At 71.7% G+C, this 92987-nt stretch carries 85 protein-coding genes (1 of these 85 cut by a window edge); 46 read left to right on the forward strand and 39 right to left on the reverse strand.

From position 1 onward, the window contains the following. Window positions 1-174: the 3' portion of a hypothetical protein gene (locus BUB97_RS07525; RefSeq protein WP_217659595.1), read on the forward strand. 66 nt of this gene lie to the left of the window's left edge; only the last 174 of its 240 coding nucleotides appear in the window; its start codon lies beyond the left edge, outside the window; the stop codon is at window positions 172-174. A gap of 67 nt (window positions 175-241) precedes the next feature. Then, entirely contained in the window at window positions 242-877 is a 636-nt protein-coding gene (locus tag BUB97_RS26780) for a YciI family protein (RefSeq protein ID WP_245818225.1), read from the forward strand. 4 nt (window positions 878-881) lie between these two features. Here BUB97_RS26780 and BUB97_RS07535 read toward each other — a convergent pair whose 3' ends face one another. Beyond that, window positions 882-1235 carry a phage holin family protein gene (locus BUB97_RS07535; RefSeq protein ID WP_073133227.1) on the reverse strand — a complete coding sequence of 118 codons (354 nt, stop codon included), beginning with the start codon at window positions 1233-1235 and terminating at the stop codon, window positions 882-884. A 105-nt stretch (window positions 1236-1340) separates the two neighbouring features. On the opposite strand from BUB97_RS07535, the gene yddG reads away from it, so the two are divergent. After that, the gene (gene yddG, locus BUB97_RS07540) at window positions 1341-2195 is read left to right on the forward strand and encodes an aromatic amino acid exporter YddG (RefSeq protein ID WP_073133228.1); all 855 of its coding nucleotides are present in this window, start codon (window positions 1341-1343) and stop codon (window positions 2193-2195) included. 274 nt (window positions 2196-2469) lie between these two features. Here yddG and BUB97_RS07545 read toward each other — a convergent pair whose 3' ends face one another. Both BUB97_RS07545 and BUB97_RS07550 read right to left on the reverse strand, forming a co-directional pair. After that, entirely contained in the window at window positions 2470-3075 is a 606-nt protein-coding gene (locus BUB97_RS07545) for a class I SAM-dependent methyltransferase (RefSeq protein ID WP_073133230.1), read from the reverse strand. Beyond that, complete coding sequence (locus BUB97_RS07550) at window positions 3072-3800, reverse strand: YggS family pyridoxal phosphate-dependent enzyme (RefSeq protein ID WP_073133232.1); 729 nt, start codon at window positions 3798-3800, stop codon at window positions 3072-3074. Before BUB97_RS07550 ends, BUB97_RS07545 begins: the two co-directional genes overlap by 4 nt. Between BUB97_RS07550 and BUB97_RS07555 the strand changes: the two genes are divergently transcribed. The 3 genes from BUB97_RS07555 to BUB97_RS07565 all read left to right on the forward strand — a co-directional run bounded on the left by BUB97_RS07555 (window position 3799) and on the right by BUB97_RS07565 (window position 6557). Further along, window positions 3799-4494: a thiamine phosphate synthase gene (locus BUB97_RS07555; RefSeq protein ID WP_073133233.1), complete on the forward strand. Its 696-nt coding sequence runs from the start codon at window positions 3799-3801 to the stop codon at window positions 4492-4494. The genes BUB97_RS07550 and BUB97_RS07555 overlap by 2 nt on opposite strands. 135 nt (window positions 4495-4629) lie before the next feature. Continuing rightward, the gene (locus BUB97_RS07560) at window positions 4630-5892 is read left to right on the forward strand and encodes a porin (RefSeq protein WP_073133235.1); all 1263 of its coding nucleotides are present in this window, start codon (window positions 4630-4632) and stop codon (window positions 5890-5892) included. A gap of 131 nt (window positions 5893-6023) precedes the next feature. After that, window positions 6024-6557 carry a DUF3576 domain-containing protein gene (locus BUB97_RS07565; protein ID WP_073133236.1) on the forward strand — a complete coding sequence of 178 codons (534 nt, stop codon included), beginning with the start codon at window positions 6024-6026 and terminating at the stop codon, window positions 6555-6557. Window positions 6558-6613: 56 nt separating this feature from the next. On the opposite strand, the gene BUB97_RS07570 is transcribed toward BUB97_RS07565, so the two are convergent. Further along, the gene (locus tag BUB97_RS07570) at window positions 6614-7009 is read right to left on the reverse strand and encodes a PRC-barrel domain-containing protein (protein ID WP_073133238.1); all 396 of its coding nucleotides are present in this window, start codon (window positions 7007-7009) and stop codon (window positions 6614-6616) included. A gap of 137 nt (window positions 7010-7146) precedes the next feature. Here BUB97_RS07570 and leuS point away from each other — a divergent pair, with 137 nt between their 5' ends. The 3 genes from leuS to holA are packed head-to-tail and all read left to right on the forward strand — an operon-like array spanning window position 7147 to window position 11255. Beyond that, window positions 7147-9714 (forward strand): leucine--tRNA ligase, encoded by a 2568-nt coding sequence (gene leuS, locus BUB97_RS07575; protein ID WP_073133240.1) that lies wholly within the window; start codon window positions 7147-7149, stop codon window positions 9712-9714. 7 nt (window positions 9715-9721) lie between these two features. Then, a complete protein-coding gene (gene lptE, locus BUB97_RS07580; protein WP_073133242.1) occupies window positions 9722-10240 on the forward strand; it encodes an LPS assembly lipoprotein LptE in 519 nt (172 codons plus the stop codon). Window positions 10241-10247: 7 nt separating this feature from the next. Then, a complete protein-coding gene (holA, locus tag BUB97_RS07585; RefSeq protein ID WP_073133244.1) occupies window positions 10248-11255 on the forward strand; it encodes a DNA polymerase III subunit delta in 1008 nt (335 codons plus the stop codon). 288 nt (window positions 11256-11543) lie between these two features. Here holA and fhuF read toward each other — a convergent pair whose 3' ends face one another. The 7 genes from fhuF to BUB97_RS07620 all read right to left on the reverse strand — a co-directional run bounded on the left by fhuF (window position 11544) and on the right by BUB97_RS07620 (window position 18254). After that, a complete protein-coding gene (gene fhuF / locus BUB97_RS26130; RefSeq protein WP_175562581.1) occupies window positions 11544-12152 on the reverse strand; it encodes a siderophore-iron reductase FhuF in 609 nt (202 codons plus the stop codon). Window positions 12153-12385: 233 nt separating this feature from the next. Then, a complete protein-coding gene (locus BUB97_RS07595) occupies window positions 12386-13222 on the reverse strand; it encodes a ParB/RepB/Spo0J family partition protein (protein WP_073133246.1) in 837 nt (278 codons plus the stop codon). Then, window positions 13219-14058: a ParA family protein gene (locus BUB97_RS07600; RefSeq protein WP_086061985.1), complete on the reverse strand. Its 840-nt coding sequence runs from the start codon at window positions 14056-14058 to the stop codon at window positions 13219-13221. Before BUB97_RS07600 ends, BUB97_RS07595 begins: the two co-directional genes overlap by 4 nt. Then, on the reverse strand, window positions 14045-14647 hold the full coding sequence (rsmG, locus tag BUB97_RS07605) for a 16S rRNA (guanine(527)-N(7))-methyltransferase RsmG (RefSeq protein ID WP_073133412.1): 603 nt from the start codon (window positions 14645-14647) through the stop codon (window positions 14045-14047). The genes BUB97_RS07600 and rsmG overlap by 14 nt, the downstream gene beginning before the upstream one ends. Continuing rightward, window positions 14647-16527, reverse strand: a complete 1881-nt coding sequence (mnmG, locus tag BUB97_RS07610; RefSeq protein WP_073133248.1) for a tRNA uridine-5-carboxymethylaminomethyl(34) synthesis enzyme MnmG — start codon at window positions 16525-16527, stop codon at window positions 14647-14649. The genes rsmG and mnmG overlap by 1 nt, the downstream gene beginning before the upstream one ends. Window positions 16528-16559: 32 nt before the next feature. Beyond that, window positions 16560-17861, reverse strand: coding sequence for a tRNA uridine-5-carboxymethylaminomethyl(34) synthesis GTPase MnmE (mnmE, locus tag BUB97_RS07615; RefSeq protein WP_073133249.1), 1302 nt, complete (start codon window positions 17859-17861; stop codon window positions 16560-16562). A 9-nt stretch (window positions 17862-17870) separates the two neighbouring features. Beyond that, a complete protein-coding gene (locus tag BUB97_RS07620) occupies window positions 17871-18254 on the reverse strand; it encodes a (2Fe-2S) ferredoxin domain-containing protein (protein WP_456306324.1) in 384 nt (127 codons plus the stop codon). Between the two features lie 167 nt (window positions 18255-18421). Here BUB97_RS07620 and BUB97_RS07625 point away from each other — a divergent pair, with 167 nt between their 5' ends. Beyond that, on the forward strand, window positions 18422-18958 hold the full coding sequence (locus BUB97_RS07625; RefSeq protein WP_073133251.1) for a methylated-DNA--[protein]-cysteine S-methyltransferase: 537 nt from the start codon (window positions 18422-18424) through the stop codon (window positions 18956-18958). Between the two features lie 11 nt (window positions 18959-18969). Further along, complete coding sequence (locus BUB97_RS07630) at window positions 18970-19944, forward strand: quinone oxidoreductase family protein (RefSeq protein WP_073133253.1); 975 nt, start codon at window positions 18970-18972, stop codon at window positions 19942-19944. A 77-nt stretch (window positions 19945-20021) separates the two neighbouring features. Here the strand turns inward: BUB97_RS07630 and BUB97_RS07635 are convergent, their stop codons facing one another. Continuing rightward, window positions 20022-20771, reverse strand: a complete 750-nt coding sequence (locus BUB97_RS07635) for a GNAT family N-acetyltransferase (protein WP_073133255.1) — start codon at window positions 20769-20771, stop codon at window positions 20022-20024. A 182-nt stretch (window positions 20772-20953) separates the two neighbouring features. Here BUB97_RS07635 and BUB97_RS07640 point away from each other — a divergent pair, with 182 nt between their 5' ends. After that, window positions 20954-21211 carry a hypothetical protein gene (locus BUB97_RS07640; RefSeq protein WP_073133256.1) on the forward strand — a complete coding sequence of 86 codons (258 nt, stop codon included), beginning with the start codon at window positions 20954-20956 and terminating at the stop codon, window positions 21209-21211. 104 nt (window positions 21212-21315) lie between these two features. Here the strand turns inward: BUB97_RS07640 and rho are convergent, their stop codons facing one another. Next, the gene (gene rho, locus BUB97_RS07645; protein WP_073133258.1) at window positions 21316-22590 is read right to left on the reverse strand and encodes a transcription termination factor Rho; all 1275 of its coding nucleotides are present in this window, start codon (window positions 22588-22590) and stop codon (window positions 21316-21318) included. A 428-nt stretch (window positions 22591-23018) separates the two neighbouring features. On the opposite strand from rho, the gene BUB97_RS25450 reads away from it, so the two are divergent. Beyond that, complete coding sequence (locus BUB97_RS25450) at window positions 23019-26861, forward strand: Calx-beta domain-containing protein (protein WP_086061986.1); 3843 nt, start codon at window positions 23019-23021, stop codon at window positions 26859-26861. 57 nt (window positions 26862-26918) lie between these two features. Here the strand turns inward: BUB97_RS25450 and hemJ are convergent, their stop codons facing one another. The 3 genes from hemJ to hemH are packed head-to-tail and all read right to left on the reverse strand — an operon-like array spanning window position 26919 to window position 29205. Further along, window positions 26919-27371, reverse strand: a complete 453-nt coding sequence (gene hemJ, locus BUB97_RS07675; RefSeq protein WP_073133260.1) for a protoporphyrinogen oxidase HemJ — start codon at window positions 27369-27371, stop codon at window positions 26919-26921. Further along, on the reverse strand, window positions 27368-28042 hold the full coding sequence (locus BUB97_RS07680; RefSeq protein WP_073133262.1) for an HAD family hydrolase: 675 nt from the start codon (window positions 28040-28042) through the stop codon (window positions 27368-27370). The genes hemJ and BUB97_RS07680 overlap by 4 nt, the downstream gene beginning before the upstream one ends. Next, window positions 28042-29205, reverse strand: a complete 1164-nt coding sequence (gene hemH, locus BUB97_RS07685; RefSeq protein WP_086061987.1) for a ferrochelatase — start codon at window positions 29203-29205, stop codon at window positions 28042-28044. Before hemH ends, BUB97_RS07680 begins: the two co-directional genes overlap by 1 nt. 217 nt (window positions 29206-29422) lie before the next feature. On the opposite strand from hemH, the gene BUB97_RS27430 reads away from it, so the two are divergent. Beyond that, window positions 29423-30202 (forward strand): lytic transglycosylase domain-containing protein, encoded by a 780-nt coding sequence (locus BUB97_RS27430; RefSeq protein WP_073133264.1) that lies wholly within the window; start codon window positions 29423-29425, stop codon window positions 30200-30202. A gap of 258 nt (window positions 30203-30460) precedes the next feature. Here the strand turns inward: BUB97_RS27430 and BUB97_RS07695 are convergent, their stop codons facing one another. Beyond that, window positions 30461-30916, reverse strand: coding sequence for a hypothetical protein (locus BUB97_RS07695; protein WP_073133266.1), 456 nt, complete (start codon window positions 30914-30916; stop codon window positions 30461-30463). Between the two features lie 102 nt (window positions 30917-31018). Continuing rightward, entirely contained in the window at window positions 31019-32218 is a 1200-nt protein-coding gene (locus BUB97_RS07700) for a multidrug effflux MFS transporter (RefSeq protein ID WP_073133268.1), read from the reverse strand. A 203-nt stretch (window positions 32219-32421) separates the two neighbouring features. On the opposite strand from BUB97_RS07700, the gene BUB97_RS07705 reads away from it, so the two are divergent. The 3 genes from BUB97_RS07705 (at window position 32422) to dnaJ (ending at window position 36358) form a co-directional block, all read left to right on the forward strand. Then, a complete protein-coding gene (locus tag BUB97_RS07705) occupies window positions 32422-32976 on the forward strand; it encodes a nucleotide exchange factor GrpE (protein ID WP_073133270.1) in 555 nt (184 codons plus the stop codon). A gap of 169 nt (window positions 32977-33145) precedes the next feature. Next, window positions 33146-35083: a molecular chaperone DnaK gene (dnaK, locus tag BUB97_RS07710; RefSeq protein WP_073133272.1), complete on the forward strand. Its 1938-nt coding sequence runs from the start codon at window positions 33146-33148 to the stop codon at window positions 35081-35083. A 126-nt stretch (window positions 35084-35209) separates the two neighbouring features. After that, window positions 35210-36358: a molecular chaperone DnaJ gene (gene dnaJ / locus BUB97_RS07715; RefSeq protein ID WP_073133274.1), complete on the forward strand. Its 1149-nt coding sequence runs from the start codon at window positions 35210-35212 to the stop codon at window positions 36356-36358. A gap of 259 nt (window positions 36359-36617) precedes the next feature. Here the strand turns inward: dnaJ and BUB97_RS07720 are convergent, their stop codons facing one another. Both BUB97_RS07720 and gshB read right to left on the reverse strand, forming a co-directional pair. Then, entirely contained in the window at window positions 36618-38432 is a 1815-nt protein-coding gene (locus tag BUB97_RS07720; RefSeq protein WP_073133276.1) for a CocE/NonD family hydrolase, read from the reverse strand. A 12-nt stretch (window positions 38433-38444) separates the two neighbouring features. Continuing rightward, entirely contained in the window at window positions 38445-39392 is a 948-nt protein-coding gene (gshB, locus tag BUB97_RS07725; RefSeq protein ID WP_073133278.1) for a glutathione synthase, read from the reverse strand. Between the two features lie 128 nt (window positions 39393-39520). Here gshB and BUB97_RS07730 point away from each other — a divergent pair, with 128 nt between their 5' ends. The 4 genes from BUB97_RS07730 to BUB97_RS07745 are packed head-to-tail and all read left to right on the forward strand — an operon-like array spanning window position 39521 to window position 42983. Next, the gene (locus BUB97_RS07730; protein ID WP_073133280.1) at window positions 39521-40453 is read left to right on the forward strand and encodes a Gfo/Idh/MocA family protein; all 933 of its coding nucleotides are present in this window, start codon (window positions 39521-39523) and stop codon (window positions 40451-40453) included. A gap of 44 nt (window positions 40454-40497) precedes the next feature. After that, entirely contained in the window at window positions 40498-41361 is an 864-nt protein-coding gene (locus BUB97_RS07735; RefSeq protein WP_073133282.1) for a shikimate dehydrogenase, read from the forward strand. Beyond that, window positions 41358-41957 carry a dephospho-CoA kinase gene (coaE, locus tag BUB97_RS07740; protein ID WP_073133284.1) on the forward strand — a complete coding sequence of 200 codons (600 nt, stop codon included), beginning with the start codon at window positions 41358-41360 and terminating at the stop codon, window positions 41955-41957. The genes BUB97_RS07735 and coaE overlap by 4 nt, the downstream gene beginning before the upstream one ends. Before the next feature lie 42 nt (window positions 41958-41999). After that, entirely contained in the window at window positions 42000-42983 is a 984-nt protein-coding gene (locus tag BUB97_RS07745; RefSeq protein ID WP_073133286.1) for a trypsin-like peptidase domain-containing protein, read from the forward strand. A 264-nt stretch (window positions 42984-43247) separates the two neighbouring features. Here BUB97_RS07745 and polA read toward each other — a convergent pair whose 3' ends face one another. After that, window positions 43248-46016 (reverse strand): DNA polymerase I, encoded by a 2769-nt coding sequence (gene polA, locus BUB97_RS07750; RefSeq protein WP_073133418.1) that lies wholly within the window; start codon window positions 46014-46016, stop codon window positions 43248-43250. Between the two features lie 247 nt (window positions 46017-46263). Beyond that, the gene (locus BUB97_RS07755) at window positions 46264-46488 is read right to left on the reverse strand and encodes a zinc-finger domain-containing protein (protein ID WP_073133288.1); all 225 of its coding nucleotides are present in this window, start codon (window positions 46486-46488) and stop codon (window positions 46264-46266) included. A 142-nt stretch (window positions 46489-46630) separates the two neighbouring features. Between BUB97_RS07755 and BUB97_RS07760 the strand changes: the two genes are divergently transcribed. Next, the gene (locus BUB97_RS07760; RefSeq protein ID WP_086061989.1) at window positions 46631-48553 is read left to right on the forward strand and encodes an AI-2E family transporter; all 1923 of its coding nucleotides are present in this window, start codon (window positions 46631-46633) and stop codon (window positions 48551-48553) included. Between the two features lie 269 nt (window positions 48554-48822). Here the strand turns inward: BUB97_RS07760 and dnaQ are convergent, their stop codons facing one another. Both dnaQ and hemE read right to left on the reverse strand, forming a co-directional pair. Beyond that, entirely contained in the window at window positions 48823-49515 is a 693-nt protein-coding gene (gene dnaQ, locus BUB97_RS07765) for a DNA polymerase III subunit epsilon (RefSeq protein ID WP_073133290.1), read from the reverse strand. A 61-nt stretch (window positions 49516-49576) separates the two neighbouring features. Next, window positions 49577-50638: a uroporphyrinogen decarboxylase gene (hemE, locus tag BUB97_RS07770; RefSeq protein WP_073133292.1), complete on the reverse strand. Its 1062-nt coding sequence runs from the start codon at window positions 50636-50638 to the stop codon at window positions 49577-49579. A 629-nt stretch (window positions 50639-51267) separates the two neighbouring features. Here hemE and BUB97_RS07775 point away from each other — a divergent pair. Then, entirely contained in the window at window positions 51268-52149 is an 882-nt protein-coding gene (locus tag BUB97_RS07775; RefSeq protein ID WP_073133294.1) for a pyruvate, water dikinase regulatory protein, read from the forward strand. A 34-nt stretch (window positions 52150-52183) separates the two neighbouring features. Next, window positions 52184-52801: a Maf family protein gene (locus BUB97_RS07780; protein WP_073133296.1), complete on the forward strand. Its 618-nt coding sequence runs from the start codon at window positions 52184-52186 to the stop codon at window positions 52799-52801. Between the two features lie 264 nt (window positions 52802-53065). On the opposite strand, the gene BUB97_RS07785 is transcribed toward BUB97_RS07780, so the two are convergent. Continuing rightward, the gene (locus BUB97_RS07785) at window positions 53066-54004 is read right to left on the reverse strand and encodes a LysR family transcriptional regulator (protein ID WP_245818226.1); all 939 of its coding nucleotides are present in this window, start codon (window positions 54002-54004) and stop codon (window positions 53066-53068) included. 150 nt (window positions 54005-54154) lie between these two features. Here BUB97_RS07785 and BUB97_RS26135 point away from each other — a divergent pair, with 150 nt between their 5' ends. The 4 genes from BUB97_RS26135 to BUB97_RS26790 all read left to right on the forward strand — a co-directional run bounded on the left by BUB97_RS26135 (window position 54155) and on the right by BUB97_RS26790 (window position 56749). Continuing rightward, a complete protein-coding gene (locus tag BUB97_RS26135) occupies window positions 54155-54310 on the forward strand; it encodes a hypothetical protein (protein ID WP_175562582.1) in 156 nt (51 codons plus the stop codon). Between the two features lie 213 nt (window positions 54311-54523). After that, window positions 54524-55459 carry an AraC family transcriptional regulator gene (locus tag BUB97_RS07790; RefSeq protein WP_073133298.1) on the forward strand — a complete coding sequence of 312 codons (936 nt, stop codon included), beginning with the start codon at window positions 54524-54526 and terminating at the stop codon, window positions 55457-55459. A 111-nt stretch (window positions 55460-55570) separates the two neighbouring features. After that, window positions 55571-56308 carry an SDR family oxidoreductase gene (locus tag BUB97_RS07795; protein ID WP_073133300.1) on the forward strand — a complete coding sequence of 246 codons (738 nt, stop codon included), beginning with the start codon at window positions 55571-55573 and terminating at the stop codon, window positions 56306-56308. A gap of 48 nt (window positions 56309-56356) precedes the next feature. After that, on the forward strand, window positions 56357-56749 hold the full coding sequence (locus BUB97_RS26790) for an Atu4866 domain-containing protein (protein WP_086061990.1): 393 nt from the start codon (window positions 56357-56359) through the stop codon (window positions 56747-56749). A 51-nt stretch (window positions 56750-56800) separates the two neighbouring features. On the opposite strand, the gene BUB97_RS07805 is transcribed toward BUB97_RS26790, so the two are convergent. Continuing rightward, window positions 56801-57040, reverse strand: coding sequence for a DUF3072 domain-containing protein (locus BUB97_RS07805; RefSeq protein ID WP_073133302.1), 240 nt, complete (start codon window positions 57038-57040; stop codon window positions 56801-56803). 99 nt (window positions 57041-57139) lie between these two features. Between BUB97_RS07805 and BUB97_RS07810 the strand changes: the two genes are divergently transcribed. Next, entirely contained in the window at window positions 57140-57937 is a 798-nt protein-coding gene (locus BUB97_RS07810) for a creatininase family protein (protein WP_073133304.1), read from the forward strand. A 132-nt stretch (window positions 57938-58069) separates the two neighbouring features. Next, complete coding sequence (locus BUB97_RS07815; protein ID WP_073133306.1) at window positions 58070-58669, forward strand: hypothetical protein; 600 nt, start codon at window positions 58070-58072, stop codon at window positions 58667-58669. 5 nt (window positions 58670-58674) lie between these two features. On the opposite strand, the gene BUB97_RS07820 is transcribed toward BUB97_RS07815, so the two are convergent. From BUB97_RS07820 to BUB97_RS07830, 3 genes are all read right to left on the reverse strand, one after another. After that, window positions 58675-59673 (reverse strand): alpha/beta hydrolase, encoded by a 999-nt coding sequence (locus BUB97_RS07820; protein ID WP_073133308.1) that lies wholly within the window; start codon window positions 59671-59673, stop codon window positions 58675-58677. A 55-nt stretch (window positions 59674-59728) separates the two neighbouring features. Beyond that, a complete protein-coding gene (locus BUB97_RS07825) occupies window positions 59729-60502 on the reverse strand; it encodes a (Fe-S)-binding protein (protein ID WP_073133310.1) in 774 nt (257 codons plus the stop codon). Between the two features lie 316 nt (window positions 60503-60818). Continuing rightward, the gene (locus BUB97_RS07830; RefSeq protein WP_217659596.1) at window positions 60819-63122 is read right to left on the reverse strand and encodes a penicillin acylase family protein; all 2304 of its coding nucleotides are present in this window, start codon (window positions 63120-63122) and stop codon (window positions 60819-60821) included. A gap of 99 nt (window positions 63123-63221) precedes the next feature. On the opposite strand from BUB97_RS07830, the gene BUB97_RS07835 reads away from it, so the two are divergent. The 9 genes from BUB97_RS07835 to BUB97_RS07875 all read left to right on the forward strand — a co-directional run bounded on the left by BUB97_RS07835 (window position 63222) and on the right by BUB97_RS07875 (window position 74075). After that, window positions 63222-64313, forward strand: coding sequence for an ABC transporter ATP-binding protein (locus BUB97_RS07835; RefSeq protein ID WP_073133312.1), 1092 nt, complete (start codon window positions 63222-63224; stop codon window positions 64311-64313). Then, window positions 64310-65182, forward strand: a complete 873-nt coding sequence (locus BUB97_RS07840) for an ABC transporter permease (RefSeq protein ID WP_086061991.1) — start codon at window positions 64310-64312, stop codon at window positions 65180-65182. The genes BUB97_RS07835 and BUB97_RS07840 overlap by 4 nt, the downstream gene beginning before the upstream one ends. Then, window positions 65179-66009 carry an ABC transporter permease gene (locus BUB97_RS07845; RefSeq protein ID WP_073133314.1) on the forward strand — a complete coding sequence of 277 codons (831 nt, stop codon included), beginning with the start codon at window positions 65179-65181 and terminating at the stop codon, window positions 66007-66009. Before BUB97_RS07840 ends, BUB97_RS07845 begins: the two co-directional genes overlap by 4 nt. Then, a complete protein-coding gene (locus BUB97_RS07850) occupies window positions 66006-66728 on the forward strand; it encodes a GntR family transcriptional regulator (RefSeq protein ID WP_073133316.1) in 723 nt (240 codons plus the stop codon). Before BUB97_RS07845 ends, BUB97_RS07850 begins: the two co-directional genes overlap by 4 nt. A gap of 50 nt (window positions 66729-66778) precedes the next feature. Further along, window positions 66779-67840, forward strand: coding sequence for an extracellular solute-binding protein (locus BUB97_RS07855; RefSeq protein ID WP_086061993.1), 1062 nt, complete (start codon window positions 66779-66781; stop codon window positions 67838-67840). Window positions 67841-67904: 64 nt separating this feature from the next. After that, window positions 67905-68249 (forward strand): N,N-dimethylformamidase alpha subunit family protein, encoded by a 345-nt coding sequence (locus BUB97_RS07860; protein WP_073133318.1) that lies wholly within the window; start codon window positions 67905-67907, stop codon window positions 68247-68249. Beyond that, window positions 68249-70540 carry a N,N-dimethylformamidase beta subunit family domain-containing protein gene (locus BUB97_RS07865; protein WP_073133321.1) on the forward strand — a complete coding sequence of 764 codons (2292 nt, stop codon included), beginning with the start codon at window positions 68249-68251 and terminating at the stop codon, window positions 70538-70540. The genes BUB97_RS07860 and BUB97_RS07865 overlap by 1 nt, the downstream gene beginning before the upstream one ends. A gap of 56 nt (window positions 70541-70596) precedes the next feature. Continuing rightward, window positions 70597-72765, forward strand: coding sequence for an alpha-ketoacid dehydrogenase subunit alpha/beta (locus BUB97_RS07870; protein ID WP_086061994.1), 2169 nt, complete (start codon window positions 70597-70599; stop codon window positions 72763-72765). 62 nt (window positions 72766-72827) lie between these two features. Continuing rightward, window positions 72828-74075 carry an aminotransferase class III-fold pyridoxal phosphate-dependent enzyme gene (locus BUB97_RS07875; protein ID WP_073133323.1) on the forward strand — a complete coding sequence of 416 codons (1248 nt, stop codon included), beginning with the start codon at window positions 72828-72830 and terminating at the stop codon, window positions 74073-74075. A gap of 201 nt (window positions 74076-74276) precedes the next feature. Here BUB97_RS07875 and BUB97_RS07880 read toward each other — a convergent pair whose 3' ends face one another. The 5 genes from BUB97_RS07880 to BUB97_RS07900 all read right to left on the reverse strand — a co-directional run bounded on the left by BUB97_RS07880 (window position 74277) and on the right by BUB97_RS07900 (window position 79135). Beyond that, the gene (locus tag BUB97_RS07880) at window positions 74277-74930 is read right to left on the reverse strand and encodes a class II aldolase/adducin family protein (RefSeq protein WP_073133325.1); all 654 of its coding nucleotides are present in this window, start codon (window positions 74928-74930) and stop codon (window positions 74277-74279) included. Further along, window positions 74927-76180, reverse strand: coding sequence for a 3-oxo-tetronate kinase (gene otnK, locus BUB97_RS07885; protein ID WP_073133327.1), 1254 nt, complete (start codon window positions 76178-76180; stop codon window positions 74927-74929). Before otnK ends, BUB97_RS07880 begins: the two co-directional genes overlap by 4 nt. A 10-nt stretch (window positions 76181-76190) precedes the next feature. Continuing rightward, window positions 76191-77759, reverse strand: a complete 1569-nt coding sequence (locus BUB97_RS07890; RefSeq protein WP_073133329.1) for an ABC transporter substrate-binding protein — start codon at window positions 77757-77759, stop codon at window positions 76191-76193. A 221-nt stretch (window positions 77760-77980) separates the two neighbouring features. Continuing rightward, window positions 77981-78490 carry a protein-export chaperone SecB gene (gene secB / locus BUB97_RS07895; RefSeq protein ID WP_073133331.1) on the reverse strand — a complete coding sequence of 170 codons (510 nt, stop codon included), beginning with the start codon at window positions 78488-78490 and terminating at the stop codon, window positions 77981-77983. Window positions 78491-78577: 87 nt separating this feature from the next. Then, window positions 78578-79135 carry a histidine phosphatase family protein gene (locus tag BUB97_RS07900; protein WP_073133333.1) on the reverse strand — a complete coding sequence of 186 codons (558 nt, stop codon included), beginning with the start codon at window positions 79133-79135 and terminating at the stop codon, window positions 78578-78580. Between the two features lie 143 nt (window positions 79136-79278). Between BUB97_RS07900 and BUB97_RS07905 the strand changes: the two genes are divergently transcribed. Together BUB97_RS07905 and mltA are read left to right on the forward strand one after the other, a co-directional pair. Next, window positions 79279-79935 (forward strand): Tim44/TimA family putative adaptor protein, encoded by a 657-nt coding sequence (locus BUB97_RS07905; protein ID WP_338141775.1) that lies wholly within the window; start codon window positions 79279-79281, stop codon window positions 79933-79935. 44 nt (window positions 79936-79979) lie between these two features. Further along, entirely contained in the window at window positions 79980-80966 is a 987-nt protein-coding gene (mltA, locus tag BUB97_RS07910) for a murein transglycosylase A (protein ID WP_086061995.1), read from the forward strand. A 267-nt stretch (window positions 80967-81233) separates the two neighbouring features. On the opposite strand, the gene BUB97_RS07915 is transcribed toward mltA, so the two are convergent. Together BUB97_RS07915 and BUB97_RS26140 are read right to left on the reverse strand one after the other, a co-directional pair. After that, complete coding sequence (locus BUB97_RS07915) at window positions 81234-82217, reverse strand: Bug family tripartite tricarboxylate transporter substrate binding protein (protein ID WP_073133339.1); 984 nt, start codon at window positions 82215-82217, stop codon at window positions 81234-81236. 152 nt (window positions 82218-82369) lie between these two features. Then, window positions 82370-82861 (reverse strand): zinc-ribbon domain-containing protein, encoded by a 492-nt coding sequence (locus BUB97_RS26140; RefSeq protein WP_073133341.1) that lies wholly within the window; start codon window positions 82859-82861, stop codon window positions 82370-82372. 196 nt (window positions 82862-83057) lie between these two features. On the opposite strand from BUB97_RS26140, the gene BUB97_RS07925 reads away from it, so the two are divergent. From BUB97_RS07925 to BUB97_RS07940, 4 genes are read left to right on the forward strand one after another with little or no spacing between them, the layout of a single operon-like run. Further along, window positions 83058-84035 (forward strand): cell division ATP-binding protein FtsE, encoded by a 978-nt coding sequence (locus BUB97_RS07925; RefSeq protein ID WP_175562584.1) that lies wholly within the window; start codon window positions 83058-83060, stop codon window positions 84033-84035. Then, a complete protein-coding gene (locus BUB97_RS07930; protein ID WP_073133343.1) occupies window positions 84028-84900 on the forward strand; it encodes a cell division protein FtsX in 873 nt (290 codons plus the stop codon). The genes BUB97_RS07925 and BUB97_RS07930 overlap by 8 nt, the downstream gene beginning before the upstream one ends. Continuing rightward, window positions 84897-85529 carry a YdcF family protein gene (locus BUB97_RS07935; protein ID WP_245818227.1) on the forward strand — a complete coding sequence of 211 codons (633 nt, stop codon included), beginning with the start codon at window positions 84897-84899 and terminating at the stop codon, window positions 85527-85529. The genes BUB97_RS07930 and BUB97_RS07935 overlap by 4 nt, the downstream gene beginning before the upstream one ends. After that, window positions 85526-86254, forward strand: coding sequence for a lysophospholipid acyltransferase family protein (locus BUB97_RS07940; protein WP_073133345.1), 729 nt, complete (start codon window positions 85526-85528; stop codon window positions 86252-86254). The genes BUB97_RS07935 and BUB97_RS07940 overlap by 4 nt, the downstream gene beginning before the upstream one ends. Before the next feature lie 344 nt (window positions 86255-86598). Here the strand turns inward: BUB97_RS07940 and BUB97_RS07945 are convergent, their stop codons facing one another. Beyond that, entirely contained in the window at window positions 86599-87210 is a 612-nt protein-coding gene (locus BUB97_RS07945) for a gamma-glutamylcyclotransferase (protein ID WP_073133347.1), read from the reverse strand. A gap of 110 nt (window positions 87211-87320) precedes the next feature. Here BUB97_RS07945 and BUB97_RS07950 point away from each other — a divergent pair, with 110 nt between their 5' ends. After that, window positions 87321-88418: a DUF2125 domain-containing protein gene (locus BUB97_RS07950; RefSeq protein ID WP_073133349.1), complete on the forward strand. Its 1098-nt coding sequence runs from the start codon at window positions 87321-87323 to the stop codon at window positions 88416-88418. Between the two features lie 241 nt (window positions 88419-88659). On the opposite strand, the gene BUB97_RS07955 is transcribed toward BUB97_RS07950, so the two are convergent. Both BUB97_RS07955 and lysA read right to left on the reverse strand, forming a co-directional pair. After that, complete coding sequence (locus tag BUB97_RS07955; RefSeq protein ID WP_073133352.1) at window positions 88660-91476, reverse strand: DUF4175 domain-containing protein; 2817 nt, start codon at window positions 91474-91476, stop codon at window positions 88660-88662. Then, window positions 91473-92822 (reverse strand): diaminopimelate decarboxylase, encoded by a 1350-nt coding sequence (lysA, locus tag BUB97_RS07960; protein ID WP_073133355.1) that lies wholly within the window; start codon window positions 92820-92822, stop codon window positions 91473-91475. Before lysA ends, BUB97_RS07955 begins: the two co-directional genes overlap by 4 nt. Between the last annotated feature and the right edge of the window lie 165 nt (window positions 92823-92987).

The following is a 92987-nucleotide window of genomic DNA, read 5'->3' on the forward strand; positions in this document are numbered from 1 at the left end:
CCGCCCTCGGATGACGAGCGCAACCCGGGCATCGGCTCCTCCAAGGGCGTCTATGGCCGGGGCACCGATCCCGCCGCCCTTCAGGCCGACAACACGGATGAGGGTGACACGGCCAATGACACCACGCCCCAGGGCGGGGTCGATCCCGGCCATCTCGGCCGCACCAACAAGTAGGTCCGGCAAGTAGGTCCGGCTTGCGTCCCCCGCGCCGCGGCGCCAGCCTCGGCGCGGGGAGGACGCGATGACGGAATGCCGGCTGATCCTGGCGGGGGCGGCGATTGACGCAGGCGCCCGCATCGGTGCGGTGCGGGACGCGCATCTGGCCCTGCTGCGCCCCATGGCGGAGGCGGGGGACCTCCTTCTCGGCCTCCCCCTCCTCGATGCCTCGGGCTATCGCGGCTCGCTCATGCTGGTCTCGGCAGCCGCGCTGGACCGCTATCTCGCGGCGGAGCCCTTCCGGCGCGAGGGAATCTGGGCCTGGCAGGAGGTCCATCCCTTCCGCATCGCCCCGCTGCCCTATCGGCCCCTGCCGAGCGCGGGCGAGACGCCGGCCGGGCATACCCATGTTGTCTCCGTCGCCTGGGACGGCACGGATGAGGGCGCCCCCGCCCGCCGGCTGGCCGTGCGGGAGCGGCACCTGGCGCGGGTGGAGCCCGCCGCGCGGCAGGGCGTGCTGGCCCTGGGCGGCGCCATCCTCGATGGCCCGGGCGGCGGTATGCGCGGCTCCGTCGCCGTCACCGCGCACCCGACCGTGGAGGCCGCCCAGGCCTGGTGGGCGGAAGACCCCTATGTGACCGGCGGGGTGTGGCGCGACGTCACCTGGTACGCCACGCGCTTCGCGCCACTCCCCTACCGCCCCCTTCCCGGCACTGCCTGAGCCGTCAGGTGGCCGATGCGCGGTCGCCGATCAGCTTGTTCGCCAGCCAGGACACCACCCAGATGATGAGGGCGGCCAGGAAGGCCGTGCCGAAGCTGGTGATCCGCATGCCCGGCATCAGCAGCGCCGTCAGCCCCAGCATCAGCGCATTGACCACGAGGGTGAACAACCCGAGCGTGAGGACCGTCAGCGGCAGGGACAGCGTCGCCACGATCGGGCGGATTACGGCATTCACCAGGCCGAAGATGATGGCGGCGATGATCAGGTTCGCCAGGCTCGGGAAATAAAGGCCTGTGACCATGTTGGCCGCGATGTAGAAGGCCACGGCCGTGATGGCCGTGCGAATCAGGAAGCCCACCTTGCTCGACTCCTATGCCAGTGCGGCGCCGGACAGGACCGGCGGGACGCGGGGGCAACGCGCCCCTCATTCCCTGGTTGCCCACGGCGCCGAACGGCGCGTTCCGTGAGCCGCGCCACCCTTTCGGGCATCGGCGCGCTGGTGCTCTGGGCCTTCCTCGCCCTGCTGGCGCGCGGGGCGGCGGGGCTGCCGCCGCTGCAGGTGACGGCCATGGCCTTCCTCACCGCCGGGCTGCTCGCCATCGCCTGGCTGGCCCTGCGCGGGCAGCTCGCGGCGCTGCGCCAGCCGCCCATCGCCTGGCTGCACGGGGTGGGCGGGCTGTTCGGCTACCACGCGCTCTACTTCGCCGCCCTGGCCTGGGCGCCGCCGGTGGAGGCCAGCCTTATCAACTATCTCTGGCCGCTGCTCATCGTCCTGCTCTCGGCGCCCATCCTCGGGCTCCGGCTGGGGCCCCGGCGGCTGGCGGGGGTGGCGCTCGGCTTCCTCGGCTGCGCGCTGGTGGTGGGGCCCGGCGCCTCCTTCCCGCCCGGCGCGCTGCCCGGCTTCCTCTGCGCCGCCGCGGCCGCCATCACCTGGGCGGTCTATTCCGTCACGGCCCGCCGGCTTTCGGCTGTGCCGACCGAAGCGGTGGCCGGCTTCTGCCTCGCCGCTGGCGCCCTGGCGGCTCTCACGCATCTCGCCTTCGAGACGACGGTCATCCCCGACGCCCGGCAATGGGCCTCCGCCCTCATCCTCGGCCTCGGGCCGGTGGGCGCCGCCTTCTTCCTCTGGGACCTCGGGATGAAACGGGGCGACCCCCGCCTGCTAGGGACGCTTGCCTATGCCACGCCCGTCGCCTCCACCCTTCTCCTCCTCCTGGCCGGCGAAGGGGCGTTGACGGGCCGTATCGCGGCCGCGGCCGCGCTGGTGGTTGGCGGGGGGTGGCTCGCCGCCTCGGCGCGGGATGCGAAGCTGGGGTGAGCATGGCCGGCTGGGAGGCTTTGCCTCCCAGACCCTCCACCGGGGTGGCAGCGGCCACCCCGGACCCCGCGTCAAGCCTGCCGGGGATGCGATGCCGCTTGTTGCGCCGCAGGCATTTTGATTTCGGCCGCGCGGGCTGACCTGACCCTCGCCGAGGGCCATGGACCCTCGGCGCACCGCCAGCCCCACATTCCACGGCAGTCCTGAAGAAAAAGATGAGGGAGGGTCCGGGAGGGAGAATTCCTTCTTCCTCCCGGGGGCCGCCCTCGCAGCATCAGGGCTTCCGCAGCAGCGCCCGCACCACCTCGGCATGGCCTTGGTGCTTCGGGCCTTCGTCCAGCAGCACCGTGCCTTCCAGGCATTCCAGCAATTCCAGCCCGGCGAAGTGCTGCCGCACCAGGGCGCCGGACCAGAGCAGTTCTGGGTCGCGCGGCCCGCCGGAGCGGCGGCCCTCCTGGGCCGGGGTGAAGGCTTCGAGCACCAGAAGTCCGTTGGGGGCCAGCGCCGCCACGGCATCGGCAGCGACCGTGGCGCGGTCCTCGGGCGGCAGGTGGACGAAGATCCAGGCCAGGAGGTCGAAACGGCTCGCCGGCCAGTCCCAGCGCGTCAGATCCGCCACCATGGTGTGCAGCGCCACGCCGCGTGCCGCCGCGAGGGCCCGCGCCTTGGCGAGGCCTGCGGCGGACCAGTCCACCGCGGTCACATCCAGCCCGCGCTCCGCCAGCCAGACACCGTTGCGCCCTTCCCCGTCGCCGATGGCGAGCGCCCGCATCCCCGGCTGCAGGCGGGCTGCCTGGGCCTCCAGGTAGCGGTTCGGCGCCTCCCCGAAGGCGAAGCCGCCGCCGGTGTAGCGAGCGTCCCAGGCGGCCGCGTCGCTCATGCCGTGGCGGGGCGGGGCCTGGTGCCGAAGATGGCGCTGCCCACCCGGACCTGGGTGGCCCCGCAGGCAATCGCCGCCTCGAAGTCACCGCTCATGCCCATGGAGAGGGTCTTGAGCCCCTCCCTGGCCGCGAATTCGGCCAGCCAGCGGAAGTGCGGCAGGGGGTCCTCGCCCTCCGGCGGGATGCACATGAGGCCGGAAATGGCGAGGCCGTGCTCCTCCCGGCAGGCGCGAAGGAAGGCGGAGGCCTCGTCCCGCGCCACGCCGGATTTCTGCGGCTCGGCCCCGGTGTTCACCTGCACCAGCAGCTCGGGCGCGCGGCCCTCCTTGCGGATGGCCTCGGCGATGGCGGCGGCGAGCTTCGGGCGGTCCAGGCTTTCGATCACATCGGCCACCCGCACGGCGTCCCGCGCCTTGTTGGTCTGCAGGCCGCCGATGATGTGGAGGCGCATGGCCGGGAATTCGGCCCGTAGCCCCGGGAACTTCGCGGCCGCCTCCTGGACCCGATTCTCCCCGAACACGGCCTGCCCGGCGGCCAGGGCGGCCCGCACGGCCTCGGCCGGATGGGTCTTCGAGACGGCGACGAGTGTGACGCCGGCGGGGTCGCGCCCGGCGGCCTCGGCGGCGGCGGCGATACGAGCCTTGATCCGGGCGAGGTTCGCGGCGATGGCGTCTGGATCAGGGGCGCCGGGATCGGGGGCGTCGGGAAGCGGGAGGTCGGTCATGCGGCGGGGGAGGCTAGGGCAGAACCGCCCGGGTTGGAACGCGGCCCTGGCCGGGCCCGGGCTGCCCCGGCTGTGGCTGCTGAGCGATACCCGCCGCCTGCCGGACCCGCGCCCGGTCGCCGCCAGCCTTCCCCCGGGCAGCGCGGTGCTGGCTCGGGACCTGGACCCCGCGCTGCTCCCCTCCCTGGCCGCGCTGGCCCGGCGCCGGCGTCTGGTGCTCATGGTGGCGGGGGATGGGCGGGCGGCCCTGGCCCATGGGGCGGGGCTTCACCTGCCGGACCGCCGCCCGGCCAAGGGGCTGCTGCCCCTGCTCCTCGCCAGGCGGTCGGGCCGGCGGGTGCTTCTCTCCGTCGCCGCCCATGGGCGGGCGGGTCTGGCGCGGGCCAGGCGGCTGGGGGCGGACCTCGTTCTTCTCTCTCCGGTCTTTCCCACTGCGAGCCATCCCGGCGCCCCGGCGCTGGGCCCGTTGCGCTGGGCGGCCCTGGCCCGGAGGGCCGGGCGGCCGGTCATCGCGCTGGGCGGCGTCACGCCGAAAAGCAGCCGGCGGCTGCCGCCGGTGGCCTGGGGCTGGGCCGCTATCGGGGCGCTCATGGGGGGCGGAGGGCACCCGCAGGAGTTGTTGCCGCGCGGACACAGTGTTTCGCGCATGTCGCGTTTTGCCCCATTGCGTGATGGACGGCCCCAAAGCGCCTGAACCATAGTCCCGCCGGGCTCGGCCGAAGGGGGCGCATCCATTGGGATGCACATCCTCGCGGCAAACCCGCCGAGGGGGGCGGGCGGGTCGCAGGAAGCGCCGGGACGGTTTCCCGGCACGTCAGGAGGATTTGGGATGCGCAAGCTTCTTCTTGGCAGCACGGCCGTTGCCGCCGCTGCCCTCTTCGCGCCCGGTGGCGCGATGGCCCAGTCGCTGAGCGGTGACGCGTTCTCGTCCAGCATCGGCGCGCCGTCGACCTCGCTGCGTGGCCTCGAGGTCCGCATCGGTGGTTACTACAAGGCGATGTACAACTACACGCGCCAGGACAACGTGAACACGGGCACCGCCCGTCTCGGCAGCTCGGACTTCTCGAACGAGATCGAGATCCACGTGCTCGCCTCCGGCAAGGCCGCGAACGGCCTGCGCTACGGCGTCGCCCTCGAGATCCAGAACGACTCGGTCCGCAACACCTCGGCCGGTTCCAAGAACACCCTCGACTATGACGAGGCGTGGGCCTACCTCGCCGGCCCCTGGGGCCAGATCCGCTTCGGTGACGAAGACGGTGCGATCGGCCAGCTGCAGTCCGGCCACATCACCGGCTTCGGCCTGGGTGGCCTCGACTCCGGCGACCTGAACCAGCAGGTGGTCGGCGGCAACTACCGCATGAACCTGATGGGCCCGAACGACCTGGGCGACAACACCAAGCTCATCTACCTGACGCCGCAGTTCTTCGGCTTCGACGCCGGCGTGAGCTTCGCCTTCAACAACCAGGAAGGCGCGCTCTCGGGCTGCGACTCGATCGACACGGTCACCGCCTGCGACCGTCTCTCCGCCGTGGCCGGCGGCAGCACCCGCCGCCGCAACGAGATCCAGGCCGCCCTGCGCTGGCGTGGGTCCTTCGGCCCGGTCGGCCTGGCCGCCACGGTCGGCTACATCGGCGCGGATGCGGTGAAGAACATCACCGGCAACTCCGGCGAGCGCATCGACATGCTGTGGGCCGGCGCCGTGGCGACCGCTTACGGCTTCTCGGTGGGCGGCTGGTACACCGGCGGCACCAACAACGGTAACTTCACGACCGTGACCCGCGCTGGCGGCACGATCCGTGACGACCGTCGTTCGGACGCCTTCCTCGTCGGCGCGACCTACACGATCGACGCGATCACCGTCGGTGGTCACTTCTCCACCAACTGGTCGGCTGGCAGCCAGACCGCTCCGGCTGGTCGTCGTGACCTCGGCTGGTCCGTCGGCGGCAACTACCGCGTCGCCCCGGGCCTCGACTTCTTCGCCGAGTACAACCGCGTTGAGCGCAAGGAGCGCGGCGTGCAGCTCACGAACTCCGGCCCGGCTGGTAAGGCCGATACGGATGTCGTGCTCGCCGGCTTCCGGGTCGCTTTCTGATCCGGCTTTGGCCGAACGGAAGGGGGGCGGCGGGGAAACCCGCCGCCCCTTTCCATTTGTGGTCCTCTTCCCCAGGCTTTTAACGTTTTCTCACTTGCGCGCTGTCGCGCCGCCGCCTTAGGTGCCGCGCCATGCGCCATCTCCACCTCGCCGTCCTCGCCCTGCCCGTCCTCGTCGCTGCCTGTGGCCAGAGCCGCCAGGTCCAGAACGACGAGTATTACGACGACAGCGGGCGTGCCCGGGTCTCGGGCCGCCTCTCGGGCAATGAGGACGGGCTCCTCATCCTCGGCACGGACCGCAGCCGCAACCGGCAGAGCGCCGGAGCGCCCGAGGGCAACAGCGGGCTGGGCGTGAACGCCTATCTCTGGCGCGCCACCCTCGACACGCTGTCCTTCATGCCGCTCTCCTCGGCGGATCCCTATGGCGGCGTGATCATCACCGACTGGTATTCGCCCCCGGCGGCGCCCGGCGAGCGCTTCCGCGCCACGGCCTATATCCTCGGCCGCCAGCTCCGCTCCGACGGCGTGCGCGTCTCGGTCTTCCGCCAGGAGATGCGGAACGGCGCCTGGGTGGACGCGCCGGTGGCCACCGCCACGGGCACCGAGCTGGAGGACAAGGTCCTCGCCCGCGCCCGTGAGCTGCGGAGCCAGTCCGCCTCTCTCTGATCCCACGCCCCGTCAGCGGGTGCCCGGGAGGGTCCTCACCCTCCCGGGCGATGGCTTCAGCGGTTGAAGGCCGGCAGCGAGCGAATATCGCCCGAGGCCATGTTGATCGTCACGCGGCGCTCGCCGGGCGCCACGCGCAGCCGGTCCAGCGGCACGGAGACGTGCTTCTGGGTGATGCCCAGGCGGTTCTCCACCTCGATCACCACGGCGGTGATGCGTCCCTGGGCCGGATCGATCACCAGGTCCTCCACCTCGCCGATCTCGACGTTGTCGGTGCTGTAGACGTCGCGGTCCAGCAGCTGCTCGGCCCGGATATGCCCGGCGGGGATGCTCGACGCCGTGGCGGCGGGCGCATTGCCCTGGGCCGGAGCGGCGGCCGGTGCCGCGGTCTGGGCAAGGGCGGGAAGGGCGGCGAGCCCCGTGAGCAGGGCGGCCATCGGAATGAACTTCATGTCATCTTTCTCCCAGGGGGGAGCTAGGGAACCGCGTAGCCCCGCCTGGGGTTTCCCGGGCGGCTAACCCCTTCCCACCCCGCCCCCGGGGGAATATCAGGACGGACCACCGAAAAAGCCCCATAGTCACCCCTCCGATGACCGACGGCCCGACTGACGCACCCGCCCGCTACGATTTCGCCGCCGCCGAGCCCCGCTGGCAGCAGGCCTGGAATGAGGCCGCCTGCTTCGCCGCGCCCGATGTGCCGGATGGGACGAAGCCCAAATACTACGTCCTTGAAATGTTCCCCTACCCCTCGGGCAAGATCCATATGGGACATGTGCGGAACTACACGCTGGGCGACGTGGTGGCCCGGTACAAGCGCGCCCGCGGGCACCAGGTGATGCACCCGATGGGCTGGGACGCCTTCGGCCTGCCGGCGGAGAACGCGGCGCGCGAACGCGGGACCCACCCGGCCGCCTGGACCTACGCCAACATCGCGAACATGCGGTCCGAGCTGAAGAGCATGGGGCTCTCGCTCGACTGGGCACGGGAATTCGCCACCTGCGATCCTGAATACTATGGCCAGCAGCAGGCGCTGTTCCTGGACTTCCTCGCGGCCGGGCTGGTGGAGCGCCGCCGGTCCTGGGTGAATTGGGACCCGGTGGACGGCACCGTGCTCGCCAATGAGCAGGTGATCGACGGCAAGGGCTGGCGCTCCGGCGCCCCGGTGGAGAAACGCGAGCTCTCCCAATGGTTCCTCGCCATCACGAAATTCGCCCCGCAGCTGCTGGAGGCGCTGGACACGCTGGAGCGCTGGCCCGAGCGGGTGCGGACCATGCAGGCCAACTGGATCGGCCGCAGCGAGGGCGCGCGCGTGCGCTTCCCGCTGGCCGAGCCGGTGGAGGGCACGGCCGAGGTGGAGGTCTTCACCACCCGCCCGGATACGCTCTACGGCATGTCCTTCCTCGCGGTCGCCGCCGAGCACCCGCTGGCGGCCGCTGCCGCGGCGTTGAACCCGGCCGCGGCCGATTTCATCGCGGAGTGCCGCAGCCAGGGCACCAGCGAGGCCGCCATCGAGCAGGCGGAGAAGAAGGGCTTCGACACGGGTTTCCGCGTGCGCCACCCGTTCATCGAGGGCGCGACCTTCCCCGTCTGGATCGCGAATTTCGTGCTGATGGAATACGGCACGGGCGCCTTGTTCGGCTGCCCGGCGCATGACCAGCGCGACCTGGATTTCGCGCGGAAATACGGCCTGCCCGTGCCGCCCGTGGTGCTGCCGCCCGGCGAGGATCCGGCGGGTTTCAGCATCGGCAAGAATGCCTGGACCGGCGACGGCACCCTGTTCCACTCCGAATTCCTGGACGGGCTGGGCAGCGAGGCCGGCAAGCGCGCCGCCATCGACGCGCTGGAGGCCAAGGGCCTGGGCCAGGGCGTGGTGAACTGGCGCCTGCGCGACTGGGGCGTCTCCCGCCAGCGCTACTGGGGCTGCCCCATCCCCGTCATCCATTGCGACGACTGCGGCATCGTGCCCGTGCCGAAGGACCAACTCCCCGTCCGCCTGCCGGAGGATGTGGACTTCTCCCGTCCCGGCAATCCGCTGGACCACCATCCCAGTTGGAAGCACGTGGCCTGCCCGTCCTGCGGCAAGCCCGGCCGGCGGGAGACGGACACCTTCGACACCTTCGTCGATAGCTCCTGGTACTTCGCGCGCTTCACGGCGCCCCATGCGAAGACGCCGCTGGTGGCCGAGGCCGCGAATGGCTGGCTGCCGGTGGACCAGTATATCGGCGGCATCGAGCACGCGATCCTGCACCTGCTCTATTCCCGCTTCTTCACCCGCGCCCTCTCCGCCATGGGCCAGCTGGAGACGCCGGAGCCCTTCGCCGGGCTCTTCACCCAGGGCATGGTCCAGCACGCCTCCTACAAGGCGCCGGATGGCCGCTGGCTAGCGCCGGACGAGGTGGAGGCCACCCCGGATGGCGGCGCCATCGAGAAGGCCACCGGCATCGCGCTGACGGTCTCGCGCAACGACAAGATGTCGAAGTCCAAGCGCAACACGATCGACCCTGGGGCCATCATCTCCCGCTACGGCGCCGATACGGCGCGCTGGTTCATCCTCTCGGATAACCCGCCGGAGCGGGACATGGAGTGGAGCGAGGCCGGCGTGTCCGGCGCGCATCGCTTCGTCCAGCGCCTCTGGCGCCTCGCGGCGACCCTCGACCAGCGTTCCGGCGACGGGGAGGCGCGACCGCTGATGCAGGCCACCCACCGCACCATCGCGGCGGTCACGGCGGCGCTGGAGAGCTTCGCCTTCAACGTCGCCGTCGCCCGGCTGCATGAATTCGCCAATGCCGTGGAATCCTCCCCCGCCCCGCTCGAGGCGCGGCGCGAGGCGGTGGCCGTCATGGCCCGGCTGGTGGCGCCGATGATGCCGCATCTGGCGGAGGAGATCTGGTCCATCCTCCACCCCGGCAGCACCGACCTCGTCGCCCAGATGCCCTGGCCGGAGGCCGACCCGGCCCTGCTGGTGGCGGAGACCATGACCATCGCCGTGCAGGTTCTCGGCAAGCTGCGCGCCACCCTCACCGTCCCCGTCGGGATCAGCGAAGCCGATCTTCTCGCCCAGGCGGAGGTGGAGGAGAATGTGCAACGTGCCATCGGCGGCAAGCCCATCCGGAAGCGCATCCATGTCCCAGGCCGCGTCGTCAACTTCGTCGTCTGAGCGGGCGATGACCCGGCGGGGCCTGCTCCTCGCCGGGCTGGCCGGCAGCCTCGCGGGTTGCGGCTTCCGCCCCCTGAACGCCCCGCCCGAGCCGGGCGAGGCGGATATCGGGCCGCAGCTGGCGGCCGTCCGCATCGGCCGGCTCTCCAACCGCACGGGCCAGCTGATGCACCAGGCGCTGGAGCGGCGGTTGGCGGCGCGGGACCGCAGCGGGCCCGCGGCCCGCTACGAGCTGATCGTCTCTCCCGTGCCGGCCTATGAGGCCCAGGGCTACCGGCGGGACGGCGCCCCCTCCCGCTTCCGCATGGTGATGACCGCGCCCTGGACGTTGCAGACGGTCGGCGTGCCGCCACGGCCGATCGCCGCCGGCACCTCCCGCGCCATCGATTCCTACAACTTCATCGACAACGAGTTCTTCGCCTCGCTCCTCAGCAGTGAGGCGGCGGAGCGGCGCCTCGTGGAGCAGGTCGCCGAGGACATCGTGATGCGCCTCGCCATCGCCTTCCGCGAGAACCCGGCGGCCTGAGCCGCAGATGAAGCTGGATGCGCGCCGCCTCCCCGCCTTCCTGAAGGACCCCGGCGCCGCCCGCGCCGCCCTTCTCTTCGGCGAGGATGCCGGCCTCGCGCGCGAGCGCGCCGACGCCCTGCAGGAGGCCGTCGCGCCGGGCAAGGACCCCTTCCGTGTGGCCGAGCTGCCGCGCGACGCCGCGGCCAAGCCGGGCGCCCTGGCCGGCGAGGCCGCCGCGCTGGCCCTGACCGGCGGGCGCCGCGTCATCCGCATCCGCGACGCCACCGATGCGCTGGCCCCGGCACTGCGCGAGGTGCTGGACGGGGCGGGCGACACGCTGATCGTCCTCGAGGCCGGGGAGCTTCCGGCGCGCTCCAAGCTGCGCCAGCTCGCCGAGGCCCATGCCCGCGCCGCTGCCATTCCCTGCTACCGGGAGCGGGGCGCGGAGCTCTCGGCCACCATCACGGCTCTGCTCCAGGCCGATGGCGTCACGGCCGAGCCCGCGGCCGTCGCCTGGCTGGCCGGGCGGCTGGGCGACGACCGCCAGACCCTGCGCCGGGAGTTGGAGAAGCTCGCCCTCTATGCCGGCCCTGGCGGGCGCCTGGCGGAGGAGGACGTGCTCGCCTGCATCGGCGATGGCTCCGCGCTGGAGATGGACGAGGCCCTGGTGGCGGCCACGGCCGGGGATGTGGCGACAGCCGACCGGGCGCTCGAATCCGCCATGTCGGAGGGCGCGAACCCGGTCCAGGTACTCCGGGCGCTTTTGCGGCACGCGCAGCGCCTGCACCTCGCTTCCGTGGCCGGGATCCAGGCCCTGCAGCCGCCGGTCTTCTTCCGCAGCCGGCCTGGCTTCGAGAAGGCGCTGCGCATCTGGCGCCCGGAGGCGCTGGAGACCGTGCTGGCGGGGCTGCTGGAGGCCGAGCGGCAGAGCAAATCGGGCGGCACGGGGCGGCCCATCCCCGATGCGGCCGTGGCGCGCTCCGCCCTGCTCACCCTGGCGCGGCAATCCGCGATCCTCGCGCGGCGGGGATAGGCGTTCGGCTGTTGGGCTTTTCTCTGGGCTGACGGTCTGTCCCGGGGAGAGGAAGAAGGAACTCTTCCTCTCTCCGGACCCGTCGAAGGCAATGCCTTCGACCCATCACCTTCCTTCCCAAGTTTGGACTCACTCGGCTGACAGTGCGCCTCGGCTCCATGACCCGAGGCGACTGCAGAGGCAGGATCAGGGGCAGAGAGCCCTTCGATCAGGGTATCCACGGCAGTCAGACGGGGTTCCAAGGGCCTCAGGCCCTTTGCGGGCGAGGGCGGAGCCCTCGACAGGCACCTATCCGAGCGGGCTTTCCTGACGCGCCAGGGGGCAGGACGCGCAGGCGGGCAGGCTGGGGATGAGGTAGCGCAGGCAGCAGACCCGCCGCATGCGCGTGGAGGGGTCGGCAGGGTTGGCGTGGCGGACCGGCTCGAACAGGAGGTTCGGGCGGCCGCCGGGCCAGACCCGCGTTCGCAGCAGCGCCTCGCCCTGTGCGAGGGCGGGCGCCTGGCCGCCGTGTTGCAGGCGTTGCAGCAGGTTCTCGAACAGCGTGCCCACATTGCTCCAGAACAGCCGTGGCGCGCCGCGGCCGTTCTGGGCCAGGGCTTCGATCAGCGGCTCCAGATGGCCGAAGACGAGGGGTGCGAAGCGGGTGAAGGGGTCCTCGGTGGGGTGGGCTTCGCCGGCGGCGGCGGGGCGGATGCCGATGGTCTTGCCCTGCGGGTCGAGGAGGACATCCACCCCGTCCAGCGGCACGGGGAGGGCATGGTCGAGACAGAGGCTGGCGGCGAGCACGGGCGGCATCACGGCGGCGAAGTGCCATTTCGACCAGATGGAGGCCACGGCCCGCCGGTCCGGCTGATCCGGGTAGGTCAGGGCGAAGCGAGACAGGAGCTCGTCCAGCACCTCGGCGCGCCGCAGTTTCGTCCCGAGGAGAACGGGGCGTGGTCGGTGGGTGTGATGAGCCGCTCGGCATAGGGCTCCAGCGGTCCGGTGAAGAGCGAGGCGAGCAGGTCGGCCATCCCGTGTCTCGGCACCGCCCTGCGATGCGCGGTACGGTCCTCCCCTAGTTATTGGAAGTGCGATGCGGTCGCAATATGCGAAAGAGGAGCGGCCGAGGGCCACGCCCCCTGCCCGCCTCAGGCCTGAAGGAGCCGCACGATGCCGTCGAGCTGGTCGAGGTCGCGATAGGCGATCGTCACCTTGCCAGACTTGCCCCGGTGCTCGACCGAGACGCGCAATCCCAGCCGCTCGGACAGCTCGCGTTCCAGGGCCCGGGTCTCCGTATCCTGCGCTCGGCGCCCGGCGCGGGGGCGGTCGGCCGCGGCGGCCAAGGCCTCGGTCTGCCGCACGTTCAGCCCACGCGTCACGACCAGTTCCGCCAGCCGCACGGGGTCGGGTGCGGTGAGGAGGGCGCGGGCATGGCCGGCAGTCAGGCTGCCACGGCCCAGCATCTGGCGGACGCCGGAGGGCAGACCCAGCAGGCGCATCGTATTGGCCACATGGCTGCGGCTCTTGCCCACCGCATTGCCCAGGGCTTCCGGCTTCAGCCCGAACTCCTCGGTCAGCCGGCGGTAGCCCTCGGCCTCCTCCAGTGCATTCAGGTCTTCGCGCTGGAGGTTCTCCACCAGCCCGGCGGCCATGGCGGCACGATCGTCCATCTCGCGCACGACGACCGGCACTTCATGCAGCCGGGCGCCCTGGGCCGCGCGCCAGCGCCGCTCGCCGCCGATGATCTGGTAGCTGCCCCGGGCGCCGGGCTTGGGGCGGACCAGGATGGGCTGGAGCACGCCATGCTCCCGCACCGAGGCGGTGAGCTCGGCCAGCGCCTCCTCATCCATCGGGCCACGGGGCTGGAAGGGGCCGGGCTCCAGCGCCTCCACTGGCAGGGTCTGGGGCGTGGCCGTGGCGGGGGCGGATTCCTCGCCCAGCAGGGCCGAGAGGCCCATGCCCAAGCGCGTGGGCTTCCGGCTCATGCCACACCGGCCTTAGCGGCGCGGGCACGGGCGCGGTCGCGCTTCAGCAGTTCCGCAGCGAGCTTGATATAGGCCTGCGCGCCGGAGGAGCGCACATCGTAGAGCAGCACGGGAAGCCCGTGGGACGGCGCCTCGGAGACGCGGATGTTGCGGGGGATCACCGTGTCGTACACCCGGTCCTTGAAGAAGCTACGCACGTCGCGCGCGACGAGCTCGGAAAGGTTGTTGCGCCGATCGAACATGGTCAGGACGATTCCGTCCAGCGCCAGTTCGGGATTCAGCCGCTTCACCCGCTCCACCGTGCGGGCGATCTGCGAAATGCCCTCAAGGGCGAAGAACTCGGTCTGCAGCGGCACCAGCACGGACTGGGCGGCCACCAGCGCGTTCAGCGTCAGCAGGCCGAGCGAGGGCGGGCAGTCGATCAGCAGATAGTCGTAGCGGGCGAGCGTCGTGCCATCGCGCGCCAGGGCGCCGGCGAGGCGCCGCTCCCGGTCTTCCATTCCCACCATCTCGATCTCGGCGCCGGCGAGATCGTTGTCGGCCGGCAGCAAGTCGAGGCCCGGGATCTTGCTCGGGCGGATCAGGTCGCTCAGCGGACGGTCGCCCACCAGCAGCGCGTAGGTGCCCGCACCCCGTGCGTTGCGCGGCACGCCGAGGCCGGTGGAGGCATTGCCCTGCGGGTCCATGTCCAGCAGCAGCACGCGCTTGGTGGTGGCGAGCGCGGTGGCCAGGTTGATGGCGGTCGTCGTCTTCCCCACGCCACCCTTCTGGTTGGCGAGCGCGATTCGGCGCGGGCCCGCGGCGCGCGCTGGGGGTAGGCGGTCAGGTGCCGACACGGCGGATTCCGGTGATGCGAAGGATGGTGGCGCCCGGCTCGGTCCGGCTCTCGAAGCGCTCGGTGTCCATTGTCCAGTCCGCCTGGGCAGCGGTCAATTCCGCCCCCGCCGTGCGGCCCTTGGGGAAGATCGCCGTGCCGCCGGGCGCGAGCAGGCGGGCGGCATGGCCGAGCAGGGCGGTGAGCGGCGCCAGCGCCCGCGCCGTGACGAGGGAAAGCGGCGGCAGCGCCACCGCCTCGATTCGCTCCGCATGCACGGTCACATGCGACAGCCCCAGCTCGGCCGAGGCAGCCAGCAGGAAGGCCGCCTTGCGGCGATCGGATTCGACGAGGTTCCAGCGGCGGCCTCCATCCGCGATGGCGAGGACCAGGCCAGGGAAGCCGCCGCCCGTGCCCAGATCGGCCGCCTCCCCGCCGCCCTGTGGCAGCAGGGGCAGGAGTTGGAGCGAATCCGCGATATGCCGGGCACGAAGGACGGCCGCGTCCCGCTCGGCCACCAAGTTGATGCGGGCATTCCACTTCAGCAGCAGGGCGAGGAAATCCTCCAGCCGCGCATCCGTTTCACGTGAAACGCTAGGAGCGGGCGGCATCATGCGGCGCCTGCCCCTGCGGAGACCCGCTGGCGCCGGAGATAACCGGCAAGCGCAACCATGGCCGCCGGGGTCACGCCTGGCACCCGCCCCGCCGAACCGAGCGTTGCCGGGCGCGCGGCCGCGAGGCGCTGGCGCATCTCGGTCGAGAGACCAGCGATCTCCGCAAAGTCCACATCATCGGGAATGGGCAGCCGCTCCTCACGTTCCAGGGCCGCGAACTCCGCCGCCTGGCGGGACAGATAGGGGGCATAGAGCGCCTCGGTCTCCAACTGCTCCCGCACGCCGCGCGGCAGGTCCCGCAGCCAGGGGAAAGCCGCTTCCAGCGCCGGCACGGCGGCGGCCGGCAGGGACATCACCTCGAGCAGGGAGCGGGGCACGCCGTCCTGGTTCACCGCGATGCCAGCGGCCGCCAGCGCGGCCGGCGTGGCGACGGAGGCCCTGGCGCGTGCCAGCGCCGCCTCCACCGCCTGCTCGAAGGCCCGGTGCCGGGCTGCGCGTTGCGGGCCGACGCAGCCCCATTCCGTGCCACGCCCGGTCAGGCGCAGCACGGCATTGTCGGCCCGCAGCCGCAGCCGGTGCTCGGCGCGGGCCGTAAGCATCCGATAGGGTTCCGTCACCCCCTGGGTGACGAGGTCGTCCACCAGCACCCCGGCATAGGCCTCGGTCCGCAGCAACACGCGCGGCTCGCGCCCGCCCGCCGCCCGGTGCGCCGCGTTCACGCCCGCCAGCAAGCCCTGCGCGGCCGCCTCCTCATAGCCGGTAGTTCCGTTCACCTGCCCCGCGAGGAAGAGGCGCGGCACGGCCCGCACCTCCAGCCCCGGCCGCAGGGCGCGGGGGTCCAGATGATCGTATTCGATGGCATAGCCGTGCCGCAGGATCCGGGCCCGTTCCAGCCCCGGGATGCTCGCGATCACCGCCTCCTGCACGTCGCGCGGGAGGCTGGTGGAAATGCCGTTGGGATAGACGGTCGGGTCGTCCAGCCCCTCCGGCTCCAGGAAGATCTGGTGCCGCTCGCGCTCGGCGAAGCGCACCACCTTGTCCTCGATCGAGGGGCAGTAGCGCGGCCCCGCCCCCTGGATCTGCCCGGTATAGATCGGCGCCCGGTCCAGCGCCGCCCGGATGATCTCATGGGTGCGGGGGGTGGTGGCCGTGATGCCGCAGAGCACCTGCGGCCCGGTGATCCGCTCCGTCATCCAGGAGAGCGGCTCGGCCGGGTCGTCGCCCGGCTGCGGCTCCACCGCGGCCCAGTCGACGGTGCGGCCATCCAGCCGGGGCGGGGTTCCAGTCTTCAGCCGCCGCACCGGCAGGCCCAGCCCGGCGAGCGCCAGGGCCAGCCCCACGGAGGCCGGGTCGCCATGGCGTCCTGCCGACTGCCGCTCCGGCCCCAGATGGATCTCGCCGCGAAGGAAGGTGCCGGCGGTGACCACGACGGCGCCGCAGCCGATCCGCTCGCCCGCGGCCGTGAGCACGGCGTCGATGCCGCCATCCGTCCCACGCTCCAGCCCCTCCACCACCCCTTCCCGGATGGTGAGGTTCGCCGTCGCCTCCAGCAGGCTGCGGATGGCCTTGCGATACAGGCCCCGATCGGCCTGGGCGCGTGGCCCGCGCACGGCGGGTCCCTTGCTCCGGTTCAGCAGCTTGAAATGGATGCCGGCAACGTCGGCCGCACGGGCCATCAGCCCGTCCAGCGCATCCACCTCGCGCACCAGGTGGCCCTTGCCCACGCCCCCGATCGCCGGGTTGCAGGACATCTCCCCCAACCCGTCGATCCGGTGCGTCAGCAGTAAGGTGCGTGCGCCGCATCGGGCCGCCGCCGCGGCCGCCTCGGCCCCGGCATGCCCGCCACCCACCACCACCACATCGAAGCCGCCCACCATGCCCGGGCCTATACCGCCCCCGCCGCGCGGGGTCACTTCCCGATGCAGAACTCGGCGAAGACGCGGTCCAGAATCTCCTCCGCGCCGACCCGTCCGGTCAGCCGCCCCAGGGCGCGGAGCGCCTCGCGCAGCGCATCCGCCCGTAGTTCCGGCAGAACGGCCCCTTCCGCCTCCCGTAGCCAGCGGAGCGCATCGCGGATCGCGGCCCGGTGCCGGGGGCGGGCGAGCAGCGTGCTGCCGGAAAGCGACGCCAGCCGCAGCGCCTCGGCTTCCAGCCTTGCCCGCAAGGCCGCCAGCCCTTCGCCGGTGCGTGCGGAGACCGGGATGGCGTGCCCGGGCACCTCCCCGCCCAGATCGGCCTTGGAGGCCACAACCACGCAATCCCGCCGCGCCAGCAGGGCCAGGGTCGCCGGGTCCGGATGGGCATCGCAGGCCAGCACGGCCAGCACGATATCCGCCCCCTCCCCCCGGTTCAGCGCCCGGCGCACCCCCTCGGCCTCGATCTCGTCCCCCGCCTCCCGCAGCCCTGCCGTATCCGCCAGCACGGCCGGCAGGCCGGCGAGGACCAGGCGGGCCTCCACGATGTCCCGCGTGGTGCCCGCGCGCGCGGAGACGATGGCCGCCTCGCGCCCCACCAGCGCGTTCAGCAGGGAGGACTTGCCCGCATTGGGCGCGCCGAGGATGGCGACATCCAGCCCGGTTCGGACCCGCTCCCCGCCTTCATCGGCGCGGAGCCGGTCCGCCATCTCCGCTGCCAGCGCCGCGATGCCGTCCGCCAGCTGGCCGTCCAGCGCCCCCGGCAGGTCCTCATCCTCGAACTCGATCAGCGCCTCCTGGCGGGCCAGCAGCGCGGCCAGCCGGTCGGCCCATCCCTGGCTGACCGAGGCCAGGGCGCCACCCGCAAGCCGCAGCGCCTGGCGAGCCTGCGCCGCCGTCTCCGCCTCGATGAGGTCGATCACGCCCTCGGCGGCAGTCAGGTCCATCCGGCCGTTCATCACCGCCCGCCGGGTGAACTCCCCCGGCTCCGCGGGGCGCGCGCCGAGCGAGACCAGGGCCGCCGCCACCCCCTCCACCACCGCGGGCCCCCCATGCAGGTGCAGCTCGGCCGAATCCTCCCCGGTGTAGGAGGCGGGTCCGGGCAGCCAGAGCACCAGCGCCTCGTCCAGCACGGCGCCGTCCCGGTCCCGCAGCCGCCGCACCGAGGCCCTGCGCGGCGCCGGGAGGACGGCACCGAGGCCCCCCAGCATAGCCCGGCTCTCCGGCCCCGAGAGGCGCAGAACCGCGATGGCCGCGCGTCCCGGTGCGGTGGCCAGGGCGAAGATCGTATCGGCCATGCCCCGCCCTCAGCCCTTCCCGGGCGGCACGTCCTTCTCGGTGAGCATGAGGCGGCGCACCCGGCCCTTGTCCCGCACATGCACCGTGAGGATCTCGTCGATGTCCTCCCGCGTCTCCGCCCGGTACCACACCCCTTCGGGATAGATGACGATGACCGGCCCAAACTCGCAGCGGTCGAGGCAGCCCGCGCTGTTCACGCGCAGCCGCCCCAGCCCCATCTCCTTCGCGCGCGCCTTCATGTAGTCCCGCAACGGCTCGCTGCCCCGCGCCGCGCAGGAGCCGCGGCGGTGCCCATCGGGCCTCCGGTTGGTGCAGACGAACATGTGCACGTCGAACCAGGGCGGCGGGTCGGCCTCTGTTTCACGTGAAACGGCGGGTTCCAGGTCGGCCAAGGGGACGGTCCTCAAGGGGCGGAGATGCGAACGACCCTCCGCATGTAGAACTCGCACCCCTCCGAGGCGAGGCCCAGCATGGGCAGGGAAGTCGCACCCCGGCGCTGTCTTCAAACCCCGCTTGACGTGGGCGCCGGCTCGCATGACGAATGCCTCCAGGCCCAGCCATGCCCCAGACCTTCATCCACACCCCACTCGGCACCCTCACCCTATCCGAGGAGGACGGCGCCATCGTCGCCCTCGATTGGGGGCAGGGCCGCGACCGGGAGGAGACCCCTCTCCTTCGCCGGGCGGCCGACCAGTTGCAGGACTACATGGATGGGCTCCGCACGGGGTTCGACCTGCCGTTGAAGCCGATGGGCAGCCCCTTCCGCCAGCGCGTCTGGCAGGCCCTGCGGGACATCCCGCATGGCGAGACCCGCAGCTATGCCGATCTCGCCCGCACGCTCGGCACCGCCTCCCGCGCCATTGGCGGGGCGAACGGCGCCAACCCGATCCCGATCATCATTCCCTGCCATCGCGTGGTCGGCGCCAGCGGCACGATCGGCGGCTATTCGGGGGAGGGGGGCATCGCGACCAAGCGCTGGCTCCTGGCGCTGGAACGCCGCACCCGCCGCCCCGATCCCAGCCGCCCCGACCTGCTCGACGGCGCCTCTTCCACCCCGCCCACGGGTGCCGCTCCGCGCGCGCCCGAAGCGTTCTAGGAACCCATCCCATGAACCACGCCATTCGCCTGCACGAGCCGGGCGGCCCGGAGAAGCTGGTCTGGGAGGAGGTGCCGCTCCCCAGCCCCAAGCCGGGCGAAGCCCTTGTGCGTCACGCGGCGGTGGGCCTGAACTTCATCGACATCTACTTCCGCACCGGCCTCTACAAGGCGCCCTCCCTTCCCGCCGTCATCGGCATGGAGGCAGCGGGTACGGTGGAGGCCGTGGGAGAGGGGGTCGAGGACCTCAAGCCCGGCGATCGCGTCGCCTATGCCATGGGCCCCATCGGCGCCTATGCGGAGGCCCGCACCATCCCCGCCAAGGTGCTCGTGAAGCTGCCGGACGATATCGGCTTCAACACCGCGGCCGCCATGATGCTCCAGGGCCTCACCGCGCAATACCTCCTGCGGCGCACTTACCGCCTGCAGGCGGGCGAGACGATCCTGGTGCATGCCGCGGCGGGCGGCGTCGGCCTCATCCTCTGCCAATGGGCCAAGGCACTGGGCGCCACCGTCATCGGCACGGTCGGCTCCGAGGCGAAGGCGGAGCTCGCCCGCGCCCATGGCTGCGACCATGTCATCCTGCAGAGCGAGGACCTTCCCGCGCGCGTCAGCGAGATCACCAAGGGTGCCCGCCTGCCCGTGGTCTATGACAGCATCGGCCGCGACACCTTCACCGCCTCGCTCGACTGCCTCGCTCCCTTCGGCCTCATGGTGTCCTACGGCAACGCCTCGGGCCCGGTCACCGGGGTGGATCTCGGGATTCTGGCCGCGAAGGGCAGCCTATTCGTCACCCGCCCGACGCTGGCCACCCACACCGCCAAGCGCGAGGACCTGCTGGCCATGGCGCAGGACCTGTTCGACGTCGTGCGCAGCGGCAAGGTGAAGATCGAGATCAACCAGACCTTCGCCCTACGGGACGCGGCAGCGGCGCATATCGCGCTGGAAACGCGCAAGACCACCGGCAGCACGGTTCTTCTGCCGTAAACTTTCCGAATTATTTTCGGGAAGCCAAGAACAGGAAAATTTCCGGTCTGGGGGGCCGCGCAGGCGCGGTCCCTCCTTCAGCCCTTCACGAAGTAGCGGTACCGGTACGCTTCCAGGAAGCCGGCCGCCACATAGATACGCCGCGCGCCGGCATTGCCCGGGGCTACCTGAAGCCAGCACAGCCCCGCGCCCTGGCTGGCGCCCCAGCCCGCCAGCGCGCCGAGCAGGCGCCCGCCCAGGCCACGACGCCGGAACTCCGGCCGCACCGCCAGGTCGAACACCCCGCACAACCCGCCATCCGCCACCGCATGCCCGCAGGCCGCCGCCACGCCATCCTCCCGCAGCACCAGCCAGGTGGCCGGGCGGGCGAGAAGCGGCACCGCCTTCTCCTTCTCAGCCCGTCGCGCCGGGCCCTGGTACTCGGCGGTCGAGAGAACCGAGAGCCATTCGGCGTCGGGTTCCTCCCCCCAGCGGGCGGACGGGTCGGTGAGCGGGGGAACCACCCCCTGCATCACCACCGCGCCCTCCGCCTCCCGGTAGCCGCGCTCCTCCAGCAGCCCGGTCAGCCCCGGCGGGTCCAGCGGGGTGGAACGGAAGCGGCAGGGCAGGCCCAGCCGCGCGTAATGCGCCTCGATCCGTGCGATGCGCCCGGGCAGCTCCCCGTCAGGCGAAGGGTCCAGGGAGCAGGCGGCATTCGCCCTCCCCGTGCCCCCGAGGAAAGCGCGGAGCACGAAGGCGCCATCCCAGGCCACGCGCGGCGCCGGCACGGCGTTCAGCGCCGCCCGCTCCAGCAGCGCCACATCCGCCGCCACCATCCCCTGCCCCATCCGTCGCCAGACCTTCTCCTGCCGGTGCCGGACCATGCCACGACCGCGGCCGGCCGGCACCGCCCGCCCTGAAAGGCGGGACCGGGACGGCGCGATGACCGCAGCGTGATCCATCCGGCGCAACCGCGCCGGGCAAGGCCGCGTTCGTCCCCCACACCACAATGGTTGATGGAGAAGAAAACATGAAGAAGACCAGCCTCGCCCTCGCCCTCGCCGCCGGCCTGATCGCCGGCCCGGCCCTGGCGCAGTCCCCGGCCCCGCAGGCCCCGGTTTCCACCGCCCCGACCCCGCGCGCCCCCGGCGGCGTGACCGCCGACCAGGGCGCGGGCGTGCCCGGCGCCTCCGCCTCCCCGGCGGCCCCCGCCGGCACGGCCGGCCTGCCGCCCAGCCCGCAGGCTGGCGTTCCCGGCACCCAGGCGCCGTCCCAGCTGGGCCGCTGATCGCCAGCCGGGCAACCGGAAACAGAAAGGGCCTGCCCCGGCGACGGGGCAGGCCCTTTCCATTTGCCGCTCCGCCGCGCCGGAACCCGGCGCGGCCGCGGGCCTCAGGTGTTCATCGCGTCGAAGAAGTCCTGGTTCGTCTTGCTGTACTTCAGCTTGTCCAGCAGGAACTCCATCGCGTCCTGCGTGCCCATCGGGTTCAGGATGCGGCGCAGCACCCACATCTTCGACAGCTCCGCGCGGTCCACCAGCACCTCTTCCTTGCGGGTGCCGGACTTGGTGATGTCAATCGCGGGGAAGACGCGCTTGTCCGAGAGCTTGCGGTCGAGGATGAGCTCGGAATTGCCGGTGCCCTTGAACTCCTCGAAGATCACCTCGTCCATGCGCGAGCCCGTGTCGATCAGGGCGGTCGCGATGATGGTGAGGGACCCACCCTCCTCGATGTTGCGCGCGGCGCCGAAGAAGCGCTTCGGCCGCTGCAGCGCATTGGCGTCCACGCCGCCCGTCAGCACCTTGCCCGAGGAGGGCACGACGGAGTTGTAGGCGCGGCCGAGGCGGGTGATGGAGTCCAGCAGGATCACGACGTCCCGCTTGTGCTCGACCAGGCGCTTGGCCTTCTCCAGCACCATCTCGGTCACCTGCACGTGGCGCGTCGCCGGCTCGTCGAAGGTGGAGGCCACCACCTCGCCGCGCACGGTGCGCGCCATGTCCGTCACCTCCTCCGGCCGCTCGTCGATGAGCAGCACCATGAGGAAGACGTCGGGGTGGTTGGCGGAGATGGACTTGGCGATGTTCTGCAGCATCACCGTCTTGCCGGTGCGCGGCGGCGCCACGATCAGGGCGCGCTGGCCCATGCCGATCGGCGCGATGAGGTCGATCACCCGGTGGGTGTTGTCCTTCATCGGGCCCTTGCCGACGCTCTCGACCTCCGCATTCTCCATGCGCAGGCGCCGCGTGGGATAGAGCGGGGTGAGGTTGTCGAAGTTCACCCGGTGGCGCACCGCCTCGGGCGGCTCGAAGTTCACCGTGTTGACCTTCAGCAGGGCGAAGTAGCGCTCCCCGTCCTTGGGCGCGCGGATCTGCCCTTCCACCGTGTCGCCGGTGCGCAGCGCGAAGCGCCGGACCTGGGCGGGGGAGACGTAGATGTCGTCCGGCCCCGGCAGGAAGTTCGATTGGGGGCTGCGGAGATAGCCGAAGCCGTCGGACAGGATCTCGAGCGTGCCGTCCCCATGGATCGCCTGGTCGTTCTCGGCGAGCTGCTTGAGGATGGCGAACATCATGTCCTGCTTGCGAAGCGAGGAGGCGTTCTCGACGCCGACCTCCTCCGCGAAGGCGAGCAGGTCGCCCGGGGCTTTGGCCTTGAGTTCGGAAAGGTGCATTCGGGGTGGTCTCGATCGCCAGCGGGTGAGCCACTGGCCGAAGGGGAAGGGTGCGCGGAACCTGGATCGAACCTGGCCGGGGGCCAGACCCTCCGCCGGGCGGCGGGATTCCGATGGCGATGCACGGGGCGGTGGCAGCCTCCGGAAACCCAGGGCGCTACACCGGCCGGGAGCCTAAGAGGCCGGCCAACCCTGCGTCAAGCCTTCAGGTGGAACAAAAAACCGCAGAATCAAGGCTCCGCTGCCTGAAAGGGATTCCTGGGGCCCAAATCCTTGCTCGAGCAAAGATGAACAGGGCGTCAACGGAAGACCACGTCCGGACACCGCACCATCATCGGGCTGTCATTCAGCTCCCCTAAGCAACCCGCCAGCCGGGCCGCCGCCCGGTCATCGATCGATGGCCCGGACGCCGGGTGACGGGGAGCGCCATGAGCAACACCTACTGGTCGCTGCGGAACCAGGGCAGCCTGACCCAGAACTGGGCCGATACGGGGCTGATCGCCGCCGATGACAACTGGGCCGCCGTGCCCTCCATCGGCGCCTATCGCGGCGACGAGCTGACCGCGGCCACCGGCACCGATCCGCGCAGCGTCACCGCCGATGGCAGCACGGGCCCGGTGGACGTGATCGCCAACCAGACGAGCACGGCGATCAACAACGGCGGCGTCGCCGAGTTCGAGATCGCCGACCCGACCGTGGCGCTCCAGGGCTCGGGCACCGCCGACGCGCCGCATCTGGTCATCCATCTCGACACCACGGGCGTCCAGAACATCCAGCTCTCCTTCACGGCCCGCGATATCGACGGCACGGCGGACAACGCGACCCAGCAAGTGGCGGTGCAGTACCGGCTCGGCGCAAGCGGCAGCTGGACAGACCTGCCCGCCGGCTACATCGCCGATGCGACCACCGGCCCCGGCGAGGCGAACCTGGCCACCAGCATCTCCGTCACCCTGCCACCGGACGCGTCCAACCAGCCGCAGCTCGAGCTGCGGATCATGACCACCAACGCCGTCGGCAACGACGAGTGGGTCGGCATCGACGACATCGCCGTCACCTCCACCCCGCTCGGCGCCACCACCGTCTCCATCTCCGACGCGCAGGTGGTCGAGGGGAATGACGGCACGCAGAGCCTCGTCTTCACCGTCACGCGCAGCGACGAGGACAGCGCCTTCACCGTGGACTTCGCCACTGCCGCCGGCACGGCGACCGAGGGCGCGGACTTCACCGGCGCGGCCGGCACCGTCAGCTTCGGCCAGGGCGACGGCCTGACCCGCACCATCACCGTCCAGGTGTCCGGCGACACGGTGGTGGAGGGCGACGAGACCCTCTCGGTGCTCCTCTCCAACGCCACCGGCGGCATCCAGATCGGCGACGGGACCGCCACCGGCACAATCGCCAATGACGACGTCGAGATCACCCGCATCTTCGACATCCAGGGCGCCGGCCATGTCTCCGAGCGCGTGGGCGAGAAGGTGACGACCGAGGGCGTGGTCACCGGCATCTACCGCAAGGCGAATGGCGAGCGCGGCTTCTTCATCCAGGACCCGGAGGGCGACGGCAACGACGCCACCTCCGACGCCATCCTCGTCTTCACCGGGGGCAGCTATGCCGATGTCGCCGTGGGCGACCTGGTGCGCGTCAGCGCCACCGTCACGGAGTTCACCCGGGCCGGCCAGGCGGCGAACCTCTCCGTCACCGAGCTGACCGGCGCGACAGTCACCCGGACCGGCTCGGTCGCGATCGACCCGGCCACTGGCCTCCCCGCCGGCATCACCCCCGTGGTGATCGGCGATGGCAGCGCCCCCGGCGAGCGCGTGGCCCCGACCGGCGACTTCGGCGACGATCCCGCGGCCGGCAGCTTCGACATCGCCAACCACGCGATCGACTTCTACGAGAGCCTGGAGGGCATGGCCGTCACGCTGGAGGGCTTCCAGGCCACCGCCCCCTCCTCTTCCTTCACCGAGAGCTGGGGCGTCACCAACGGCGCCGCCAACCCCGACCAGACCCCGCATGGCGGCGTGATCGCCAGCGAGGAGACGCCCTTCACCAGCCATGCGCCGGGCGAGACCGGCAGCTACGACTTCAACCCGGAGCGCGTGCAGCTCGAGAACGACCTCGACAACAACAAGGACGGCACGCTCGACTTCGCCTGGACCAACAACGCCGGCGCGCAGTTCGGCGACGCCACCGGCATCCTGCATTACGACCGCGGCGCCTTCGAGGTGCATGTCACCGAGGCCCAGGTCCCGGTGAACACGCTGACCCAGAAGGAGGTCACCACCATCGAGGCCCATGCGGATCGCATCCGCATCGCCAGCTTCAACGTGGAGAACCTCGCCCCCTCCGACGGCACGCCGGAGCTGGACGCAACGCCGGACAAGCTGGACCGCCTCGTCACCGCTATCCGCGACAACCTGAAGCTGCCCGAGATCATCGCCCTGCAGGAGGTGCAGGACAGCACCGGCGCCTCCGACAACGGCGTGGTGGACGCCACCCAGACGCTGCGGGAGCTGATCCAGGCCATCTACAACCAGACCGGCAAGCTCTACGCCGCGATCGACGCGCCGCCCGAGAACAACCAGGATGGCGGCGCGCCGGGTGGCAACATCCGTGTGGCCTATCTCTTCGACCCCGAGGCGGTGCGCGCCGCCGGCACGGCGGAGCTGGACGGCTTCAACAACCTTACCCTCGTCTCCGGCGCCGATGACGCCTCCACCCCCTATCAGGAGCTGATCTACAGCTACCCGACGGAGAACCGCATCGGCGTGGATGCGCCGGAGTTCGACCCCTATGTGGACGCCAACGGCGCCAACCAGGGCGGCACGCGCAAATCCGTGCCCGTGGTGTTCGAGAGCGTGCTGAGCGGCGAGAACTTCCTCGTCGTCAACAACCACTTCAACTCCAAGGGCGGCTCCAACGCCCTCTTCGGCACGGACCAGGATACCCCGGTCACGAACGAGGACATGAACCAGTCCGCCTATCGGCGCGAGGCCCAGGCCGAGGCGGTGCGCGACTATATCGAGGGGATGCTGGGCGCGGTGCCCAAGGTGATCGTCACCGGCGACGTGAACGAGTACCAGTTCTTCCCCGCCACGAAGATCCTCACCGGGGAGCTGGAGATGACCAGCACCTGGCAGGGCGGCGCGGCGGAGAACACCCCGCCCACCCTCATCCCCGGCACCCAGATCCTCTTCCCCACCATCGAGAGCCTGCCGGAGAACGAGCGCTACACCTATGTGTTCGAGGGCAATTCCCAGGTCCTCGACCAGATCCTGCTCTCGGCCGCCGCCAATGCCGGGATGCAATACGACGCCGTGCACATGAATGCCGAGTTCGCCGACCAGATCTCGGACCACGACCCCTCCGTCGTCTCCTTCGTCCTCGCCCGCTCCGCCGCCCTCGCGACGGAGGGGGACGACGTGATCGACGGCCGGGCCTTCGGGCAGCGCTTCGGCGCAGCCGCGAACCTCGCCGGCGATGACATCATCCAGGGCCTCGGCGGCAATGACCGGATCGCGGCCGGCACCGGCAATGACTGGCTGGAGGGCAACCAGGGCAATGACGTCCTGATCGCCGATGCCGGGGACGACACGCTTCTCGGCGGCGAGGGCAACGACCGCCTGCTGGGCAAGGCGGGCAACGACACCATGATCGGCGGCACGGGCGACGACACCTACCTTGTCGACGATGCCGGCGACCTGGTGATCGAGCTGGCCGGGGGCGGCGCGGACCGCGTGGTCGCCAGCATCGACCATGTCCTGGCGGCGGAGGTCGAGAGGCTGCAGCTTTCCGGCAATGCCGTCTCCGGCACCGGCAATGCCCTCGACAACGCCCTGCACGGGACGGATCTGGCCAACCAGCTCTTCGGTGGCGCCGGGAACGACAAGCTCTACGGCCATGCGGGCGACGACCTGCTCGTTGGCGGGCCCGGGCGTGACCTGCTCACCGGCGGCGAGGGCGCGGACCGCTTCCGCATCCAGGGCGCGCCGGACGGCATCAACCGCACCACGATCACCGACTTCGCCGCGGGCGAGGACCGGATCGAGCTGGACAGTGCCATCTACACGGCGCTGACCGGCACCGGCCCGATCGCGGCGGAGGAGTTCGGCCTCGGCCGGGGCGCCTCCACGGCGGAGCAGCACATCCTCTACGATGCGGCGAGCGGGAAGATCTTCTACGATGCCGATGGCGCGGGCGGTGCGGCCGCGGTCACCATCGGCCTCACCCAGCCGAATGCGGGCCTGACCGCCGCCGACATCTGGGTGGTCTGAACAGGAAAGCCGGGGGAGGCCCAGCCTCCCCCGGTTCCCGTCGGAAGAACCAGGCCCTCAGAAGGGCCGCACGATCACCATTACCACGATGAGGATGAGCAGCACGGTCGGGATCTCGTTTGCTGCCCGCCAGTAGCGCTCGCTCTTCGGCCGCTCGTCGCGCTCGAAGCGCTTCCGGGCGGTGGCCAGCTGGCCGTGGAAGGCGCTCATGCCGAGGAAGCCGGCCATCTTGCCGTGCCACCAACCCGCGCTCCAATCCACCACCCCCGGGGTCAGCACCAGGGTGATGCCCAGCAGCCAGGCGGCGCCCATGGCGGGGTTGATGATGGCCCGCAGCAGCCGCCGCTCCATCACCTTGAACATCTCGGAGGTCTCGGAACCCACCGGCACGGTCGAGTGGTACACGTAGAGCCGCGGCAGGTAGAACATCCCCGCCATCCAGGCGAAGACCGCGATCAGGTGCAGCGCCTTGGTCCAGGGATAGAGGTTGGCCAGCCAGTCCACGGTCATGCCGCCACCCCCGCCGGCGCGATGCCGAGCAAGCCGGGAAGCGCGGCATGGGTGGTGAACACCTCCTTCACCCCCGCCTCCAGCAGGTCGATCGCCAGCGTCTCATGCGCGAAGCCCAGCACGCGGCAACCGGCGGCCAGCCCGGCGCGCGCGCCCGTCACGCTGTCCTCGATCACCACGCAATCCCGCGGGTCCGCCCCGCACAGCTTCGCCGCCGCCAGGTAGAGGTCCGGATGCGGCTTCGGGCGCGCCACGTCCTCGAAGCAGAGCAGCCTTCCGCCGAAATGCCGGAAGAAGGGGAAGATGCCGGCCTTGTTCCGCAGCTCGTCGCGCCCGGAATTGGAGGCGACCGCCATGGGCAGCCCCGCCGCCGCCACGGCCTCCACCGCCGCCTCGGCCCCGGGAATGGCATCCAGGATGCCGGAATCGTAGCGGGCGATGATCCGCGCCACGATTTGGCGGGGCCAGTCCGGCGGCAGCTTACGGCCGAGCTGGTGCTCGATGCGCGGCACCATGTCCGGCAGGGCCGTGCCCATGAAGGCCAGCTTCGCGGCCTCGGTGGTCAGCGGCCAGCCGCGCTCGCTCAGGTCCTCAGCGACGGCACCGTTCGCCACCGCCTCGCTGTCCACCAGCACGCCATCGCAGTCGAAGAGAACGGCGGCGGGGCGCATCACGCGGCCACCCGCAGGGGCTGGGCCGCGCCATGCGGGCAGTCCTTGTGGCCCTTCGGGCATTGCCGCCCCCCGGCGAAGGAGCAGAGCTTGCCGCCCGCGGCGTCGCGCGAGCCGCGCGTCTCGGCCCGCACCTTGTTCACCAGCGCCGCCACGGCCTTGATGAAGGCCGGGTCGGAATTCTGGGCGGGCACGCGGAAATAGCCGGGAACGCCCTTCTCATGGGCCAGCTCGCGATACTCCACGTCCAGCTCCACCAGCGTCTCGGAATGCTCGGAGACGAAGGCGATGGGGCAGATCAGCAGCGCCACGCCCTCCGCCCCGGCCTGGGCGATCGCCTCCTCCGCACTCGGCCCCAGCCACTTCTGCGGCGTCACGCGGGACTGGTAGCAGAGCGCGTGGTCCAGGCCCGGCATCGCCAGCGCCTCCACCACGGCCTCCACGCTGCGCTCCACCTGCCACTGATAGGGGTCGCCCTGCTTCACGATGGTCTCGGGCAGGCCGTGGGCGCTGAACAGCAGGCGCAGCGTCACGCCCTCCGGCACCTTCGCCCGCGCCTCCTCATAGGCGCGGCGGACGATGGCGGCGGTCGCCTCCGCGAAGCCCTCATCCGAATGCCAGCAGCAGAGGGTGGTGGTCGGCGCGGCGAAGCCCGCCTTTGCGGCCGCCTCCCGCCAGGCGGTCAGGCTGCTGCCCGTCGTCGTGGTGCTGAACTGGGGGTAGAGCGGCAGCAGCACCACCTCGTCCGGGCCCCAGGCCACCACCTCCCGCAGCGCCTGCTCGGTGAAGGGATGCCAGTAGCGCATGGCGACGAAGCAGCGCGCCTGCACGCCTTCCGCCGAAAGCACCGCCTCCAGCGCCCGCCCCTGCTCCTCCGTCAGCTCCCGTAAAGGCGACTTGCCGCCGAGGATGGCGTAGTTGGCCGAAGCCTCCTTCGTGCGCCGCGCCGCGATGAAGCGGCCCAGCGGCTGGCGGATGAAGCCGGGCAGGCGAAGGATCGCCGGATCGGTGAAGAGATTGGTCAGGAAGGGCCGCACCGCCTCCGGGCTGTCGGGGCCGCCGAGGTTGAACAGCACGACGGCCAGCTTGCGCCGCCCCTCCGGGCCATCCGAGGGGGGCGGCCCGGCCGGGTCGGCAGGCAGGTCGGCGGTGCTGATGCTCATGATCGCGCCAGATGCCACCTCCACCCCCGGGGTCAAGGGGCAAGCGCCCCTCCGCGAAAACATCATGCAGGGGCCAGGGATGCCGCGGGCCCGCCATGGTGGGCGCCAGGCCACACCGCGCCACCCTTCCGCCGCCGTTCTCCCCGCCGCCGCTGCAAGGCGGGGCCCCATGCGGCACAATCCGGCCCGCGCCGAAGACCCAGCCCGGAACCCGCCGATGCCCCAGCGCCCTCATGACCACTCTTCTGGCCGCCTCCCCGCCCTGCTGCTCGCCGCCGCCCTGGCCGGCTGCGCCGGTGGCGGCACCCAGACCGCCTGGGACGGCCGCCGCGGCTATGGCGGCAGCGGCGACTATGGCTACGACCTGAACGCCGCCCGCACCGAAGCCGCCGTCTACCGCTCCCACGCCGCCCGGAGCTACGCGACCCCCGGCCCGCCCTCCGACCCCTGGGGGCCGCATATCGGCGAGGCCTCCGCCCGCTTCGGCGTGCCGGAGGCCTGGATCCGCGCCATCATGCGCCAGGAAAGCGGCGGCCGGCTCTACGACGCCAGCGGCTGGCCCATCACCTCCCCGGTCGGCGCCATGGGGCTGATGCAGGTGATGCCGCGCACCTACGACATCCTCCGGGCCCGCTACGGCCTGGGGGAAGACCCCTACGAGCCCCGCGACAACATCCGCGCCGGCACGGCCTATATCCGTGAGATGCACGACCGCTACGGCGCTCCCGGCTTCGCCGCCGCCTATAATGCGGGGCCGGACCGGGTCGACGGCTTCCTCTCCGGCGCGATGATCCTGCCGGACGAAACCATCCACTACCTCGCCAGCGTCACCCCGCGCCTGGGGCCAGGCGTGGTGGCCGCCGGCCCCTGGGCCGAATACGCGGGCGGGACCTATGGCCGAACGGAGGTCGCCTACTCCACCGACGACCCGTCCCTCCGCGCCTTCGAAGGCGGCGGCCTCGTCACGCCCGAGGCGCCGACGGGGGTTGGGCGGTAGGCTTCTTCTGGGGTGTCGGTCTGTCCCGGGGAGAGGAAGAAGGAATTCTTCCTCTCCCCGGACCCCTCACCATCATCTTTTTCTTCGAGTTTGGAATCATTGGGCTGACGGTGCGCCTCGGGTCATGGACCCGAGGCGACTGCAAGGGCAGAAGCAGCCCCCCGCAACCAGAGACCCCGCCGGTCAACGGTATCCACGGCAGTCAGACGGGGTTCCAAGGGCCTCAGGCCCTTGGCGGGGGGAGGGCGGAGCCCTCCGTCACTGCCAGGTACGCGGCCCGAGGCTCGGTGCCTCGCGGCCGGTGTTCTCCTCATCCCGGCTCCATCGCCCGCCGAGATAGGGCGGCATGTCGTCCCGCGGCGGCGCGGCGTTCCCCTCCGCGCCACTTCCATAGGGGGCGGGCTCCTCCTGGGGCCCGGGGGGGTTCCAGCCCGGCGGCGGATCGCCCGGCCGGGTGTCGTAGAGCGTTCCGGAGGGTGGCGCGTAGCCATAGGGGGCCTGGGCCGGCCGGTCCTCCGGGCGCCAGCCGGGCGGGGGCAGACCCTGCGGATAGGAGGGCGGCTGGTAGGACGGGGGTGGGTAGGGCTGGGGCTGGTAGGGGCCGGGGGGATAGCCATAGGCGCTGCCGGGGTAGTAGGCGCCCGACATGGGGGCCTCGCAGCCGGCGAGCAGCAGCGCCAGGCCGGCGGCGGGAAGCGCAAGGGCTCGGCGCAAGGGGCAACTCCGGGTCTGGCGGGACGTGCTCCCGTTCTAACGGTTCCTCAAGGCGGAATTCAGCCGGGCTGATGGCCTTTTCTGGCCCGGGCCTCGCGAGGTTCAGCCGCCTTCCGCCCTCCGCTTGCCCCGGAGTGCCAGGCGCAGCGCCACCTGGCCCGTCAACGCAGCCCCCACCAGCACCAGCGAGGCCGCCAGCGCCGGGTCCTGCCCCAGCCCGGCCAGCCCCGAGCAGAGCGCCCCCACCGCCATCTGGATGAAGCCATAGATGCCGGAGGCGGAGCCGACGACGCGGGGGTTGAGGCTGATCGACTGCGCCAGCGCTGAAGGCCCGCCGACCCCGACGCATATGGTGAAGACGAACATGCACCCCATGGCTGAGGCCACCGAGAGCCACCCGGCCAGGACCACGGCCAGCAGCGCCACGGTGGCAGCGAGGCTGACCGCCCCCGCCAGCCGCAGCACCCGGTCGATCGCCGCGCGCGCGATCAGCCGGCTCGCCAGCCAGTTCCCGATCGAGATCCCGATGATGAGAAGGGCCAGGTAGATCCCCGCCTCATGCTCCGGCCGCCCCAGTTCCCGGAAGATGAAGGGGGCGGAACCGAAGAAGGCGTAGGAGGCCGTGGTCATGCAGCCACCGCAGACGGCGTAGCCGAGAAAGACCGGGGAGCCGAGCAGCCGCAGATAGTCCCGCACCAGGGTGGGCCCGTCCGGCGGCGCGTCCCGCAGCCCCGTCTCCGGCAGCAGCCGCCAGGTGAAGGCGAGGTTGGCCACACCCAGCAGGCAGAGCAGCACCAGCGCCACCCGCCAGCCGGCCGTGGCGACCACCGCGCTGCCCAGCAGCGGCGCCAGCCCTGGCCCCACCGTCACCATCAGGTTCAACAGCGCCAGCCGCTGCGCCGCCAGCTTCGCCTCCGAGGTGTCGCGCACGATGGCGCGCCCGAGAACCAGCCCCGCACAGCCCCCGAGCGCCTGGAACAGCCGCGCGGCGATCAGCACCTCGGCATTCGGTGCGAGGCAGGCCACCAGCCCGGCCAGGGTGTAGAGGACCAGCCCGCCCACCAGCACCGGCCGCCGCCCGAAGCGGTCCGACAGCGGGCCATAGACCGGCTGGCCGAGCGCCAGTCCCAGCACATAGAGGCTGACGGTCAGCTGCATGGCGCCCGTGGTGGCGCCCAGGTCGATCGCCGCGCCGGGCAGCGCCGGCACGAAGAGATACATGCCCACGGTGCCGCTGAAGGTGATCAGCGCCAGCAGCCAGAGCGGGACGGATGGGCGGGGGGCCTCCGCGCCGGCGCTCACCTCCGCGGACCTCCGCCCCCGGCCCTGGGTACAGGCGGAGCACTCGGCAGGGTCGAAGGGGCTTGCATCGGCCTATGGGAGACCAACCGATGCTGCGGCGCAACACGCCGGCACCCTCCTTCCGGCTTGTCCCGCCGCCTGCCGGACCCTAGGTGAAGCGCCGAGACGAGCCCTCCCGGGCCAGGAAAGACCAGAACCACCCGATGAGCGACACCCCCCACCCGACCCCCGAAGCCGAATCCATGGCCGGCGCGACGGCCAGCCCCGAGGCCCCCGGCACCGAGGCCCAGGGCACGGACCTGACCGCCCAGCTCAACGAGATGCGCGACAAGTGGCTGCGCGCCGAGGCCGAGATGCAGAACCTCCGCAACCGCCACAAGCGCGAGCTGGAGGACGCCCGCAACTACGCCGTGACCAAGTTCGCGCGTGACGTGGCGGACACCGCCGAGAACCTCCGCCGCGGCCTGGACGCCCTGCCCCCGACGCCCGAGGGCGATGAAGGCCCCATCGCCAAGCTGCGCGGCGGCTTCGAGGGCGTGGAGCGCGCGTTCATCGCGATGCTGGAGCGGCATGGGGTGAAGGCCGAGGACCCGGCCGGCAAGCCCTTCAACCCCGAGCTGCACCAGGCGATGGCCGAGCAGCCCGCGCCCGAGGGCGTGGAGCCCGGCACCGTGATCACCGCCTGGACCCCAGCCTGGACCATCAACGGCCGCCTGCTGAAGCCCGCCATGGTGGTGGTCGCCGGAAAGGCTGGTTAACCTGCTTAAATCTGGGGCAGTGGGGTCTTGTCCCGCGCCCTGCCCCTGAATACATCGAGGGCCGACGGGGCGAGCCCCGTCCCCCAACCCCATCCGCGTTGAACAATGGGGCCGCGCACGGTGCCTGACTCTGGGCCGTGCCCCGGCCGCCGCGAAGGAGAGTGAACGGATGAGCAAGGTCATCGGTATCGACCTCGGCACCACCAATTCCTGCGTCGCCATCATGGAAGGCGGCGACACCAAGGTCATCGAGAACGCGGAGGGCGCGCGCACCACCCCCTCCATGGTCGCCTTCGCCAAGAACGGCGAGCGTCTCGTCGGCCAGGCCGCGAAGCGCCAGGCGGTGACCAACCCGACCGACACGCTCTATGCCGTGAAGCGCCTGATCGGCCGCCGCTTCGACGACCCGATGGTGCAGAAGGACGTCTCCCTCGTCCCCTACAAGATCGCGCGCGCCGACAACGGCGACGCCTGGGTCGAGGCCGGCGGCCAGAAGCAGGCCCCGCAGCAGATCAGCGCCTATGTGCTCGGCAAGATGAAGGAGACGGCCGAGGCCTATCTCGGCGAGAAGGTGACGCAGGCCGTCATCACCGTCCCCGCCTACTTCAACGACGCCCAGCGCCAGGCCACCAAGGAGGCCGGCAAGATCGCGGGCCTCGAGGTGCTGCGCATCATCAACGAGCCGACGGCCGCGGCGCTGGCCTATGGCATGGACAAGAAGAACGGCGGCACCATCGCGGTCTATGACCTCGGCGGCGGCACCTTCGACGTCTCCATCCTCGAGATCGGCGACGGCGTGTTCGAGGTGAAGTCCACCAACGGCGACACCTTCCTCGGCGGTGAGGACTTCGACCAGCGCGTGATCGACTACCTGGCCGATGAGTTCAAGAAGGAGAACGGCATCGACCTGCGCGGCGACAAGCTCGCCCTGCAGCGCCTCAAGGAGGCCGCCGAGAAGGCGAAGATCGAGCTGTCCTCGGCCAAGCAGACCGAGATCAACCTGCCCTTCATCACCGCCGACGCGTCCGGCCCGAAGCACCTGGTGCTGCAGCTGTCCCGCGCGAAGCTGGAGAGCCTGGTCGAGGACCTGGTGCAGCGCACGCTGGAGCCCTGCCGCGCCGCGCTGAAGGATGCCGGCCTGACGGCGGGCGAGATCGACGAGGTGATCCTGGTCGGCGGCATGACCCGCATGCCCAAGGTCATCGAGGCGGTGAAGTCCTTCTTCGGCAAGGAGCCGGCCCGTAACGTGAACCCGGACGAGGTGGTCGCCATCGGCGCCGCCATCCAGGGCGCGGTGCTGAAGGGCGAGGTGAAGGACGTCCTGCTGCTCGACGTGACCCCGCTGTCGCTGGGCATCGAGACGCTGGGCGGCGTGTTCACCCGGCTGATCGACCGCAACACCACCATCCCCACCAAGAAGTCCCAGACCTTCTCGACCGCTGACGACAACCAGACGGCCGTGACCATCAAGGTCTTCCAGGGCGAGCGTGAGATGGCGGCGGACAACAAGCTGCTGGGCAACTTCGACCTGCAGGGCATCCCGCCCGCGCCGCGCGGCGTGCCGCAGATCGAGGTGACCTTCGACATCGACGCGAACGGCATCGTCTCGGTCCAGGCGAAGGACAAGGCGACGGGCAAGGAGCAGCAGATCAAGATCCAGGCCCGCTCCGGCCTGTCGGATGCCGATATCGAGCGCATGGTGAAGGACGCGGAGGCGAATGCCGAGGCCGACAAGCGCCGGCGCGAGAGCGTCGAGGCGAAGAACAACCTCGAGGCCCTGGTGCACTCCACCGACAAGGCCCTGAAGGACAACGGCGACAAGCTCGCCGATGCCGACAAGGGCGAGGTCGAGGCCGCTCTCTCCGCCGCGCGCAGCGCGCTGGAGGGCAACGACCTGGACGCCATGAAGACGGCCGGGGAGCGTCTCTCCGCCGCCTCCATGAAGATCGGCGAGGCGCTGTACAAGGCGCAGTCCGAGGCCGCCCAGCCGGGCGCCGAGGCTGACGCCGGCGCGGGGGCCAGCGGCCCGAGCAACGCCAACCCGAACGGGAAGGTGGTGGACGCCGAGTTCGAGGACGTGGACCCCTCGAAGAAGAAGCAGGGCTGATCGCCCTTGCGGTAAGGAGAACGAGGCGCCCGGCATCGCGAGAAGCGGGCCGGGCGCTTTCTCTTTGCGGCACCACCCCCGAATGCAACCCTACAGGGCGCGGACGCGCCCCGCACGGGAACCAAGATGGCCAAGCGTGATTATTACGAGGTGCTGGGCGTCCCCCGCGACGCGAATGAGGACGCGCTGAAGAAGGCGTTCCGCAAGCTCGCCATGCAGCACCACCCCGACCGCAATCCGGGGGACAAGGCGGCCGAGGCGAAGTTCAAGGAATGCAACGAGGCCTATGACGTCCTGAAGGACGCCGAGAAGCGCGCGGCCTATGACCGCTACGGCCATGCCGCCTTCGAGAACGGCGGCGGGGGTGGCGGCGGCAACCCCTTCGGCGGCGGCTTCGGCGGCAGCGGGTTCGAGGACATCTTCGAGCAGATGTTCGGCAACCTCGGCGGCCGGCGCGGCGGGGGCGGTCAGGCCAGCGGCCGCGGCTCCGACCTGCGCACCGAGGTGACGATCACGCTGGAGGAAGCCTTCGCCGGCACGAAGACGACCATTCGCGTCCCCTCCTCCGTCAGCTGCGACAACTGCTCCGGCACCGGCGCGGAAGGCGGCAAGCCGCAGACCGAGACCTGCCCGACCTGCAAGGGCGCGGGCAAAGTGCGCGCGCAGTCCGGCTTCTTCCTGGTGGAGCGCGCCTGCCCCACCTGCGGCGGCGCCGGGCGCAGCATCAAGAACCCCTGCAAGGTCTGCCACGGCGCCGGCCGCGTGCAGAAGGACCGCAACCTCAACGTCACCATCCCCGCAGGCGTCGAGGAAGGCACGCGCATCCGCCTGGCCGGCGAAGGCGAGGCGGGGCTGCGCGGCGCACCGGCCGGCGACCTCTATGTCGATATCGGCATCAAGCCCCACCCGATCTTCCAGCGGGAGGGGAACAACATCTTCATCCGCGTGCCGCTCCGCATGACGCAGGCGGCACTGGGCGGCACGGTGGAGGTGCCGAGCATCGATGGCGGCCGCGCCCGCGTCTCCATCCCCACCGGCACCCAGGCAGGCGACCAGTTCCGCCTGCGCGGCAAGGGCTTCTCCGTGCTCCGCAGCGCAACCCGCGGCGATATGTACGTCCAGGTCTCCGTGGAAACCCCGCAGAACCTGACGGCGAAGCAGCGCGAGCTGCTGGAGCAGTTCGAGGCGGAGGCCGAGGCGAACAGCCGCACCAGCCCGGAAAGCGAGGGCTTCTTCAGCCGTGTGAAGGAGTTCTGGGAAGGGTTGGGGCGGTAAGGGAAGGGAAGGGCTCCGCCCTTCACCCGCCAAGGGCCTGAGGCCCTTGGAACCCCGTCTGACTGCCGTGGATACCCCGGATTGAAGGGGTCTCTGGGTGAAGGGGATTGATCCTGCGCTTGCAGTCGCCTGAGGTCTTAGACCTCAGGCGCACCGTCAGCCCCGTGATTCCAAACTTCCAAAAGAAGATGATGGTGAGGGGTCCGGGGAGAGGAAGAATTCCTTCTTCCTCTCCCCGGGACAGACCGTCAGCCCAGAATCACCCCAGCGGCAGTTCCAAAGCCGAGGCCCGTTCCCCGCCCCGAAGCAGATTCAGCACTGGCGGCCGCCCATGCGGAACCTGCACGCAGTGGTCCGCATCCGCCCCCGCCACCGAGAGCCGGATCCGGCTGCCCGTGGCGAAGCGCCAGGCCACCGGCAGCAGCGGCACGCGGATGCGCACCGCCTCTCCCGGCACCAGCGGCGCCGCGTCCTCCCGGCGGAAGCTGCGGAAGGGCCAGGTGGTGCGATAGGTTTCGGGCGCCGGGCTTTCCTTGCGGTGCAGGGCCCGCAGCAGGCCTTCCGTCACGTAGCGCACCGTCCCATCCGCCTCGACTTCGGAGAGGTAGACGAAGAGTGCCGCGTCCGGCTCGCTGGATTGCAGCCACAGCTCCGCCACGCCATGCCCCGCCAGCTCCTGCGCCGAGGCCAGGGGCGCCGAGGTCCAGGAGAGCATCCCGGCCGACCGCTCCGCCCAGTCGGCGTAATAGGTGGTGCTGTTGATGCCCGCGATGCGCTCGTAGCGCGTGCCGTTGCCGGTGCCCGCCGCGAAATCCGCCCGCGTCTCGTCGCTGCCGGCCTCGCCCGCCTCCATCCCCAGCGCGCCGCCGGCGCCGAGGAACAGCCGCTCCGTCTCCACCACCGGCGGCCAGGCCTGGGCCGAGCGCCATTCCTCCGCATGCAGGGCGAAGTAGTGCACCCGCGCCTCGCCACGCAGCCCGGTGTCCTGCCCCATCAGGTATTCGTCGAAGAAGCGCAGCAGCGCGCCCAGCAGGTCGAAATCCGGCGTCATGCCGCTCCGCCAGGGCGAGACGTTGCAGCGCGCCCCGTGGTCCCAGGGCCCGAGCAGCAGGTGCACCGGGTTCTCGCGCAGGGTCAGGAAGCGCGAGATGGCGCCGTTGGCGTAGCCCGCCCCATCCATCCAGCCTGAGACGGCCATCACCGCCACATCCGGCCGGATGCCCGGGCTCACGGAATAGGGGCTGAAGGAGGCCGAGCTGAAGGAGGGGTCATAGGGCAGCGCCTCCTCGCGGAAGCGGAACTCCCCCATGAAATCCGGCTGCCGGAAGTTGCCGAGATGCTCGTGAATGGCCTGCGCCAGCAGCGCCCCGTCCGGGTCCTCGTCCACCGGATGCGGCCCGCGCAGGTCGGGGTTGGCGTAGTAGACGTAGTTCTTCAGCAGGTCGCGCCGGTCATGGTCCATGGCGACCATCAGCGCGTCATAGCTCCGCGCCAGCTCCTTCAGCAGGATGCCGCCGGGGTAGTAGTTGTCGGCATAGGTGTCCCACACGGCGAAGAGCGGCGCGATCGCCTTCACGGCCGGGTGCCCCGTGCTGGCGAGGAAGTCGGAGGCCGCGCCGGGATAGGAGATGCCCGTCGCCCCCACGCGCCCGTCGGACCAGTCCTGCGCCACGATCCAGTCGGTGATCTCGCGGCTGTCCTCGCGCTCCTTGGGAGAGCGGAAGCTATCGCGCGTGCCGAAGCTGGCGCCCGTGCCGCGCACGTCCACCACCACCACGGCATAGCCCCGCGGCACGAGGTAGCGGATGAACTTGCCCGCGTTCGGAACGGCGTCGGCGTCGCTCCCCTCCGCCACGGCGAAGCGGCGATAGTAGGGCGTGAGGATCAGCACCGCCGGCACGGGCCCCGTGGCCCCCTCCGGCAGCCAGACATCCACCGCGATCCGGCACCCGTCGCGCATGGTCAAGTAGCGCGAGGCCGGCCGGGCCGGCAGCGCGAACTCCACCGCGCGCGATGCGGCGTATTGCGAAGGCGCGACCCGCCAGGCCCCGCCCTTCAGGTCCCCATCCGACACGTCCCGCGCTCCCTACCGCTTCGCCTCGATCGCATCCCAGATCGCCTTTTCCAGATGCACGCCATCGAAGCGCGCCACTTCCTGCAGGCCGGTGGGGGAGGTGACGTTGATCTCCGTGAGGTAGCCGCCGATCACGTCGATCCCGACGAAGATCATGCCGCGCTTGCGCAGCTCCGGCCCGATCGCCGCGCAGATCTCCTTCTCGCGGTCGGTCAGCACGGTCTGCACCGCCTTGCCGCCCACATGCATGTTGGACCGCGCCTCGCCCTCCGCCGGCACGCGGTTGATGGCGCCCAGCGCCTCGCCATCCACGAGGATGATGCGCTTGTCGCCCTGCCGCACGGCGGGGACGTATTTCTGGATCACCAGCGGCTCGCGCGAGCGCTCGGTGAACATCTCGATGAGGGAGTTCATGTTGGGGTCGTCGGGCCGCAGGTGGAACACGCCCGCGCCGCCATTGCCGAACAGCGGCTTGATGATGATGTCCCCGTGCGTCTCGCGGAACCGCGCGATGCGGCGGCGGTCCGCCGTCACCAGCGTCTCCGGCATCAGGTCCGGGAAATGGGTGACGAAGAGCTTCTCCGGCGCGTTCCGCACGCTGGCCGGGTCGTTCACCACCAGCGTCCTGGGGTGGATGTGCTCCAGGATGTGGGTGGCCGTGATGTAGGCCATGTCGAAGGGCGGATCCTGGCGCATCAGCACCACGTCCACGTCCCGGCCCAGATCCAGCTCCACCGGGTCGCCGAAGGTGAAGTGGTCGCCCTTCACGCGGCGCACCTCCACCGGATGCGCCCAGGCCGTCACCCGCCCGGCATCCAGCGCCAGGTCCTTCACATGGTAGTGCCAGAGCGCATGGCCGCGCGCCTGCGCCTCCAGCATGAGGACGAAGGTGCTGTCCCCCTCGATCCCGATGCTCTCCATCGGGTCCATCTGCACCGCCACCCGCAGGGTCTTCGCCATGGCCGTCCATCCGTGATCGCGTTCGGCGCTTTGGTGGCATCCCTCGCGGCGCCGCGCCAGGGGGGCACCGGGGTGACGCCATGCGAGCCCCGCCCCATACCAGGGACCACCCAGGGAGAGAGCACTGCATGGACCCGCAGGACGCATGCCGCATCGCCATCATCGGCCTCGGCAAGGTGGCGCGGGACCGGCATGTGGATGCCATCTCCCGCGCGCCCGGCGCACGGCTCGCCGCCACGGCCGATCCCCAGGCCTCGCTGCCCGGCATTCCCGCCTTCCCCTCGCTGGAAGCCCTCCTCGCCTCCGGCACCGGCTTCGACGCCGTCGCTCTCTGCACGCCGCCCGCGATCCGCACCCGCCTCGCCGCCGCGGCGCTCGCGGCCGGCAAGCATGTGCTGCTGGAGAAGCCCCCCGGCGCGACGGTCGCGGAGGTGACGGCGCTGACGCACCTCGCCCACCGCCAACACCGGACCCTCTACGCCACCTGGCATTCCCGCCACGCACCCGCCGTGGAACCCGCCCGCGCCCGCCTCGCCACCCGCCGCATCCGCGCCATCCGCATCGACTGGAAGGAGGATGTCCGCCACTGGCATCCCGGCCAGGACTGGATCTGGGAACCCGGCGGATTCGGCGTCTTCGACCCCGGCATCAATGCGCTCTCGATCCTCACCCGGATCCTGCCCCGGCCGGTCTTCGTCACGGATGCCGAGTTGCTCCTTCCCGCGAACCGCGCCACCCCCATCGCCGCCCATCTCCGCTTCACCGACACCGAGGGCCTGGACGGCCGCGCGGCCTTCGACTGGCGCCCCACCGGCCCGGAGGACTGGACCATCCGGATCGAGACGGATGAAGGCCCGCTCGCGATCGAGCGCGGCGGCCGCCGGCTGCTGGAGGGCGGGCTGTTGCTGCTGGACCAGCCCAAGGCCGAGTATCCCGCGATCTACAGCCGCTTCACCGCCCTGGCCGGTCAGGGTGCTTCCGAGGTGGACCTCGCGCCCCTGGCCCTCGTGGCTGATACCTTCCTCCTCAGCCGCCGCCACACGGTCGAGGCGTTCCACTGAACGCCCGCCCTGACGCGCCCGCCCGCCTGCGCTATCCCTGCCCCATGCAGCCCGAGCCCCGCACCCTCACTGGCAAGACACGACTGGCGGGCCTTCTCGGCTGGCCCGTCTCCCATTCCCGCTCGCCCCGACTGCACGGCATCTGGCTGGCCCGCCACGGCATCGACGGCGCCTATGTTCCTCTGCCCGTCGCGCCGGAACGCTTCCCCACGGCCATGCGCGCCCTGGCCGATCTCGGCTTCCGCGGCGCCAACGTCACCATCCCCCATAAGGAAGCCGCCCTCGCCGCCTGCGACATCGTGGAGGAGGAGGCCCGCCGCATCGGCGCCGTGAACACGCTGGTGTTCCGTGAGGACGGCCGGATCGAGGGCTGGAACACCGATGGCTGGGGCTTCCTCGAAAGCCTGCGGGAACAGGCGCCGGAGTTCCACGTGAAACGCGGCCCCGCCGTCATCCTCGGCGCGGGCGGCGGTGCCCGGGCGGTGGCCCATGCGCTGCTCTCGGCCGGTTGCCCTCGCCTCACCCTCGTGAACCGCAGCCCCGCCCGGGCCGAGGCGCTGGCGGCCGAGCTCTCGGCCCATGGCGCCGCCGTCGAGGTCGCCACCGCCCCGCCACTGGAAGAGGCTGCCCTGCTGGTGAACACGACCAGCCAGGGCATGCAGGGCCAGCCGCCGCTCGCCATCGACCTCGCCCCCCTGCCCGCCGGGGCGGTGGTCGCCGATATCGTCTATGTGCCGCTCGAAACCCCGCTCCTCGCCGCCGCCCGCGCCCGTGGCCTGAGGGGCGTGGACGGGCTGGGCATGCTCCTCCACCAGGGCCGGCGCGGCTTCCAGGCCTGGTTCGGCGCCATGCCCTCGGTGGATGCCGAGCTGCGCGGCCTCATCGCGGCGGACATCCCGCCCCGATGAAGGTCTGGGCCCTTACCGGCGGCATCGGCATGGGCAAGTCCACCGCCACCGCCACGCTGCGCCGCCTGCACATCCCGGTCTTCGACGCCGATGCGGCCGTGCACCGGCTCCAGGGCCCCGGCGGGGCGGCGGTGCGCCCCATCGAGGCCGCCTTCCCCGGAACCACCCGCCCCACGCCCCGGGGGCCCCGCGTGGACCGCGAGGCGCTGCGCCGGGCCGTGCTGGGCAACGAACCCGCCTTGCGCCGGCTGGAGGCCATCGTGCATCCTCTCGTCCGGCTGGAGGAGAAGCGCTTCCTCGCCGCCGCGCGCCGCCGGGGGGAGCGCCTGGCCGTGCTGGATGTCCCCCTTCTGTTCGAAACAGGCGGGGAGAAGCGTGTAGACGAGGTGGTGGTCGTCACCGCCCCGCCCGCCATCCAGCGCGCCCGCGTCCTCCGCCGCCCGGGCATGACGGAGGAGCGGCTGAAGGCCATCCTCGCGCGCCAGGTGCCCGATGCACTCCGCCGCCGGCGGGCGGACCATCTCATCCACACCGGCCTCTCCCGCCACCACGCCCAGCGGGCGGTGCGCCGGCTGGTCACGCCGCCCGCGCGCTGATTCCCCTTCCCAAGGCCGGGCCCCTCGCCTCACACTTCCGTGATGCGCCGCCTCCTCCCCTTTCTCCTCCTCCCGCTGCTCGCCCCCTCCGCCCTCGCCCAATCCCCGGCGAGCAGCTGGCGCGTGACGAACCGCACGGGGCAGGCGGCCAACGGCCTGATCGCCACCGAAGCCGGCGCCACCAACCCCCGCGGCCGCAACCGCCTCCGGGAGCCCCTGGCCGATGGCGCCGAGAAGCGCTTCCGCCGCAAGGCCGAAGCCCCCTGCCGCCTGGACCTCCGCCTGCGCCTGGCCGATGGGCGGGAGGCCGTGATCTCCGGCCATGACGTCTGCGCCCAGCCCGCCGTGCTCTTCGAGCCCTCCTCCATCCAGGCCGCCTCAGGCCGCTCCCCAGCGGCGGCGCGCGGCAATACCGGCACCGGCTTCCTCGTCGCGCCCGAGCGGGTGATGACCAACCAGCATGTCGTCGATGGCTGCGCCCGCATCACCCTGCGCGCGCCCAGCGGCTACCGTTTCAACGCCGTCGCCCCGGTCCAGGCGAACCGGGAACTGGACCTGGCCGTGCTCCACGTCCCCGGCCTCACCGGCCCCACCCTCCCCTTCCGCGCCGAAGCCCCACGCCGGGGCGAGGACGTCATCACCTACGGCCACCCCCTCGCCGGCGTCCTCTCGGCCGACCCGAAGCTGACCCGCGGCGAGGTCAGCGGCCTCGGCGGCTTCCGCGGGGACCCCACCCGCCTCCAGTTCAGCGCCCCGCTCCAGCCCGGCAACTCCGGCGGCCCGCTGCTGGACATGCGCGCCCGCGTCGTCGGCATCACCACCGCCAGCCTCGGCGGCCGCCGCAGCGAAGCCCTGCAGAACGTGAACTTCGCGGTGAAGTCCGACCGCGCCATCGCCTTCCTGCGCGCAGCGGGCGTGACACCAGCCCTGGGCGCGGATTCCACCCCCGAGCGCGGCGCCGTGGAAGTGGGCGAAACAGCGAACCGGGCCGTCTATCTCATCCAGTGTGAGAAGACGCCGGGGTGATGGCGTCGAGGAGGGCTCCGCCCTCCACCCGCCAAGGGCCTGAGGCCCTTGGAACCCCGTCTGACTGCCGTGGATACCCTGATCGAAGGGGTCTCTGGTTGCTAGGTGCCGGTTCTGCCGTTGCAGTCGCCTGAGGTCATCGACCTCAGGCGCACCGTCAGCCCCGTGATTCCAAACTTTCAAAAAAAGAAGAAGGTGAGGGGTCCGGGGAGAGGAAGAATTCCTTCTTCCTCTCCCCGGACAGACCATCAGTTCAGAATCCGCTCAATGCGCCTCAGCCCAGGAATGCCCCGTCCCGATTTCGACGGCCAGCGGAACGGAAAGTGTCGCGACATTCTCCATCACCGCGCGCACCACGGGGGTGGTTGCTTCCACCTCCGTCTCCGGCACTTCGAAGAGCAGTTCATCATGCACCTGCAGCAGCATGCGCGCGCCCAGCCCCGCATCGCGCAGGGCGGAGGGCACGCGCACCATCGCGCGCTTGATCACCTCCGCCGCGCCGCCCTGGAAGGGCGCGTTGATCGCCGCGCGTTCCGCGTTGCCGCGCAGCCCCTGGTTGCGTGAGGCGATCTCCGGGATCCACAGCTTCCGCCCGAAGGGCGTCTGCACGTAGCCGTTGCTGCGCGCGTCTTCCTTGAAGCGCTCCATCGCGTCGCGGATGCCGGGGTATTGCGCGAAATACGCATCGATGATCCCGCGCGCCTCCGCGGGCCCGATGCCGAGCCGCCCCGCCAGGCCGAAGGCGGACATGCCGTAGATGATGCCGAAGTTGATCGTCTTCGCGCGCCGCCGCGCCTCGCGGTCCACCTGGTCCAGCGGGATGCGGTAGATGTCCGACGCCGTGCGCGCATGGATGTCCTGCCCGGTGGCAAAGGCCTCCAGCAGGGAGGGCACCTGCGCCACATGCGCGAGCAGGCGCAGCTCGATCTGCGAATAGTCCGCCGCCAGCAGCAGATGCCCCGGCTCCGCCACGAAGGCACGGCGGATGCGCACGCCTTCCTCGGTGCGGATGGGAATGTTCTGCAGGTTCGGCTCGGTGGAGGAGAGCCGGCCCGTGCTGGTGATCGCCATCGAGAAATCCGTGTGCACGCGCCCATCGGATGCGATCTGCGCCTGCAGCCCCTCGACATAGGTCGAGTTCAGCTTCGAGAGCTGCCGCCAATCCAGCACCTTGCGCGGCAGCGGGTGGCCGGTGCTCGCCGCCAGCTCCTCCAGCGTCGCCGCATCGGTGGAATAGGCGCCAGACTTGCCCTTCTTGCCGCCCTGCAGCCCCATCTCGCCGAACAGGATGTCCCCGAGCTGTTTGGGCGAACCGACGGCGAAGGGCCGCCCCGCGATCTCGTGGATCTCCTTCTCCAGCGCCGCCATGCGCTCGGTGAACTCGGCGCCGGTCTGCTTCAGCGCCGGCCCGTCCACCTTCACGCCCGCGACCTCCATGTCGCGCAGTACGGTGATCATTCGGCGCTCCACCTGCTCGTAGAGCATGAGCGCCCCTTCCTGCCGCAGCTTCGGCCGCAGCACCTGCCATAGCCGCAGCGTCACATCGGCATCCTCGGCGGCATAGGCCGTTGCCATGTCGAGCGCCACCTGGGCGAAGGGCTTGCGCGTGCGCCCGGTGCCCGTCACCTCGTCATAGGTGATGGGCTGGTGGTTGAGATGCCGGCGGGAGAGCTCGTCCATCCCATGCCCATGCCGCCCGGCATCGAGGCTGTAGGAGATCATCATGGTGTCGTCGACGGGCGACACCGCGAAGCCGCCATTCGCCTCGCGGCCCAGCACCTCCAGGTCGTATTTCGCGTTGTGCAGCACCTTCAGCACCGAAGGGTCGGTCAGCACTGGCCGCAGCACCTCGATCGCCGCATCGAAGGGCAGCTGCTCCGGCGCGGGGGTCAGCATGTCCGTGCCCTCGTGCCGCAGCGGCAGGTAGGCGGCCTTCCCCGGCGCCACCGCCATGCAGATGCCGATCAGCGAAGCGTTCAGCGCATCCAGGCTGCTCGTCTCGGTGTCCAGCGCCATCACCCCCGTCTCGCGCGCCGCCCTGACGAAGTCATGCAGCGCGTCGATGGTGGTGATCGTCTGATAAGGGCCGAAGGCCGGCCCTTCGGCGGGCAGCGAAAGCGCCACGGGGGCGGGCGCGGGGCCCGCGGGGCGGGAGACCGGCACCTCGCCCGTCGCATCCAGCCCCAGCCGGTGCTGCACGCTGCGGAAGCCCTGAGCCTTCAGGAAGGCGACCAGCTTGCCCGGCTCCGGCCCCCGCGTCTTCAGATCGTCCATCGGGCAGGGCAGGGGGGCGTTACGGTCCAGCTCCACCAGCTTGCGGGAGATGCGCGCCTTCTCCGCATTCTCCTCCAGCGCCTGGCGCCGCTTGGGTTGCTTGATCTCGGAGAGGCGCGAAAGCAGCGTCTCCACATCGCCATACTGGTCGATGAGCTGGGCCGCGGTCTTGATGCCGATGCCCGGCACGCCCGGGATGTTGTCGGTGGAATCGCCGGCCAGCGCCTGCACCTCCACCACCTTCTCCGGCATCACGCCGAACTTCTCCAGCACCTCGGCGGCATGGATCGGCTTCTGCTTGATGGGGTCCAGCATGCGGATGCGCCCATCCACCAGCTGCATCATGTCCTTGTCCGAGGAAACGATGGTGACCTGCCCGCCCTCCTTCGCGAAGGCGGTGGCATAGGTCGCGATCAGGTCATCCGCCTCGTAGCCGTCCAGCTCCACCCGCGCGACGCAGAAGGCATCCGTCGCCTCGCGGATGAGCCCGAACTGCGGCGCCAACTCCGGCGGCGCCTCCGGACGCTGGGCCTTGTACTCGGGATAGATCGTGTTGCGGAACGTGCTGCGCGAGGCATCGAACACCACCGCGATATGGCTGCCCGCATGCTTGGAGAGGAAGTTCGCCAGCATCTGCGTGAAGCCGAACACGGCGTTCACCGGCACCCCCGCCGGGTTGGTCATCGGCGGCAGCGCGTGGAAGGCGCGGAAGATGTAGCCCGACCCGTCCACCAGGATCAGGTGGCGGTCGGTGTTCACCTCGGCGATGACGGGGTCGTCCACCGGCGCCTTGTCGGCGGCCTCGTCGGCGTTCTCGCGATCCGTGGCCATGTCTCGTCCTGTGCGGAGCAAAAGAGCGGGGGAAGGCATTCCCCCGGACCCCGACTATCCTCGGGGTGTAGCACCGGCGCGCCGGCGAAACCCGCGCGCCCGAACCGGAAAGGCGGGGCGAGGGGGCCGGAAGCTCACGCCCCGCGCGCCACGGCCCTTCCCCCGCCGGCCGGGCTCAGTGGTGCCCGTCGTCGCCCGTGCCGGGCGCCAGGTGATAGGTGCGCGAGCAATAGGGGCAGGTGATCTCCTCCCCCTCGATCCGCATCCAGATCATCGGATGCCCGAGCGCACCCCCGCCCCCGTCGCAGGGCACATGGCGCGAGGTGACGGTGATCACCTCCTCCGCCGTCACGCCGGAGACGCGGTTGGGGGTGTAGCCGGTGAAGTTGGGGTCGCGCATCGGGCCTCGGCCAGTCCTGGGAAATCCTGGCCGGAAGATAAGGGCGGGGCCCCGATCCGGCCAGGGCACCCTCGCCGGCAACCAACCTGTGACAAACCTCCGCCCGCCGCGTTCCCCCCCGGTCCTGTCCCACGGGGAGACCATGCCCGAGCCGATCACCCCCCGCCCCTTCCGCTCCAGGGGCTCCAGCCTGGCCTCCTCCAACCTCGCCAGCGAGGTCCCGGCGGCCGGCGTGCCCAGCGGGGGACCCGGGGTCTTCTATGCGGGCATCGCCATCGTCGGCGTCCTCTACTTCACGCGGGAACTGCTGGTGCCGCTGGCCATGGCGGTCCTGCTCGCCTTCGTGCTGGCGCCGGTGGTCAAGGCCATCCGCCGCCTGGGCGTGCCCCGCGTGGCGGCGGAGCTGCTGGGCGTCATCCTCGCCGTCGGTGTCCTCTCCGGCGTCGGCGCCCTGATGGGCCGCCAGCTCGCGGACCTCGCCAACGAGCTTCCCTACTACCAGGCAACCATCACCCAGAAGCTGAACGGCCTGTTCGGCGGCGGGGGCGGGCTGATCGGCCGCGCCTCCGAAATGCTCCAGGCCTTGGGCGAGAACCTCGCCCGCCGCGCCGAACCCCCCTCCGCCGCCGCCCCCCAGGCCGGCCTGCCGCCCCTGCCGGTCGAGGTGCGGGAACCCACCCCCGGCATCCTCACCGTCCTGCAGCGCGTGGTCGGGCCCCTCCTGGGCCCCGTTGCCACCACCGGCATCGTCATCGTCTTCGTCGTCTTCCTCCTCCTCTACCGGGAAGACCTGCGCGACCGCCTCATCAAGCTCATGGGCTCGCGCGACCTCCAGCGCACCACCGCCGCGCTGAACGAGGCCGCGTCCCGCCTCTCCCGCTACTTCCTGGCGCAGACGGCGCTGAACACCGGCTTCGGCATCGGCATCACCATCGGCCTTTGGGCCATCGGCATCCCCAACCCCCTGCTCTGGGGCGTCATCGCCGGGCTGATGCGCTTCGTGCCCTTCATCGGCGGCTTCATCGCCGCCGCCTTCCCCGTCCTCCTCGCCATCGCGGTGGATCCGGGCTGGACCATGCTCATCTGGGTGGTCGTCCTCTTCGGCCTGGCCGAACCGCTGATGGGCCAGGTCTTCGAACCCCTGGTCTATGGCCACTCCACCGGCCTCTCCCCAGTGGCCGTGCTCCTCGCCACCGCCTTCTGGGCTTGGCTCTGGGGTCCCATCGGCCTCCTCCTCGCCACGCCCCTCACCGTCGGCCTGGTGGTCCTGGGCCGCCATGTGGACCGGCTGGAGTTCCTGGACGTGCTGCTGGGAGACCGGGCGGCGCTGGAGCCGCCCGAGGCCTTCTACCAGCGCGCCCTGGCCGGCGACGGGGACGGGCTGGCCGAGCAGGCCGAGCTCCAGCTCCGCGGCCTCCCCCTCCAGGCCTATTACGACACCGTCGCCCTCCCGGGCCTCGCCCTCGCCCAGGGGGATGCCACCCGCGGCGCCCTCACCCGCAGCCGGCTGGACACCCTCCGCACCCGCGTGGACGGCCTGCTGGACGACCTCTCGGAGCATGAGGACACCGAGCTCCCCGCCCTCGTCACCGACGGCCCCGTGGAAAACCCCCAGGCCGAAGCCGCCGAGCCCCTGCCCGACCCGGTCCTGCCGCCCGCCTGGCAACAGCGCGGCGCCGTGCTCTGCGTCGCCGGTCGCGGCCGGCTGGACGAACAGGCCACCGTCATGCTCGCCCAGGTCCTCGCCCTGAAGGGCTTCGGCGTCACCGCCCTGCCCAACGAAGCCCTGCGCGACGCTGCCCCGGCCCCCGAAGGCGTCCAGGCGGTCATCCTCTCCGCCCTCGACGGCGGCAGCGGCGCCGCCAGCGCCCGCTACACCATGCGCCGCCTGCGCCGCCGCTTCCCCGAAGCCGCCCTCGTCGCCGGCCTCTGGGGCGCCGATCGCGACAGCCCCGTCATGGCCGCGCTGCGCGAAGCCGGCGGCGGGGTCTGCGAAGCCCGGTCCCTGCGCGACGCCTTGCAATGCCTGGTACAGGCGGTGGAGCAGGAGGATGGCGGGATCTGATCTGTCGGTCTGTCCTGGGGAGAGGAAGAAGGAATTCTTCCTCTCCCCAGACCCGTCGAAGGCAGTGCCTTCGACCCATCATCTTTTTCTATCAGTTTGGAATCACTCGGCTGACGGTGCGCCTGAGGTCGATGACCTCAGGCGACTGCAGACGCAGGATCAGCACCCTTCGACGAGAGACCCCTTCGATCCGGGGCATCCACGGCAGTCCGATGGGGTTCCAAGGGCCTCAGGCCCTTGGCGGGTGAAGGGCGGAGCCCTTTGCGGCACTAAGCCCCTTCCAGCGTCGCCCAGACCGGTTCCTTCAGCTTCGCGACAAAGGCCGCGTGGCGTTCCAGTTCCTCCGGCGTAGGGACGATAGGCCGGGGTGTGCGCTGCACCGGCCCTTCCACCGAAGCCAGGCTGGAGCGGGAGCCGCCGAGGACGGTGGCCAGTTCCAGCCCGGGCTGCTTGCCGCCCATGAGCTCGAGATAGACCTGCCCGAGCAGTTGCACGTCCAGCAGCGCGTTGTGGGTGGTGCGGGCCGAGAGGTCGATGGCGAAGCGCCGGCACAGCGCGTCCAGGCTGTTCGGCAGCCCGGGGAAGCGCTTCTTCGCCATCTCCAGCGTATCGACCATCCGGCTGCGCGGGATACGCGGCGCGCCACAGCGGTCGAATTCGTGGTCCAGGAAGTTGAAGTCGAAGGGCGCGTTGTGGGCGATCACGGGGTCGTCGCCCAGGAAGTCCAGCAGCTCCGGCAGGATGGCGGCGAAGAGCGGCTTGTCCGCCAGCATCTCGGCCGTGAAGCCGTGCACCTTGGTCGCTTCGGGCGGCACGTCGCGCTGCGGGTTGATCAGCCGGTGGAAGTGCCGGCCGGTGGGCATCAGGTTCACCACCTCGATCGCGGCCACTTCCAGAACCCGGTCGCCGGTGGCGGGGTCCAGGCCGGTGGTTTCGGTGTCGAGGATGAGGGCGCGGGGCATGAGGGCTAGATAGGGGAGAATGGCCGGGGGGAGATATCCCCCCGGCTCCCGGGCACCACGTTCAACGGGCAGCCTTCACCTGGGTGACGAGCGCCGAGACATGCTCGATGGGCGTGTCGGGCGTGATGCCATGGCCCAGGTTGAACACGAAGGGCCGCCCCTTCATGGCGGAGAGGATGCGGCCCGTCGCAGCCTCCAGCGCCTCGCCCCCGGCCACCAGCACCTTGGAATCCAGGTTGCCCTGCAGCGCCACGCCCGGCGGCATCATGGCCGCGGCCTCCACCGGGTCCAGCGTCTCGTCCAGCCCCACGGCATTTACCCCCACGCGCTCGGCATAGGCCGGAATCCCGTCTCCCCCCAGCCGCGGGAAGCCGATCAGCGGGAAATCCGGCCCGAGCCGCGCCCGGAGGCGCCGCACCAGCGCCGCGGTCGGTTCGATCACCCAGCGCTCGAACCCCTCCGGCGGCAGCAGCCCGGCCCAGGAGTCGAACAGCATCAGCGCCTCCGCCCCCGCCTCGGCCTGCGCCACCAGATAGGCCTCCGACGCCTCCAGCAGCCCCTCGAACAGCCGGTCCAGCAGCGCCGGATCCTCCTCGGCCATCCGCCGTGCCACGGGGAAGCCATGCCCGCCGCGGCCGTCGATCATGTAACAAGCCACCGTCCAGGGGGCGCCCGCGAAGCCGATCAGCGCCACCCCCGGGTGGTCCCGCTCCAGCCCGGCCCGGATCCGGCTCACCGTCTCCATGATCGGCGCTGCCCGCCGCGCCGCCTCGGCCGGCTTCAGCGCCGCCATCGCGGCTGCGTCCCGCACGGGTTCCAGGATCGGCCCCACCCCATCGGCCCCGCCCTGCCCATAGCGAAGCCCCTGCCCCATGGCCCAGGGCAGCATCGGCAGGTCCGTGAACAGGATGGCCGCGTCCAGGGCGAAGCGCCGCAGCGGCTGGAAGGTCACCTCCGCCGAGAGCTCCGGGTTCAGGCACAGCTCCAGGAACCCGCCCGCGCGCTCCTTCGTCGCGCGGTACTCCGGCAGGTACCGGCCAGCCTGGCGCATCAGCCAGATCGGGGGCGGCCACACGGCCTCGCCACCCAGGGCACGAAGGAAGGGCTTGTCCACGGCGTTCATCGCGCCCCTTTCACTCGAATTAAGGTCTTTAAGAAAGGAGTGGTGGTTTAGGGACCCTGTGAGTCCTGTGGACGCAATCCCCGGCGCATCCCGTCCCGAGGGTTTTCCACAGGCTGAGAGGCTTGGCGACTCGCTAACACGCGCCGAGTCGATGACTCGCTCCGCAGGACTCCTCCCCCGGCGCGGGGATTCCATCCCCGGTGGCGTGAGTCGTGACTCACCACCCCCATGACTCAGAGAGGGCCGGAAGAGGCCCGGATTCATCCCCAGGACTCACGCTGGTGAGTCGATTCCTCCCCAGAGGCGGTGACGGTTGCCCCCGGAAGGGAGAAGGAATTCTCCCTCCCGGACCCTCCCTCATCTTCTTTTGGAAGACGGCCGTGGAATGCGGGGCTGGAGGTGCGCCGAGGGTCCATGACCCTCGGCGACGGTCAGGTCAGCCCGCGCCCCCATATCAAAATGCCTGCGGCGCAACAGGCGGCATCACATCCCCGGCAGGCTGAACGCGGGGTCCGGGGCCCCCGCCGGGGCCCCGGCGGAGGGTCCGGGAGGCAGCGCCTCCCGGGCAACGCGCCACCCCGCACCCAAGGATTTCGCCGCCCCGCCCGATCTGCTCTAGGCTCCGCCCGATGCCCCGCACCACCAACCTGCACCTCGTCTCCGACAGCACGGGCGAGACGCTGAATTCCATGGCCCGCGCCACCCTCGCGCGGTTCGAGGAGCCGCATGTCATCCAGCACCGCTGGTTCCTCGTCCGTTCCCGCTTCCAGCTGGAACAGGTGCTCGAGGGCATCCAGGCCGAGCCGGGCCCGGTTCTCTTCACCCTGGCCGACAAGTCCTTGCGGCACAGCCTGGAGGAGTTCTGCGCCCGCCTCGGCGTGACCAGCCTTTCCGTGCTGGACGAGACGCTGGACCTCCTCCAGCGGGAGATCGGGGCGGCCGCGAAGGAGAAGCGTGCCGCGCAGCATGTGCTGGACGCCGATTATTTCCGGCGGATCGACGCCATGCATTACGTGCTGGCCCATGATGATGGCCAGGGCACCGCCGGCATCGCGGAGGCCGATACCTGCCTCGTCGGCGTCTCCCGCAGCAGCAAGACGCCCACCTGCTTCTACCTGGCCAACCGGGGCATCAAGGCCGCCAACGTCCCCATCGTCCCCGGCGCCCCCCTGCCACCGGAGCTGGACAACCCGCCCTGCCCGGTCATCGGCCTCACCATTGAGGTGAATGCCCTTCTGGAGATCCGCCGCCACCGGCTGAAGCTCATCGGCCAGGCACCGGGCATCCTCCGCCAGGACAGCACGGACTATGTGGACCCGGAGGCCGTGAAGGCCGAGATCCTCGCCGCCCGCCGCCTCTGCACCTCCCGCGGCTGGCCGGTCATCGACGTGACGCGCCGGAGCATCGAGGAAACGGCGGCCACCGTCCTCCAGCTCATGGAGGCCTGGCACGCCCGCTCCGCCAATTCCGCCATGCCGCATGGCGCCAACCAGGGGCCACCGGCCCGGTGAGAACGGGCTGTATTCTCTCGCGCATGGAACGGGCATGAACGCGCTTCAGAAAACGGAACCGGCGCTGATCCTGGCCAGCGCCTCCTCGGCCCGGAAATCCGTGCTGGAGGCGGCGGGCCTCCGCTTCCAAGCCATGGCCGCGGCGGTGGACGAGGCCTCCATCAAGGAAAGCGCCATGGCGGAGGGCTTCCCCGCCTCCGACGCCGCCATCCTCCTCGCCGAGGCCAAGGCACGCCGCATCGCCGCCCGCCACCCGGAGGCGCTGGTCATCGGCTGCGACCAGATCCTCACCCTCGGGGACCGCTGGTTCGACAAGCCTGAATCCCCCGCCGAGGCCCGCACCCATCTGCAAGCCCTGCGCGGCCAGACGCACCACCTCGTCACGGCCGTGCTGCTCTGGCGCAACGGCCAGCGCATCTGGCAGCACGTCGCCACCCCGCGCCTGACCATGCGCCCCTTCTCCGACGCCTTCCTCGACGCCTATCTCGCGCTCGAAGGGGAAACCGTCACCACCACGGTCGGCGCCTACCGCCTCGAAGGCCCGGGCATCCACCTCTTCGACCGCGTAGATGGCGAACATGCCGCCATCCTCGGCCTCCCCCTCCTGCCCCTGCTCGGCTTCCTGCGCCAGCATGGGGTGCTGCAGGGCTGAAGGCTTGAGGGCTCTGCCCTCACCCGCCAAGGGCCTGAGGCCCTTGGAACCCCGTCTGACTGCCGTGGATACGATGATCGAAGGGGTCTCTGGTTTCGGGGTGCTGATTCGGCCTTTGCAGTCGCCTCGGGTCTCGGACCCGAGGCGCGCCGTCAGCCGAGTGATTCCAACTCGAAGAAAAAGAAGAAGGTGAGGGGTCCGGGGAGAGGAAGAATTCCTTCTTCCTCTCCCCGGGACAGACCGACAGCGCCCAACAAGACCGGATCACCCCACGCTCGGCCCGCGCCGCCGCGAAAGCCACTTCACCAGTTCCGCACGCAGCCAGGTCTCGCCCGGGTCCTGGTCCACCGCCATGCGCCAGGCGATGTAGATCGTGGCTTCATCGCAGGGGAAGGGCGCCGGGTCCGCTGCCAGCCGGTCCCCCCAGCCGATCGCGACCAGCGCGTCCCACACTGCGCCGGAGACGAGGCAGAGCAGGTCCGTTCCCAGCAGCGTCTGCGGCATCAGCCCGTAATCCGGCACGCCCAGCACCACGCGCCGCTTCCGACCCAGCTTCTCCAGCGCCTCGTCCGCAAGGCCTGTCAGGTCGCCGCGCGGCGTCACCAGCATGTGCGGCCGCGCGCAATACGCATCGAGATCGACCGGCCCTGGCGTGCGCGCGTCGCGCAACACGAACCAGCCGTCCCGCCGCAGCACGCGCTGTTTTGTCGCGGCCGGCATGTTCTCGACATAGCCGAGCGCCGTGCTGATCTCGCCGGATTCCAGCATGCCCGGAATGGTGCGGTAGGTCGCGGCGCGGATGCTGATTCCGCAATGCGGCGCCAGCTCGCGGAAATGCGACAGCAAGGGGATGATGGACATGCCCACATCCTCGCTCATCCCGATCCGGAACACGCGCTCATCCGTCTGCGGGTCGAAGGGCACCGATCCCGCGATCGCGCCCACCATGCCCTGCAGCAGCGGCCCGATCTGCGCCATCAGCGCCTCCGCCCGCGGCGTCGGCTCCAGCACCGCGCCGCGGCGGATGAGCAGCTCGTCCCGGAAGAAGGCCCGCAAGCGGCCGAGCGCCTTGGAAGTCGCGGGCTGCGAAAGGAACACCGCTTCCCCCGCGCGCGTCACGCTGCGCTCGCGCATCAGCGCGGAGAAGACCGTCAGCAGGTTCAGGTCGAACTGCCGCAGCCCCGATTCATCCATCCGCTGCATCACCGCCGCTCCGCTCCCATGCCGCGCATCATCCCTCGGGAGAATGGAATCCATGAAGCGCGGGCATTGGAAGAGGAGGGGAGGGCGGGCGCATATCGGGGCCACCGGCAGCGGCACCCCGTCGCCGTCACCCACGAAGGAACAACCATCATGTCCATCACCAACTCGCTCCGCATTCTCGGCCTGGCGGCCGCGCTGATCGTCCCCGCGCTCGCGGGCACCGCCTCCGCCGCGCCCGCCGGCCAGAACCCGGTGACCTATCTCGAGCAGAGCGGCGCCACCGGCGGCGGCGGCCAGCACTCGTAACCCTGCGCGCCGCGACAGCGGCCGCAAGGCTCAAAGGGGGCGCCGGTGCATCCGGCGCCCCCTTCGCCGTTCCGCGGGCCGAACCATACGGGCGCCGGCCTGAACGATCCTCGCCAATCCTTGCCTGATCCTCCGGCGCCCCGGCCCGCTTCCATTCCCGCCAGGCCACCCACTTCCTATGTTGCACGCCTCGTCCCGAGGATCGCCGGCTCCATGTCCACCGCCATCCCCACCCCGCGCCACGCCGAACTCGCCCTGCTGATCGACCGGCTGACCGAGAATCTGGGCGACGGCATCCACGCCACCTGCATCCCGCGCCTGGCCGTCATCCGCGCCTCGGCGCCGACCGACCGGTTCCACACGGTCTATGGACCCTCCGTCTGCATCGTCGCGCAGGGCGCCAAGCGCAGCATCGCGGGCGACCGCATCCTGGACTACGCGCCGGGCCACTACCTCACCGTCTCCGTGGAGCTTCCCGTCATCGGCCAGGTCACGCAGGCCAGCGCGGAGGAGCCCTATCTCTGCCTCCGCCTCGATCTCGACCCCGCCCTGCTCAGCGGCCTGCTGATCGAGGCCGGGCCGCGCGGCCGACGCGCGCCGGAACCCGATCTCGGCATCATGCTCAGCTACACCGCGCCCGAGATGATGGACGCCGCCATCCGCCTCACGCGGCTTCTCTCCACCCCCGGCGACATCGCCGTCCTCTCCCCGATGACCGAGCGCGAGCTGCTCTACCGCCTCCTCACCGGTGACCAGGCGGCGATGCTGCACGCCATCGCGATGGGCGAGAGCCGCACCGCCGGCGTCGCCCGCGCGGTGAACTGGATCAAGGACAACTTCCGCGAGCCGCTGCGCATCGAGGCGCTGGCGGAGCTGGCGCATATGAGCCCCTCCGCCCTGCACCAGCACTTCAAGACCGTCACCGCGATGAGCCCGCTGCAATACCAGAAGCAGCTGCGGCTGCAGGAGGCGCGGCGCCTCATCCTCTCCGCGCAATCCGATGCCGCCGGCGCGGGCTTTGCCGTGGGCTACAGCAGCCCCTCGCAGTTCAGCCGCGAATATGCGCGCCTCTTCGGCGCCCCGCCGCTGCGCGACATCGCCCGCCTGCGCGGCGGCGACGAAGCCGCGATGAACGCCGCCGCGGGCTAGCACCCAGGAGGATCAGGCAATCACCCCGGAGTTCCGGTCTACCGCCTAAAGCCGCCGCGGCGCCAGTTTCTCCCCACCGACGACAACCGTCGCCGAACAGGAGAAACCCCAGTGTCCGACACCATCCCCGGCAAAACCGTCCTCATCACCGGCGCCAGCAGCGGCATCGGCGAGGCCACCGCCCGCGTGCTCGCCGCCCGGGGCGCGCGCCTCGTGCTCGGCGCCCGCCGCACCGACCGCCTCGCCGCCCTCGTGGCAGAGATCGAGGCCGGCGGCGGCCAGGCCCGCCACCGCGCGCTGGACGTGACCAGCGCGCAGGACATGCAGAACTTCGTGGACTTCGCGGAGGCCGAGTTCGGCCGCGTCGATGTCCTCGTCAACAACGCCGGCCTCATGCCGCTCTCGCCGCTGAACGCGCGGAAGATCGACGAGTGGAACCGCATGATCGACGTGAACATCCGTGGCGTGCTGCACGGAATCGCCGCCGTGCTGCCGCGGATGGAGGGGCAGGGCGCCGGCCATGTCATCAACGTCGCCTCCATCGGCGCGCATGCCGTCTCGCCCACGGCGGCCGTGTATTGCGCGACGAAGTTCGCGGTCTGGGCCATTTCCGATGGCCTTCGCCAGGAGACGGACCGGATCCGCGTCACGGTCATCAGCCCAGGGGTGACGACCTCCGAACTCGCCGACACGATCACGGACGACACCGCGCGCGCGGCCATGACCAGCTTCCGCGCAAAGGCCATCCCGGCGGAGGCCATCGGCCGCGCCATCGCCTACGCCATCGCACAGCCGGACGATGTGGATGTCAGCGAGATCATCGTCCGCCCCACCGCCAGCCCGAATTGAGACGCCCGCACCGAGACGCCCGCACCGGGACGCCGGAGAACGCATCGCATGACGCAGACCGAGCCCGCCTGGCCGATCTTCCTCGCCACCCTTCTCGCCAATGCCGCGCTCGCGCCGGCGCATGCCGCCCCGCAGCCGGCCCCTATCGAACGGAGCGCCGACATGGCCCGCAAGCCCGACCTTCCAACCCCCGCGCCCGACAATCCCTTCGTCGGAATGTGGGTCACGGCCGATGGCCGCATCCGCCACGAACTTCTGCCCAACGGCCGCTACGACGAGGCGCGCGGCAACCGGCAGAGCGCCTATCAAGGCCGCTACTGGCTCGACGGCAACCGCATCGAATATCTCGACGACACCGGCTTCACCGCCGATGGCGAGTTCCGCGACGGCATCCTCTATCACGGCGGCATGGTCTTCCTCCGCCAGGGTGCCCGGAACTGACGAGTGCACGCAGACGCGCGAAACGGGGAGGCGCAAAGCCTCCCCGTTTCCTTACTTCCCGCGCCCCGTCTTCTCCTGCAGCGCGTCGATCCGCTTGGACGCCTCGGCCTTGCTCAGCCCCTCCTCGAACTCCTCCCCCGCCTCTTCCGAAAGGGTCTTGAGATAGGAGGCCTGCGCCCCCGTCATCGCCTCGTCGCCCGTGGTCCAGTCATCCGGATCCTTCACCGTGTTGGAACCGGGATTGGGATCCGCCTTCGGGTTCGCCTCGTGATGGTCAGCCTGCTTGCTCATGCCTGCATCCTCCAATGATGTTCCCTAAACGTTCAGGGACCGGGGAGGTTGCCACCACGCCGCCCGCGCGCGAGACCGGGGCGGAAGAGGAGGGCCGCCATGAAGATCAGGATGGGCGAGATCACGGGCGCCGAGGCGCGCGCCCTCTATGCGCGACGCCCCGTGGTGCTGCTGCCCCTCGGCAGCCATGAGGACCAGGGACCCCATGCTCCCATGGGCGACTACCTCCTGGCCGAGCTCATGGCCGACCGTATCGCCCGCGCCGCCACGGAGGCCGGCACCGAGACGGTGGTCGCGCCCGTCCTCCCCTTCGGCAAGGCCGATTTCTTCAGCGCCATGCCCGGCGGCATCGCCCTCTCCCACCGCGCCTTCGCCCTGGTGCTGACCGAGATGATCGAGGCCCTGCTCCGCCACGGGCTGGACCGCATCGTCATCCTCAACGGCCATGGCGGGAATGCCCCCGTCATCCATGACGTGACGCAGCACTTCCTGCTGGAAGGCCGTGGCACCATTCCCTGCTTCTATCTCTGGAAAATCGCCGGCGCCCTGCTGCCCGAAATCCTCGGGCCCGACCTCGCCCGCCGCTCCGCCGGCCACGGTGCCGACCCTCTCACCAGCATCGCCCTGCACCTGACGCCCGACCGCATGCGGATGGACCAGCTTCCCGCCACCCCAACCCCGCCCGCCACCATGCTCGGCCTGCCCTTCACCGCCTGGGGCGCCCTGTCCTTCGAGGGGGCCGAGATCAACGTCCCCGCCGGATACGAACTGCCCTCGCCGGACGGCATCGGCCCCGGCGACCCCCGCCTCTGCAGCGCCGAAACCGGCCACGCCCTGGTGAAGCGCCTCACCACGCTCGGCGCGGGCTTCGTCCGCCATTACGCCCGGGCGGGCTGAGCCTCGCGCAGCCGTGAGGCGGGGGGACGCTATCCTTCCGCAACTCCGGCCGTTCCTTCCCTCCGACGACCCAGGCACTCGCCCGAGCGGCGAGAGCCGCCCGGCCGACCGCAAGGCCGAAAGGAGACCGGAATGCGCCGCACCCTGCCCGCGATGCTCGCCTGCCTCGCCCTCGCCCCCCTCGCCTCCGGGGCCCAGACGCCCCGCCCGCCCCAGGGCCAGCCCCAGGCCCAGCAGGGCGCGCCCGTCCTCCCCCGCGTCGTCGTCGGCGCCCCGGGCCGCTGCGAGCTGACCGTCTCGGGCGACCCGCGCCCCTGCACCAGCGGCCTCGTCTATGTCCACCACACCAATGGCAGCGTGCTGCTCTCCGTGCAGTCCGGCCCCGGCGTCACCCTCGGCTTTCAGGCCGAGAACGACCGCCAGCCCCGGCCCGAGGACTACACGATGCAGCTCTCCCGCCTGCACACCTCGATCAACGGCCAGACCGCCGCCAAGCAGGTGAGCGGCAGCTGCGAGATCCACATGTCCACCGACGGCCGCACCTGGCACCGCGCCACCTGCCGCGCCACCGACCGCAGCGGCCTGGTCACGGTCATGAACTTCACCGGCGACGGCCGCCAGGTCACCGCCGCCCAGCCCGGCCAGCAACAGCGCGGGCAGCAGGGCCAGGGAAACCGCCCTTCCGGCAGCCCGCCCGCCACCAACGCGCCCGCCACGCCGCCGAAGAGCTAGACGGCTCACCAGGCCGGCGGCGGCGTCCGGGCCCAGCTCGCCCCCACCGCATCCGCGCCCGATGGCAGCGGCGCCGAAGGCCGCGCCATCCAGGCCAGCATGTCCCCGATCACGACCGGCGCCTGCAGGTCCCGCAGCGGCATGTGGTGCACGCCGGTGTAATAGGCGATCCGCGCCGGAACACCCTCCGGCAGGCGTTCCAGCAGCGCCCGCGTCGCCACGGGCGGCACCAGCTGGTCCCGCGCGCCATAGACCAGCAGCACCGGCGGCATGTCCGGCCGCAGGTGGGGCGCCGCGGCCAGGGCGTCGTCCATCAGGTCCACCAGCCCCTTCGTGGTGTCCACCCGCGTTTCGCGGATGGTCAGCGGGTCCCGCGCCATGCGCTGCAGGGCGCGCATGTTGTCGGTCGGCGTGATGCCGGGCACCGAGGAGGCGACCGCCACGCGCGGCACCACATGCGCCAGCGCGTCCAGCAGCCCCACCATGAGCCCCGGCATGGTCGCCCGCCCCCAGACCGCCGGCGCCAGCAGCACATAGCCGGCCGCCGGCGGCGGCTCCGGCCGCGTCGCGGCCAGCAGCAGCACCGCGCCCCCCATGCTCTCCCCCAGCAGGAAGAGCGGCGCATCCGGGTGCCGTGCCTTGATCAGCCGGGCGGCGGTGGCGGCATCCTCGGCCAGCGTCGCCGCGCCCGGCCACACCCCACGGTGCGGCGCCCCTCCGAAGCCCCGCTGGTCATAGGCATAAACCGCCAGCCCCGCCGCGTTCAGCGCGGGCGCCGGCTCGGTCATGAAGTTCCGGCTGTCGTTGAAGCCGTGCAGGCAGAGCAGAACCGCCTTCGGCGCCCCCTCCGGCAACCAGGCCCGGAGCGGCAGCCGCGCGCCATCCTCCATGGTGAGCGCATCCTCCGCCAGCACGGCATCGGCGATCCGGGGGCCGGCGGGAATCAGCTGGGGCGTGCAGCCGGCCAGCGGCAGGGCGAGGAGGGCGCGGCGGGGCAGGGGCATCAGGGCCGGATGTGGTCCCACGCCTGGCGCCCGTCCATGCCCGCGCCGCCCAACCTCAGCGCCGCTCCCCCGCCGCCTCGCCGATCGGCGGCACCGCATCCGTCATGCCCGCCAGCACCTCCGCCACATGCCGCACGCGCACCTCGCTCGCCTCGCGCTTCAGCCGCCCGGCCATGTTCAGCAGGCAGCCCATGTCGCCCGCCAGCAGCGTATCCGCCCCGGTGGCGCGGATATCGGCCACCTTGTCCGTCACCATCCGCGTCGAGATGTCGGGATACTTCACGCAGAAGGTGCCGCCGAAGCCGCAGCACAGCTCCGGCTCGGCCAGCTCCTTCACCGTCACGCCCGGCACCTGGGCCAGCAGCGTCCGCGGCTGCGCCCGCACGCCCAGCTCCCGCAGCCCCGAACAGGAATCGTGATACGCCACCACCCCGTCATAGGGCGCGCGCGTCACATCCACGCCCATCACATCCACCAGGAAGGCGGTCAGCTCATAGGTCCGCGCCGCCAGCGCATCGGCGCGCGCACGGTAATCCGGGTCATCCTCGAACAGGCCGGGATAATGATGCCCGATCATACCCGCGCAGGAACCGGAAGGCGCGACCACATAGTCGAAGCCCCGGAACTCATCCACCACCGCCCGCGCCAGGTCGCGCGCCGTGGCGCGGTCCCCGCTGTTATAGGCCGGCTGCCCGCAACAGGTCTGCGCCGGCGGAACCTCCACCTGACACCCCGCCTCCTCCAGCAACCGGATGGCGGCGAAACCCACGGTCGGCCGATAGAGATCGACGAGGCAGGTGACGAAAAGGGCAACGCGGGGCTTGGACATCGCCCCGTAGAATAGGCCGCCCCGCGCCGCCTTGCCACTCGTCGCCGCGGAGGGCTCCGCCCTCCACCCGCCAAGGGCCTGAGGCCCTTGGAACCCCGTCTGACTGCCGTGGATACCCCGGATCAGTGGGGTCGCGGGCTAAGGCGCTTTTCCTGCCCTTGCAGTCGCCTCGGGTCATGGACCCGAGGCGCACCGTCAGCAGAGTGACCCGAACTTGAAAAAGAAGATGATGGTCGAAGGCACTGCCTTCGACGGGTCCGGGGAGAGGAAGAATTCCTTCTTCCTCTCCCCGGGACAGACCAACAGCGCAGAACCCTCAAGGCACCAGCTGCTGCGTGCTCCGCGCCGCCGCCCGAACCGCGTCCCAGCCATAGAGCATCGGCACCATGCGCGCCGCCGCCCATTCCGCGTGCTGGTCAGTGTAGTGCGGGCTGCCCGGCTGGCCGGAGACGCCGTGGAACACCGCCCAGCGGCTGTTGTCCCAGTTCCCCACGTCGAAGACGTAGCGCGCCAGCGCCCCGTAGCCCGCCGCCGGCCCCACCGCCGCCAGCAGCCCGTTCGCCAGCACCGTATCGTTGTCCCCCCCGATCGGGAGGGCCGGCGGGTCGAGCATCGGCGCCGCCTCGGGGAAGAGGCCGGAGAGGGGGTGCACGAAGCGCGGCCGATGCGCCTCTCCCCATTCCGCTGCCGGCGCCCCGGCCGCCTCCCGCAGCGCCGCCCCGATTGCCTCCTCCCAACTCCACCCGTCCAGCAGGGAGGCATCGTCCCGCCGCAGGAGGTTCGGCAGCGTCCACCAGAGCTGGTTCATCGGCGCCACCCCCGGCGCGACCGCGAGCCAGGGATGCGCCCCGGTGCCGGAAAGCCCGCTCCGCTCCGCCAGGATGCGCGTCAGCGCCCGGCGCAGCGCCACGTATTCGGTGGGTGCGGTGGCGCCCGCCTCCATGCGGCCATCCCAGGCCAGCAGCCGCTGCCGCAGCGCCTCCGCCGCGCCTTCCGCCGGGGGCATGGCCGTAAGCCGCGCCTTCAGCAGCGCCGCATTGGGGGAAAGCGTATCGCCATGCAGCCCCGCCGCATCCTCGGGCCGGAAGTCCGGCATCTCCCGCAGCCGCTCCAGGATGCGCGCGGCGCGGTAGGGCGGGTGGCAGTCCGTGCAGAGGTAATCCGGGTGATCATCCGCCACCACGCGGTTGTTGGCCGTGACGATCATCCCCTCCTCCGGGTCGATCGCGCGCGGCATGTCGTCATGCGCGATCCAGCCCTGCCAGGCATGCTCCCCGGTCCATCCCGGCATGGGCAGCCAGCCGCTCTCGCGCGTCCGCCGCGGCACACGCGCCCGCACCAGGTGGCCGATATGCCCCGCCGTATCCGCCGCCACCAGATTGTGGTCGATCAACCCCCAGCCACGCGTGGCCTCGAACAGCCCCTCGACGCTTTCCGCCCCCGTCATGCGCGGCAGGCAATCGAAGGAGAGATCCGTCTCCGCGAACTGCACGGAGCGCAGCGAGAGCGCCGTCCCCCCGCGCGCATCCCCCGCGATCACCGGCCCATTCGGCGTCTCCAGCACCTCGAAGTGGCGCGCCGCGCCGCCGCGCACCGCCACGCTCTCCTCGCGCCGCCGCACCGGCACCCATTCCCCCGCCTGCAGCACCCGCGCGCCCTCCGCGTCGAAGCGCTCGAGGAACACGTCGTGGATGTCCATGAAGGCATGCGTCACGCAATAGGCGACGCGGCCGTTCTGCGCGAAATGCGGAAAGCCCGGAACGCCCGGCACCGTCAGCCCGATCATGTCGAAGGCATCGCAGGCCACATGGTGCTGCGCGTACATGTTGGGAATCTCGAAGACCCGGTGCGGGTCGCCGGCCAGCACCGGCCGCCCCGTGCCGCTGCGGGAAGGCCCGACCGCCCAGTTGTTGCTGCCCCCGCCCGTCTCGTCGCCCTGCACGCCGAGCGATTCCAGCAGCGCCCGGATGGCCGGCGCCAGCGCCGCCAGATCCGCCTCGAAACGCGCCGCCTCCACGCCCGGCGGAATGCAGAGCAGGTCGCGCCCGCCATCGTCGTAGCGCAGCTTGCCGAGATTCCCGGCGCCCACCACGGGCAGCGCCGCCGCGCGCCACAGCTTGAACCAGACGGAACCCATCAGCAGCCCCAGCCGCCGCATCACCGCGATGCTGTGCCACCCCTCCCAGGGCTCCGGCCGCGCCTCCAGCAGCCCGTATTCCACCGGCAGCGGCGCGCCGGAGGCGACGAAGGCATTCACCCCCGCCGCATAGGAATCCAGCATCGCCCGCGCGGCCTCGCCGAGCGCCGCATGGTCGCGCCGGCACGCCGCCTCCATGCCCAGCCGGCGCACGAGGATGTCGGCTTCCGCGGCCCCGGCCCCCAGCCATTCCGCCGCGCGGCCCAGCGCGCGCCGCCGCGTCAGCTCCATCTGGAACAGCCGGTCCTGCGCATGCACGAACCCGAGCGCGAACCAGGCATCGGGCGTCGCCCCGGCCCGGATATGCGGAATGCCATGCGTGTCGCGCAGCACCTCCACTGGCCCCGCCAGCCCGGGCACGCGCAGCGTCCCCTCCATTGGTGGCAGCGCGTCGCGAAGTGTCTGCGCATCGAATACCGGCATTCCCGCCATCCTCCCAGGAGTTCCCACGGAGTGTGAAACCGGGTTGCGGCCGTGTCGATATATCAAATACTCTCCGGGCGGATCGCCTGAGGAGAGCGAATGGCGTTGCGGGACGGGCTGCAGGGCCGCGTGACGGTGCAGGGGCTGGTGAAGCGCTACGGCCCGGTGAACGCGGTGGATGATGTCTCGCTGGAGGTCGGCTCCGGTGAGTTCCTCGCCCTGCTCGGCCCCTCCGGCTCGGGCAAGACCACCATCCTCATGTCCATCGCCGGCTTCGAATACCCCGATGAGGGCCGCATCCTCATCGGCGAGGAGGAGGTAACCTGGGCGCCGCCGAACAAGCGGAACCTCGGCATGGTGTTCCAGCGCTACACGCTCTTCCCGCATATGAGCGTGCTCGAGAACATCGCCTTCCCCCTCAAAATGCGCGGCATCGGCCGCGCCGAGCGGGAGGAGCGCGCCCGCGCCGCCCTCGCCACCGTGCGCCTGGGCCAGATGGGGGACCGCAAGCCCGCCCAGCTCTCGGGCGGCCAGCAGCAGCGCGTCGCCATCGCCCGCGCCATCGTCTACCAGCCGCGCGTGCTCCTGATGGACGAACCCCTCTCCGCGCTCGACAAGAACCTGCGCGAGGAGATGCAGATCGAGATCAAGCACCTCCAGCGCGAGATCGGCATCACCGTCATCTTCGTCACCCACGACCAGACCGAGGCGCTGACCATGGCGGACCGCGTGGCGGTGCTGGACCATGGCCGCCTGCAGCAGCTCGGCGCCCCGCGCGACCTCTACGAAGCCCCGGAAACCGCCTTCGTCGCCGGCTTCATCGGCGAGACGAATTTCTGCGAGGGGAGGCTGTCCCGGCCCGCCATGCCGGGCGACCCCATCCTCGTCACCCTGGAAGCCGGCGGCCAGATGCAGGCGACCGCCGCCCAGGCCCTCCCGGCCGGAGAGCGCGTCAAGATCGCCCTCCGCCCCGAGCGCCTGCGCGTGCTTCCCGCGGGCACGGAAGGCCCCACGGCGCGCGTGACCGAGGCCATCTATGCCGGCAACGCGACGACGCTGATGCTGGAAGGGCAGGGCGGGCAGCTCCTCCGCGCCCGCATCCCCGCCGGCGCCGGCATGCACGAACCCCGCCCTGGCGAATCCGTGCGCCTGGCCTGGCAGCAGGCCGACGCCCGGGCCTTCCTCGCATGAGTGGCCGCCGCCCCTCCGCCTTCCTGCTGGGCGGCCGCCGCTACAGCCCCGCCTCCAGCCTACTGCTGGCCGCGCCCTTCCTCATCCTCATCGCCATCGTCTTCATCCTGCCGCTGGCGACCCTGCTGCACGAAAGCCTCTTCGTCCCCGGCCCCACCACCGCGCATTACGCGAGGGCCTTCGAGGAGCCGGTCTATCTCCGCGTCATGCTCCGCACGCTGGGCATCGCCGTGCTCGTCACCGCGCTCGCCCTCCTCCTCGCCTGGCCGCTGGCCTGGGTCATGTCCCGCAGCAAGGGCCTCGGCCTTGCCCTTCTCGCCGCCGCCGTGCTCCTGCCGCTCTGGACCTCCGTGCTCGTCCGCACCTATGCCTGGATGGTCCTCCTCCAGCGCAACGGCGTGGTGAACCAGCTGCTGCAGCAGCTGGGCCTCGTCGATGCCCCCATCCGCCTCCTCTACACCCAGGGCGCGGTGGTGCTGGCCATGGCGCATGTGCTGCTGCCCTTCATGGTGCTGCCCATCTATTCCGCCCTGAAGGGCATCCCCGAGGACTACACCCGCGCCGCCCAGATGCTCGGCGCCTCCGCCTGGTCCACCTTCCGCGAGGTGATCTGGCCGCTCGCCCTCCCGGGCGTCACCTCCGGTTGCCTCATGGTCTTCCTGCTGGCGCTCGGCTTCTTCGTCACCCCCGCCCTCATCGGCGGCCCGCAGCAGATGATGATCGCCACCCTCGTCTCCCAGCAGGTGCGGGAGATGCTGGACTGGCCCTTCGCCGGCGCCCTCGTCGGCATCCTCCTCGTCTTCGTGCTGGCCATCACCATCGTTTTCAAGCGCGCCGTGCGGCTGGACCGCTTCGTGGGGTCCGCATGAGCCGCCCGCACCGCCACAACCGCGCGGGGCGCATGGCGCTGAACGCCGCGGCCTATGCCGTCACGGTCTTCCTGCTGCTGCCCACCCTCATCATCGCGCCCATGTCGGTCGGGCCGGAACGCCTGCTCAGCTTCCCGCCCAAGGGCTTCTCGCTGCGCTGGTACGCCGAATACTTCCAGGACAGCGACTGGATCCGTGCCACCCTCTTCAGCGCCGAAGCCGGCGTCATCGCCGCCGTCTGCGCCACCGTCATCGGTACCATGCTGGCCCTCGCCCTCGTCCGCGGCCGCCTCCCGGGCAAGGGTATTGTGGAACTGCTGGTGATCGGCCCCGTCATCGTCCCGCACATCGCGCTCGCCGTCGCGATGTTCCTCGTCTTCGAGCAGCTCCGCCTCACCGGCTCTCTGCTCGGCTTCGCCATGGCGCATACGGTGCTGGCCCTGCCCTTCGTGGTCTTCACCGTGCTGGCCGCCCTCTACCGCTTCGACGCGGAGCTGGAGCGCGCCGCCCTCTCCTGCGGCGCCGGGGCCTTCCGCACCTTCCGCTACGTCACCCTGCCCCTCATCGCGCCCGGCCTCGTCTCCGCCGCGCTCTTCGCCTTCATCATCTCCTTCGACGAGGCGGTGGTCTCCTTCTTCATCTCGGATCTCGACCGCAAGACGCTTCCGCGCAAGATGTTCGAGGATATCGACTTCAACATCTCGCCCACCCTCGCCGCCGTGGCCACCATGCTCACCGCCCTCACCATCGTCGCGCTCCTGCTCGGCTATGCGTTGAAGCGCAGCATGGAGCGCCGGGCGCGCGCGGCGGCGGATACAGGACCATGAAGACCATGCCCGAAGCGGCACAAGTTCTCGATTTCGTCGCCCCCGTTGGTCGGGAGAACCTCGCCGGCCGCGTCTATGACGAGCTCCGCGCCGCCCTCTTCGAGGGCCGCATGAGGCCCGGCCAGCGGCTGAAGATCCGCGACCTCGCCGCCGCCATGCAGGTCTCCGAAACCCCGGTGCGCGAGGCCGTGGTGCAGCTCGCCCGCGAACGCGCCCTCCGGCTCGAAGCCGCGCGCTCCATCACCGTCGCGGGCCTCAGCCTCGAACAGTATCTCGAACTCCGCACCATCCGGCTGGAGCTGGAAGGCCTGGCCGCCGAGGCCGCGGCCCTCCGCATCGCGCCAGGCGACCTCGGGGCGCTGGACCGCGCCAACACCGCCTTGGCCGAAGCCGAGGAGGCGGGCGACGCAACCGCCGCCAACCGCGCCAACTGGGCCTTCCACCACACCCTCTACGCCGCCGCCGCCATGCCCGAGCTGCTCTCCATCATCGAGAGCATCTGGCTCCGCAACGGCCCGATGCACACCTTCCTCTACCCCGATGCGCGCCCGACCTATCCCGGCCGCCACCGCCATCTCGACATCATCGACGGCCTGCGCGCGCGCGACCCCCGCGCCACGCGCGCCGCCCTCTGCGCGGATCTGATGGAGGGCGGCGCCAACCTCGTCGCGCTCCTCGGCCGGATGGAACGCGACGCGGCCTGGAACACCCCCGCCTGACCAGGGGAACCCCGGACCGTCCTTCAACCACCACCGACAGGAGACAGGGCATGGGCGTGAATCGGAGATCTCTTCTCGCGGCCTCGGCGCTCGGCGCCGGCACGGCGGCGCTCGCGCGCCCCGCCCTGGCCCAGCGCGGCTCGGGGGAGGTGGTGGTCTGCGCGACCGGCGGGCTGATGGAGCGCAGCCTGCAGGAACACTTCTACCGCCGCTTCGAGCAGGAGCAGGGCATCCGCGTCCGCTCCATCCCCATCGAGCTGCCGGACCAATGGGCCCGCGCCCGCGCCGGCCAGCGCAGCGGCAACATCCCCTTCGACGTCGTCACCGCCACCCCGCCGGACCTCATCCAGCACGCCGACATCCTCGCGCCCGTGGACTGCACCACCGCGGCCATGACCCAGCACGCGCTGCCCGGCGGCTGCTTCCCCACCGGCATCATCCGCACCGCCGGCGGCATGGCCATCACCTGGAGCAAGAAGGCGTTCCCGAATGGCGGCCCCGCCAACTGGGCGGATTTCTTCGACACCGCCAAGTTCCCCGGCCCGCGCTCCCTGCCCGATACGGGGGACCGCGAATGGTGGCTCCCCCTCGCCGCGCTCATGGCCGACGGCGTCGCGCGCGACAAGCTCTTCCCCATGGATCTGGACCGCGCCTACCGCAAGCTGGATGCGCTGAAGCCCCATGTCGCGGCCTGGTGGAAGAGCGGCGACAACTCCATGCAGATCCTGCGCGGCGGCGACGCCGTGATGAGCGTGCTCTACTCCTCCCGCTCCGTGCCCCTGGCCAAGAGCGGCGAGTTCGACTTCACCTGGAACGGCGCCATCCGCGATGTCGGCAACTGGGCCGTGCTGAAGGGCGGGCCGAACACCGCCAACGCCATGCGCTTCCTCGACTTCTTCGTGCAGAACCCGCGCGAGCACCTGCCCTTCTCCGAGAAGGTCTCCTTCGATTCCAACAACCGCGAGACCGCCGCCCTGGTGCCGGAGGCGGAGCGCCGCTACCGCGCCTCCTGGCCCGAGAACTGGGACCGGCTGGTGATCGCCGACTACGAATGGATCGCAGCCAACCGCAACGCCATGCGGGAGCGCTGGGTCAACTGGCTCACGCGCTGAACGAGAGAACGGGCGGGCCCGCGCGGCCCGCCCGCGCCACACCCACCACCGGAACCCGTCCTGCATGCTGGTGAACGACCCCGAGGCGGCGCATTGGCCGGTCGACCCGTCCCGCCTCGATCTCGTCGAGGAATTCCGCCGCAAGCCCCGCGGGCCGCATAGCGACGACCTGCAGAGGCTGCTGCACCGCATGCGCTGGTCCGGCGTCGGCCGCCGCCACGTGCTGATCGTGATGGAGCCGAACCGCCGCTGGATGCTCGGCCGCCTGCCCGGCCGGCGCGGCGCGCCGGTGGAAACCTTCCCCAACCGCATCTTCACCGACCTCGCCGAGGCCGAATGGGCCGTCTTCGTCCTGCGCTGGGAAGCGCTGACGGGCCAGAAACTCGAGACGGCCGGGAACGAGCCCTGATGACCGACACCACCGCCGTCCTCGGCTATGCCTGGCCCCTCGTCGTCTCCCCGGGGGAGGAGGTCGCCTTCCACCTCTCCAGCGCCACGCTGGATACGGCCGAGGCCACGCTGCTCCGCGTCCGCTCCGCGGATCCCGACCCCAACGGCCCCGGCCTGCGCTTCCACCAGCCCGGCACGCCCATCGACGGCCCGGTCGCGCTGCGGAACCAGCCCCTCCGCCCCGGCTCCTGCGCCATCATCCCCGACAGCCCCGCGCTGAACCGCGCGGGCGCCCTCTCCCTCGGCCTCTTCCTCTTCCCCACCGCGCCGCTGGCCGGGCCGCAGACGATCATCGCCCGCTGGCGCGACGACACGGCCGAGGGCTGGCGCCTGGCGCTGAACGCCGAGGCGCGGCTGGAATTCACGGTCGGCGCCGCGGGCCGCCAGTGGCGCGCCACCGCCCCGCGCCCGGTGATGGAGCGGGAATGGATTTTTGTCTGTGCCAGCCTCGACCCCGCCGCTGGCCGCATCACCCTCACCCAGTCCAGCCTGGACGCCCAGGCCGGCCGCGACACGGGCTGCACCGCCACCGCGCAAGCCCCGGAGGGGATCGCCTGGCCGGCGGACACCGCCCTCACCATCGCCGCCCACGCTCTGGAGGCCGGCGCCGCGCCCCGCACCGCCGGCCATTTCGACGGCAAGATCGACCGCCCCCGCCTCCTCTCCGCCGCGCGCGACACGCCCGCGCTCCGCGCCCTGGCCGAGACCCTCGCCCCCGACCCGGCCGACCCCGACCTGATCGCCGCCTGGGACTTCTCGCGCGACATGTCCACCGACACCGTCCGCGACCTCTCCGCCAACCGCCTGGACGGCACGCTCCGCCACATGCCCATGCGCGCCGCCACGGGCGCCAACTGGGATGGCCGCACCGTGCAATGGACGGAAGCGCCGCATCTCTACGGCGCCATCCATTTCCACAGCGACGACATGCACGATGCCGGCTGGTCGCCGGACCTGCGCCTCACCATCCCCGAGGACTGGCGCAGCGGCTTCTACGCGCTGCGCCTCCGCGCCCGGCAGGGCAGCGAGGACCCGGTGGAGAGCTTCGTCGCCTTCTTCGTCCGCGCGCCGCTCGGCAAGCCGCGCTCGCGGCTCGCCTTCGTCGCCAGCACCGCCACCTTCCTCGCCTATGCCAATTCCGCGCTGCGGCTGGACCAGGTGCATGCCGAAGCCATGCTCGAAGGCCTCATCGCCCTCTCGCGTGACGACGTCTACCTGCAGGAGCACCGCGAGCTCGGCCTCTCCACCTATGACACGCATAGCGACGGCAGCGGCTGGTGCTACTCCACCGCGCGCCGCCCGATCATCAACATGCGGCCCCGCGGCGCCACCTTCAACTACGGCAATGACACCCACATCCTCGACTGGCTGGAGGAGACCGGCCAGGACTACGACATCGTCACCGACGACGACATCCACCACCACGGCGCCCAGACCCTCTCGCCCTATCGCTGCGTCATCACCGGCTCGCATCCCGAATATTTCAGCCGCTCGATGATCGAGGCCTTCGATTCCTACCAGCGCGCCGGCGGCCGGCACATCTATCTCGGCGGCAACGGCTTCTACTGGCGCATCGGCTGGCACCCGACACAGCCGCACGCCATGGAGATCCGCCGCGGCATGATCGGGCTCCGCACCTGGGAAGGCGAGCCGGGCGAGAACGCGCTTTCCTTCACCGGCGAGCCCTCCGGCCTCTGGCGCGCCAGCGGACGCCCGCCGCAGCGCCTCGTCGGCGTGGGCTTCGACGCGCAGGTCTTCACCCGCTCCTACCCCTATGAGTGGCGCGCCCCGGCGCGCGACCCACGCATCGCCTGGGCGGTGGAAGGCATCGACCTCGACGCGCCGCTGGGCGATTTCGGCCTGCGCGGCGGCGGCGCGGCCGGGCTGGAGGTGGACCGCGTGGAGCCCACCCTCGGCTCCCCGCCCCACCTCCTCTGGCTCGCCACCGCGGACCGGCTGGACTATGGCGGCGTACCCACGCTGGAGGAGCTGCGCACGCTCCACCGCGGCACCATGGGCGACCAGAACGCGCGCGTGCGCGCCGACATCGCCTTCTTCCCCACCGCGCGTGGCGGCGCCGTCTTCTCTACCGGCTCCATCGCCTGGGCCTGCGCCCTGTCCCACAACAACTACGACAACGCCGTCAGCCGCCTCACCGGCAACGTCCTCCGCCGCTTCCTCGACCCCAGCCCCTTCGAGGGCTTCGACACCGAGGAGCGATCGCCGGAGGGCGTCTGCCCGGAGGCGTGAATCGCTCCTCAGCAGATTGCGCCGGCAACAGGCGCGAGACAGGAACACGCCCGATCATGCAGCGCACCCCCATCTCCACCGCCACCCCCTGGTTCCGGCTGGAGGTAGACGACAGCGACTGGGCGGCGGAAGACCCCGCCGCCCTCGCCCGCTGGATGGAACAGCTCCTCTTCATCCGCCGCTTCGAGGAGAAGATCCTCGAACTCCACGGCCAGGGCCTCGTCCACGGCCCCGCCCATGCCTCCATCGGCCAGGAAGCCGGCGCCGTCGGCGCCATGTCCGTGCTCGGCACCGAGGACAAGCTGAACGGCACCCACCGCGCGCATCACCAGATCCTGGCCAAGCTGCTGAACAGCACCCTCCCCGAAGCCTACGACCCCCGCCGCGACGCCCCGCTGGACGAGGCGGGCACCCTCATCCGCCGCGCCATGGCCGAGATCATGGGCCTCTCGGAAGGCTTCTGCGGGGGCCGCGGCGGCTCCATGCACATGCGCTGGGCGCCCGCCGGCATCGTCGGCACCAGCGCCATCATCGGCGGCAACCTGCCCCATGCGGTCGGATACGGCCTGGCCGACAAGGTGCTGGGCCGCGACCACGTCTCCGTCGCCTTCTTCGGGGATGGCACGCTGATGGCCGGCCAGTCGATGGAAGCCATCAACCTCGCCGCCCTCTACAACCTGCCCGTCATCTTCTTCCTCGAGAACAACTTCTACGCCGTCTCCACCCATGTGCGGGAGCAGACACGCGAGACGCGCCTTACCACGCGCGGCGCCATGTTCGGCGTGCCTTCGGTGGAATGCGACGGCATGGACCTCGTCGCCGTGCGCCGCGCCATGCAATGGGCGGTGGAGACCATCCGCGATACCGGCGGCCCCGTCTTCGTCGAAGCCATCCTCTACCGCTTCCTGCACCAGAGCGGCCCGCTGCTCGGCAGCCAGCTCGGCTATCGCAGCAAGGAGGAGGAGGCCGAATGGCGCGCGCGCGACCCGCTCGCCACCGTGCCCGCGCGGCTGAAATCCATGGGCGTGCTGGACGATGCCGGCCTCGCCGCCCTCGACGCCCGCGCCCGCCGCATGGTCGAGGACGCCGCCACCGCCCTCACCGAGGTCCCGCGCGATTCCAACGCGCTGCAGATCCGCACGGGCGCCTTCCCCGAGGTGGCGGAGATCGAGAACGGCATCCGCGGCGACCTCTCCGAACTCGCGGGCGAACGCGTCGTGGAAGCGCCCTCCGTCCCCGCCGAAGCGCGGGTGGAGATGAAGTACATTGACGCCATCGCCGCCACCCTGCTCCGCAACATGGAGCGCGACCCGCGCATCGTGGTCATCGGGGAGGATGTGCACCGCCTGCGCGGCGGCGTCTCGGGCTCCACCAAGGGTGCCATGGAACGCTTCCCCGATCGCGTCTTCCCCACCCCCATCTGCGAGAACGGCTTCACCGGCATGGCGCTCGGCGCCGCCGTCTGCGGCCTGCGCCCTGTCGTGGACATCATGTTCGGTGATTTCTGCATCGTCGCGGCCGACCAGATGTTCAACGGCATCGGCAAGTTCTCGCATATGTTCGGCGGCGGCTTCGGCGTGCCGGTGGTGGTGCGCGCCCGCGTCTCGCCCCAGGCGGGCTACGGCTCCCAGCACTCCATGGACCCCTCCGCCCTCTTCTCCCTCTACCCGGCCTGGCGGATCGTCTCCCCCTCAACCCCGCACGACTATATAGGCCTGATGAACGCGGCGCTGCGCTGCGACGACCCCGTGCTGGTCATCGAGCATCAGGACCTCTTCCAGACCACCGGCCCCGTCCCGCGGGACGACCTGGACTACATCATCCCCCTCGGCACCGCCCGCACCGCGCGGCCCGGCACCGCCTGCACGGTGCTCACCTATTCCTCCATGGTCCCCGCCAGCCTCCAGGCCGCCGAGGCCACCGGCATCGACGCCGAGATCATCGACCTCCGCAGCCTCGACCCCGGCGGGCTCGACTGGCCGGCCATCGAGGCCAGCGTGCGTCGCACCAACCGCGTGCTCATCGCGGAACAAACCGCCCGCGGCACCAGCCACGGCGCCCGCATCGCGCAGGAGATCGGGGAACGCCTTTTCGACTGGCTCGACACCGAGATCCTCCGCGTCACCGGCAGCGCCGCCGCGCCCGTCGTCTCCCGCCCGCTAAACCTCGCCGCCCTCGGCGATGCGACGAAAATCGAGGAAGCGATGCGCCGCCTGACAGCGTGATCGCCCTTCCTGACCGCATCCGGCATATGATATATCAGATGGGAAGACCCGAGGATCCGTCCATGTCGCAGGCCGTCCTTCCCGAAACGCGCGCCGCCGCATCCTCCGATGCCGCCTTGCGCGCCCGTGCCCGGGCCGTCATCCCCGGCGGCCTCTGGGGCCATCTCAACGCGGCGAAGCTGCCGGAAGGCTATCCGCAATACTTCACCGCCGCCGAAGGCTGCCGCCTCCGCGACGCCAACGGGCGTGAATACATCGACTTCATGTGCTCCTGGGGCCCCATGGTCCTCGGCCACCGCAACCCCACCGTGGAAGCCGCCGCGCGCCGCCAGGCCGAGCAGGGCGACTGCATGAACGGTCCCGCCCCCGTGCTGGTCGAGCTTGCCGAGCTGCTGGTGAACACCGTCGCTCACGCGGATTGGGCGCTCCTCGCCAAGAACGGCACGGACGCCACCACCGCCTGCGTCACCATCGCCCGCGCCGAGACCGGCCGCCGCAAGGTCCTCGTCGCCCGCGGCTCCTATCACGGCGCCGTCCCCTGGTGCTCGCCCTCGCTGGCCGGCGTCACCGCGGAGGACCGCGCCCACCTCCTCACCTTCGACTACAACGACACGGCCAGCCTCGACGCCGCCGCCGAGGCCGCGAAGGGCGATCTCGCCGCCGTCATCGTCACCGCATTCCGCCACGACTTCGGCCGCCACCAGGACCTGCCCACCCCCGAATTCGCGCGCCACCTCCGCGCCCTCTGCGACGCCACCGGCGCCGCCCTCATCCTCGACGACGTGCGCGCGGGCTTCCGCATCCATCTCGGCGGCTCCTGGGAACCGCTGGGCGTCCGGCCGGACCTCTCCGCCTTCTCCAAGGCCATCGCCAACGGCCACCCGCTCGCCGCCGTCACGGGCCGCGATCGCTTCCGCCAGGCCGCCACCCAGGTCTACACCACCGGCTCCTTCTGGTGCGGTGCCGTGCCCATGGCCGCCGCCGTCGCCACCATCGACGAACTCCGCCGCATCGACGGCCCCGCCCGCATGCGCGCCATGGGCGAACGCCTCCGCAACGGGCTCGACGCCCTCTCAAGCCAGTACCGCCTACCCATCCGCCAGACCGGCCCGGCGCAGATGCCGCTGATGATCTTCGACAACGACCCGGACTGGGCGAAGGGCGACACCTTCTGCGCCACCGCCCTGAAGCACGGCACCTACTTCCACCCGCGCCACAACATGTTCCTCTCCTGCGCGCATGCGGAAGCCGATATCGACGAGGCGCTCGACGCCGCCGAGGCCGGGTTCCGCGCGGTCGCGAAGCTGTAGAAGCCCGGGGAGGCGCCGCCTCCCCGGACCCCTCCGCCAGGAGCCTGAGGCTCCTGGCCCTGCATTCGGCTGCCGCGGATACGGTGCAACACCGCGCCGCAGGCAGCCCGCCGCCAGCGCCCCGTTCCGCGGCAGCCCCGAAGAAAAAGACGAGAGGGGGCCCGGGGGAGAGCTCCCCCGGAGGCCACCAGAACCCCCCGCTCAAACCCGCAGGGGCGCAGCGCTGCCGTAGGTCTTATACCGCTCCCGCGTCGCCTCCATCTGCGCCGCATCCAGCAGCCGCGGTGCACCGGCGGAGCGCGCGAGAAGATATTGCCGCGCCAGCGTCTCCAGCCGCAGCGCCGCCGAGACCGCGCCCTTCACGTCGCGCCCCGTCACGATCATCCCGTGGTTGCCCAGCAGGCAGGCCGTGCGCCCGCGCAGCGCCTCCACCGCCACCTCGGCCAGCGCCGGCGTGCCGAAGGTGACATAGGGCGCGCAGCGCACGTCATCCCCGCCGAAGCCCGCGACCATGTAGTGGAAGGCCGGCAGCCCCTCGCCCAGGCAGGCCAGCGCCGTGCAGGCATCCGCATGCGTGTGCACCACGCTCCCCGCCTCGGGGAAGGCCTTCAGGATCGCCGCATGCATCGGCCACTCGCTGGAAGGCGCGACGGCATCCTGCGTGGCGCCGTCCAGCGACATCATCACCGTGTCGCCCTCCGCCGTGGCCTCCACCGTGGTGCCGGTGCGCGTGATCACCATCCCGCCCTCCACGCGGCAGGAAACGTTGCCGGCGCTGCCAAAGTTCAGCCCCAGCCGCCCGAGCTCCCGATAGGCATGCGCCACCTCGTCGCGCGCGCGCGCCACCGCGCTCATTCGCGCATCCCTTCCAGCACCCTCTCGAACATGTCCACCGGCCCCAGCTTCCCCGATTTCAGGCACAGCGCCAGCGGCACCGGCGCCTCCGCCGCGCAAAGCCCGATCCCCGGCGAGACATAGGGCGCGACGGTGAGCCGCGAGATGCCGAGCGAGCGGATCACCGCCCCCGAGCTCTCGCCCCCCGCCACGAGGATGCGCCGCGCCCCGGCCGCCACCAGCGCCTTCGCCAGCGCGCCCAGCAGCCCTTCCGCCGCCCGCGCCGCGCCGTCCCGCCCGAAGCGGGCCTGCGCGGCCGCCACCGCCTCCGCATCGCCCGCCGTCGTCACGCAAACCGGCCCGCGCGCCAGCTTCGGCACGGCCCATTCCACCGCCTCGCGCAGCGCCGCCTCCGGCGCCTCCATCCGCGCCAGATCGACCCGCAGCACCGGATGCCGCGCGGCGAAGCAATCCACCTGCTCCCGCGTGCGGTCGGCGCAGCTTCCCGCCAGCACCGCCCCATGCCCGCCCGCCCGCACCGGCGCCACGGCCCCGGCCGGAGCCAGCAGCCCCTTCTCCCGCCACACGGCCGGAAAATGGGAGGCGAGGTTCGAGCCGCCGGTCACCACCGGCCAGTCCCAGCTCGCCCGCGCGAGCACGGCCAGGTCCTCCTCCGTCCCCGCATCCGCGATCGCGTAGGAAACCCCCTCCGCCCGCAGCGCCGCCACATGCCGCGCCACCGCCTCCGCTCCCTGCGCGATCACCGGCAACGGCACCAGCCCCACCCGCCGCGCCGTCTGCGGCGCCAGCACCTTCACGAGGTCCGGCTCCGTCATCGGCGTCAGCGGGTCGAAGCGCTTGGGCGAGTTGGAGACGAGCTGCGCGCCGACAAAGAGATGCCCCATGAACACCCGCCGCTCCGCCTCCGGGAAGCTGGGCGCGAAGATCGTGAACGCCGCCCCCATCCGCTCCATCAGCACCTCGGCACAGGGCCCGATATTCCCCGCCGGGGTGGAATCGAAGGTCGCGCAATACTTGAAGAACAGCCGCCGCGCCCCGGCCGCGCGCAGCGCATCCGCCGCCCGCCCGAAGCCCGCGCGCGCCTCCTCCACCGGGGCCACGCGGGAAGGCAGCGCCACCACCACCGCATCCTGCCCCGGCGGCACCGGCGCATCGTCCAGCACCAGCGCCACCCGCATCCCGCCCGCGGCCAGCATGCCCGCGAGCTCGACCGCACCGGTCAGGTCGTCCGCGATCCCCCCCAGCAGCATGGGCGGGACCTCAGACCTCCACCTGCCAGAACATCGGGAAGCTGGACTGGATCAGGTTCTTCAGCCGCGTGCGATATCCAGCGGGGCGCGAGAACTGCCCCCACATCACATTCGGCGTCAGGTCATAGGCCGCCACCTGGATCCGCTCCGCGATCCCCTTGCGCGCCGCCGCATCCGGCGCGCGCACGAAATCCTGCAGCAGCGTCGTCATCCCCGCGTCGCAGCTCCGCCCGGGATAATCCGAGCAGTTGTTGGCGACGTAGAAGTGGTTCAGCGGCGACATCATGTCCACGCCATTGGCATAGACCGGGAACAGCCCCCACCCATCCGGCCGCGCGCGCCGCGCCAGCACGGTGCCCCAGTCCATCACCTGCTCGTCCACGGTGAAGCCGGCCTTCTTCATGTTCTCGGCCAGCACATGCGCCGCGGTCTGGGAAATGGAGGCGGACACCTCCAGCATGATCACCGGCTCGCCCTTGTAGTTCGTCCGCGCCAGCTCCGCCTTCGCCGCCTCCACGTCGAAGCGCGCCACCTCCGCCCCGGCCCGCGTCTCCAGCGGCGTGTCGCACATCCAGAAGGAGGGGCAGTTCTCCACCCGGAACTGCGCGGGGATGCCGATGGCATCCATCACCTGCTTCTGGTCCACCAGCTTCCACATCACGCGCCGCACCGCGGGGTCGGCGAAGGGGCCGCTCGCATGGTTCAGGCGGAAATTCCCCTGGAACATGTCGATGCCCTTCAGCCCCATCAGCCGCACCTCGCGGTTGCGCCCCAGCGGCCCGAGGAAGTCGAAGGGCAGGTACTGCATGTAGTCGATCTCGCCGGCGGTCAGCGCATTCGCGCCGGTGGAATCGTCCGGCATGGTCTTCAGCACCAGCTCGTCGATCTTCACCACCTTGCCGCCCGCCAGGAAGTCCGGCGGCTCGGCCCGCGGCACGTAGCGCGCGTTCCGCCGCAGCACCATCCGGTCGCCTGTGCGCCAGCCCTCCCGCACGAAGGTGAAGGGGCCGGAGCCGACGATCTCCGTGATCCGCGCATCCCCCGCCGGAAGGATCCGCGCGGGCATGATGAAGGGCACGGGCGCGTTCGGCTTGCCCAGCACCTCCAGCATCAGCGGGAAGGGCTCCTTCAGCGCGATCGAGAAGCTGCGCGCGTCCTCCGCCCGCATCTCCCGCATCGCGGCCAGCAGCATCCGCCCCAGGCTGTCGCGCGAGGCCCAGCGCCGGAGGGAGGCGACGCAATCCGCCGCCGTCACCGGCGCGCCGTCATGGAAGGCGAGGCCGTCGCGCAGCGTGAAGCGCCAGGTCAGCCCATCGGCGGAAACCGTGTGCCCCTCGGCCATCTGCGGCCGGATCGCCCCCTTGGAATCCTGCGCGAACAGCGTGTCGAACACCTGGTAGCCGAAGCTGCGCGTGATCGCGGCCGTCGTCGCATGCGGGTCGAGGATCACCACCTCGGATTCCAGCACCACCGTGATGGAACCCGCCGCCCGCGCCGCGCGGGGCAGGCCGGCCAGGGCGGGCAAGGCCAGTGCCCCCGTGGCGAAAAGCTGACGCTTCGTGAGGCCAAAGCCGCTCATCCGATGCTCCTTTCCCGCGCGATCCCGGACCGCGCCGACGCTCCTCCGCCCGTCAGCCTCTCCGGGCCATGCGGGCGCACATGCGGAATTGATATATCAGATATCTCCACCCCGCCACCGGAACCTCGGGCCCCGAACGCATCGGGGGAGGAAAGCCAGCCGGCTCTCCTCCCCCGAAGGTCGCGCAACAGGAAAGGGGAGGGCAGGCCCTCCCCGATCCCTCAGGACAGCATCGTGCCTTCCGGCATCCCACCCTGGGCCCGGCGAGACTGCCAGAGCGCCACGAAGTCGATCGGCGTCAGCGCCACCGGCATGAAGCCGCCATCCCGCGTCACGTCGGAAAGGATGTTGCGCGCGAAGGGGAAGAGCAGGCGCGGGCATTCCACCAGCAGCACCGGCTCCAGCACGTCCGGCTGCACGTTCACGGTGAACAGCCCGGCATAGGCCAGCTCCGCGATGAAGGCGGTGGCGCCGTCGCTCGTCTTGGCGTCGCAGCGGATCTGCAGCGTCACCTCGAACACGTTGCCACCGTCCTGCAGCGCCCGGGCCTGCACGTCGAGCGCGACGTCGATCCGCGGCTGCTCCCGCAGCGTGGTGTAGATCTCCGGCGCCCCCGGCACCTCGAAGGAGAGGTCCTTCACATATTGCAGGTTCACCACCAGGGGCCCCTGAGGCTGGCCATTCGGGGCGCCGTTGGGCGGCAGGTCGGCGGGCGGCGGCAGGTCGGACATGGTTCAGGCCTCGATAGGGCTGTGATGGCGGCGGCGGGGTAGCACGGGCCGGGCCGGGATGTCAGGCCAGACCCTACAGGCTGGACCCTACCGGTGGTGCCAGTTGATCTCCGCGGGCCCTTCCTCCGTCGGGTCCACCCGCAGCCACTGCCCATTCATCACCGATTGCCCGGTCATGGCCAGGATGAAGCCCCAGTGGCACACCACCACCGTATGCGCCCAGTCCGGCCGCTCCCGCATCTCGCGCCGGAACAGCCGCGCGCGGTCCAGCACGCTGTCCCCCGGCTCTTCCTCCCCGGGCCACCAGACCGCCTCCAGATGCGCGAAGTCATGCTCCGGCCAGGCCTCGGCGAGCTGGTCCCGGTGCGTCCCCACGTCGCAGGCGAAGGCATAGCGCTCCCGCACCAGCGGCTGCACATGCACCGGCAGCCCCATCCGGCGCGCCAGCGGCGCCGCAGTCTGCAGGGCCCGGGTATAGGGGCTGGCCAGGATGCGCCGCACCCCTTCCGCCGCCAGCGCCTCGGCCGCCGCCTCGGCCTGCTCATGCCCCAGCGGCGTCAGCTTCGGATCCTCGATCCCGGGGTCCTTCCGGGTCTCGGTGAAGTGCAGGTTGAACTCGCTCTGGCCGTGTCGCAGCAGGATCATGGAGCGCCTCCGGAATGCCGCCAGGAGGTAGCGGCGAGACCCGGAACGCACAATGGACGGCAAGGGCCGGAAGGGGTCGCCGCGAAAGGCCCTGTTGCGGCGGCGCCCCGACGTCCCTAACTGTCATGTCATCTAAGGAGACCATGATGCAGGGCGGCGGCTTCCCGATTGATCTGATCCTGTTCGGGATGGTGGCGGCCTTCCTGGTGCTGCGCCTCCGCAGCGTCCTGGGCCGCCGCACGGGCTTCGAGCGCCCGCCGGGCGAACGCGGCCCCGTGCCCGTCCCCCCCGCCGTCGGCCCCGCCGCCCCGGTCGCCGCCACCCCGCAGCGCGGCGTGCCCGACCCCCGCGGCCCCGTCGGCCAAGCCCTCGCCCGCATCCGCGGCGCGGACCCCAGCTTCGACCCCGCCGGCTTCCTCGCCGGCGCCGAGGGCGCCTTCCGCATGATCGTGGAGGGCTTCGCCGCCGGAAACCGCCCCCTCCTGCGGGACCTCCTGTCGGACGACACCTATGCCGGCTTCGAGGGCGCCATCACCGACCGTGAATCCCGCGGCGAGGTGCAGCGCACCGAAATCCGCGAGATCCGCGAGGCCTCGATCGAGGGCGCCGACCTCCGCGGCAGCATCGCCGAGGTCGTGGTCCGCTTCGTCTCCGACCAGGTGAACCTCACGACCGACGCCGCCGGCAAGCCCGTGGCCGGCGCCGATGCGGTGACCGAGCTGACGGATATCTGGACCTTCCAGCGCGACACCCGCAGCACCGACCCCACCTGGAAGCTCGTCGGAACCCGCTCCGCCTGAGCGCAAGCGGGCTGAAAGCGATCGGGGTGAGGGCGAGCGGGCCGATGCGGGCGCGCCGCCGCCTCCCCCTCCTCCTCCCCCTCCTGCTGGCCGCCTGCGGCGGCCTGCCAGGCTGGGAGCGGGACCGGGTGGCCGAGGCCATCCCCGCCTTCCAGTCGGGCTGCGCCGAGCTGCGCAAGCCCGGCCGGGACCCCGGCCCCCTCGCCGCCGCCTGCGCCGAGGCCGACCGCCTCCCCCCGGGCGACGATGCCGCCGCCCGCGCCTTCCTCACCCGGCATTTCGAGCCCGTCCCCGCCGGGGAAGGCCTCATCACCGGCTATTACGAACCCGTCCTCCGCGTCTCCCCCACCCCCGCGCCCGGCTTCACCGCCCCCCTCCTGGCCCTCGCCCCCGGCGCGCCGGACCTCGACCGCGCGGCCATCGAGGCCGCCGTCGCCAATGGCCAATGGCCCGGCCAGGTCCTCGCCTGGGCCGACCCGGTGGACGCCTTCTTCCTCCAGATCCAGGGCTCCGGCCGCGCCCTCTTCCCCGACGGAACCCAGCGCCGCCTCGGCTATGCCGGCAAGAACGCCCACCCCTACGTCCCCATCGGCCGCCTGCTGATCGAGCGCGGCGCCCTGGCGCGGGAGGAGGTCTCCATGCAGACCATCCGCGCCTGGCTGCGGGACGCCCCGCCGGAGGAAGCCCGCGCCCTGATGGAGGCCAACCCCTCCTGGGTCTTCTTCCGCTGGCGCGACGACCTGCCCCTGCAGGCCGGCCCGGCCGGCACCCTCGGCGCCCCCCTCACCCCCGGTCGCTCCGTCGCCGTGGACCGCAGCCACACCCCCCTGAACTCACCCCTCTGGATCGCCACCCGAGACCCGCTGACCGGCGACCGCCTCCAGCGCCTCGTCATCGCCCAGGACACCGGCGGCGCCATCCGCGGCCCCGCCCGGGCGGACCTGTTCTGGGGCTGGGGCGACGCCGCCGGCACTGCGGCGGGAAAGATGCGCAAAACCGGGCGGGTCTGGGTGCTCAGGCCCCGGGAATAGGGGCTGTCGGTCTGTCCCGGGGAGAGGAAGAAGGAATTCTTCCTCTCCCCGGACCCGTCGAAGGCAGTGCCTTCGACCCATCATCTTTTTCTAGAAGCTTGGAATCACTGGGCTGACGGTGCGCCTCGGGTCCATGACCCGAGGCGACTGCAAGGGCAGAACAGGCGCCCAGCAACCCGAGACCCCGCCGGTCAACGGTATCCACGGCAGTCCGATGGGGTTCCAAGGGCCTCAGGCCCTTGGCGGGTGGAGGGCGGAGCCCTCCCCTCAGGACGGCGTGATCTTCCCCGCCTCCACCACCCGCCGCCAGCGGGCGATCTCGCCCTCCTGGAAGGTGGCGAACTGGGCTGGCGTGCTCGCCACCACCTCGAAGCCCAGCTCGTCCATCCGCTTCGCCACATCCGCCGAGCGCAGCGCGGCCGCCGCCTGGGCGTGGATCCGCTCCATCAGCGCCGGCGCCATGCCCGCCGGCCCGCCCAGCGCCTGCCAGGAATAGACAACGAAGTCCCGCAGCCCCGCCTCGGCGCCCGTCGGCACGTTCGGCAGCAGCCGGTGCCGCCCCTCCGCCGTGATCAGGATCGGCTTCACCCGCCCGTCCGAGATCTGCGGCAGGATCGAGCCGAGGTTCTGGTACGACAACTGCACGTTCCCCGCGATCAGGTCCGTCGTCGCGGGCGCCCCCCCGGCATAGGGAACATGGGTGATGTCGGTGCCGGTCAGCTGCTTGAACATCTCCATCGTCAGATGGTCCGAGGAGCCGACGCCCGAGGTGGAGTAGGAGGCCCGGTTGGCCTTCAGCCAGGTGATGAGCGAAGGCAGGTCGTTCGCCGGCACCTGCGCCGGGTTCACCACCAGCACGTTCGGCGTCCGCACCGTCTGGCTCAGCCCGGTCAGCTGCTTCACGGGGTCGTAGCCGAGGTTCGGCCGCAGCGCGACATTGATGGCCCAGGTGCTGATCGGCGCATGCATCAGCGTATGCCCGTCCGGCGCGCTGCGGATCACGGCCCTCGCGCCCAGCTCGCCCGTCGCGCCCGGCCGGTTCTCCACCACGACAGGCTTCCCGATCGCCTGACCCAGCGGCACCCCCATGGCCCGCGCCACGATGTCGGAGGAGCTGCCCGGCGCGAAGGGCACGATGATGGTCACGGGCCGCGCCGGCCATTCCTCCTGCGCCAGGGCAGGGCGCGCGGCGGGAAGGGCGGAGAGGATCGCGGGGGCGGGCAGGAGGCGCAGAAGGGCGCGGCGGTTCATGGGCTTTTTTCCTCCAGAGGTCATGTTGTCTGACAAGTTAGGGCCATCCAACGCCGCAAGCCAAGCCCGGCCTCCACACCGCCACGCGCCCGGTTTCCGCGTGCCCAAACGCCGCGTGCCCGAATCCCGGGCACCCGGTCCGGCCAAAACCCTCAGCCAGCCCCGAGCGCGATGAACACCCGCGCCGCCGGCGGCCAGGCCTCCACCAGATCCACCCGCCAGTGCCAGGCCGCCGCCGCCGCCACGGCCAGCACAAGAAGCGAGGCCCCCCAGGCCAGTCCCACCACACGCAAGCCCCCGGCGGCCTCCGCATCCGGCGCCGGCATCCCGTGGTCCGGGGTCGCGGGCGGCGCGGCGGAGGGCCGCGGCGGCGGCTCGCCCGCCTCGAAGGCATTGGGCGGGGGGAGCGGCGGCGCCTGGGGCGCCGGCTCCTCCGCGCCCTCCCCGGGCGCCCCCCCGGTCTTGCCCTGAGCCTCGCCCCCGGCCTCGCCCCCGGCCTCGCCCGCGGCCTCACCCTGGGGCACGCCCGGCGCCCAGCTCGTGCCGCAGCGGGCACAGCGCACGCTCCGCCCCTCTGCCAGCCGCGCGGCCAGGGCGGGGGGCAGGTCATACTCGGCGGCACATTCGGGGCAGGCGACACGCATGTCGCAGGATGATCGCCGCATCCCGGTTAAGGCAACGCTCCCAGCCGCTCCGGGTGCCGTTTCCGCGCCAACAGGGCGAATTCCGGTGTCTCCGGCCCCGCCGGGCACCCACGTCCCCCTCCAAGCACCATCGCGTTAGGGCATCGACATCACGCCGCCGCTATCGCTTCCGGCGCCGGCATGGCACATCGCGGCCATGGTGCGCTTCAGCCAAGTCGGGCTGCGCTACCCCGATCCCACCCGTGGCGCGGCGGGGGAGCGGGATACGCTGCGCGACCTCTCCTTCACCCTGCCCCAGGGTTCCTTCACCTGGCTCACCGGCCCCTCGGGCGCGGGGAAGACCTCGCTCCTGCGCATGATGCAGCTCGCCCTTCGCCCCACGCGCGGCGAGGTCGAGGTCCTGGGTGTCCCGCTCTCCCGCGCGAAGCGGGCCGACCTGCCGAAGCTCCGCCGCCGCATCGGCGCGGTCTTCCAGGAATTCCGCCTGCTCCCCTACCTCACCGCCTTCGACAACGTGGCCCTCCCCCTGCGCCTCGCCGGCCGGGCCGAGGCCAGCCTGCGCCCGGATGTCGCCGAGATGCTGCGCTGGGTCGGGCTGGAGGGGCGGGAGGAAGCCCTGCCCCAGCAGCTCTCGGGCGGGGAGCAGCAGCGCGTCGCCATCGCCCGCGCCGTCGTCACCCGCCCCGCCCTGCTGGTGGCTGACGAGCCCACCGGCAACCTCGACGCCGTCCAGGCCCGCCGCCTCATCCTCCTCCTGGCCGAGATGAACCGACTCGGCGCCACCGTGGTGGTGGCCACCCATTCGCAGGAGCTGATCGCCCAGCATCCGGGCCATGTCATGCATCTGGAAGCCGGCCAGATCACCGCCCTGACCCCCTGGCCCTATGCCCCGCCCGAGGAGATTCTCCCGGAACCCGCGCCCGAGGCCTGGGCCACCCCGCCCGACGAACCCGCCGACGAATCCGCCGCCCCCCTGCCCCAGGGCTTCTCCCTCGACCTCAGCGCCCCCGAGCCCGAGGCCGGCTGGGTGGAGGAGGTCCCCCCGGACGAGGAGGAGGAGCAGGAGCCGCTCCCCCCCATGCCCGAGCCCCCGCGCAGCCCCGCCCGCCCCGCCGCGCGCAGCATCTGGCCCAGCATCCGCCCCGGCTCCCATCGCGGGCCGCCCCATGGCTGAACGCCGCCGCCGCATCGCCCGGGACCCGCTCGGCCTCCGCCGCGCCCTCTCGGACCGCCTCCTCCCCGGCCTCGTGGCCGCCATGGCCCTGCTGGCCGCCCTGGCCCTGGCCGGCGCCCGCGGCGCGGACCGCCTGGCCGACCGCTGGCAGGCCGGCGCCGCCGCCGCCGTCACCGTCCAGGTGCCCGACCCCACCCGCAGCCGCATGGAACTCGCTCTCGAGATGCTGCGCGCCGATTCGGTCGTCGCCCGCGCCACCGAGGTCAGCCCGGAGCGCGTGGGCGAGCTCCTCCGCCCCTGGCTGGGCGACGCCCCCTCCCTCATCCTCCCGGGCGTCATCGAGCTGCGCCTCGCCGCCGCCCCGGAAGCCCTGCCCCGCCTCGCCGAACGCCTCGCCGAGGCCGTGCCGGGGGCCGAGCTGGAATCCCACGGCCTCTGGGTCGCCCGCCTCTCCGCCCTGGCCCGCTCCGTCCAGGGCGTCGCCCTGGCGGTGCTCGCCCTCGTCATGGGCGTCGCCGTCGCCGTCGTGGCCGTCGCCACCCATGCCGGCCTCGCGGCCCGGCGGGAGGCGATCGGCGTCCTCCACGACCTCGGCGCCACGGACCGCGCCATCGCCGGCCGTTTTGCCCGCCGCGTCGGCCTCCTGGCCGGGCTCGGTGCCCTCGGCGGGGCGGCGCTGGCCGTGCCCACCCTCGCCGCCCTCTCCGGCCTCGCCATGCCCCTCTTCGGCGGGGAGGCACCGGCCGCCGGCCTCCTGGCCCAGCTCCCCTGGGCCATGCTTGCCGCCCTGCCGCCGGTCGCGGCCCTCATCGGCTGGGGCACGGCCCAGGCCACCGTCCGACGCTGGCTCAGGCGCCTGCCGTGACCGGGGCCACGACCATGCGCCGGCCCCGGCGGCGCCTGCCGCTGCTCACCGGCACGCTGGCCGTGCTGGTGCTGGGCGGGGCAGGGGGGTTCCTCTGGTTCCTGCACCGCGCCGCCACCCCCTGGCCCGCGGCGCCGCCCACCGCCGGCATCGCCGTGCTCACCGGCGGCCCGGACCGGGTGGAAACCGGCCTCACCCTGCTCGCCCGCCGGCCGGAGGCCAGGCTCATCATCTCCGGCGTCGGCCCCGATTCCACCCTCTCCGACCTCGTGCGGGAATCCGGCGCGCAGGAGGCCGGAATGGCGCCCGAGCCCCTTTCCCCCCGCGTCACCCTCGGGCGGGAAGCCACCAGCACCCGCGGCAACGCGCGGGAGGTCGCCGCCTGGTCCCGCGCGACCGGCACCCGGGAGATCACCGTCATCACCGCCGGATTCCACATGCCCCGCGCTCTGATGGAGCTGCGGCGCGACCTGCCGGAGGCCGTGTTGCACCCTCACCCCGTCGCACCCTTCCTCGCCCGCCCGCTGCCCATGCTCCGGGAATATGTGAAGCTCGTCGGCGCCGCCCTCGGCCTCTCCACCTTCACCGAGCGTGCCCCCCGCGCCCGCCTGGACCGCCCGGCCCGATGACCGCGATCCGATCCGCCCTCTTCAACCTGCTCTTCTTCGCCGCCACGGCGCTCACCGTGCTGTTCGGCCTGCCCCTGCTCGCCTTCCCGCCCTCGGTGATGCACGCCTATCTCCGTGCCTGGGCGCGGCTGATGATCTGGCTGCTGCGCGTGGTCTGCGGCATCCGCCTGCGGGTCACGGGAGCCGAGAACCTCCCCATCCACGGCGCGGCCCTCATCGCCGCCCAGCACCAGTCGGCCTTCGACACGGTGGTCTGGCACGCCCTGCTGCCCCGCCCGGCCTATGTGATGAAGGCGGAGCTGATGCGGATCCCGGGCTGGGGCGCCATGGCCCGCCATGTCCACTCCATCCCGGTGGACCGGGATGGGGGCGCCTCCGCCCTCAAGCGCCTCGTCCGCGCCACGCGGGACGCGGCGGCGGCCGGCTACCAGGTCGTCATCTTCCCCGAGGGCACCCGCTCCGCCCCGGGGGAGGTCGCCCCCTGGCAGCCCGGCTTCGCGGCCATGGCGGCCGCCACCGCCCTGCCCGTCGTCCCCGTCGCCACCAACTCCGGGCGCTTCTGGGGCAAGCGCGCTTTCACCAAGCGGCCGGGCATCCTCACCGTCGCCGTCCTGCCCCCCATCCCCCCCGGCCTGCCCCGCTCGGAGCTGACCGCCCGCGCCGAAGCCGCCGTCGCCGCCGCCTCCGCCGCCCTGTCGGACCCTGTGGACAAAATGGTGGAATAGGCGGACGGCCCGCTTTCGATCCCGCCCGAAGACTCTCGGGCAAGACGTTGTGGAGTCTGGGTTTTTGACGACTCCAAACAGCCTGTGGATATCGTTTTGCCAAGCAAATTCAAAGTGTTAATGGGATTCCTGGGCGAATCTCAGGAGTCTCCGGAACAAACGTCGGACTCTCAGTGGGTTCCGGGCGGGTCAATCCCCGCCCTTGTGGATAAGTCGAGGGAAAACCTCATCGCCCCAAATCTGTCGCCCTGAAGCCTCACCCGCCTCCGGCGTGGCCGGACGCGTGGCGGGCAAGCTGCTGGAATGATACGGAATCCCAAGCACCCGCGCGCGGCATGCCAGGCTCAGCCCGCCTTGCCCCCGGCCGGCGCCAGCAGCGCCGCGATCCGGTCCAGCCCCGCATCCCGCACACCCAGCGCCCGCAGATGCGCCACCGTGTTCAGCAGGTAGTCGCGGTTCGGCCCCATCACCCCATGCCCGCGCGCGATCGCCGCCGCCGCCGCATCCGGCGGCAGGGCCCCGCAATAGGCATCCGCCCGCCGGTCGGCCACGAAGGTCACGGCCCGCCGCACCCCGCTCCCATCCAGCAGCCGCACCGGAAGAACCCGCCGGTGATACACGCCGCCCGACATCTCCCGCTCGTCCAGATAGGCCAGCACCCCCGCAGCCTCCCGCGCCGGCACCCGGAACGCCACGCCCCGGCAGGCCCCGCCCCGGTCCAGTCCCAGCACCAGCCCGGGCGCCTCCGGGGTGCCCCTGTACCGCTCGGAGCGGATGCAGAACCGCCGATGAAAGCCGCGCAGCAAGGCCGGATGCGCGGATTCGAAGCCAAAGCCCGGCTTCCAGATCAGCGACCCATAGCCGAACACATACAGCCACCCGTCCTCATCCAGCAGCGGCGCGGGGTCCAGCGCGGCGGCGTCCAGCACGGGCGGGTGGGAAGGGGCGGTGCTCATGGCTCTGGCGTCGCAACATAGGGCAGGCGCGGCCGTTCCGCAGCCCGGCCCGCCATGCATCGCACTCCACCCTGGGCAACCCGCCCCGCCCGGCCCCATATGACGGAGCCGTGAGCGACACCCCGCCCCCTCCCTCCCGCCCCCGCCGCGCCCGGCTCCGCCCCGGCCGGCTCCTGCTCCTCGCCGGGCTGGCCGTCATGCTGCTGGCCTTCGCCCACAGCCTCGTCTGGCACTGGATGGGCACCCGCCTCCAGGCCGGCTACGACGCCTGGGCCCATGCCCGCCGCGCCCAGGGCTGGCGCATTGAGCACGGCACCCCCACGCGCAGCGGCTGGCCCTTCTCCGCCACGCTCCGCCTGCCGGAATTCCGCCTCTCCGGCGGCCAGGCCACCATCCCCGGCGGGCTGGACTGGTCCGCCCGCGCCGTCATCCTCCGCGTCGCCCTGCACAGCCCGGGCGAACTCCGCATCGCCGCCGCCGGCCCCCAGCGCCTCCGCCTCGACAGCACCGAAATCCCCTTCGCCGCCGACCGGCTGACCGCCAAGCTCCCCCTCCAGGCGAATGTCATCCCCCGCGGCGGCGAGTTCGAGGCCCAGCGCCTGCGCATCGGCACCGCCGCCGGCGGCATCGAGATCGGCGCCGCCCGCCTCGTCCTGGACAGCCGGATGACCGCCATCGAGGGCGAGCCCGCCATCAGCCTGGAAGGCGAGGCCGAGAACGTCACCCTCCCCGCCACCACCCCGCTCGGCCGCGTGCTCCGCAACCTGCGGATCGACGCCGCCCTCACCGGCCCCCTCCCCGGCGGCCGCAACCCTACCGCCCGCGCCGCCACCTGGCGCGACGCCGGCGGCACCCTCGAACTCCGCCGCCTGGAACTCGCCTACGGCCCGGCCACCGCCCAGGCCTCCGCCACCCTCGCCCTCGACGACCAGCTCCAACCCATGGGCGCCGGCACGCTGAAGCTGACCGGCGCCGAAGCGGTGCTGGACGCCCTCGCCCAGGCCGGCCTCGTCACCCCGCGCAACGCCAACCTCGCCCGCCGCGTCGTCACCCTCCTCGCCCGCCCGCCGGCGGAAGGCGAACCACCCCAACTCGAAGTGCCCCTCACCCTGGAAGGCCGGGGCCTCGCGGTGGCGCGCATCCCCGTCGCCCGCATGCCGCCCCTCCTCTGGCCCGGACCGGCGGAACGGGGCGGGCCAGGGCCCTGAGAGGGGAGGGCTCCGCCCTCCACCCGCCAAGGGCCTGAGGCCCTTGGAACCCCGTCTGACTGCCGTGGATACGATGATCGAAGGGGACTCTGCCCCTGATCCGGCCTTTGCCGTCGCCTGAGGTCCTAGACCTCAGGCGCACCGTCAGCCCCGTCATTCCAAACTTGAAGAAAAAGAAGAAGGTGAGGGGTCCGGGGAGAGGAAAAATTCCTTCTTCCTCTCCCCGGGACGGACCGACGCCTCAGAACAACCGCAGCAACCGGTCGATATAATCCAACTCCTGCGTCGGCCGCTCCCGCTCCGCATGCCGCCGCCGCAGTTCCTCCTGTAGCCGCCGCGTCCGCAGGATCTCCGCCTCGTCCGGCACCCGCGTATCGCCGCCTTCCTCCGAGGTTCCGGTGCCCTCCCGCAGGCGGCGGCCCAGCGGGTCGCGTCCCTCGCCGTTCTGGGCCAGCTGGTCCTGGCCTTCGCCGCCCTGCTCGCCGCCCTCGGCCATGGCGTCGCCCTGGCCTTCCCCTTCCTGGCCCTCCCCTTCCTGCGGCTGGTCCGGGCGGCCGAACTGGCGCTGCATCCGCTGTGCCATCTGCCGCCCGCCCTCGGAAAGCTCGCGGATCGCGCGCTCCTGGTGCGGGCGCGGGTCCGCCCCGCGCCCCAGCGCCTCCGCGCTCTCCCGCATCGCCTGGTCGGCCCGGCCGAGCGGGGCCGGAACCTCCCCGGTCAGGTCGCCATGCTGCTGCATCAGCTCGCCCAGGGCCCGGCGCAGGGCCCGCTGGGTGCGCGCATCGGCCGGCGCCTCCGGTGCCGCCTCGGCCGGCAGCTCGGGCGGGCGGGTCCGGTTCCAGGGATAGTTCATCCGCCGCTCCCGCTCCTGGCGGGCCGCATCGGTCTCGGCCCGGCGGTGCGCGCCGTCCAGCAGGCGGGATTCCCGGCGCACCATGTCCTGGATCACGCCCATCTGCTGCTGCCCGCGCTGCCGCTGCTGCCGGCGCTCCTCGCGCTGGTTCTGGGCCATCTGCCCGTTCTCCAGCTCCTCCAGCATCCGCTCCAGTTCGGCCAGCTCGCGCTCGGCCTCCTCGGGCCGGTCCTGGCGGTTCTGCTCGCGCATCCGCTCGGTGCGGCGCTGCGCCTCGCGCTGGTCCTGCGGGCGGGCGGCATTCTCCTGTGGCGTCTCGCCATTCTCGCGCTGCAGCCGCTCGGCCAGCGCGTCCAGATGCCGCCGCACCGCCTCCCGCAGCTCCTGGATCCGGCGATCCGTCTCCGTCCGTGCCGCGTCCCGCTCCGCCTCGCGCCGTTCGGCCTCCGCCTGGCGCTGCGCCTGCTCCTGGCGCTCCCGCTCCGCCTGCTCCTGCCGGGCTTGGTCGTTCTCGTTGCTGCCAGGCGGCTGGTTCGGGTCCCGCTGCGCCTGCTGCCGCTCCTGCTCCGCTTGGCGCCGCGCCTCCTCCTCCCGCCGCTGCGCCTCCCGCGTCTCGTCACGCCCGGCCTCCGCCCGCTGGCGTTCCTGCTCCTGGCGCTCGCGCAGCGCCTCCCGCAGCCGCTCGCGCACCTCGGCCAGCGCCCGCGACGTGCGGTCGGCCCGGCCCTCCTCCAGCGCCAGCGCGGTGTCCCACATGATCTGTTGGGCCTCGCCCACCGCCTCGGGCCGCCCATCCGCCTCCAGCCGCGCCCGGGCGGATCGCATCGCCAGCGCCGTCGCCGTGTCGTTCTCGAAGGCCTCGGGCCGCTCCGCCAGCCGGTCCAGCCCCTCCATCGCCGGCCGCCGCGCCTCCGGGTCCAGCGAAAGCCCCTTCCGCAGCAGGATCAGCCCGCGCGCCACCGGGTGGTTGAACCCCCGCTCCGGCAGGGTCATCGCCGCCTCGTCCGAGCGCCCCTCCTGCCCCGCCCCATCGCGCGCCACCAGCCGGATCCGCACCGGCAACCCCGCCCAGGGGTGGGAGGAGAGGTCGGGCTGCGCCACGCCGCGCGGCGCCCGCGCCTGCCCGGCCGGTACCGGAAGGTCCACCGCCACCGGCGCCGCCCCCGGCCGCGCGGCCAGCCGGATCTCGGCCCCCGCCGCCGCCACGCCCCAGTCATCCTCGGCCCGCCAGGGCAGCCGCGTGGCCAGCCCGCGCGCCGATTGCGTCGGCGGTTCGGCGAAGGCGATCCGCGGCGGCGCATCCGCCTGCACGGCGATCGACCAGGCCGCGATCTCCCGCCCGCCCTGCCGGATGGCCAGCCGCCCGCCGGCCTCCAGCCCCGCCTCCACATTGTGGCTGCCGGGGCCGAGCGGCAGGAACACCGCCGCCGGCTGCCCGTCCCGCAGCAGCTCGGGCACGCCGCTGCCGCCCGAAAGCGCCGCGCGCAGCCGGCTCCCCGCCGGCACCGTCACGCCGCCCCCGGCGGGGTCGAGGAACACCGGCGGCGCCCCGGTATAGGACGGCGGCGTCACCCAGGCCTCCAGCCGGGTGGCAAGCCCCGGCGGCGCCCCATGCGTCTCGGGCCACAGCGCCCGGCGCAGCCGCTCCGGCGCCTCCGCCCCCGCCATGGTGAGGGAGGCGACCAGCGCCACGGCCAGCCCCGCCCGCAGCGCCCGCGGGTCCCGCGCGGCCAGCCCAGGCCGGGGAAGCCCCGCCCGCAGCCGGCGGATCCGCGCCGCCTGCCGCGCCTGATGCGCCCGCCACAGCGCCAGCGCCGTCGGGTCATCCCCCGCCGGCCGGTCCTGCAAGGTCTCCAGCGGCCGGTGCGGCAGGCCGGAGGCCCGCTCCAGCCGCCGGTCCGCCGCGTCCACCCCCGGCAGGGCGAAGCCGCGCACCGCCCGCGCCAGCGCCACCACCAGCGCCGCGATCAGCAGGGAAAGCAGGACCAGATGCGCCAGCGGCGGCAGCAGCAGGAAGGCGCCGGAGAGCGCGAGGACGAGGAAAACCCCCAGCACGGCCAGCACGGGCCACAGCCGGGGCCAGAGGCTTTCCCAGAAGAGGGCCAGCCGCGCCCGCGCCCTCAGGCGGCCGAGCCGGCGGAGCACCGGGCCGGCCGAGGAGCCGTCCCGATGAGGGGAGGAGCTGCGGGGGTCCGGCCCCGTCAAGCCGTCGCCCCCAACCAATCCGGCACCAGCTGGTTCGCCAGCAGCGCCTCATGCGTCTGCCGCGGCCGCGTCACCGCCCAGCGGTGCCCATCCACCAGCACCTCCGCCGCCAGCGGCCGGGCGTTGTAGGTGGAGGACATGGTGGCCCCATAGGCCCCCGCATCCAGGAAGGCGACCAGCGCCCCCGGCGGCAGGTCGGGCAGCGCCCGCCCGCGGGTGAAGGTGTCCCCGCTCTCGCAGACCGGCCCCACCACATCGGCGGGCGAAAGCGGCGCGTGCAGCAGGTCCGGCGCCAGGGGTAGGATGCCGTGCCAGGCGTCGTACATCGCCGGCCGCACCAGGTCGTTCATCGCCGCGTCCAGCACCACGAAGCGCCGGTTCTGCCCCCGCTTCTGCAGCACCACGGAGGAGAGCAGCACCCCCGCCGGCCCGGCGATCCAGCGCCCCGGCTCCAGCATCACCGGCAGCCCGAGCGGCCCGAGCGTCGCCTTGATGGCGCCCGCCAGCGCGGCCGGGGAGGGCGGCAGCTCGTCCCGATAGGGAATGCCGAGCCCGCCGCCGCAATCCAGCCGCTCCACCGGCAGCCCGCGCCCCATCAGCGCCTGGGCCAGCTCCGCCACCCGCGCATAGGCGGCCCGATACCCCGCCATCCCCTCGGTGATCTGGCTGCCGATATGCACTGCCAGCCCGATCGGCCGGATCCCGGGCAGGGAGGCCATGCGGGCATAGAGCGCCGCCGCATCCGTATAGGCGATGCCGAACTTGTTCTCCGCCAGCCCGGTCGAGATCTTGGCGTGGGTCCGCGCATCCACATCCGGGTTGATGCGCAGCGAAACCGGCGCCACCCGCCCCATGGCGGAGGCCACGGCGGAGATGCGCTCCACCTCCTCCGCGCTCTCGGCGTTGATCTGAAGGATGCCCTCCTCCAGCGCCAGCGCGATCTCCCGCTCCGTCTTGCCCACGCCGGAGAAGACGATCCGCCCCGCCGGAATCCCGGCCGCGCGGGCGGCGCGCAGCTCGCCCTCGCTCACCACATCCGCCCCGGCACCCTCGGCCGCGATCACGCGCAGCACCGCCAGGCTGTCATTCGCCTTGGCCGCGAAATGGATCGAGGCCCGCAGCCCCGCCTCCGCCAGCGCGTCCCGCAACGCGCCATACCGGCGGCGCAGCGTGGCGGCGGAATAGACCCAGGTCGGCGTGCCAACCCGCTGGGCGATCTGCACCAGCGGCACGTCATCCATCACCAGCCCATCCAGCACATGGGCTTTCAGATGCGGCCGGCGGGCCAGAAGCTCCGCGAAGTCAGGGTCGGGCGTGTCGTGGACAGCAGGAAGCGGAGAAGCCATCCCCCTATTTTGGGGGCGCGGGGGCGCTGCGTGAAGCGTTACATGCCGGGTTAGGCGGAATCGTCGATGGCGGTCTGTCCCGGGGAGAGGAAGAAGGAATTCTTCCTCTCCCCGGACCCCTCACCATCATCTTTTTCTTCGAGTTTGGAATCATTGGGCTGACGG

Origin of the sequence: Muricoccus roseus (genome assembly GCF_900141905.1) — a bacterium.
Lineage (GTDB): Bacteria > Pseudomonadota > Alphaproteobacteria > Acetobacterales > Acetobacteraceae > Roseomonas > Roseomonas rosea.

Excerpts from the sequence above, each read along its gene's own strand:
- BUB97_RS26780 (WP_245818225.1), top strand. The coding sequence starts at position 242 with ATGACGGAATGCCGGCTGATCCTGGCGGGGGCGGCGATTGACGCAGGC.
- BUB97_RS07545 (WP_073133230.1), bottom strand. The coding sequence starts at position 3,075 with ATGAGCGACGCGGCCGCCTGGGACGCTCGCTACACCGGCGGCGGCTTC.
- BUB97_RS07555 (WP_073133233.1), top strand. The coding sequence starts at position 3,799 with ATGCGGCGGGGGAGGCTAGGGCAGAACCGCCCGGGTTGGAACGCGGCC.
- BUB97_RS07550 (WP_073133232.1), bottom strand. The coding sequence starts at position 3,800 with ATGACCGACCTCCCGCTTCCCGACGCCCCCGATCCCGGCGCCCCTGAT.
- BUB97_RS07560 (WP_073133235.1), top strand. The coding sequence starts at position 4,630 with ATGCGCAAGCTTCTTCTTGGCAGCACGGCCGTTGCCGCCGCTGCCCTC.
- BUB97_RS07565 (WP_073133236.1), top strand. The coding sequence starts at position 6,024 with ATGCGCCATCTCCACCTCGCCGTCCTCGCCCTGCCCGTCCTCGTCGCT.
- BUB97_RS07570 (WP_073133238.1), bottom strand. The coding sequence starts at position 7,009 with ATGAAGTTCATTCCGATGGCCGCCCTGCTCACGGGGCTCGCCGCCCTT.
- leuS (WP_073133240.1), top strand. The coding sequence starts at position 7,147 with ATGACCGACGGCCCGACTGACGCACCCGCCCGCTACGATTTCGCCGCC.
- lptE (WP_073133242.1), top strand. The coding sequence starts at position 9,722 with ATGACCCGGCGGGGCCTGCTCCTCGCCGGGCTGGCCGGCAGCCTCGCG.
- holA (WP_073133244.1), top strand. The coding sequence starts at position 10,248 with ATGAAGCTGGATGCGCGCCGCCTCCCCGCCTTCCTGAAGGACCCCGGC.
- BUB97_RS07595 (WP_073133246.1), bottom strand. The coding sequence starts at position 13,222 with ATGAGCCGGAAGCCCACGCGCTTGGGCATGGGCCTCTCGGCCCTGCTG.
- rsmG (WP_073133412.1), bottom strand. The coding sequence starts at position 14,647 with ATGCCGCCCGCTCCTAGCGTTTCACGTGAAACGGATGCGCGGCTGGAG.
- mnmG (WP_073133248.1), bottom strand. The coding sequence starts at position 16,527 with ATGGTGGGCGGCTTCGATGTGGTGGTGGTGGGTGGCGGGCATGCCGGG.
- mnmE (WP_073133249.1), bottom strand. The coding sequence starts at position 17,861 with ATGGCCGATACGATCTTCGCCCTGGCCACCGCACCGGGACGCGCGGCC.
- BUB97_RS07625 (WP_073133251.1), top strand. The coding sequence starts at position 18,422 with ATGCCCCAGACCTTCATCCACACCCCACTCGGCACCCTCACCCTATCC.
- BUB97_RS07630 (WP_073133253.1), top strand. The coding sequence starts at position 18,970 with ATGAACCACGCCATTCGCCTGCACGAGCCGGGCGGCCCGGAGAAGCTG.
- BUB97_RS07635 (WP_073133255.1), bottom strand. The coding sequence starts at position 20,771 with ATGGGGCAGGGGATGGTGGCGGCGGATGTGGCGCTGCTGGAGCGGGCG.
- BUB97_RS07640 (WP_073133256.1), top strand. The coding sequence starts at position 20,954 with ATGAAGAAGACCAGCCTCGCCCTCGCCCTCGCCGCCGGCCTGATCGCC.
- rho (WP_073133258.1), bottom strand. The coding sequence starts at position 22,590 with ATGCACCTTTCCGAACTCAAGGCCAAAGCCCCGGGCGACCTGCTCGCC.
- BUB97_RS25450 (WP_086061986.1), top strand. The coding sequence starts at position 23,019 with ATGAGCAACACCTACTGGTCGCTGCGGAACCAGGGCAGCCTGACCCAG.
- hemJ (WP_073133260.1), bottom strand. The coding sequence starts at position 27,371 with ATGACCGTGGACTGGCTGGCCAACCTCTATCCCTGGACCAAGGCGCTG.
- BUB97_RS07680 (WP_073133262.1), bottom strand. The coding sequence starts at position 28,042 with ATGCGCCCCGCCGCCGTTCTCTTCGACTGCGATGGCGTGCTGGTGGAC.
- hemH (WP_086061987.1), bottom strand. The coding sequence starts at position 29,205 with ATGAGCATCAGCACCGCCGACCTGCCTGCCGACCCGGCCGGGCCGCCC.
- BUB97_RS27430 (WP_073133264.1), top strand. The coding sequence starts at position 29,423 with ATGCCCCAGCGCCCTCATGACCACTCTTCTGGCCGCCTCCCCGCCCTG.
- BUB97_RS07705 (WP_073133270.1), top strand. The coding sequence starts at position 32,422 with ATGAGCGACACCCCCCACCCGACCCCCGAAGCCGAATCCATGGCCGGC.
- dnaK (WP_073133272.1), top strand. The coding sequence starts at position 33,146 with ATGAGCAAGGTCATCGGTATCGACCTCGGCACCACCAATTCCTGCGTC.
- dnaJ (WP_073133274.1), top strand. The coding sequence starts at position 35,210 with ATGGCCAAGCGTGATTATTACGAGGTGCTGGGCGTCCCCCGCGACGCG.
- gshB (WP_073133278.1), bottom strand. The coding sequence starts at position 39,392 with ATGGCGAAGACCCTGCGGGTGGCGGTGCAGATGGACCCGATGGAGAGC.
- BUB97_RS07730 (WP_073133280.1), top strand. The coding sequence starts at position 39,521 with ATGGACCCGCAGGACGCATGCCGCATCGCCATCATCGGCCTCGGCAAG.
- BUB97_RS07735 (WP_073133282.1), top strand. The coding sequence starts at position 40,498 with ATGCAGCCCGAGCCCCGCACCCTCACTGGCAAGACACGACTGGCGGGC.
- coaE (WP_073133284.1), top strand. The coding sequence starts at position 41,358 with ATGAAGGTCTGGGCCCTTACCGGCGGCATCGGCATGGGCAAGTCCACC.
- BUB97_RS07745 (WP_073133286.1), top strand. The coding sequence starts at position 42,000 with ATGCGCCGCCTCCTCCCCTTTCTCCTCCTCCCGCTGCTCGCCCCCTCC.
- BUB97_RS07755 (WP_073133288.1), bottom strand. The coding sequence starts at position 46,488 with ATGCGCGACCCCAACTTCACCGGCTACACCCCCAACCGCGTCTCCGGC.
- BUB97_RS07760 (WP_086061989.1), top strand. The coding sequence starts at position 46,631 with ATGCCCGAGCCGATCACCCCCCGCCCCTTCCGCTCCAGGGGCTCCAGC.
- dnaQ (WP_073133290.1), bottom strand. The coding sequence starts at position 49,515 with ATGCCCCGCGCCCTCATCCTCGACACCGAAACCACCGGCCTGGACCCC.
- hemE (WP_073133292.1), bottom strand. The coding sequence starts at position 50,638 with ATGAACGCCGTGGACAAGCCCTTCCTTCGTGCCCTGGGTGGCGAGGCC.
- BUB97_RS07775 (WP_073133294.1), top strand. The coding sequence starts at position 51,268 with ATGCCCCGCACCACCAACCTGCACCTCGTCTCCGACAGCACGGGCGAG.
- BUB97_RS07780 (WP_073133296.1), top strand. The coding sequence starts at position 52,184 with ATGAACGCGCTTCAGAAAACGGAACCGGCGCTGATCCTGGCCAGCGCC.
- BUB97_RS07785 (WP_245818226.1), bottom strand. The coding sequence starts at position 54,004 with ATGCAGCGGATGGATGAATCGGGGCTGCGGCAGTTCGACCTGAACCTG.
- BUB97_RS26135 (WP_175562582.1), top strand. The coding sequence starts at position 54,155 with ATGTCCATCACCAACTCGCTCCGCATTCTCGGCCTGGCGGCCGCGCTG.
- BUB97_RS07790 (WP_073133298.1), top strand. The coding sequence starts at position 54,524 with ATGTCCACCGCCATCCCCACCCCGCGCCACGCCGAACTCGCCCTGCTG.
- BUB97_RS26790 (WP_086061990.1), top strand. The coding sequence starts at position 56,357 with ATGACGCAGACCGAGCCCGCCTGGCCGATCTTCCTCGCCACCCTTCTC.
- BUB97_RS07805 (WP_073133302.1), bottom strand. The coding sequence starts at position 57,040 with ATGAGCAAGCAGGCTGACCATCACGAGGCGAACCCGAAGGCGGATCCC.
- BUB97_RS07810 (WP_073133304.1), top strand. The coding sequence starts at position 57,140 with ATGAAGATCAGGATGGGCGAGATCACGGGCGCCGAGGCGCGCGCCCTC.
- BUB97_RS07815 (WP_073133306.1), top strand. The coding sequence starts at position 58,070 with ATGCGCCGCACCCTGCCCGCGATGCTCGCCTGCCTCGCCCTCGCCCCC.
- BUB97_RS07820 (WP_073133308.1), bottom strand. The coding sequence starts at position 59,673 with ATGCCCCTGCCCCGCCGCGCCCTCCTCGCCCTGCCGCTGGCCGGCTGC.
- BUB97_RS07825 (WP_073133310.1), bottom strand. The coding sequence starts at position 60,502 with ATGTCCAAGCCCCGCGTTGCCCTTTTCGTCACCTGCCTCGTCGATCTC.
- BUB97_RS07830 (WP_217659596.1), bottom strand. The coding sequence starts at position 63,122 with ATGCCGGTATTCGATGCGCAGACACTTCGCGACGCGCTGCCACCAATG.
- BUB97_RS07835 (WP_073133312.1), top strand. The coding sequence starts at position 63,222 with ATGGCGTTGCGGGACGGGCTGCAGGGCCGCGTGACGGTGCAGGGGCTG.
- BUB97_RS07840 (WP_086061991.1), top strand. The coding sequence starts at position 64,310 with ATGAGTGGCCGCCGCCCCTCCGCCTTCCTGCTGGGCGGCCGCCGCTAC.
- BUB97_RS07845 (WP_073133314.1), top strand. The coding sequence starts at position 65,179 with ATGAGCCGCCCGCACCGCCACAACCGCGCGGGGCGCATGGCGCTGAAC.
- BUB97_RS07850 (WP_073133316.1), top strand. The coding sequence starts at position 66,006 with ATGAAGACCATGCCCGAAGCGGCACAAGTTCTCGATTTCGTCGCCCCC.
- BUB97_RS07855 (WP_086061993.1), top strand. The coding sequence starts at position 66,779 with ATGGGCGTGAATCGGAGATCTCTTCTCGCGGCCTCGGCGCTCGGCGCC.
- BUB97_RS07860 (WP_073133318.1), top strand. The coding sequence starts at position 67,905 with ATGCTGGTGAACGACCCCGAGGCGGCGCATTGGCCGGTCGACCCGTCC.
- BUB97_RS07865 (WP_073133321.1), top strand. The coding sequence starts at position 68,249 with ATGACCGACACCACCGCCGTCCTCGGCTATGCCTGGCCCCTCGTCGTC.
- BUB97_RS07870 (WP_086061994.1), top strand. The coding sequence starts at position 70,597 with ATGCAGCGCACCCCCATCTCCACCGCCACCCCCTGGTTCCGGCTGGAG.
- BUB97_RS07875 (WP_073133323.1), top strand. The coding sequence starts at position 72,828 with ATGTCGCAGGCCGTCCTTCCCGAAACGCGCGCCGCCGCATCCTCCGAT.
- BUB97_RS07880 (WP_073133325.1), bottom strand. The coding sequence starts at position 74,930 with ATGAGCGCGGTGGCGCGCGCGCGCGACGAGGTGGCGCATGCCTATCGG.
- otnK (WP_073133327.1), bottom strand. The coding sequence starts at position 76,180 with ATGCTGCTGGGGGGGATCGCGGACGACCTGACCGGTGCGGTCGAGCTC.
- BUB97_RS07890 (WP_073133329.1), bottom strand. The coding sequence starts at position 77,759 with ATGAGCGGCTTTGGCCTCACGAAGCGTCAGCTTTTCGCCACGGGGGCA.
- secB (WP_073133331.1), bottom strand. The coding sequence starts at position 78,490 with ATGTCCGACCTGCCGCCGCCCGCCGACCTGCCGCCCAACGGCGCCCCG.
- BUB97_RS07900 (WP_073133333.1), bottom strand. The coding sequence starts at position 79,135 with ATGATCCTGCTGCGACACGGCCAGAGCGAGTTCAACCTGCACTTCACC.
- BUB97_RS07905 (WP_338141775.1), top strand. The coding sequence starts at position 79,279 with ATGATGCAGGGCGGCGGCTTCCCGATTGATCTGATCCTGTTCGGGATG.
- mltA (WP_086061995.1), top strand. The coding sequence starts at position 79,980 with ATGCGGGCGCGCCGCCGCCTCCCCCTCCTCCTCCCCCTCCTGCTGGCC.
- BUB97_RS07915 (WP_073133339.1), bottom strand. The coding sequence starts at position 82,217 with ATGAACCGCCGCGCCCTTCTGCGCCTCCTGCCCGCCCCCGCGATCCTC.
- BUB97_RS26140 (WP_073133341.1), bottom strand. The coding sequence starts at position 82,861 with ATGCGTGTCGCCTGCCCCGAATGTGCCGCCGAGTATGACCTGCCCCCC.
- BUB97_RS07925 (WP_175562584.1), top strand. The coding sequence starts at position 83,058 with ATGGTGCGCTTCAGCCAAGTCGGGCTGCGCTACCCCGATCCCACCCGT.
- BUB97_RS07930 (WP_073133343.1), top strand. The coding sequence starts at position 84,028 with ATGGCTGAACGCCGCCGCCGCATCGCCCGGGACCCGCTCGGCCTCCGC.
- BUB97_RS07940 (WP_073133345.1), top strand. The coding sequence starts at position 85,526 with ATGACCGCGATCCGATCCGCCCTCTTCAACCTGCTCTTCTTCGCCGCC.
- BUB97_RS07945 (WP_073133347.1), bottom strand. The coding sequence starts at position 87,210 with ATGAGCACCGCCCCTTCCCACCCGCCCGTGCTGGACGCCGCCGCGCTG.
- lysA (WP_073133355.1), bottom strand. The coding sequence starts at position 92,822 with ATGGCTTCTCCGCTTCCTGCTGTCCACGACACGCCCGACCCTGACTTC.